At 35.9% G+C, this 115,343-nt stretch carries 106 protein-coding genes (2 of these 106 only partly in view); 55 read left to right on the top strand and 51 right to left on the bottom strand.

Annotated features, from left to right (window positions below; genetic code table 11):
* Positions 1 to 1,137: the 3' portion of a M3 family metallopeptidase gene (locus tag EV201_RS00895; RefSeq protein WP_130305521.1), read on the top strand. Its footprint begins 984 nt before the window's first position; only the last 1,137 of its 2,121 coding nucleotides appear in the window; the start codon falls outside the window, past its left edge; it ends in the stop codon at positions 1,135 to 1,137.
* Positions 1,138 to 1,727: 590 nt separating this feature from the next.
* Entirely contained in the window at positions 1,728 to 2,795 is a 1,068-nt protein-coding gene (locus tag EV201_RS00900) for a CDP-glycerol glycerophosphotransferase family protein (protein WP_130305522.1), read from the top strand.
* 49 nt (positions 2,796 to 2,844) lie between these two features.
* Here the strand turns inward: EV201_RS00900 and EV201_RS16470 are convergent, their stop codons facing one another.
* The 13 genes from EV201_RS16470 to EV201_RS00965 all read right to left on the bottom strand — a co-directional run bounded on the left by EV201_RS16470 (position 2,845) and on the right by EV201_RS00965 (position 13,494).
* A complete protein-coding gene (locus EV201_RS16470; RefSeq protein WP_207224359.1) occupies positions 2,845 to 3,690 on the bottom strand; it encodes an adenylyltransferase/cytidyltransferase family protein in 846 nt (281 codons plus the stop codon).
* A gap of 156 nt (positions 3,691 to 3,846) precedes the next feature.
* The gene (locus tag EV201_RS00910; protein ID WP_130305523.1) at positions 3,847 to 4,791 is read right to left on the bottom strand and encodes a UDP-glucuronic acid decarboxylase family protein; all 945 of its coding nucleotides are present in this window, start codon (positions 4,789 to 4,791) and stop codon (positions 3,847 to 3,849) included.
* A 63-nt stretch (positions 4,792 to 4,854) separates the two neighbouring features.
* Positions 4,855 to 5,925: a CDP-glycerol glycerophosphotransferase family protein gene (locus EV201_RS00915; protein ID WP_130305524.1), complete on the bottom strand. Its 1,071-nt coding sequence runs from the start codon at positions 5,923 to 5,925 to the stop codon at positions 4,855 to 4,857.
* A gap of 18 nt (positions 5,926 to 5,943) precedes the next feature.
* On the bottom strand, positions 5,944 to 6,699 hold the full coding sequence (locus EV201_RS00920; RefSeq protein WP_130305525.1) for a hypothetical protein: 756 nt from the start codon (positions 6,697 to 6,699) through the stop codon (positions 5,944 to 5,946).
* Positions 6,700 to 6,724: 25 nt separating this feature from the next.
* Entirely contained in the window at positions 6,725 to 7,255 is a 531-nt protein-coding gene (locus tag EV201_RS00925; protein WP_242610438.1) for an NUDIX hydrolase, read from the bottom strand.
* 59 nt (positions 7,256 to 7,314) lie between these two features.
* Positions 7,315 to 7,785 carry a GAF domain-containing protein gene (locus tag EV201_RS00930; RefSeq protein ID WP_130305526.1) on the bottom strand — a complete coding sequence of 157 codons (471 nt, stop codon included), beginning with the start codon at positions 7,783 to 7,785 and terminating at the stop codon, positions 7,315 to 7,317.
* 62 nt (positions 7,786 to 7,847) lie between these two features.
* Positions 7,848 to 9,257, bottom strand: a complete 1,410-nt coding sequence (locus EV201_RS00935) for a COG3014 family protein (RefSeq protein WP_130305527.1) — start codon at positions 9,255 to 9,257, stop codon at positions 7,848 to 7,850.
* A 155-nt stretch (positions 9,258 to 9,412) separates the two neighbouring features.
* Positions 9,413 to 9,997: a penicillin-binding protein activator LpoB gene (locus EV201_RS00940; RefSeq protein WP_130305528.1), complete on the bottom strand. Its 585-nt coding sequence runs from the start codon at positions 9,995 to 9,997 to the stop codon at positions 9,413 to 9,415.
* A gap of 117 nt (positions 9,998 to 10,114) precedes the next feature.
* Positions 10,115 to 10,999, bottom strand: a complete 885-nt coding sequence (gene dapA, locus EV201_RS00945) for a 4-hydroxy-tetrahydrodipicolinate synthase (protein ID WP_130305529.1) — start codon at positions 10,997 to 10,999, stop codon at positions 10,115 to 10,117.
* Positions 11,000 to 11,005: 6 nt separating this feature from the next.
* Entirely contained in the window at positions 11,006 to 11,551 is a 546-nt protein-coding gene (locus EV201_RS00950; RefSeq protein WP_130305530.1) for a DUF6913 domain-containing protein, read from the bottom strand.
* 162 nt (positions 11,552 to 11,713) lie between these two features.
* Positions 11,714 to 12,352: a pyridoxamine 5'-phosphate oxidase gene (pdxH, locus tag EV201_RS00955; RefSeq protein WP_130305531.1), complete on the bottom strand. Its 639-nt coding sequence runs from the start codon at positions 12,350 to 12,352 to the stop codon at positions 11,714 to 11,716.
* A gap of 12 nt (positions 12,353 to 12,364) precedes the next feature.
* Entirely contained in the window at positions 12,365 to 12,760 is a 396-nt protein-coding gene (locus tag EV201_RS00960) for a hypothetical protein (protein ID WP_130305532.1), read from the bottom strand.
* A gap of 71 nt (positions 12,761 to 12,831) precedes the next feature.
* A complete protein-coding gene (locus EV201_RS00965) occupies positions 12,832 to 13,494 on the bottom strand; it encodes a DUF2461 domain-containing protein (RefSeq protein ID WP_130305533.1) in 663 nt (220 codons plus the stop codon).
* Between the two features lie 241 nt (positions 13,495 to 13,735).
* Here EV201_RS00965 and EV201_RS00970 point away from each other — a divergent pair, with 241 nt between their 5' ends.
* Positions 13,736 to 14,437 (top strand): 5'-methylthioadenosine/adenosylhomocysteine nucleosidase, encoded by a 702-nt coding sequence (locus tag EV201_RS00970; protein WP_130305534.1) that lies wholly within the window; start codon positions 13,736 to 13,738, stop codon positions 14,435 to 14,437.
* Positions 14,438 to 14,498: 61 nt separating this feature from the next.
* Entirely contained in the window at positions 14,499 to 14,978 is a 480-nt protein-coding gene (locus EV201_RS00975; RefSeq protein WP_130305535.1) for an S-ribosylhomocysteine lyase, read from the top strand.
* A gap of 48 nt (positions 14,979 to 15,026) precedes the next feature.
* On the opposite strand, the gene EV201_RS00980 is transcribed toward EV201_RS00975, so the two are convergent.
* Positions 15,027 to 16,991 carry a PBP1 and LysM peptidoglycan-binding domain-containing protein gene (locus tag EV201_RS00980; RefSeq protein ID WP_130305536.1) on the bottom strand — a complete coding sequence of 655 codons (1,965 nt, stop codon included), beginning with the start codon at positions 16,989 to 16,991 and terminating at the stop codon, positions 15,027 to 15,029.
* A 279-nt stretch (positions 16,992 to 17,270) separates the two neighbouring features.
* Positions 17,271 to 19,316 (bottom strand): M13 family metallopeptidase, encoded by a 2,046-nt coding sequence (locus EV201_RS00985; RefSeq protein ID WP_130305537.1) that lies wholly within the window; start codon positions 19,314 to 19,316, stop codon positions 17,271 to 17,273.
* Positions 19,317 to 19,493: 177 nt separating this feature from the next.
* On the opposite strand from EV201_RS00985, the gene mnmA reads away from it, so the two are divergent.
* A complete protein-coding gene (mnmA, locus tag EV201_RS00990) occupies positions 19,494 to 20,585 on the top strand; it encodes a tRNA 2-thiouridine(34) synthase MnmA (protein WP_130305538.1) in 1,092 nt (363 codons plus the stop codon).
* Between the two features lie 97 nt (positions 20,586 to 20,682).
* Positions 20,683 to 20,928: a DUF3820 family protein gene (locus EV201_RS00995; protein WP_130305539.1), complete on the top strand. Its 246-nt coding sequence runs from the start codon at positions 20,683 to 20,685 to the stop codon at positions 20,926 to 20,928.
* Between the two features lies 1 nt (position 20,929).
* Here the strand turns inward: EV201_RS00995 and EV201_RS01000 are convergent, their stop codons facing one another.
* From EV201_RS01000 to EV201_RS01015, 4 genes are read right to left on the bottom strand one after another with little or no spacing between them, the layout of a single operon-like run.
* Positions 20,930 to 21,682 carry a LytR/AlgR family response regulator transcription factor gene (locus EV201_RS01000; RefSeq protein WP_130305540.1) on the bottom strand — a complete coding sequence of 251 codons (753 nt, stop codon included), beginning with the start codon at positions 21,680 to 21,682 and terminating at the stop codon, positions 20,930 to 20,932.
* A 50-nt stretch (positions 21,683 to 21,732) separates the two neighbouring features.
* Positions 21,733 to 22,791, bottom strand: a complete 1,059-nt coding sequence (locus EV201_RS01005) for a sensor histidine kinase (RefSeq protein ID WP_130305541.1) — start codon at positions 22,789 to 22,791, stop codon at positions 21,733 to 21,735.
* A gap of 33 nt (positions 22,792 to 22,824) precedes the next feature.
* Positions 22,825 to 23,553, bottom strand: a complete 729-nt coding sequence (locus tag EV201_RS01010; RefSeq protein ID WP_130305542.1) for a LiaF transmembrane domain-containing protein — start codon at positions 23,551 to 23,553, stop codon at positions 22,825 to 22,827.
* 35 nt (positions 23,554 to 23,588) lie between these two features.
* Positions 23,589 to 23,933, bottom strand: coding sequence for a LiaF transmembrane domain-containing protein (locus tag EV201_RS01015; RefSeq protein WP_130305543.1), 345 nt, complete (start codon positions 23,931 to 23,933; stop codon positions 23,589 to 23,591).
* A gap of 283 nt (positions 23,934 to 24,216) precedes the next feature.
* Between EV201_RS01015 and ligA the strand changes: the two genes are divergently transcribed.
* Complete coding sequence (gene ligA / locus EV201_RS01020; RefSeq protein WP_130305544.1) at positions 24,217 to 26,223, top strand: NAD-dependent DNA ligase LigA; 2,007 nt, start codon at positions 24,217 to 24,219, stop codon at positions 26,221 to 26,223.
* Between the two features lie 766 nt (positions 26,224 to 26,989).
* Positions 26,990 to 29,434, top strand: a complete 2,445-nt coding sequence (locus tag EV201_RS01025; protein WP_130305545.1) for a TonB-dependent receptor — start codon at positions 26,990 to 26,992, stop codon at positions 29,432 to 29,434.
* A 180-nt stretch (positions 29,435 to 29,614) separates the two neighbouring features.
* Here EV201_RS01025 and EV201_RS01030 read toward each other — a convergent pair whose 3' ends face one another.
* Positions 29,615 to 30,247: a hypothetical protein gene (locus EV201_RS01030; RefSeq protein WP_130305546.1), complete on the bottom strand. Its 633-nt coding sequence runs from the start codon at positions 30,245 to 30,247 to the stop codon at positions 29,615 to 29,617.
* A 1,012-nt stretch (positions 30,248 to 31,259) separates the two neighbouring features.
* Between EV201_RS01030 and EV201_RS01035 the strand changes: the two genes are divergently transcribed.
* The 3 genes from EV201_RS01035 to EV201_RS01045 all read left to right on the top strand — a co-directional run bounded on the left by EV201_RS01035 (position 31,260) and on the right by EV201_RS01045 (position 36,637).
* Positions 31,260 to 31,877 (top strand): imm11 family protein, encoded by a 618-nt coding sequence (locus EV201_RS01035; protein WP_130305547.1) that lies wholly within the window; start codon positions 31,260 to 31,262, stop codon positions 31,875 to 31,877.
* 204 nt (positions 31,878 to 32,081) lie between these two features.
* Positions 32,082 to 35,189, top strand: a complete 3,108-nt coding sequence (locus EV201_RS01040) for an HD domain-containing protein (RefSeq protein WP_130305548.1) — start codon at positions 32,082 to 32,084, stop codon at positions 35,187 to 35,189.
* 842 nt (positions 35,190 to 36,031) lie between these two features.
* On the top strand, positions 36,032 to 36,637 hold the full coding sequence (locus tag EV201_RS01045) for a hypothetical protein (RefSeq protein WP_130305549.1): 606 nt from the start codon (positions 36,032 to 36,034) through the stop codon (positions 36,635 to 36,637).
* 139 nt (positions 36,638 to 36,776) lie between these two features.
* Here the strand turns inward: EV201_RS01045 and EV201_RS01050 are convergent, their stop codons facing one another.
* On the bottom strand, positions 36,777 to 37,175 hold the full coding sequence (locus EV201_RS01050; RefSeq protein ID WP_207224360.1) for a transposase: 399 nt from the start codon (positions 37,173 to 37,175) through the stop codon (positions 36,777 to 36,779).
* Positions 37,176 to 37,251: 76 nt separating this feature from the next.
* Here EV201_RS01050 and EV201_RS01055 point away from each other — a divergent pair, with 76 nt between their 5' ends.
* The gene (locus tag EV201_RS01055) at positions 37,252 to 38,544 is read left to right on the top strand and encodes a cryptochrome/photolyase family protein (RefSeq protein ID WP_130305550.1); all 1,293 of its coding nucleotides are present in this window, start codon (positions 37,252 to 37,254) and stop codon (positions 38,542 to 38,544) included.
* A gap of 28 nt (positions 38,545 to 38,572) precedes the next feature.
* Here EV201_RS01055 and EV201_RS01060 read toward each other — a convergent pair whose 3' ends face one another.
* Together EV201_RS01060 and EV201_RS01065 are read right to left on the bottom strand one after the other, a co-directional pair.
* On the bottom strand, positions 38,573 to 39,481 hold the full coding sequence (locus EV201_RS01060) for a phospholipase A (protein WP_130305551.1): 909 nt from the start codon (positions 39,479 to 39,481) through the stop codon (positions 38,573 to 38,575).
* A gap of 366 nt (positions 39,482 to 39,847) precedes the next feature.
* Positions 39,848 to 40,990, bottom strand: a complete 1,143-nt coding sequence (locus EV201_RS01065; protein WP_130305552.1) for a DEAD/DEAH box helicase — start codon at positions 40,988 to 40,990, stop codon at positions 39,848 to 39,850.
* Between the two features lie 155 nt (positions 40,991 to 41,145).
* Between EV201_RS01065 and EV201_RS01070 the strand changes: the two genes are divergently transcribed.
* From EV201_RS01070 to EV201_RS01085, 4 genes are all read left to right on the top strand, one after another.
* Complete coding sequence (locus EV201_RS01070) at positions 41,146 to 43,239, top strand: hypothetical protein (protein ID WP_130305553.1); 2,094 nt, start codon at positions 41,146 to 41,148, stop codon at positions 43,237 to 43,239.
* 52 nt (positions 43,240 to 43,291) lie between these two features.
* Entirely contained in the window at positions 43,292 to 44,383 is a 1,092-nt protein-coding gene (locus tag EV201_RS01075; protein WP_130305554.1) for a DUF6340 family protein, read from the top strand.
* Between the two features lie 67 nt (positions 44,384 to 44,450).
* Positions 44,451 to 45,698: a M48 family metallopeptidase gene (locus tag EV201_RS01080; protein WP_242610439.1), complete on the top strand. Its 1,248-nt coding sequence runs from the start codon at positions 44,451 to 44,453 to the stop codon at positions 45,696 to 45,698.
* 57 nt (positions 45,699 to 45,755) lie between these two features.
* Entirely contained in the window at positions 45,756 to 46,997 is a 1,242-nt protein-coding gene (locus EV201_RS01085) for a competence/damage-inducible protein A (protein ID WP_130305555.1), read from the top strand.
* A 3-nt stretch (positions 46,998 to 47,000) separates the two neighbouring features.
* On the opposite strand, the gene EV201_RS01090 is transcribed toward EV201_RS01085, so the two are convergent.
* The 6 genes from EV201_RS01090 to EV201_RS01115 form a co-directional block, all read right to left on the bottom strand.
* A complete protein-coding gene (locus tag EV201_RS01090) occupies positions 47,001 to 47,549 on the bottom strand; it encodes a hypothetical protein (protein ID WP_130305556.1) in 549 nt (182 codons plus the stop codon).
* A 39-nt stretch (positions 47,550 to 47,588) separates the two neighbouring features.
* Positions 47,589 to 48,341: an acyl-[acyl-carrier-protein] thioesterase gene (locus tag EV201_RS01095; protein ID WP_130305557.1), complete on the bottom strand. Its 753-nt coding sequence runs from the start codon at positions 48,339 to 48,341 to the stop codon at positions 47,589 to 47,591.
* Positions 48,342 to 48,363: 22 nt separating this feature from the next.
* Positions 48,364 to 49,539: a lipoprotein N-acyltransferase Lnb domain-containing protein gene (locus tag EV201_RS01100; RefSeq protein ID WP_130305558.1), complete on the bottom strand. Its 1,176-nt coding sequence runs from the start codon at positions 49,537 to 49,539 to the stop codon at positions 48,364 to 48,366.
* Between the two features lie 163 nt (positions 49,540 to 49,702).
* Positions 49,703 to 50,347, bottom strand: a complete 645-nt coding sequence (gene lolA1, locus EV201_RS01105; RefSeq protein ID WP_130305559.1) for an outer membrane lipoprotein periplasmic chaperone LolA1 — start codon at positions 50,345 to 50,347, stop codon at positions 49,703 to 49,705.
* Between the two features lie 82 nt (positions 50,348 to 50,429).
* Positions 50,430 to 52,874: an FtsK/SpoIIIE family DNA translocase gene (locus EV201_RS01110; RefSeq protein ID WP_130305560.1), complete on the bottom strand. Its 2,445-nt coding sequence runs from the start codon at positions 52,872 to 52,874 to the stop codon at positions 50,430 to 50,432.
* Positions 52,875 to 53,109: 235 nt separating this feature from the next.
* Positions 53,110 to 53,787: a hypothetical protein gene (locus EV201_RS01115; protein ID WP_130305561.1), complete on the bottom strand. Its 678-nt coding sequence runs from the start codon at positions 53,785 to 53,787 to the stop codon at positions 53,110 to 53,112.
* Positions 53,788 to 54,336: 549 nt separating this feature from the next.
* Here EV201_RS01115 and EV201_RS01120 point away from each other — a divergent pair.
* On the top strand, positions 54,337 to 55,314 hold the full coding sequence (locus tag EV201_RS01120; protein ID WP_130305562.1) for a carbamate kinase: 978 nt from the start codon (positions 54,337 to 54,339) through the stop codon (positions 55,312 to 55,314).
* A gap of 60 nt (positions 55,315 to 55,374) precedes the next feature.
* Complete coding sequence (locus EV201_RS01125) at positions 55,375 to 56,376, top strand: ornithine carbamoyltransferase (protein WP_130305563.1); 1,002 nt, start codon at positions 55,375 to 55,377, stop codon at positions 56,374 to 56,376.
* A 133-nt stretch (positions 56,377 to 56,509) separates the two neighbouring features.
* On the opposite strand, the gene EV201_RS01130 is transcribed toward EV201_RS01125, so the two are convergent.
* The 3 genes from EV201_RS01130 to EV201_RS01140 form a co-directional block, all read right to left on the bottom strand.
* Positions 56,510 to 56,710, bottom strand: a complete 201-nt coding sequence (locus EV201_RS01130) for a hypothetical protein (protein ID WP_130305564.1) — start codon at positions 56,708 to 56,710, stop codon at positions 56,510 to 56,512.
* 7 nt (positions 56,711 to 56,717) lie between these two features.
* On the bottom strand, positions 56,718 to 59,219 hold the full coding sequence (gene feoB / locus EV201_RS01135; RefSeq protein ID WP_130305565.1) for a ferrous iron transport protein B: 2,502 nt from the start codon (positions 59,217 to 59,219) through the stop codon (positions 56,718 to 56,720).
* Positions 59,220 to 59,602: 383 nt separating this feature from the next.
* Complete coding sequence (locus EV201_RS01140; RefSeq protein WP_130305566.1) at positions 59,603 to 59,995, bottom strand: DUF3276 family protein; 393 nt, start codon at positions 59,993 to 59,995, stop codon at positions 59,603 to 59,605.
* A 478-nt stretch (positions 59,996 to 60,473) separates the two neighbouring features.
* Between EV201_RS01140 and EV201_RS01145 the strand changes: the two genes are divergently transcribed.
* From EV201_RS01145 to EV201_RS01180, 8 genes are all read left to right on the top strand, one after another.
* Positions 60,474 to 61,439 carry a transcription antitermination protein NusB gene (locus EV201_RS01145; protein ID WP_130305567.1) on the top strand — a complete coding sequence of 322 codons (966 nt, stop codon included), beginning with the start codon at positions 60,474 to 60,476 and terminating at the stop codon, positions 61,437 to 61,439.
* A gap of 164 nt (positions 61,440 to 61,603) precedes the next feature.
* The gene (locus tag EV201_RS01150) at positions 61,604 to 62,161 is read left to right on the top strand and encodes a manganese efflux pump MntP (RefSeq protein ID WP_130305568.1); all 558 of its coding nucleotides are present in this window, start codon (positions 61,604 to 61,606) and stop codon (positions 62,159 to 62,161) included.
* A gap of 104 nt (positions 62,162 to 62,265) precedes the next feature.
* Positions 62,266 to 62,715, top strand: coding sequence for a DUF1573 domain-containing protein (locus EV201_RS01155; protein WP_165389554.1), 450 nt, complete (start codon positions 62,266 to 62,268; stop codon positions 62,713 to 62,715).
* A gap of 46 nt (positions 62,716 to 62,761) precedes the next feature.
* Complete coding sequence (gene yajC / locus EV201_RS01160; protein ID WP_165389555.1) at positions 62,762 to 63,082, top strand: preprotein translocase subunit YajC; 321 nt, start codon at positions 62,762 to 62,764, stop codon at positions 63,080 to 63,082.
* Positions 63,083 to 63,274: 192 nt separating this feature from the next.
* Complete coding sequence (locus EV201_RS01165; RefSeq protein ID WP_130305570.1) at positions 63,275 to 64,282, top strand: YbbR-like domain-containing protein; 1,008 nt, start codon at positions 63,275 to 63,277, stop codon at positions 64,280 to 64,282.
* A 49-nt stretch (positions 64,283 to 64,331) separates the two neighbouring features.
* Positions 64,332 to 64,925 carry a dephospho-CoA kinase gene (gene coaE, locus EV201_RS01170; protein ID WP_130305571.1) on the top strand — a complete coding sequence of 198 codons (594 nt, stop codon included), beginning with the start codon at positions 64,332 to 64,334 and terminating at the stop codon, positions 64,923 to 64,925.
* 193 nt (positions 64,926 to 65,118) lie between these two features.
* On the top strand, positions 65,119 to 65,835 hold the full coding sequence (locus EV201_RS01175; RefSeq protein ID WP_130305572.1) for a TerB family tellurite resistance protein: 717 nt from the start codon (positions 65,119 to 65,121) through the stop codon (positions 65,833 to 65,835).
* Between the two features lie 90 nt (positions 65,836 to 65,925).
* Positions 65,926 to 66,342 (top strand): DUF5606 family protein, encoded by a 417-nt coding sequence (locus EV201_RS01180; protein WP_130305573.1) that lies wholly within the window; start codon positions 65,926 to 65,928, stop codon positions 66,340 to 66,342.
* A 70-nt stretch (positions 66,343 to 66,412) separates the two neighbouring features.
* Here EV201_RS01180 and EV201_RS01185 read toward each other — a convergent pair whose 3' ends face one another.
* Entirely contained in the window at positions 66,413 to 66,715 is a 303-nt protein-coding gene (locus EV201_RS01185) for a cupin domain-containing protein (protein ID WP_130305574.1), read from the bottom strand.
* A gap of 96 nt (positions 66,716 to 66,811) precedes the next feature.
* On the opposite strand from EV201_RS01185, the gene EV201_RS01190 reads away from it, so the two are divergent.
* From EV201_RS01190 to EV201_RS01220, 7 genes are all read left to right on the top strand, one after another.
* Positions 66,812 to 67,285, top strand: a complete 474-nt coding sequence (locus tag EV201_RS01190) for a Cif family virulence factor (RefSeq protein WP_130305575.1) — start codon at positions 66,812 to 66,814, stop codon at positions 67,283 to 67,285.
* Between the two features lie 147 nt (positions 67,286 to 67,432).
* Positions 67,433 to 67,624: a cold-shock protein gene (locus tag EV201_RS01195; protein WP_129254341.1), complete on the top strand. Its 192-nt coding sequence runs from the start codon at positions 67,433 to 67,435 to the stop codon at positions 67,622 to 67,624.
* A 139-nt stretch (positions 67,625 to 67,763) separates the two neighbouring features.
* Positions 67,764 to 68,186 (top strand): PaaI family thioesterase, encoded by a 423-nt coding sequence (locus EV201_RS01200; RefSeq protein WP_130305576.1) that lies wholly within the window; start codon positions 67,764 to 67,766, stop codon positions 68,184 to 68,186.
* The gene (locus EV201_RS01205) at positions 68,183 to 69,313 is read left to right on the top strand and encodes a chorismate-binding protein (protein WP_130305577.1); all 1,131 of its coding nucleotides are present in this window, start codon (positions 68,183 to 68,185) and stop codon (positions 69,311 to 69,313) included. The genes EV201_RS01200 and EV201_RS01205 overlap by 4 nt, the downstream gene beginning before the upstream one ends.
* Before the next feature lie 78 nt (positions 69,314 to 69,391).
* Positions 69,392 to 71,083, top strand: coding sequence for a 2-succinyl-5-enolpyruvyl-6-hydroxy-3-cyclohexene-1-carboxylic-acid synthase (gene menD / locus EV201_RS01210; RefSeq protein WP_130305578.1), 1,692 nt, complete (start codon positions 69,392 to 69,394; stop codon positions 71,081 to 71,083).
* 71 nt (positions 71,084 to 71,154) lie between these two features.
* On the top strand, positions 71,155 to 71,979 hold the full coding sequence (gene menB, locus EV201_RS01215) for a 1,4-dihydroxy-2-naphthoyl-CoA synthase (protein ID WP_130305579.1): 825 nt from the start codon (positions 71,155 to 71,157) through the stop codon (positions 71,977 to 71,979).
* 122 nt (positions 71,980 to 72,101) lie between these two features.
* On the top strand, positions 72,102 to 72,593 hold the full coding sequence (locus tag EV201_RS01220) for a GNAT family N-acetyltransferase (RefSeq protein WP_130305580.1): 492 nt from the start codon (positions 72,102 to 72,104) through the stop codon (positions 72,591 to 72,593).
* Between the two features lie 41 nt (positions 72,594 to 72,634).
* Here EV201_RS01220 and EV201_RS01225 read toward each other — a convergent pair whose 3' ends face one another.
* From EV201_RS01225 to EV201_RS01240, 4 genes are all read right to left on the bottom strand, one after another.
* Positions 72,635 to 72,853 (bottom strand): hypothetical protein, encoded by a 219-nt coding sequence (locus EV201_RS01225; RefSeq protein ID WP_130305581.1) that lies wholly within the window; start codon positions 72,851 to 72,853, stop codon positions 72,635 to 72,637.
* A 76-nt stretch (positions 72,854 to 72,929) separates the two neighbouring features.
* Entirely contained in the window at positions 72,930 to 73,130 is a 201-nt protein-coding gene (locus EV201_RS01230; protein ID WP_130305582.1) for a helix-turn-helix transcriptional regulator, read from the bottom strand.
* A 5-nt stretch (positions 73,131 to 73,135) separates the two neighbouring features.
* Entirely contained in the window at positions 73,136 to 73,639 is a 504-nt protein-coding gene (locus EV201_RS01235) for a hypothetical protein (RefSeq protein ID WP_130305583.1), read from the bottom strand.
* 17 nt (positions 73,640 to 73,656) lie between these two features.
* Positions 73,657 to 74,145 carry a hypothetical protein gene (locus EV201_RS01240; RefSeq protein WP_130305584.1) on the bottom strand — a complete coding sequence of 163 codons (489 nt, stop codon included), beginning with the start codon at positions 74,143 to 74,145 and terminating at the stop codon, positions 73,657 to 73,659.
* 242 nt (positions 74,146 to 74,387) lie between these two features.
* Between EV201_RS01240 and EV201_RS01245 the strand changes: the two genes are divergently transcribed.
* Positions 74,388 to 74,843 (top strand): methionine-R-sulfoxide reductase, encoded by a 456-nt coding sequence (locus EV201_RS01245; RefSeq protein WP_130305585.1) that lies wholly within the window; start codon positions 74,388 to 74,390, stop codon positions 74,841 to 74,843.
* A 108-nt stretch (positions 74,844 to 74,951) separates the two neighbouring features.
* Here EV201_RS01245 and EV201_RS01250 read toward each other — a convergent pair whose 3' ends face one another.
* The 5 genes from EV201_RS01250 to EV201_RS01270 form a co-directional block, all read right to left on the bottom strand.
* Complete coding sequence (locus tag EV201_RS01250; RefSeq protein ID WP_130305586.1) at positions 74,952 to 76,724, bottom strand: aminopeptidase P family protein; 1,773 nt, start codon at positions 76,722 to 76,724, stop codon at positions 74,952 to 74,954.
* A gap of 182 nt (positions 76,725 to 76,906) precedes the next feature.
* Positions 76,907 to 77,968, bottom strand: coding sequence for a hypothetical protein (locus EV201_RS01255; protein ID WP_130305587.1), 1,062 nt, complete (start codon positions 77,966 to 77,968; stop codon positions 76,907 to 76,909).
* A 93-nt stretch (positions 77,969 to 78,061) separates the two neighbouring features.
* Positions 78,062 to 78,643, bottom strand: coding sequence for a hypothetical protein (locus tag EV201_RS01260; RefSeq protein ID WP_130305588.1), 582 nt, complete (start codon positions 78,641 to 78,643; stop codon positions 78,062 to 78,064).
* Positions 78,640 to 79,215: an RNA polymerase sigma factor gene (locus EV201_RS01265; RefSeq protein ID WP_130305589.1), complete on the bottom strand. Its 576-nt coding sequence runs from the start codon at positions 79,213 to 79,215 to the stop codon at positions 78,640 to 78,642. Before EV201_RS01265 ends, EV201_RS01260 begins: the two co-directional genes overlap by 4 nt.
* A gap of 186 nt (positions 79,216 to 79,401) precedes the next feature.
* Positions 79,402 to 80,622 carry a carboxypeptidase-like regulatory domain-containing protein gene (locus EV201_RS01270; protein WP_130305590.1) on the bottom strand — a complete coding sequence of 407 codons (1,221 nt, stop codon included), beginning with the start codon at positions 80,620 to 80,622 and terminating at the stop codon, positions 79,402 to 79,404.
* Between the two features lie 254 nt (positions 80,623 to 80,876).
* Between EV201_RS01270 and EV201_RS01275 the strand changes: the two genes are divergently transcribed.
* The 3 genes from EV201_RS01275 to EV201_RS01285 all read left to right on the top strand — a co-directional run bounded on the left by EV201_RS01275 (position 80,877) and on the right by EV201_RS01285 (position 84,368).
* Positions 80,877 to 81,545: a hypothetical protein gene (locus EV201_RS01275; protein ID WP_130305591.1), complete on the top strand. Its 669-nt coding sequence runs from the start codon at positions 80,877 to 80,879 to the stop codon at positions 81,543 to 81,545.
* A 321-nt stretch (positions 81,546 to 81,866) separates the two neighbouring features.
* A complete protein-coding gene (locus tag EV201_RS01280) occupies positions 81,867 to 82,256 on the top strand; it encodes a hypothetical protein (protein WP_130305592.1) in 390 nt (129 codons plus the stop codon).
* A 300-nt stretch (positions 82,257 to 82,556) separates the two neighbouring features.
* Positions 82,557 to 84,368: a DEAD/DEAH box helicase gene (locus EV201_RS01285; protein ID WP_130305593.1), complete on the top strand. Its 1,812-nt coding sequence runs from the start codon at positions 82,557 to 82,559 to the stop codon at positions 84,366 to 84,368.
* Positions 84,369 to 84,542: 174 nt separating this feature from the next.
* Here EV201_RS01285 and EV201_RS01290 read toward each other — a convergent pair whose 3' ends face one another.
* Entirely contained in the window at positions 84,543 to 85,250 is a 708-nt protein-coding gene (locus EV201_RS01290) for a hypothetical protein (protein WP_130305594.1), read from the bottom strand.
* 381 nt (positions 85,251 to 85,631) lie between these two features.
* Between EV201_RS01290 and EV201_RS01295 the strand changes: the two genes are divergently transcribed.
* Positions 85,632 to 86,195, top strand: a complete 564-nt coding sequence (locus EV201_RS01295) for an RNA polymerase sigma factor (RefSeq protein WP_242610440.1) — start codon at positions 85,632 to 85,634, stop codon at positions 86,193 to 86,195.
* Positions 86,189 to 87,502, top strand: a complete 1,314-nt coding sequence (locus EV201_RS01300; protein ID WP_130305595.1) for an outer membrane beta-barrel protein — start codon at positions 86,189 to 86,191, stop codon at positions 87,500 to 87,502. Before EV201_RS01295 ends, EV201_RS01300 begins: the two co-directional genes overlap by 7 nt.
* A gap of 58 nt (positions 87,503 to 87,560) precedes the next feature.
* Here the strand turns inward: EV201_RS01300 and EV201_RS01305 are convergent, their stop codons facing one another.
* Positions 87,561 to 89,300, bottom strand: coding sequence for a M23 family metallopeptidase (locus EV201_RS01305; RefSeq protein WP_130305596.1), 1,740 nt, complete (start codon positions 89,298 to 89,300; stop codon positions 87,561 to 87,563).
* A gap of 141 nt (positions 89,301 to 89,441) precedes the next feature.
* Between EV201_RS01305 and EV201_RS01310 the strand changes: the two genes are divergently transcribed.
* The 3 genes from EV201_RS01310 to rny all read left to right on the top strand — a co-directional run bounded on the left by EV201_RS01310 (position 89,442) and on the right by rny (position 91,748).
* Positions 89,442 to 89,735 (top strand): hypothetical protein, encoded by a 294-nt coding sequence (locus EV201_RS01310; protein WP_130305597.1) that lies wholly within the window; start codon positions 89,442 to 89,444, stop codon positions 89,733 to 89,735.
* A 9-nt stretch (positions 89,736 to 89,744) separates the two neighbouring features.
* Entirely contained in the window at positions 89,745 to 90,038 is a 294-nt protein-coding gene (locus EV201_RS01315; protein ID WP_130305598.1) for a cell division protein ZapA, read from the top strand.
* Between the two features lie 177 nt (positions 90,039 to 90,215).
* Positions 90,216 to 91,748, top strand: coding sequence for a ribonuclease Y (rny, locus tag EV201_RS01320; RefSeq protein WP_130305599.1), 1,533 nt, complete (start codon positions 90,216 to 90,218; stop codon positions 91,746 to 91,748).
* A 58-nt stretch (positions 91,749 to 91,806) separates the two neighbouring features.
* Here rny and EV201_RS01325 read toward each other — a convergent pair whose 3' ends face one another.
* Positions 91,807 to 92,691, bottom strand: coding sequence for a transglutaminase family protein (locus EV201_RS01325; RefSeq protein WP_130305600.1), 885 nt, complete (start codon positions 92,689 to 92,691; stop codon positions 91,807 to 91,809).
* Between the two features lie 127 nt (positions 92,692 to 92,818).
* Positions 92,819 to 93,694, bottom strand: a complete 876-nt coding sequence (locus EV201_RS01330; protein WP_130305601.1) for a nucleoside phosphorylase — start codon at positions 93,692 to 93,694, stop codon at positions 92,819 to 92,821.
* Between the two features lie 424 nt (positions 93,695 to 94,118).
* On the opposite strand from EV201_RS01330, the gene EV201_RS01335 reads away from it, so the two are divergent.
* The 5 genes from EV201_RS01335 (at position 94,119) to EV201_RS01355 (ending at position 101,794) form a co-directional block, all read left to right on the top strand.
* The gene (locus EV201_RS01335) at positions 94,119 to 94,931 is read left to right on the top strand and encodes a prohibitin family protein (protein WP_130305602.1); all 813 of its coding nucleotides are present in this window, start codon (positions 94,119 to 94,121) and stop codon (positions 94,929 to 94,931) included.
* A gap of 234 nt (positions 94,932 to 95,165) precedes the next feature.
* Positions 95,166 to 97,592 carry a DUF5916 domain-containing protein gene (locus EV201_RS01340; protein WP_130305603.1) on the top strand — a complete coding sequence of 809 codons (2,427 nt, stop codon included), beginning with the start codon at positions 95,166 to 95,168 and terminating at the stop codon, positions 97,590 to 97,592.
* A gap of 152 nt (positions 97,593 to 97,744) precedes the next feature.
* Positions 97,745 to 98,206: a DUF4293 domain-containing protein gene (locus tag EV201_RS01345; protein WP_130305604.1), complete on the top strand. Its 462-nt coding sequence runs from the start codon at positions 97,745 to 97,747 to the stop codon at positions 98,204 to 98,206.
* A 239-nt stretch (positions 98,207 to 98,445) separates the two neighbouring features.
* A complete protein-coding gene (locus EV201_RS01350; protein WP_130305605.1) occupies positions 98,446 to 100,776 on the top strand; it encodes an ATP-binding protein in 2,331 nt (776 codons plus the stop codon).
* A gap of 1 nt (position 100,777) precedes the next feature.
* Positions 100,778 to 101,794 (top strand): sensor histidine kinase, encoded by a 1,017-nt coding sequence (locus EV201_RS01355; RefSeq protein ID WP_130305606.1) that lies wholly within the window; start codon positions 100,778 to 100,780, stop codon positions 101,792 to 101,794.
* A gap of 25 nt (positions 101,795 to 101,819) precedes the next feature.
* Here EV201_RS01355 and EV201_RS01360 read toward each other — a convergent pair whose 3' ends face one another.
* The 4 genes from EV201_RS01360 to nadA form a co-directional block, all read right to left on the bottom strand.
* Entirely contained in the window at positions 101,820 to 102,425 is a 606-nt protein-coding gene (locus tag EV201_RS01360) for a flavin reductase family protein (protein ID WP_130305607.1), read from the bottom strand.
* A gap of 33 nt (positions 102,426 to 102,458) precedes the next feature.
* On the bottom strand, positions 102,459 to 103,757 hold the full coding sequence (locus EV201_RS01365; RefSeq protein WP_130305608.1) for a cobyrinic acid a,c-diamide synthase CobB: 1,299 nt from the start codon (positions 103,755 to 103,757) through the stop codon (positions 102,459 to 102,461).
* Between the two features lie 208 nt (positions 103,758 to 103,965).
* Complete coding sequence (locus EV201_RS01370) at positions 103,966 to 104,781, bottom strand: mechanosensitive ion channel family protein (protein ID WP_130305609.1); 816 nt, start codon at positions 104,779 to 104,781, stop codon at positions 103,966 to 103,968.
* A gap of 168 nt (positions 104,782 to 104,949) precedes the next feature.
* Complete coding sequence (nadA, locus tag EV201_RS01375; RefSeq protein WP_130305610.1) at positions 104,950 to 105,876, bottom strand: quinolinate synthase NadA; 927 nt, start codon at positions 105,874 to 105,876, stop codon at positions 104,950 to 104,952.
* 162 nt (positions 105,877 to 106,038) lie between these two features.
* Here nadA and EV201_RS01380 point away from each other — a divergent pair, with 162 nt between their 5' ends.
* Together EV201_RS01380 and EV201_RS01385 are read left to right on the top strand one after the other, a co-directional pair.
* A complete protein-coding gene (locus EV201_RS01380; protein ID WP_130305611.1) occupies positions 106,039 to 106,587 on the top strand; it encodes a lysophospholipid acyltransferase family protein in 549 nt (182 codons plus the stop codon).
* Between the two features lie 36 nt (positions 106,588 to 106,623).
* A complete protein-coding gene (locus EV201_RS01385) occupies positions 106,624 to 107,406 on the top strand; it encodes an amidohydrolase (protein ID WP_130305612.1) in 783 nt (260 codons plus the stop codon).
* 344 nt (positions 107,407 to 107,750) lie between these two features.
* Here the strand turns inward: EV201_RS01385 and EV201_RS01390 are convergent, their stop codons facing one another.
* On the bottom strand, positions 107,751 to 108,413 hold the full coding sequence (locus EV201_RS01390) for a B3/B4 domain-containing protein (protein ID WP_130305613.1): 663 nt from the start codon (positions 108,411 to 108,413) through the stop codon (positions 107,751 to 107,753).
* 996 nt (positions 108,414 to 109,409) lie between these two features.
* Between EV201_RS01390 and EV201_RS01395 the strand changes: the two genes are divergently transcribed.
* The 6 genes from EV201_RS01395 to EV201_RS01420 form a co-directional block, all read left to right on the top strand.
* Entirely contained in the window at positions 109,410 to 110,138 is a 729-nt protein-coding gene (locus EV201_RS01395) for a DUF6261 family protein (protein ID WP_130305614.1), read from the top strand.
* A gap of 269 nt (positions 110,139 to 110,407) precedes the next feature.
* Positions 110,408 to 111,583 (top strand): M12 family metallopeptidase, encoded by a 1,176-nt coding sequence (locus tag EV201_RS01400; protein ID WP_165389556.1) that lies wholly within the window; start codon positions 110,408 to 110,410, stop codon positions 111,581 to 111,583.
* 469 nt (positions 111,584 to 112,052) lie between these two features.
* Positions 112,053 to 112,949 carry a nucleotidyltransferase domain-containing protein gene (locus EV201_RS01405; protein ID WP_130305616.1) on the top strand — a complete coding sequence of 299 codons (897 nt, stop codon included), beginning with the start codon at positions 112,053 to 112,055 and terminating at the stop codon, positions 112,947 to 112,949.
* A complete protein-coding gene (locus EV201_RS01410; RefSeq protein ID WP_130305617.1) occupies positions 112,942 to 113,526 on the top strand; it encodes a Cap15 family cyclic dinucleotide receptor domain-containing protein in 585 nt (194 codons plus the stop codon). The genes EV201_RS01405 and EV201_RS01410 overlap by 8 nt, the downstream gene beginning before the upstream one ends.
* A gap of 925 nt (positions 113,527 to 114,451) precedes the next feature.
* Positions 114,452 to 114,964, top strand: a complete 513-nt coding sequence (locus EV201_RS01415) for a TlpA family protein disulfide reductase (RefSeq protein ID WP_130305618.1) — start codon at positions 114,452 to 114,454, stop codon at positions 114,962 to 114,964.
* Positions 114,965 to 115,085: 121 nt separating this feature from the next.
* Positions 115,086 to 115,343, top strand: the 5' end (the start) of a protein-coding gene (locus tag EV201_RS01420) for a hypothetical protein (protein WP_130305619.1). The gene runs 588 nt beyond the window's last position; the window shows 258 of its 846 coding nt (coding positions 1-258); its start codon is at positions 115,086 to 115,088; the stop codon falls past the right edge of the window.

A 115,343-nucleotide genomic window follows, 5' to 3' on the forward strand; every position in this document is an offset into this window, starting at 1 on the left:
AAACTTTGGGATGCTGCTTTGCCAAATGCAAAAAAAGAAGCTGTTGAGTTACAGAAAATGATTGACAAAGAAGGCGGCAAATTTAAGTTGGCTTCTTGGGACTGGTGGTACTATTCAGACAAAGTGAAGAAAGCGAAGTATGCTTTGGATGAAGAAGAATTGCGTCCTTACTTTGAGATCAACAACGTACGTGATGGTGCTTTTGCTTTGGCAACAAAGCTTTATGGTATCAAGTTCGTTGAGCGTAACGATATTGCTAAATTCCACGAAGAGTGTCAAACTTGGGAGCTTCAGGAAGCTGATGGAACCCATATTGGTATCTTCTATTTGGATTATCACCCACGTGCTTCTAAGCGTGGTGGTGCTTGGATGGATTCATTCCGTAAGCAATCAGGTTTAGGTACTGACAAGGAGATTACTCCAATTATCATGAATATTTGTAACTTCACCAAGCCAGTAGGCGACGGACCAGCATTGCTTAGTCCTGATGAAGTTGAGACTTTATTCCACGAGTTTGGTCACGCACTTCACGGATTCCTATCTAAGTGTCGTTACAACACATTGTCTGGTACTTCTGTATCACGTGATTTTGTTGAACTTCCATCTCAGGTAATGGAAAACTGGGCTTTTGAACCAGAGATGTTGGCATTATATGCTAAGCATTACAAGACAGGTGAGGTGATTCCAGCTGAATTGGTTGAGAAGATTCAGGCTGCAGGTAAATTCAATCAAGGATTTGCTACGGTTGAATATCTTGCTGCTTCATTGTTAGATATGAAGTACCACACTTTAACTGAGCCATTGACTGAAGATGTCATGACTTTTGAAAAGAACTACCTTGAAGGAATCGGATTAATTCCTGAGATCTATTCAAGATACCGTTCTACTTATTTCAATCATATTTTTGCTGGAGGATACTCTGCAGGTTACTATGCTTACATTTGGGCTGGTGTACTTGATTCTGATGCATTCCAGGCATTTAAGGAAACTTCATTATTCGACCAGGCTACTGCAAAAGCATTCCGCGAAAATGTATTGTCCAGAGGTGGAACAGAAGATCCAATGGTACTTTACAAGCGCTTTAGAGGTGCTGAACCAAGTATCGAGCCTTTATTAAAGAAGAGAGGTTTGAAATAAACCCATCTAAATAAATATGAGAAATCCGATTCACGAAAGTGGGTCGGATTTTTTTTGTATCCATTCATCTTCAATTACTATATTTATATGAACAGTGAGTTAAAGATTTTATATTGGTTATAATCATACGGTTTGATCAGATAGTTACACTCTATATTTTTTTAAGGCTATCAACAAAAGTATTTCATATTTGTTTAGACTTACTCATTGATAAAGTCCATTGTCCGCAATACTTCATTTTAATCATTTTAAATTGACTTTTAAATTATTTAGATCCTTTATGTCAGATTTGAAATTTTGTTTTTGATATAAAAGGTGAAATAATATGAATTTGAAACAGGTTTTTACTTTATGAAGATCTGTTTTGTAAAATATATTAGAGCTTATATTTCTCAGATTAAAAGTTATTGTCTTTGGGGAGATGTTTTTACTTAATAGTTTGCGTGGAACTGTACTTTTTTTTTATTCTCAAAATTGCAAGTTGAAAGCTTCTATCTTCGTTTAAGGAAAGCTATCTTTGGAAGTTGAAAACCAATTAGTCTTGATGAGTTGATGACTTGTTGTGGAACTATTTCTAAAAAACAAACAAGATGAAGATCTTTTTCGATGTCCTAAATATCTATTACTTGCCCCAATATCTTCCTGTATTTGAAGAACTCAATAAGCGAGGGCACAGCTGTCGTTTCATTGTTTATTCCAAAAAGAATGATGAAGCTAAGATGACAGAATTGTTGGAAAGTATGGGGATTGAGTATACTTGGGTTTACGACTACAACGTGGCTAAGGATGTGTATTTAAAAGATCAACCCGATTGGATCTTCTTCGGGAATGAGTTTCCTTATTTGGATGAGATTCATAAAGTATCGAGAACCGTGCAAATGGGGCATGGTATAGGCCCAAAGCCAAGTTATTATTTAAAGTCGAAGACACCAATGACCGTCCGTTTTATCGAAGGAGATTTGCGTTTAGATAAAATTATGCAAATGTTTCCTGATGATAATTTTCAGCAAGTTGGTTTTTCTAAACTCGACCCCATTTTTAATAAAACAGAGAAGGGCATCGATTGGGGAAAGGTGAATTTGGACCCGAATAAGCCAACTTTGTTATATGCACCAACATTTAACCCAAGCTCACTGGGATGTTTCCCAAGGAATTGGCCTAAGGAATTTCAAGCTTACAATATCTTGATTAAGGTTCACGCTTTAACCTTATCGAGAGATCGTTATAAAAAGGAGCAGAAGCTAATTAAACAATGGGCGAGCTATCCGAATGTTTATGTGGCTGAGATTGATGAATTCTCATTAGTCCCTTTTTTGGTTTCAGCAGACTTGCTTATTAGTGAGGCATCTTCAACTTTATTTGAATTTGCTGCCTTAAATAAACCTGTTGTTATTTGTGACTTTTACGATCTAAAATGGTCTTATAAAGGCATATTTAAGTATCGATTTGATGCACGTTTTGGTAAGGATTCAGTAATCTATAATGACTTGGGAGCTCATGCAAAGAGTTATAAGCATTTGAAAAAGAAAGTTGAAGAGGAGTTAAGTCAGCCTAAAAATTTTGAAGCGAACAGAAAAGCTTACACTCGTGACCATGTGGGGCCTACAGACGGGAAAGCATCAGCTCGAATAGCCGATTATATAGAGGCGAATAAGTAGAGAATAAAGAGAGGCTTAAGTTCAAAAAAACTTAAGCCTTTTATATGGTTTATTTATTGTCGATTAATTTAAGTGTGTTTTTCAGGATTGTAGAACTCACACTTTTAGTATATGAGAAGTAGACCATCTCGCATGTTACTGGTGGATATTTTCCTTTCCAGTCATCACCAACCGAGATCGCATCGATGCCATATTTATCAACGACTTTTTGTTTATCCTTATCTTCTTGTGGGATTACTTCATCAACATATTTAATGGATGAAACCATTCTAGCTCTTTCCTCAAAAGGAATAACCGGCTTTTTACCTTTGGTTTTTAAAATGAGTTCATCCGTTGAAACACCTACAATCAAATGATCACAAAGTTCTTTCGACTGCTTAAAAATATTTAAGTGTCCGAAGTGTAATAAATCGTAGCAGCCAGATGTGTACATTTTACCATATTTCTTTTCCGAATTTGAATTTGGTAAATTGTCTTGAATAGCTATTTTGATTTCTTCCAGTTGTTCCTGGCTAATGGTGTTATGATTTTGAGTGAAATTAACAGGTTTAGGCCAATCTATATCAACAAAATCATTCGACTTGAAACTGCTGTTTTTACTATAACGAGGAATCACATGAAAGTGCACCTCGGGGTCAACCATCATCAACATATTATAGTTGATTTTATCGTATTTGAATATTTTTTGTGTGCTCAACTCAATGTCCTTGGTCACGGTCGATAGTTCACTTGTTGCCTCCGAACTAATTTCATGAAAGTTGTGTTTTTCTTCTCTACATATCAGAATCATTGAGCCTAATGTCAGTTGTTGTTCTCTAACTAACAATAGCCAATGTTTGTATTCCTTAATAAGTGTGCGAGGGTAACCGAATTTCTTTAAAGTATCTTTAAGCATATATTTTGTATCACATGATTAGCAAACTAAGATCAAGGCCATGCAGGTGTAGATATCCACCCGTTCTGTTTGATGAGTACAAAACTAAGCAAACATCCATTTGAATGCAAAAAAGACCTTTGAAATTATAGGTTTGATATAAATAGAAATGTCAGATTAAGATTTTCGAATCAAGTCTTCGAAATACTGAATGGTTTTAATCAGGCCTTCTTCCAACTGGATTTTAGGTTCCCAGTTATTTAATTTTTCTTTTGCCAGGCTAATATCCGGTTGTCGCTGCATTGGATCGTCCATAGGTAATTCTCTATGGATTATCTTCGATTTAGATTGAGTGAGCTCAATTACCTTTTGAGCTAATGCGAGAATGGTAAATTCATTGGGATTGCCGATGTTTACTGGTCCAATGAAATCACATGGTGAATTCATCATTCTAATGGCTCCTTCAACCAAATCGTCAACATATTGAAAACTTCTGCTTTGTGAACCATCACCATAAATGGTGATATCTTCACCTTTTAAAGCCTGAATGATGAAGTTTGAAACCACACGCCCATCATTAGGATGCATATTAGGCCCATAGGTATTGAAAATACGCATGATTTTAATATCCACCTGATTTTGTTTGTGGTAATCCATAAACAGGGTTTCAGCACAACGCTTGCCTTCGTCGTAACAAGAGCGAACACCAATAGGGTTCACATTTCCCCAGTAATCCTCGGTCTGTGGATGGATCTCAGGATCGCCATACACCTCACTTGTTGATGCTTGCAGGACACGAGCTTTAATGCGTTTGGCTAATCCAAGCATATTAATAGCACCCATAACCGAAGTCTTGGTCGTTTTTATGGGATTGTATTGGTAGTGAACTGGCGAAGCAGGGCAGGCCAGATTGTATATTTGATCGACCTCAGCGAAGTAAGGTTGAATTACATCGTGACGTACCAACTCAAAATAAGGATGAGATATAAGATGTTCAATATTTCGCTTGTTACCTGTGAAATAATTGTCGAGACAAATAACATCATTGCCTTCTTTTATTAGACGATCGCATAGGTGAGATCCAATAAATCCAGCTCCTCCAGTAACAAGTATACGTTTCATGATTATCTTATTTTATTATCCTTTATATATATTCTGATTACTAATATCTGAAATAAAGTTCTATCATTTTTTGATTTTCCCATATTTTTTCGACATTTCCCATCTCCGTAGTATTGATAGTTTTCTTTTCTCTGGAACAGTATTGTTCTTTAGCCAGTTCTTAACTGCTTCAATCATCCTTTTTGCAGATTTCCCATCACTTAAAGGGTGGTAATTATCGATAATCCATTGTCTGTTTTTCTGGTTGATATCAGATTTCAAAACTGATTCGACTGAACTTATAAGTAATTCTGGTTTATCAACATTTGTCCATTTGATGTTTCCTGATGATGTTTTAAATGTAACAACGGGTTTATCTAGCAATAAAAATTCATAGACAACCGATGATGTGTCGCTTATCATTAAGTCAGAAATAATCAGATATTTAATGATATTGGGATCATCTACGATTACAAGATTTTTTAGAGTTTGGGCAGCTTGTTTATATTTTGCTTTCACCTCCTTATTCATTTTATCATGAAACTTAATCAAAACCAGATGATTTGGATTTTTAGATAAAGTTATGATCTCATTAAATATAGCTTCTGCCGATGTTAAGCTAGGCGAGAAAGTGGGAGCAAAGAGAAGAATCTTTTGCGCTTGATGTTTCTCAAGTAAGGCTTGTTTTTCTTCTTTAAAATCGTTTTTCTGAATGAATAGAGCATCTAGTTTGCACCAACCTGTTTCAATAACCTCGAAATCACCATGTTTTTTTGCTAGTTGATTAAATCGTTTTGTGAAGAAAGCTCCGGATGTTAAGTATAAATCATAGTAATTACGGATTCTAAAATGACCTTTCTTTCTCTTTTTAAAAAGACCTTTCTCTCCCCCAGCTAATCCATGGAAAACTTGAACTTTTACACCTCTTAAAAAATGAGGGACATTGTTTCCTGGTGCAAAAATGGCATCAGCTTTAAAATCTACAATGGCTTGTATTGAACTAGTTATAGTAGAGTCAGCCTTATACGGAAAGATACTGGTAATATCAGAATCAATATACCATATTACTTCATCTCCAGCTTGTTCTGCTTCCATTTGAAGGGGGCGAAGAATACCAAAAGAATAAGGTTTTTTACAAAATAAAACGACTTTCATATAGCTGTAGTATTATACTTATTTGGATGATTTTAAACGTTTTTTGAATTTCTTTTTACGTTCAATATTTTCTTTGTGTTTTTTGTCAAATTCAATTAAAAGACGGGTAGCTTCTTCTTCATTTCTATTGTTTATTTTTGCATATTCACGAGCGATAATTTCTAGTTCATTATCTGAAGCCCAAATTTGAGCAAAATTTCTCAATCCCTTAATATAATCCATTTTCTCGAATCTCATTCGGTTTATATCTACAATACTAAAATCATATTGTTGGTTTTCAAGTCGAGTGATGAGAATGTTGCCACGAGAATAATCGAGGTGATGGATGTTGTTTTTATGAAGCTTTTCGTAGGTAAATACGGCAAATTGTCTCAATATATTTTCTTTATCAGGAAAATCAAAGCCAATTAAATCACGAATAGTAAAATCGTAATCTTGATGTATAGAGATATAGTAGCTACGATTAAATAAGCCATTTTTAAAAATCTCGATATTGGCAATGGGTTCAGGGGTTTCAGCTCCACAAGCTCTTATTTTCATGGCATATTCAAAAGAATGCTTTGCCTTTGATCCTCTCAGGTATGCGTAAGCAATTTTATTTATTAGATGAGGTATTTTGAAAGACTTAACATTCAGCTTTAGTCCTTTGTATTCAAACACACGAATTTCATTTCGCCCTTTGTAGATTGACTTTCCTTCCTTGTCGAAATTTTGATGAAGATTTTCGAGAAAGGGCTTCAGTTGTGAATATTTAGGATTGACTTTAATTCGCATAGATTAATAGAATGAATGGATAAAATTATCCTAGTTTTTGTACAAAAGCTTTTGTTATTCTCTTTATCGACTCACCACCAATTCTGTTGTAGGGGATCAAATCAGGGGCAATAAATTCGTAATCTGAGATATCGTCTTTTGCGTGTATATGGTTAAATGAATTTAGTTCACAAATATAAGCTAAATCCAGTGTAAATACAGATAATCCACCGAAAACATATTCGTTTGGTGATGATATAAAGTATCTGTATTTATCAATGTCGAGATTCAGTTCTTCTTTTATTTCTCTAACTAAAGCCTGTTCAGCTGTTTCCATGATGTCAACAAAACCTCCTGGCAAATCGAGCATGCCTTTGTGAGGATTAATGGCACGTTTAGTAAAAAGAATTTCCCCCTTATTGTTGATAATTAAAGCAGCGACCGCAGCAGCTGAGTTAATGTATAAATGAAATTGGCATTTCTTGCATAAGAAGGATTGATCTTCTCTAAAAGAAAATTCACTACTGCCACACTTAGGGCAATAGTGAATGGTGTTTTTGGGTCGTGTCGACATCATGCCGTTTATTATTGATTTATATTTGTGTCTGAATCAAAAATGCAGATGAATGGAACTTATTAAAGTTCAATAACCATCTTTAGAATTTTCTCTAATTCTTCTGCATCAACTTCATTGAATGAGTTGAATTCACGAGAGTCAACATCAAATACGCCAATGATATTGCCGGATTTGTCTTTTAAGGGAAGGACAATTTCAGAATTTGTTGCTGAATCGCAGGCAATATGGCCAGGAAAGTCGTGTACGTCGGGGACAACAATTGTCTCCTTTTGATTGATTGCAGCCCAACAAACACCTTTGTCCTTGGCTAACTTTTGACAAGCTACAGGACCTTGGTACGAATGAACCAATAGTTCTCCATCAACAAGAAGGTAGATGCCTGTCCACGAATAATATTTGATTTTATGATGCAGAATGGCTTCTACGGTTGCCAGTCTTGACATCATATTTTCAGTCGATTTGAATAAGCCCCTTAATTGCTCGTTTAATCTTTGATAGCGTGCTCTTTTGCTTTTATTTATTTTGTCCATATGACTTTTTTTAATTGAATATGCGAATCTAAACAATGATCCCATTAAACACAACTCGAAAGTTATCGAGTTTCTAAATTTTGGAAGGTGAAAAATTGAGTTTCACCCGCTTTTACCGTGAAATTTAATTCCTGGCTGGTGTGCCCATTGATCCCACTGTTAAGATTTAATTTCAGTTTGTACTTACCTGGTTTTAATTTGATTCGGGTGTAATAGATGCTGTGAGGAAGTGTCTGCCAGTTTCGGGTGTCAGCTTTCTCTGTTAGGGCGTTAGCAATACTGAGTAGGGTTCCCATTGTTTTGTCCTGGCTACGTGTGTATTCCTCAAGTGCCTTTTTGGTTGCTAGTCTTATAATTGAATTCGCCAATTCTCTTACCATGCGATCTTTGAGGCATTTGAAGGCAATCGCATTGATGTCTTCTGCTTTTTCCAGGTTAAAATGAGTTAGACTGTCGAGTTCGATAGATGCTTGATTGAATAAAGGCATACGTTCTCTGTATTTGGGGAACGCAATTCTGATGAAATCGAGATTGTTTAATGCGGAGCGCTCATTGCTATTGAAATTGCTCGTGTTGAAAGGGAAGCTGACTCCTTCTTCACTGTTGGCAAGTGTAAGTATACCGCCAGCGCCTCTATTGGCCGCAAAATTGATACTCCACTCATCCTTAACAGGGCCTAATCCGTTCATCCAAATAAAGATTATTTCACCTTCAATTTTTCTATCAGAACTATCAATCATGCCAAACTCCTTGCTGTAGAAATTATATTCTTGATCGAAACCGATTCGTTTTGCTGTTCTTAAAATGTCTTTTTTTAATTGTTCTGGAGGAGTGGTTCCAAAGTTTTCAGTATAGTTTTCTTTGTATATATTGTAGGCATTTCGATAGGCAATAAAGGCATTGTTGTAGTCTTTTGATGCCTCATAAATCATTCCCATGAGGTTATGAGCAAAGGCATCATCGCTGTATCTGTTTTTATGGTTTTTTGGGTATTTGTCGTTAAGGGTATAAAGCTTTTCATTGACACGGCGACATTCAATAAGCGCTTCTTCTTTTTTTCCCTGCTCAAGATACCCAATGGCTTTATAATAGTTAATCAGAACATTTTCAAAGTCCTCAGGTATATAGGGTTTCACACTGGGATTGGTGAGGTATGCCAAAGCTTCTGAACCCAGATTTTTTCTCTGATCTTCAATAAACAAATCAGCTTCGTTGAAGAACTTATTTGCCAATACGTAGTCTTGCTGCATCCAGGCTAAAGTTCCTTTGTTTACAAGGTACAGGACCCGGTTTCGATTGGCTTGTAATTTTTTGTTCGCATCCAAATGCTTATTCGCGCTTTGCATATCACCACTTGCAAAACTTTTATTGAAGGCTTCGTTTTGTTGATAATATGTCGCACAAGCAGACAATAGAAGTGGAGCTAGTACAATGAGAAAAAATCGAAATAGTTTTTGTTTTGGGAGCATCATACTAAGAGGATGGTTGAATGTTTGACTTAGGAATTACAGTCAAGAAGTTAAATACTTACAGGACAAATTGTCCTGCAAGCATTCCTATTTAGTTTTCAGTTGACCCGTTTAATTTGTAGAATAAATTCAAAATCAACTGATGTTTAAACCTCAATTTATCGGTTTACATATTTCTTGATTTTTTTATCGCCCATCCAAACAAGCTCGCTAGTCTCAATGTTTGTTAATTCCAGGTTCAACTGGTAATAACGTACTTTTTCTCTCTTGTGACTATCGATAATCGAATTGATATCACCTTGAAGAATAAAGTCAGCACCCAGTTCTTGTCCCCATTTTTTTATGGTTTCTTTTGAGGCGAAATCTTGTTGATCAGCTCTTTCCTGACGGAGATCTTCACGTTTAGAACCTGCTTGAACCAATCGCACTCTGCCATCGTTTAGAATCGATTTCTCAATATCTTTGATATAGGTATCTGCTTCAATGTGTTCTGAACTTTTATTATAGATCAATCCTACAATTACAACGGGCTTTCGGTTGAATTCCTTCTCGAAATCCGCAATCCAATTCTGACTCAAAACCTGTTGGGTAAGAGCCTGTGCAGCCAGCTGAGAATCGGTATCATTCCAACGGCCACTTAAGTCAATTTGTTGATCAGGTGAAACTCTTGAAATTTGACGTGAACAAGATGAACTGGCAACTAAGACCAATGCAAAAACTAATAAACGAAATGAATGATTCATAATGTGTGTTTTAATTTTCTCTAATAGATTGTTATTTTCAATATACTCATATTTAATGAGGACTCGGTAAATTACAGGATGTAATCTTTATGATGACAATCAATTTGTGTGCCACACTTACTTGACCTGACGAACTAATTTTTCAAGTTTTGCGTAATGTTTATCACTCACTGCAGTCATCGGTAATCTAAAGTTGTTTTCAATCAGTTTGTTAATGTTTAATATGGCTTTGATGCCTGCCGGATTTCCCTCTGCAAATAAGTTTTGAATAATTTCGAAAAGCTTAAAGTGTAACGTTTTAGCATTTTCAATTTCACAATTTAGGGCAGCATTCACCATATCACTAAATTCTTTTGGGAATGCATTTGCAACAACAGATATAACCCCTTCAGCTCCCAAACAAATCATGGGGAAAGTTAGAGCATCGTCTCCGGAAATAACAGCGAAGTCACTGGGCTTATTATTGATGATTGCCATAATTTGCTCCATATTACCGGAAGCTTCTTTTATAGCGACGATATTTTTAAAATCATTCGCCAAACGAAGCGTTGTTTCTGCTGAGATATTAATGGATGTTCGACCAGGAACATTGTATAAGATCACTGGAACAGGACTTGCTTCTGCAATCATTTTATAGTGCTGGTAAAGGCCTTCCTGACTGGGTTTGTTATAATAAGGCGCAACAGATAGGATACCTGCGATCTCTTTATAGGCATGAAAGTTTTTAATGTTTTCGACAACTTCAAGGGTGTTGTTGCCACCAATACCAATAACAAGAGGGACTCTTTTGTTGTTGATTTTAATAATGTGATCAATTACAGCCTTTTTCTCATCTTTATTAAGAGTTGCGGCCTCACCAGTTGTTCCCATAACAACAAGGTAGTTTATTCCATTGTCAATTTGGAAATCGACTAAGTTTGTAAGAGAGTTAAAATCGATATTTCCGTTTGTGGAGAAAGGAGTGATGATGGCAACTCCTGTTCCTGTAAATTGATGTGACATATTATTTTAGTTTTTCTTAATTTCTGAAAGGTAATTGATACTGTCTTGAATTAGGTTTTGTATGCTTGATTGCTCTTTGAGTTCAATCATAAAGTCCAAATGTTCTTTATTATTTGCATTTGCCCCAACCTTAAATGCGGATTTCGATAGTGATACGATGTATTGAACAGGCAACTCTTCTGATTGGGTCAGAACAAATAAAATATCGAATTTTTGTTTAAAGAATTCAGATATTTCATGCGTTTGAGGAATGCCTTTCCAATTGCTATCCTGATCGGAGAAATAAATGAAGTCTAAGGTGTTTAGTGGTCTTTGAGGTATGTCCTCACCTGTATACCAACCTGCAGCATTTACTTTATACCCCTGGCTTTTTAAATCTTTATAAAAATCACTGACAATTTTATTATTCCCTTTTTGATTTGTATCGAAAAGAATACCAATATGGCGTGCACTGTTCATGTTGTGAAATTCTACACGTCTTTGTTGTTTTTTTAACTGATTGTTTAGAATTTTTCGGGCAATATTTTCAGCTGTTTTTTTGAAAATGCTCATATCTAGTTAAGTAATCTTTATTAAAATAAATATAATCTGTTAGATTTTAAACTTAAAAGAAAGTCTATTTGTATGAAAATCAGGCACAATATAATGATTTTTTCGGGCTTGAAGGAGCAAAAAAAAGCCTTTGTTAAAGGCTTTTTTTAGTTCAATTGTAAATCAGGGAGCTAAGCGATGAAATTTCCATTTTTTGTCTTCCAGGAAATATTCAATCCTATCGTTTAAGCGGCTTTCGCGTCCTTGCCAAAATTCAAATTTTTCAGGAATAAGTTGATAGCCTCCCCAAAAAGCCGGACGCTGAAAATCATCTCCAAATTTTGTTTTGAAATCTTCTATGGCTGTTTCTAACTCAGCTCGGTTTTTTAATATGCTTGACTGGGGAGAAACAGCTGCAGCCCGACGACTTCCTACAGGGCGTTCCATAAAATACCGGTCGGAATGTTCGGGCGATAATTGTTGAATATGACCTTCTATTCGAATCTGTTTTTCTAATTGTGGCCAAAAAAACACCATTGCGGCATTCGGATTTTGTTTTAACTCTTTCCCTTTTCTGCTATCGTAGTTTGTGAAAAAACAGTAGCCTTCTTCTGAATAATCCTTAAGTAAAAGGATTCTAGCGCTTGGTTTCCCTTCTGAGTTAACAGTAGCCAGAGTCATAGCATTGGCATCGGGGAGGTTGGCATTAAGAGCCATTTTAAACCAGGCGTCAAATTGGTCAAAGGGATTGGGTTTTACATCCTCTTCGTTGAGTTGGTTCAGGGAATACTCATGTCTTTTTTTCTGAATATCTTCTTGCATGGATTGGTGTTTCTAGGGCTGCATAAGTATATTGGGCTCGATGCTCAAACCCGTGTAGTTGATGTAGTATTGACCATCCTTTTCGGGGAAAGCCATTTCAGCTTCATTCTTAGTATTGGCATTGGCTACACCAACATGAGCAAACAGGATTTTAGCTTGATGCGTGTCAGCATGTTTAATGATCTCCTCGGCTGCCATTGGGCTTAGTGAGCCCAAATCAGGATAGGTACTTGTTTTCACAACGATAAAATACATATTATCATCTTTTCGGGCGATAATTTGTGGATTCTTTTCAAATTCGATGTTTACAGAAAGGACTTCGAATTCATCTTTAATATGTTTATACACCCATTTGATGCCTAACTCGTGCAGTTCTTCTCCACTAAGTCTTTTCCCTTTTTGGCTCATAATTAAATTTTGATTTTATTCTGCGAATATCTCTTTTATCGATACTAATTCCAAATAGCTGGGGAATAAAACTACAAATCTTTCACGATATCATTCAAAAATCGGTTGAGAGGATACAGGGCTTCAAAAGCGTCTTGTATGGCAAGTGGAAATTTATCGGAGTTTACAACTTCATCAGATATCGATTTACTGACAGCATAATGTTTGTAATTCAAAAGGTCAATGTGTGCGAAATCTTTGGGATAACCACGAGGAGCAGTTTTTAGTTTTTCGCCATACAGTTCAGGGTAGTGGCTTACGAACTTCGGATTTTCAACAATGGCTTTAAATTCCTGAGGATGATGATAAATTTCTTCGCGAATGGCTTTTAATGTTTTTGATTCGGGCATATAGCAGCCTCCTCCCAAAAAACATTGTTCGGGTTCTATATGGATATAATAACCTCCGTATCTTGATTTGCGTCCACTTGGGGCTATAAATGCACCAAAGTTGGTTTTGTAAGGTCGTTTATCATTTGAGAACCGAACATCGCGAAAGATTCTGAAAATACAGTCTTTTGCATTGAGTCCTGCCACAGAGGGGTCTATGCTTTTAATTTGCTGAATACTAAGCTCAGTGAAAAGTTCAAAATCTTTTTTTGCCTGATTATATTGTGCTTTATTGGCATGAAACCAATCACGATTATTATTTTCTCTTAAATCAAGAAGGTATTGATAAATGGAATTGGGAAGCATGGGCAGTTTTATCTTTTAAAGATTATTTTTAATTGAGTTTCAAAATACGATTATTGCTGAAGATAATCAAAGATTGCTCAGGAATATTGGATGAGAAGGAGAACAGAGATTGCATTATTTTTTGATAAGGAATTTAGGAAACCCGTTTCCTTTGTTAATTTTGCAAGACTTTAATGATTTTGAATCAGTAAGTGGCTGAGTTGAGATGATTTTATACAGACGAATAAAACAAACAAAAAATATGATTATAGGTATTATAGGGGCCATGGAAATTGAGGTGACCAGGCTACGCGATGAATTGAATAACAGAGAAGAAATTAGCAAAGCGGGTTTTACTTTTTATAAAGGTCAGATTCATGGCGTTGACATTGTTCTGCTGCAATCCGGAATTGGGAAGGTGAATGCCGGAATCGGGGCTGCGGTTTTGATTGATAATTTCGCACCTGATTTTATAATCAATACGGGTTGTGCTGGTGGCTTTATTTCTGATTTGAAAGTGGGGGATATCGTTATTTCCAAAGAAGCGATTCATCACGATTTTGATTGTACAGTTTTTGGTTACAAACACGGACAGGTTCCGGGCATGCCTCCAAGTTTTATTGCCGATAGTCAGTTGATTGAACTGGCCGACAAATCGATTCATAAATTAACCGACTTGACAACGAAGTGTGGTACCATTGTAACGGGGGATCAGTTTATGAATAACCCTGATGCAACAAAAAGAATCAAAGAGCTTATTCCGGAAGCTGATGCTGTTGAAATGGAGGGGGCTGCAATTGCTCAGGCGTGTTATCGTTTTAGTGTTCCATTTGTTGTTATCCGTTCTATTTCGGATATTGCAGGTCAGGAGAATGCTGTTCAGTACGAAGAATTTGTTGAAACAGCTGCAGTAAATTCCGGTAATATGGTTATGGAAATGATCCAGGAGTTGGGGCAGGCCTAAGCAGATTAAAAGTTATTGGGATTCATTACGATATGTTGATGCTACTTAAAAATTGAATAAAATGAAAAAGATAGACAGTTTTGCAGTTGATCATGACAGATTAAAACGAGGCATTTATGTCTCTCGAAAAGACAAGGTAGGCAATGAAGTGCTAACCAGTTTTGATATCCGAACAAAGTTGCCAAATCAGGAGCCGGCAATGGAGATTGAGGCCATGCACACGATGGAGCACTTGTGTGCAACATTCTTAAGAAACCATGATGCTTGGGCTAAAAAAACCATTTATTTCGGACCGATGGGATGTCGTACAGGTTTTTATATGATATTCCATGGCGATTTGATTTCGGAGGATGTGGTTGATGTGATTAAAGAGATGTTTCAATTTATGTCCGATTTTAATGAAAAAATTCCAGGGGCTGATAAAATTGAATGTGGAAATTATAAAAGTCACGATTTAGAAGGGGCGAGAGAAGAAGCAAAGAAATTCAATGATGAAGTTTTAGATCATCTCACGGAGGAAAATTTAAATTACCCTCAATAAAAAAAAGCTACCATTTAGGTAGCTTTTTTTGTTAAGGTGCTTTTTAGCCTATTGATTCATCATCTCATTAGGAAGTTCAATATTTTGATGCGCCCTTATAATGGGCTCAAACTTGTGTGATTTAATCTTAAAATCAGGTGCGTAATTGATAACGTGAAGTCCTTTGTTTTCGAAACCTCCCCAAGCATTCACACTTTTAATAGAATAGTTTGATTGTATCAATTCAATGTCTTTTATTTCATTCAGGTGATCGAAAAATCGATGTCCGAATCGTTTTATAGCCGTTGAGAAGTACAGAGTGAAATCATATGCTCTGAAAGAATAATCATTGGGTTCACAGCTGAACTCATATCTGAAACGATCGATAAAATTGTTGACTTTCTCCGATTCATAATCAATGAAGTAGGGGGAAAGGATCAGTGTGTTAAGTTCGAACAGATTGCTTGGATCCATACTGCTGTAGCGTTGCCACGATGGGAAACCGATCAGTTGAATTGGATATGATTTGCCAAGAATTTTCAAATTGGTCAAGAAACTTTCAACTACAGCAGGTTTGGATGAAGGGATAACAATAATGTTTTCCTGGGTTTTACTCAAAAGATGTTCCAAGCCTAAATTACCGTAGTCTTCAAACGAAAGTTTACTGTAAGTCAGGTTTGTGTATTGCCAGTATTTTCCGTTTTCAAACAATTGCTGTTCAATATCTCGAACCAATTTGTACTCTTCCAGTTCTTTGTAGTTTTTACTGTGGACAATTACAATGTTTTTATTTTCCTTATCTGCCATCAGGTGATTGAAGATGTTATCACATAACGATTCTGTAGATGTGTTCAATTGAAATACAAAAGGATTGTTGTGCAATTGCGCATTTCTTGATGAAAGAGGTGAAATAATCGGAATCTGATTTTCCTGAGCGTATTCCGCTACAAGATCAAATGTATGTGAATATACAGGGCCTAAAATCAGATCGAGTTTTAAAGGGCCTAAGTTATTCAGCGTTTGACGAACCGTTGATTGTTTTTTCTCTGTGTCAAATACATGCAGATTGATTTCCAAGCCTTGTTTCTTTAAGTCTTCAACTGCTAATAAAACACCTTGATACAGGCGGATAAAATCTCGTGATTTAGGATAAACCGTTTCGGGTTCCTTGCGAGTCATTATCTTTAGGGTATCCTGATATGAAATTTCCCAGTTTAACGAATCGTTAAGAGCAGCATAAAGAGGAAGAAACAGAGCGATATCAATTTTAGACTGAACTGTCGTGTCTATCGAATATTCCTTGAATATTTGGTTGTAGTCTGTTGCCTGTCTGATTCCGTCTGTTGTTGCAACTTCAACCTCTTCAACAGGGGTAATCTGTTTGGCATTTTTGGGCAGATTCACGATAGTACCCGAAGCAATATTTCTGAATGACCGGATATGAGGATTTAACCTGCGAAAGGCTCTTTTCTTTATATCGAATTTTAGAAGAATATCTGCTTCAGAGTCACTTGCTTTTACCTTGTATGTGTTTTTCTTTTTCTCAGTAACCTGAGTGTTGGCCTGCTTTTTAACTTTAAGGATAGTGCCAACAGCTAGCTTATTATTTATACCAATTTCAGGATTGTCAGCTTTTAGATTCTCGACAGTCTGATTGAATTTTTTTGATAAGGAATAGAGTGTGTCTCCTTTTTGAATAACGTAGTAAAAATATTTAGGTTGCTCTTTTTTTTGTGGCTTGTCCGCTTTTATTAAACTGTCAGATTGAACAAAAGGAATTCGGAGGATTTCATTTAAATCCAGGTTGTGATTTTTCTTTCGATTGATTTCCATGACATCCTTCATGCTAACCCCATAGGCTTTACAGATAGAAAACAGGGTTTGTTTTTCGCGTACGATGTGCAGGTAATAGAATTTACCTGCCACTACGACTTTTTCGTTAGAACGAACAATGTCGTTTGATTGTGAATAAGCATCGAAAGTAGCTCCGGAAAGGAGTAAAAGAATGATGAGTTTTTGGATGAAATATCTCATTAACTAATTATTTTTCAGGGTTTTGATGTTTGATAAGAACATTAACAAAAATAAGAAACAAAGTTTATAAAACAATCATGTGATTCACATTAGCTAAGGGAATTTAGTTTATTTTAAGATTTGTGTTTTCAATCTGTTAGAAATGAAATTATTAGCAAGATCATTTCGTCTGTGGAATTCGTCATAATTTTTTTGAAGATCTTGGTAGAGAAGAATAAGACATAAGAAAAGCGATGAGAAAACTCATCGCTTTATGATATACTCACATTATGTGATTTATTACCAAATTTTGGCTCTTTGCTCTTCGTTGCGATACAAAGGATCGTTTTCGTTGATTTCAAAAGCGGTATAGAATTCAGGAATATTGAACAAGCCTCCGTTTACGCGGTAACGTCCTGGTGAGTGAACATCTTCTTGAATCAATTTTCTCAAATATTTGTCTCTAACGTTACCTCTCCAAACTTTAGAGTATGAAAGGAAGAAGCGCTGCATGTTGTTGAAACCGTCAATGTCTGCTGGTTGTTTGTCTTTTAAAGTCATTTTGTAGGCTTCCAAAGCAACAGTTAATCCACCGTAATCAGCAATGTTTTCTCCCAGAGTTAATTTTCCATTCACACTTAAGTCATCAAAAGCTTTAAATCCATTGAACTGATCAACCAATTTTTGAGCTCTGGCATTGAATTTCTCAGTATCTTCCGGAGTCCACCAGTCTTTCATATTACCTTCTTTGTCGAAACGACGACCCGAATCATCAAATCCGTGAGTCATTTCGTGACCAATAACAACACCAATAGCACCATAGTTAACAGCATCATCACCGTTCATATAGAAAAATGGAGGCTGAAGGATTGCTGCAGGGAAAACCACTTCGTTTAGCATTGGGTGGTAGTATGCATTCACAGTTTGTGGTGTCATACCCCATTTTTTAGTATCGATAGGCTCGCCCAATTTGGCAATATTCTTAGCCACTTCAAAACGAGCAGCACGCCATGCGTTTTGAATATATGAGTCAGTACCTACTTCTAATTTTGAGTAATCTTCCCATTTTTCAGGATAACCAATCTTCACACCGAAAGCATCAAGTTTAGCCAATGCTTCTTTTCTGGTTTCATCACTCATCCACTCCAATTTCTCAATTCTTCCGCGTAAAGCAATCTTCAGGTTGTTTACCAACTCGTCCATTCTAACTTTAGCTTCAGGTGGGAAATACTTTTCTACGTAAAGTTGACCAACGGCTTCACCCAGAACAGAACCTGTTGCATTTGACATACGTCTCCAGCGTGGTTGTTGCTCAGTAGCACCAGTTAATGTTGTGCCATAGAAAGCAAACTGTACTTTTTCAAGCTCAGTTGACACTTTTGAAGCAGAGCCATTCAATACTTTCCACTTTAGGTATAATTTGATGTCTTCCATTTTCTCATCCTTCAACATTTGGTTAAGTTCCTTCATGTATCGAGGGTGAGTGGTGATAACATATTCCTTGATATCTGCGCCCATATCTTTGAAGTAGGTTGCCCAATCGAAGTTAGGATACTCACTCATTAAGGTTGCAACAGATTTAGGATTATACATTGCTGGATAATTTCTGTTCTCTAAACGCGTGTTGAACTTTTCAGCCATACGTGTTTCAAATCTCATGATTGTTTCTGCATTTTTCTTCGCAAGAGCAGCATCCTCACCAATCATTTCAAACATTTTTGTCATGTACTTTACAAACTCAACACGAATGTTTGCGCTGGTTTCATTGTCAGCGGTGTAATAGTCACGATCTGACAGGGATAGACCATCTTCAGAAAGGTACATTCTGTTTACAGTCGTGTTTTTCATATCCTGATCAACACCAGCACCAAATAGTGCGCTAACACCCATTTTGTGAAGGTGAATCAACTCGTTGCGCAGGTCTGTTGCGTTTTTTACTGCAGCAATTTTTTCGAATTCAGGAAATAAAGGCTTTAATCCTACTTCATTGATTTTTACAGTATCCATGGCAGTTGCATAGAAATCCTGAATTTTCTTTAAATTACTTCCTTCAGGAGCATTTTCAGTTTTTGCAGCTTCTTCCATTAAGTTATGAACCGCTTCGTTAGCACTTTCTCCTAAGATATCGAAAGCACCATAACGGCTTTTATCTGCAGGAATTGGCGTATTTTTCATCCATGTTCCGTTTGCATATTCGAAGAAATCGACACCTGGTTTCACCGCCAGGTTCATATCTTCTTTCTTTAGAATACCATGACCTATGGTTTCCTTTTGTGCACAGCCAGATAAAACGCTGATTGCTAAGCTTAAGCCAAGAATGGTTTGGCTTGTTTTGTTTAAGTTCATATAATTGATGTTTTATTCAAATTTATGTTCGAATTGCGAATATATTAAAATTGTGCTTAAACCTCATGTTTTTTCGATGACCATAAGATTTTAGAAGTTTTTCTGAATAAATACCTAAGCATTTAAATGCTTCTTGCTTTTTTTCTAGCTTTGTGAACGGATTTATAATACAGAAAAATGGCAACAAGTTGCAGAGATAAGAATAAAGTGGTGTTAGGTATGAGCGGGGGAACTGATTCGTCAGTTACAGCTATGTTGCTTAAGGATAGAGGGTACGAAGTTATTGGTGTTTCGCTTTGGTTTTGGAATCCTCCTGTTGAGCAAACAGACACCGATTTACTTCCTGATTTTATTATCGATGCTCAAAAATTGGCTGAAAAACTCTCGATAGAGCATCATGTGATTGATGCCCGTAAGGAGTTTAAGGAGGTTGTCATTGGTCAGTTTTTGCAAGAATACTTAAATGGTCGGACTCCAAGTCCGTGCATTCATTGCAATCCACAATTGAAATGGCGTTTACTATTGGATAAGGCGGATCAGTTGGGGGCCAGTTATATTGCCACGGGGCATTACATTCAAATTCTTGAGGAAGAAGGCATTTATTATATCCACAAGGGAAACGATCCGGCAAAGGATCAATCCTATTTTTTGTGGAATCTCAATCAGAATATATTATCCCGAACGCTAACACCTCTTGGGGGATATACCAAGTCTAAGGTGCGTGAAATGGCTGCTCAATTTGGACACAAGCAAGTTGCGACTAAAAGGGAAAGTATGGGGATTTGTTTTCTCGACGGAATGGATTACCGGGATTTCCTGAAAAAAGAAATTTCAGATCTCGATACGCAAGTGGGGAAAGGTCGGATTGTTGATACAGAAGGCAAAGAACTTGGCTGGCACGAAGGCTATCCGTATTACACCATTGGTCAGAAACGGGGTTTAGAGCTTAAAGAAAAAACGGGTTTGATGGTGAGCCGAATTGATGCTGAGAATAACATGTTGGTGCTTGAAAAACGAGAACAACTTAATAAGAAGGCGTTTAAGGTTAGTGATTATTACCTCAATAATGTGGCTGATATTGCTCAAACAGAAATCACAACTGTTGTGCGTGGTTTAGGACTTAATCCTGACGGTTACTCGAAACTTACAATTTTAAATGAAAGTGAATTGTTGGTTGAGTTGGAACAGCCTGCCTGGGCAATTGCTCCGGGGCAACCCGTTGCTTTTTATGTTGGCGATAAACTCATCGGTGGCGGATTTGCTGAGTAGAGATCGAAAAGGATAAAGGGTAAAGGGTAAAGGGTAAAGGGTAAAGGGGCACTTTGTTTTTCCTGAATCAATATATAAATAATAAGAACTATAGAATATGATAGCAGATACTGCAAATATATTTTCAAATGGCGATGAGCTAATCAAGATTATTCAGATGCGTATGCCTTACGGAAAATATAAAGGCTGGTATATTTTGGATTTGCCCGAACGCTATGTGGTTTGGTACCATCAGAAAGGATTCCCTGATGGCAAACTTGGCCAGATGTTAGGTGTTGTTTACGAAATCAAATTGAATGGTTTAGAAGACATGATGCGCCCACTTTGTCAGAAATACCGATAAGCTAGAAACCCAATTGTTGTTTTAAAAGCTTATAGCCATTTTTACTCACTTTCAGTTTTTCTCCTGATTTAAGAACGAGCATCCAGCTATCTTTTTCGTAAGGTTCCAGTTTCGAAATCTCCTCGATACGAATGAGGTAGGAGCGGTGAATACGACAAAATTCCTTAGGGTTAAGGTGTGTTTCGAAATATTTCATCGTCTTTTGTTTTAGATGATGCCCATTCTTGGTGTAAATCATCACATAGTCGTCCTGTGCTTCGAAATAGCGAATTTCGTCAACAGGAATAATGCTGATCTTGTTTCTGGATTTCACGACAATGCGATTCAGCTCTTCTCTGTTTTTATCCTCATGTTCCTTCAGCTTTTCAATAACCTTGGACTTTTCTGCTTGATTTTGCAATCTTGAAATGGCTTTTAAAATTGCATCTTCAAATCTCTCCTTTGAGAATGGTTTTAAAAGATAATCAATTGCATTGTGCTCAAATGCCTTGATGGCATATTCGTTATATGCAGTTGTGAAAACAATATTACAGGGTTTATCGAGTAATTCCAGAAGTTCGAATCCAGTTAGTTTGGGCATCTGAACATCCAGAAAAATTAAATCGGGTTGTAGTTCGTTTATAGCCTTTAAGCCCTGGAACCCATCCGAATATTCACCTAACAGTTCAATTTTATCATTATCGGCCAAATATGTTTTTATTAAGTCTCGGGCTAATGATTCGTCATCAATAATAATTGTTTTAATCTTTTTCATGGCGTTGATTCGTTGTGGTGTTGGACTCTGACGTATGAGTAAGTGTTTAATTAAGAGGTTTGGGGGAATTCTAAGTTGACACAAAAGTTAGATTCCATACGGGTAATGGCTATCAGATCGGTTCTTCCATAAATCAGGTTTAGGCGCTCCTGAATATTTTTCAGCCCAATACCTTTGCCCTTGGGTGAAATAGCATCTTTATCAAAGTTGTTTGAAATTTGAATCATCAGGTTTTTGTTTCTAACGAAGGCTTTGGTTTGAATACTGACAGGTTCTAAACTTTCGTGGACACCGTGTTTTATTGCATTCTCATATATGGGTTGCAATATCAGATTGGGAAGCCTTAAATCGTCACAGATTGGATCCGTTTCAAAATCTAAAATCAGGCGATCCCCAAATCGAACTTTCTCTATTTCAAGGTAAAGTCGACTGTTTTTCATTTCATTCGCAAGGGTATTCAGCTCTTTCAAATCCTGATCGAGAGAATATCTTAGGAAGGTAGAGAGTTTGACCAGCATCTCGCGTGATTGTTCCGGACGAATAAGGGTTAATGAACTGACCGAATTTAAGCTGTTGAATAAAAAATGGGGGTTGATCTGAGACTTTAAAGCATTCAGTTCGGCTTCTTTTACCAAGTCTTTAAGGTCTGATTCCTGTTCAATTTTTTCTTTGAAATTTCGATAATAGATAATCATGTAATACATCATGACAATATAATCGTAAACAGCAAAAGCCATGAAAGCCAGCCAATAATATGGCATGATAACTTCAGGTTTGGCTCCCTTAGGAATTGGAGTCTTATCGAAAAATGAAAAAATTAGATAGGTTAGCGATAGCCAGATTGCAACCATGATAATAGCTACAGCAATATGATGTAAGGCTGCAGCTAATCGTCCAATTCGTTCCACATCGACATGCCTGACCACAAACCAAATTGAAGGGGCAATAATCAGGAGAGGTAGGGATATACTTAGAGCTGAAAGAGTCGCGTCCTGATACAATGCATTCTGGAAATACCAATCGATAATGAAAAGCATTCCCGTAAAGCTAAACCAAAATCCAAGGTATATAGGTATGCCAAAACGATTGGATAGTATTGGATGCTCCATAGTTTATTTATTCTGTATGAAAATGAGTTTAGCTTATTTCGAAGATCTGATCTCACATCCGCCAAGAGCGACAAAACCCTTAATAATGAGTTCTTTTTTAGGTTCTACAATATATTTTGGGGTTGGGACTCTTTTGTCAGAGACGCCACCCAGAACAGCTGAGACATCAACTTTTACATCCCAATCAGGAGGCACGATAATAACGGCACCGCCAAACATAGCAAACAGATCGATGGTATGTGTACCTTCAGCCAACTGCGCATAAGTTAAATCAACCTGTCCACCTCCAAACATGCAGGTGATACGCCCCCCTTTAAAGTTTTTGGAGTTGACGATACGTTCCCCGCCACCAAATACATTGAGCTCGTTGATATAATCGCTTGAATCTTCAGTTCTGCAAGACATTCTTGACGGGCAGTAGTTTCGTTTTCGAATTACCATAATACCCAGAACGATTAGGATAACCGGCCAAAAGAAACGGTAGATGTCGATATGCCAACCCATCATGCGAGGGAGCATAAAAACACCCCCAACCACCAGTAGGGTATAGCCCGTTGTTTTGTCATTTTTAGCAAATGCAAATAAGCAACCTAATGCAATTAGCACCATGGGCCATGAGAAAATCATGTGATGCAATTTATAGGGAATCAAATCCAGATTATTCAGGACCAGGGCAGCTCCAAATAGTATTAATAAGATGCCAAAAACGGAACCATTTCTGTCTTTGCGAAAATCAGGCTTATTTCTATAATCCTTATTCATAATTCTATATTTTAAGATGCTAAATGATTTGTCAGTTAAAATTCGTCTTTGTCTCTTGCATGACAGGCGTTTGGCTTTATGATATGGCCAATTCCCATTGCGATTAGGATAGTAGGCCAAAACCAGATTTGCCAATCTTCAGGTAGCATAAAAAGGTCGTCTGCTAAAAAATAGGCTCCTATGGCAAGAACAATGATGCCACCAATAACTCTACCGCGAACAAAAATCATAAGAAGCCCGATTAACATCAAGAAACTTTCCCAACGAAAAATATATTGGTGGATATTTTTGGGCAAAAAATCAAAATTGCTTAAAAAAATGGCAATCCCGACAAAAATCAGGACTAATCCAAAAAATAGAGGTCTTCGGTCTTTATACATAATGAAATGATTTAAGTTTTTCTACAGCTAATATAATGCAATCAGCCCAATGCGACTATGCTTAATCGGTTAGTTGCTTATTATTATCGGTAAAATAAAACTGCAATAATTGCGAGACTATTGGCTCGAAAGATAAGACTTTGATTTGAAATTTATGTTGATTAATTAAGCGAATTCACAGGATGTGTTTTAAGATTTTGTTTAGATTTGAAAATAAATAGACTCTGTATTGTTATATTCTATTGCTATTTTTAGGCTCTGGATTATAAATAAGAAATGAAATATGAATAAGACTGAAGCTTTGCAACGCATAACTGAATTGCGGGAGCAACTCCATAAACATAACCACAACTATTACGTTCTTTCACAGCCCACTATCAGCGATTTTGAGTTTGATATGCTGATGAATGAACTGATGACATTAGAGAAGAAATTTCCTGAATTTGCAGATGATCATTCACCCAGCCAGCGTGTAGGGAGTGATATCAATCTCGAATTCAAACAGGTGTCTCATGTGTATCCCATGCTTTCTTTGGGAAATACCTATTCCGAAGAAGATGTTCGCGATTTTGAAACCCGAATTCAGAAGCTGACTGAAGAGCCGATTCAGTACGTTTGTGAATTGAAGTATGATGGTACATCGATAAGTTTGAAATATAAAAACGGAAAGTTGGTTCAGGCTTTGACTCGTGGAGATGGTGTTCAGGGGGACGATGTAACAACGAATGTGAAAACCATAAAGGCCATTCCTTTAAGTTTGCAGGGAAGTGATTATCCTGATGAGTTTGAGATTCGAGGCGAAATTATGATGCCTTTTCAGGTTTTCAATCAATTAAATAAAGAGCGTGAGGAGCAAGGCGAAAGTCCCTTTGCCAATCCGAGAAATGCCGCTTCAGGTAGTTTGAAAATGCAGAATTCCTCTATAGTAGCCAAGCGTCAGTTGGATTGTTATCTTTATTATTTATTAGGAAAACAATTACCTGCTCGTGAGCATTTTAAGAATCTGCAACTTGCCAGATCCTGGGGATTTAAAATCTCTGAAGACAGTAAGCTTTGTCAATCGATTGATGAGGTGCTCGACTTCATTCGATACTGGGATAAGCAGCGGGAAGAACTGCCTGTACCTATTGATGGGATTGTGATAAAGGTGAATTCTATTGATCAGCAAGAGGAACTAGGCTATACGGCTAAGTCGCCACGTTGGGCCATATCCTATAAGTTTAAGGCCGAGCAAGTGGCAACCCGATTGATTAGTGTCACTTATCAGGTGGGACGTACCGGATCGATTACCCCGGTTGCTAATTTGGAACCTGTACAGTTGGCCGGAACAGTGGTTAAGCGTGCATCATTGCATAATTCGGATATTATTGCAAATCTCGATCTGCACCTGAATGACTCTGTTTATGTTGAAAAAGGAGGGGAGATTATCCCCAAGATCGTAGGGGTAGATGTGGATCAGCGTGATGTGGATGCTGAGAAGATTGAATTTATTGAGACCTGTCCGGAATGTGGCACCGAGTTGATTCGTCTTGAAGGTGAGGCCAATCATTATTGTCCTAATAGTGTGTTTTGTCCGCCACAAATTACGGGGCGAATTGAGCATTTTATTGGTCGTAAGGCCATGAATATTGATGGCCTGGGAGAGGAAACCATCGAGCTCTTGTATCAGAATGGTTTGGTCCAGAATATTGCTGATCTCTACAAATTGAAAAAAGAGGACTTGCTTCCTCTTGATCGCATGGGTGAGAAATCTGCTGATCGTATATTGAGTAGTATTCAGGAATCCTTAAGTGTGCCTTATGAGAGGGTGTTGTTTGCTTTGGGTATTCGCCACGTTGGGCAAACGGTTGCCAAGAAATTGGCTAAAACACTCACATCTGTTCAGGCTCTTAAGGCAGCAAGTCTTGAGGATTTGGTGAATATTGATGAGATTGGAGACAAGATAGCCAAAAGTATTATTTTGTTTTTCGAGGATGAGGCTCAGAACAATTTGGTGAACGAACTGATTGCACATGGTTTGCAGTTTGAATTAAACGAAGAGGAATTGGCTGGTCAGACCAATAAGCTTGAAGGTTTATCGATTGTCATATCAGGTAGTTTCAGTCGACACTCCAGAGATGAACTGAAAGCTTTGATCGAACAAAATGGAGGAAAGAATACCAGTTCTATTTCAAAGAAAACCGATTTGTTTTTAGCAGGCGAGAAGGTTGGTCCAAGTAAATTGGAGAAGGTTGAGAAGTTTGGTATCAAAACCATATCAGAGGACGAATTTATTCAGATGATCAGTTAAGCGTATTCATAATAAAAAGATTTTTCAAGTAAAATTAAGTGAGCCGGTTCAGATTCTGAATCGGCTTTTTTAGTCTATGATCTGTCGAGGTAGCCTGCTATATACCCGAAAGCATATGAAAGAAGAATTATGCAATTTAAAATAATTAATACTAGCATGATGATTTTCAGATATCGGTTTAATTTCAGTCTACGTCTGTCTGCCAGTAGGCATGATCCTAAAGCTAAAATTGATGATGAACAAAGAAGAAGAATGAGAGGCATATGATTTGTTTTTTTAGGGTAAAGTTTATGTGCATCAGGATTTTGTATTCGATCATTTTGATGCATTTTCAAATTTTTATGTTATGCGAGTATGCAAAATATTTGATTTATTGGCTAAGGTAATTTTTTTGGAATATTAAACAGTATTCTATGGGATATGTAATAAATAACACTTCTATTTACATTCTGATTAAACTGATTGAAGAATTAAAGTTGGGTCTTGGTTGCAGATGTCGAAAGCGTACAGGTTTTGTTCGATATCGAACGGTAAAATTTTTTGGTGTAATTGTTTTGTGTTGGTTTTGAGTGCTCTGTGATTTTCGGCACAGAATGTGATTGGCTTGATGACGTATTGGTTTTAAGAGCGCTGTTATTTCCATTTAGAGGCGGATTTTAAAACGGATTTATTTGTTAATAAAGCTTAATCTTAGAACCAATGTGTAACTAAAAAAATAGAACTGTAGTCATATAGTCAAAAAACAAACCGACCAAAAAAGAGATTTATGAAAAGAATTTTATTTGCAGCCATTTTGATGCTGTGTAGTTTTATGAATTATGCAGAAGAATCACCTAAAAATATCAGTAGTAAGCTTGGTGTCGTTTCAGGCACAATTATCGATAAAGCGACAAGAGTGGCACTGCCATATGTTAATATTGTAATCAGAGATGCAAACAATAATATATTAACCGGCGGGATTACCGACGACAAGGGGAAGTTTAATATAAACAAAATTGCAAAGGGGAAGCATGTTGTTGAAATTCAATATATGGGATATAAGCCTTTTGTTAGAAAACTTGAGTTTACCGCCAAAAATTCGACCTATAAATTGGGAACGGTTCGCCTCGAAGAAGATACTGAATTACTCAATGAGGTGGTTGTGAGAGCTGAGTTGTCTACGGTGACACAGAAAGTCGACCGAAAAGTTGTGAATGTAGGTAAAGACCTGACTGCGGCAGGAGCCACAGCATCGGAGGTTTTGAACAATGTGCAGTCGGTAAGTGTCGATAGCCAGACAGGAACCGTTAGTTTGAGAGGAAACGAGAATGTTCGAATCTTGGTTGATGGCAAACCAACGAATATCAGTGCCGCTCAATTGTTGCAACAAATCCCATCCACATCGATTAAAAGTGTGGAGTTGATAACCAATCCTTCTGCCAAATACAATCCTGAAGGTATGAGTGGGATTATTAATATCGTGCTAAACAAAAATGCCAATATTGGTTTTAATGGGAATGTAAACATGGGCGTGACGCGAGGCGAAAATACTCGAGTGAATGGTTCTTTGGACATGAATTACAAAACGGGTAAGGTGAACTTTTTCATGAATCTTGGTGCAAACACCGGAAAGAGAAATAATTATGGTGAAGTGTTAAGACCAGGTTTTAATACACAGAAGTTTGAATTTGAAGGCGATAATACGTCCAAGCTGTTGAAAGTAGGTGCCGATATCTATCTGAATAAAAAGAATACCCTTTCGTTTTATACCACTCAGAATTTTCGCGATGGTGTATTTGATGGGACAACAAAGATTCTTAGAGGAACAGATTTGGATTATCATAGTTTGATGAAATCTGAAACAGATAACTCTACCGGAACTTATAATTTTGATTATAAAATCGATTTTGGAAAAGAAGGACATAATCTGGAGTTTGAAGCGACTTACAGTAAGAGTGATTCTCCTGAAGATGCAACTTATACTGAATTGCTTAATCCAATTGATTTGACTTCGAACTATATGGATGATGTAAGCAATGATTACACCAATACGCTTCTAAATCTGGATTACACAAATCCATTGTCAGAAAATACAAAGTTAGAACTAGGATTGGAGTTGAGATTAAATGATACAGAGAATTCAAGAGTAACTAATCAACATGATTTTGTATATGATGATGAGGGAAAAAGAATCCCGGATAATGGCTGGTATCAGACTGCTCAGAAGCCCAATTCTGCATTTACATACGACAGAAGTATTTATTCTGGATATGTGAATTTAAATCACAAAATAGATAAGATATCCATGCAATTGGGTGCTCGTTTTGAGCAGTACGAGGTAGACGGATCCTTTGTTAAAGGTGATGAAAGAGCTAAGTATACTGATAGTCGTTTTACCGTGTATCCTTCTGTATTTATTACTTTTAATCAGAGCGAGAAAAATCAGTTTCAATTGAGTTACAGTAGAAGAGTAGACAGACCATCTATCGGACAAGTTAATCCAATTAGAGAGTGGAGTACCCCTCTGGTTAGTTCCTTTGGAAATCCAAATTTAACACCTCAGTTTACCAATTCGTTTGAGTTTAATTATACCAAAGGACTAAAGAAAGGGTCTGCCACAATTGGAGCATTCTACCGTAGAGTAAATGGTAATATTTCGCGAGTATTAAACAAGGATCCGTTGGATGTTGAAAAGGTGGAAATGTCGTATTACAATACTGATAGCAACGATCGCTATGGGGTTGAGTTGTCGGCCAATTACCGATTCGTTAAGTGGTGGTCGATGAATGCCAGCTCCGATTTATATATCCAGAAAGAGACTGGTGTGTCGAACGGTGAGAATCTGGAAGTCACAAACAATTCTTTTAATGTTCGAGTATCGAATAGTTTTACGGCAACTAAAAAATTGAGATTCCAATTGTTTGCTATGTATCGTGGTGGTGGAAAAGATCTTCAGTCAAAAGTGGACCCCATGTGGATGATCAACACGGGTGCTAGTTATAGAGTTCTAAAAGGTAAAGGAACCTTAACCTTTAGAGTGAACGATATTTTTGAAGGCATGAAGTTTAAATTTGATTCAAAAGTGCCATATACGCAAAATGGTGAATTCCACTGGGAAAGCCGAACAGCTTACCTGGGTTTCTCATACCGATTTGGTTCTGGAAAGAATCATGCCAAAAGAAGAAAGCATAGAGATAGCCGCGAAACCCAAGGTGGTGGTGGATTTATGTAGTATCCCGACATGCTCGATGAGCTTGTGGGGGCACTGAGCTTGTTGAAGCACTAAATTATAGCACAAGCCTCGCATCGGTAAAATGATGTGAGGCTTTTTTTGTTATATGGTAGTCACATCATCTCGGCAGGCTCGATGACCTTTGTGGGACACTGAGCCTGTCGAAGTGTTGAGGCAATTCTACTCGATAGGATTCAGAACGATCCGCACAATTTCCGATTGTTTTCCCACTTTCTTTCCTTCGAAGATATAGTAGGCGTAGTACTCTCTGATTTCGACTTCCTTTGGGGTTTTACGTGGTCGGGTGTCGGTGAATTTTGAGTCTTTTACAAGGGTTTCAAAATCGTATTCGCCACCATTAATTCGGGCATACAATAAAATGCCATGCATGGGTTTTTTTGTGTATGTAACCTGTGCTAACCCACCAACCTCACGGCCTTTTAAATCAGGCTTTTTCCCGTTGGTTGTTTCTGTTTTTTCTTCATTGTACAGCTCCAACTCCTGTCTGATCTCTGGTGTGATCAATGGGTTATTGTCTGACATGCGTTTGTATGCGCGTAATTGTGTAACAACAGCAGGATGTTTTTCGTGAAAGACCACGTTTGAATCATGAGCGATCTTTTTATCTCCATTCTTTTTATCCATACGCTGCTTATCCTCGTTTAAGGACTGAATGAGGGATTCGGTTTCTTCCCTGGGGAGAATACCTGTTTCGACATACTGAGGTGCTTTTAAAAGGAAATTGTCTCGTTTTCTACTGAAATCGACTTCCTTGGTTTCCGGAAACTCTTTTTTAGAAATAACAGTAGGCATAATGTAAAGTTTAAATGGTTAATAGAATGTTTGTACTGTATATTAAATCTAAGAAGGAATTTTTTTTAGATGGCAAAAAAAATGAACTTTTTTTTCCTGAAATTCTTAACTTCCTGAATTTACTGGTGTTCTATAGTTTACTCCTACTGCTCTGCTAACCTGCATGTTGGTCATTTTTAAGTTCAATTTTTACTTGATTTTTTTTAGAAATCGTTCTGTTAAATTTGGAATAAGCTAATTTGAGCGTTTTTTTTTATTTTGCTGAAAATACTGGTACTTTTTTTGTTTGATTATAAACACCTTACTTGTTTGTGTGATGTGTTGGTCAAAAAATGACGTTTTGTCCAGTAGAATTGTATTGTTAAGTATTTTATTTGAACAGATCTTTGTGTAAAGTTTGATTTTATTGGGCTTTGAATTGAAAAGCAGTGACTGTTCAAAAAATAGCATGGTAAGCGTTTTTAGGCAAAATTCAATTTGCTGGAAAGTTTTGCCAGGCTACTTGAACGTTTTACCAAGCTCAGATTTTCTCTCAAGTGACTCTTTTGAAAACAATCTGATTACTCTGGTGGACTAAATGGGCCCATTTTTGCCCTGTTTTTCTCTGGTAAAATTTTCAAGGAGCTCCTTGAAAGTTTTGCGGAGAGAATTAAAACTCTTTAGACGGGCAAATTGAACTGAAAAATGCCTCGTTTTTATCTTAAGATCCTCTTTGGCGATAAATTATAGGCTATGTATTATGAAGAGTGATTCTATTTTACATTTGTTTATGGTTTTACATACGCCATGAATACTGTTTAATGTAATTTATATCTATTTTTAGTACTCTTAAATAAGAGATGTTGTTATCCCTCCAATAGGGTAGGATAACAACACCTTTTTAAAAGATATATAAAAGAAATAACATCAATATTGATGTTATACAATTGTTGTATTGCATTAAAAAACCTATACTACTGTTGATTCAGCTAGTTGAAAAAAATAAGACATAATAATCATAGAGATTGCTAACATGAGCCTTGAAAACAAAGTTTATAAATTGAATTGGAATTTTAATCATTCAGGTGACTCTGAAAAAGATGCTTTTCATCTACCATTCAAGAACAATATTGAATTCTCTGCTGATATGATAAGTGTAAGTGAGTTTGAATTGCCTCAAAGACTTTATTTTCAAGCAAATTTCAAAATCATAGAATATATTGATTACCCATTGACAGACCTTCATATTCAAATAATTAGTAAAAGAATGCTTGATATTTTTAATAAACTAAAGAATGTTAAGCATAGACAAGTTCCGATAACTATGATTGATGATACTTTTTTCGGTGAATTATTTGACAGGAAAGGTGAATTGAATCCTAATGTTCCAATAAATAACGACTTTGTTGCAATTCAGCTAATGGAGTATACTGATGTTTTTGACTATGATAAATCAGAGTATGAAGAAGACTTTATACTTCCAGTTGGACATATTTACAAATTGATACTTAAAATGCCAAAAGACGGATTTCCTTCAGTTTTTAAATTGCAAGAATGTTCAAGTCAAGTTTTTGTTTCAGAACAGATGTATGGCAGAATGAAAAAAGAGAATATTAAAGGCATTGAATTTGAGGAAATTGAAGTATCATAGTAAATATGAATAACGCAATACAACAATGTATATAGCAAATAGGCGAGATAGTAGTAAATTCAACGGTTGTAGCCCGCTCCAACGTCATATCGGTTTGATAGGTTTGAAGTCCGCAATCGCCTACTTGCCATATACTAAACGTTACCGGTCATGCAAGGAAACAATCACATCATCTGAAGAGCATTCAGAAAAAAAATAAATCCAATGAGTAAAGTATTAGATATAGAAAGTGTTAAGGACACAACGTTATATAAGGAATTAATTAGTCGTAGTAACGATGATACAAAAGCATTTGTAACAAATATCCTAACCCTTTGTGATGAAGCATCAGATAGAGCAACTATGATTCCTAAATTTTTTTCTGAGTATACTTTACATGACAAAACACATTTTCTAAGAGTGGCAGAACTGATGTCTTATATCCTTGGAGAAACGTTGAAAAGTTTAAATGATATTGAGATTGGATTACTAATTCTAGCAGCTTTTAATCATGATCAAGGTATGTTTATTAATGACGATGAGTATAAGTCGTTGGAAGAAAATGATGCTTATTTAATTTTTAGAGACAATTGGTATATAGATCATGCAAATTATGGTGAAATAAAAAGACAAATTGAATCATCATTTATATCAACTAAAGAAAAAGATAGGTTACTCAAGATTAAGTCTGAATTAGATACAGCAATGTTGACTGACTATTTACGAGAAAGTCATGGGCAACGTTCACATGACTATATTCTTGAAAAATATACAGATGACAAAATGTTGATTGTTAGCGGAACTAACATCTCTGATTATCTAGCAAAAATCTGTTTGTCTCATGTTAAGTCTATTAACTGGATTAATAGCAAGAATGGATTTAATCACGATGAAAATATTGGCACTTATCAAGTAAATACTGTTTTTCTTTCAATTATTCTAAGATTAGCGGATATTTTAGATTTTGATTCTGACAGGACTCCAGAAGTATTATACAAATCAATTCACTTTACAAGCCCTGTAAGTATTTCCGAATGGCAAAAACATAGGGATGTAAAAGGATGGGAGATTTCAAAGGATTTAATACGTTTCACAATGTATTTTGAACATCCTGTTTATGAGAAAACAGCGAATTCATTTTTAGATTGGATTGATAGTGAGCTTAATAATTCACATAATCTGATTAGAAGGTTTCCACAAAAAGTAAGTAAATATAAAATTGAGGTTGCAGAAAAGGTAGATAGAGAAAGACTTGGACCTAAAAACAATTCTTATTTATACCATGATTTAGAATTTAGTTTATCAAGGGATGAAATTGTAAAACTATTGATGACCGATAAGCTATACCAAAATACTTCCTTATTCATAAGAGAACTCCTTCAAAATTCTCTAGATGCATTGAGATTAAGAAAATCAATTCATAAAGCAGATGGGTTTGAATGGAATGCGGGAAGAATATTTTTCAAACATTTTATTGATGATAATGGTCAACAAGTGATTGAATGTATAGACAATGGAATCGGCATGGATGAAGATATTGTTTCGAAATTTTTTGGCAAAGTCGGAAGGAGTTTTTATCGTTCTCCTGAATTTGAAAGACAAAGAGCTTTTTTAAAAGAAAAAGGGGTGGATTTTGAGCCTTGTTCTCAATTTGGAATTGGATTTATGTCATGCTTCATGGTTGGCGATAGAATACAGTTACTGACTAGAAAAGATTACGGACAGGGAAAAGAAAATGGAAAACCACTAATTGTTGAAATCAATGGTCTAGGCGGTTTAATTCTTATAAAAGAGGGTGAAAGCACACAACCAATCGGAACAACGGTAAGGATTTTTAGTAGGAACAAGCCATTGTTTTTTGATGATTGGTCTGATAATATTAGGCTGTTATTGACTTTAAAAGGTTATGCTTTAGGAACGGAATTTCCTATAGAAGCAAGCTGCGAAATCGATGAAATAAAAGGGGAGCTGAATATTCCAGCAACTATTGATAGAAAAAGAACATTTTTAGAAAAAATAGATATTAAAAATAAAAAGACTCTTGAAGTTGATTTGTCTTCAATAGATAAAAATCTTCGTGGATTTTTAAGACAAACATTTTTAGTTGATGAAAATGGTCTTCCTTGCACAGAAAATTTAGAAGCAAGATGGGAACCTCAAGTTGATAATGTTACTTGGAAAGACAAGGAAAAAAGTGAAATGACTCTATTAGTAAAATCCACAAATCAAAATATCAAATATAATTATCATCTTGGGCTGGAAGAAGGTCATAGTGTTTGTTTAGATGGAATATTAGTTTGTGGTTATCCTGGTAGATCCGGGTATTCCAAATATGAAATGATGATGTTAGGTCATAGAGCGTCACAAGTTAGTTCAGAACACCCTTTTACAATTGATGTAAGAGGGAAGATTAAGCCTGAATTAAGTCCTGCAAGAACTCCATTAGATAAAGGAAGTATTTTCAATCGACCTGTGGGGTGGAAAAATTTACAGAATTTACTCAGTAGAGGTAGTGCCATTATATGGGAGGAAATATTGAGCTATACAGATGAAGGGCTTACTCCTGATACTTTTTGGAAATTGTTACTTATTTATAATGGACATCCTATTTACATAAATTCAAATATTCTCTATGATAAATTAAAATTACCAAGTGCTAATAGTTGGATTAAATTATCACAAATCGTCAATTTCACATTTGACAATAAAATTATTTCTGCAAAGGATAATCAAGGAAGTGTTCATTCAATATGCTTTTCTGATGAAATTGTCAAAATTGGGAAAACTCATATCAATGGAATTGATTTCAATTATTGGTTAACCAACCTTTTAATTTCAATATCAAAACTTAAATTTAGAAATGATAAAGTAGAACTTGTAATTAGGGATAACTTTCTAACTCAAGAGATACCTGCTAATAACATTATTTCGAGAGAAATGTCAGGTATAAGGTTTATCCCTTTTGAAGGATTTACAACTAATTATATTACTACCACCAAATATAAAAATATTGCAAACTGGGAACATCCGTTAGTTAAATTTGTGATTAATAGTCAATATGTTGAACGAAAAGATGAATTGCAAGAGTTCGCAAATGCTTTAATTTTCAACCTTTGCTATTTAATTCAAAAACTAGAGGAAGACAAAAAACCTTTTTCAACATCCGTAGGTTTACGCTCGTTAAAATACACTTCAATATTATTTATGAATATTAATTGGGCTAATTATCCTGATGAATTAAAGCCACCATACAAAATTTATGTTGACAATGACAAGACTGTTGAAATTACAGAAGATGTATTTAAGGAATGGGCAAAACAGAAATTTAAATAGTGCTCAAGAATATAAAAGCACGAACCGGTAACAATGTGTATAATTCATAAGGGGTTCAGAGGTTTTCGAGCGGCTTCACTAGCATCAATTTTGGGTGATAACTTTATAGGCTTGAAGCCCGCAATCCCTTACGAAATCATACACTAAACGTTGCCATTCATTGTGAAAACGCCGCGGATATAAGAATATCAAGGACAAAAAAATATGTAGAAATCTTAGTTAAAACCTAAAATATGAACAAAATATTTTCTTCAAGAAAACTGACAATTATTAATTTTATAATAGTCACATATTTCATATTGATTTATTTAATTAATTATCGTGAAGTAGATTTTGTCTTAATTGGTGTATTTAGAGAATTATTGACAATCCCATTTTTGTTAGCTCAAATAGTATTCTTAATTCTCGGAACTAGACATTTAATGAAAAATAAAGAACGAAATGTTATCACTATGCTTAGCGTTATAGCACTAACTCTTTGTACAATTATTACGATTGGTAGTTTCTTTTGAGAAATAGAATCGAAAAGAGAACGTGAAAATTACATATGACTTCAATTTTATAGAAAAAAACAGCAATATTCGAGAAGGGGTGAAAAATTAAAAACAACGAAATGGCAACAAAAGCTAAATTTCATGGGCGGTGATGTGTCGTTTGAAAGTTTAGTGCAATTAAGAAACACCAGCAAGCTATATAAATTGGTTTGCTTAAAAATATAAACAAATTTATGCGGCTTGCTTCCGTGCGGTTTGAAAGGATTGATTCTTTAAATCGCCCACGAAACTTAGCAAGACCGTTATCTTCAAGCGTTAAACAAATGAATTAATAAAATGGAAAAAATAATGAAAACAAAATTGATCCGTTTATCTTGTATTATACTTATAAGTATGTTTGCAATGATGGGATGTAAAAATCATTCAAAGAGACAAGAAAATATAGAAACGTATCAATCTGAAGTAATGCTGAAATTGTTCAGTATCAAAACTTCTAATGATTTAATAATAAAAATACCTGAAACAAATACATCTTGTAAGATTAATAAAATAATTGACAAAGATTCTCTACATATATTTGAAGGACACTACGCAGAAGGTGAGGAAAGAGGAGTAGTTTATATAGATTACAAAAACATAGTAGCTTTGAATCAGTCCACAGAGAATGAAACATATTTAATAATCCCGTTTAGCGTTTCAAATCAAGGTTCTGGTATTTTTAGATATATAGGTTTGTTTGATTTGAACCATAAAGATATGACTATAAAGCATGTAGATTCTAAGTTTTTAGGAGATAGAATTAAATTAGAATCCATACAATATGATGGAAATAAAGTTGTTCAAATTAAAATGAAAATTCATTCAAAAGAACAAAGTATGTCTCAAACTCCAACCGAAACAAAAGAAATTGATTTTAATGTTGACAGGGATAAATTGAAATACGACTTTGATTGAAAGAAGGCCAGAAGATAACAAAAGTAAGCGTTGCACATCCCCTTAATATTTTCTATTAAGGGGATATTTATTGTATTTAGCTTTCTATACTTGCGTTTTACAGTGCTGTATTTTATACAAATCAGTTCTAGATCTTAAATTATTTAGGGCTTAAAAGAGATCTAAATAAGCCGATTGTGTTGATTAAAATAGAAAAATAGTTATTTGCCTGATTTGCCATAGTTTCTGCCTTTTTTGTGACAAATTTCAATAGTTTTTTCAGGTTATAAGCCGTAGCTGACATGTGCATCACCTTATTGGCCTGCTGTATTCCTATGGTATTTATTTTACGCAGTCCCATAAATTGGGTGAGTATGCCAAAAACAGGTTCTACTGTTGATTGGCGCTTGCCTTTCATATAACGCCCCAACTTACTGGCGACTCTTTTGTTATTTCGCTCATACTCGTCAACATATACAGTTATGCCAATCTTTTTTTTAAATCCTTTTCCGATGCATTTTTGTTTGCAATTAAAGTGATTTGTGTTGATTTCGAACAAATATATTGTTAGATTTATAACAGTTGTGCAACAGACACAAAAGCTAAAATCTAAGATGCTTGTAAATAATTAAAGTATGAAGAAATTGAAGGTTTCGATATTTTGGTTCAGAAGGGATTTGAGAATTGAAGATAATCGTGGCTTATTTGAAGCCCTAAATGGCCCTTATCCGGTTCTGCCAGTTTTTATTTTTGATACAACTATTTTAGATGAACTTGAAGCAAACGATCCTCGTGTTTCATTCATCTACGAGCGTCTGTTAATTTTGAATAAAATTCTCGAAAATCATTCGAGTAGCCTTTATTGTAAAAAGGGGAAGCCTGAAGACATCTGGAAACAGATTCTCAAAAAATATGATGTTCAAAATGTCTATTTTAATGAAGATTATGAACCCTATGCCAAAAAACGTGACCAGGCTTTTGAAGAAATCATAATTGATTCCGGGGCTAAGGTCAGCATATTTAAAGATCAGGTTATATTCGCAAAGGGAGAGATACTAAAAGCAGATCAGTCGCCCTATATTGTATACACGCCCTATAAGAACAAATGGCTTGAAAAATTTAGAGAGACAGATATCGAACAGTTCAAGTCTGAAACAAAGGATAACTTTTTGAAGGGGAACTTTTCTCTACCTGCTTTGTCGGAAATAGGGTTTATCCAATCGAAAATCAAAGTCATCGATTATGATTTAGATTGCCTGGATGAATACGAGGAGTTTCGAAATTTTCCGGCACTGAATAAAACCAGTCATCTGTCTCCGCATCTACGCTTTGGAACGATTAGTATAAGAAGGGTTGTGCGTCAAGCACAGGTCTGTCAAGCCTTTTTAAATGAGCTTATCTGGCGCGAGTTTTTTATGCAGATTTTATATCATTTTCCAAAGCTTGTATATTCCAATTTCAAAGTGAAATATGATTCAATACAATGGCGGAATAATGAAGATGAATTTGAACGATGGAAAAAGGGAGAAACCGGCTATCCCATGGTTGATGCAGGTATGAGGGAGTTAAATGCGACTGGCTACATGCACAATAGGGTCAGAATGGTTGCAGCGGGATTTTTGTGTAAACATCTGCTCATCGATTGGCGGTGGGGAGAAGCATATTTTGCCGAAAAGTTATTGGATTACGAATTAGCATCGAATAATGGGAATTGGCAATGGTCTGCCGGAACCGGATGTGATGCCGCACCTTACTTTCGAGTGTTTAATCCTACAGAACAGCTTAAAAAGTTTGACCCGGACTTGACCTATATTAAGAAATGGATTCCCGACTTAGATTCGACGAATTACCCGACGCCCATGCTGGATCATAAAATGGCAAGGGAAAGAGCCATTCGGGTTTATAAAGAAGGCCTGAATTCCTTTTAAGAATCGTAGGGCTGGGCCTGCAACAATTCTATCGCCACTCAATAAGCGAAAGACCAAAACCAATAGTTGTTTGCTTGTGGTTGTAATCAATCATACTCTCGCCATAACCATGAAAAATTTGGGTGTGGAATTTTAAATTATCCCATATCTGTAAGGCATAATCAATTTGAATACTTCCTCGGTTATTTTTGCCAAAGTGCATCGAGTGGCGGGTAATCAGGCTAATGTCATGTCGTCCTTTGCCATAGGCGGCCATCAGTTCGCCTCGTCCCATGTAATTTTCGATACCCGGATTATTGTCGTTTGCAGCCGATTCCTGAATGCGCAACCAGGGTTTTAATATAATGCTTAGGTGTTCGCTTTCCCAGGCAACTTGAGCAATCAGTCTATTCCAACTTCGCGATAAAGGATCGGATCGACCGTTACTCTGATGATTGATGCCAATACCCGCAAAGAGACCTTTTAAGCCACAGATTTCATAAGAAGTAGGCATGATATACATGATTTCTGGCTCGTAGTTGGTCTCCCGAAAGGGACGGGATATATCCTTGTTGTAGAGTTGCCATCTGGATGTTTGTGTGTAGCCCATCCAAATATCACCCCCTAGTTTTGCTCCCAACAAATCATTAAAAACCTTTGTTTTAAAACTGATCTGAAATTTCAGTTCAATGGGCTTAAGTGGCATTTTATCAGGTACCGAGTTATTGGGGTTATCGCTTTGAGGTTTTTCATTGATGTTGCTGGTATAGTTCCCCAATAGGATGTAAAGCGGTTTGTATTGCTTGACTCTAAACAAACCCGACTGATTGCTGTGCGTATCATCAAGGTCCCATTGTTCGTGTAAAGATATTTGTTGTTTCGAAAATAATTCTTGTGCTACAGAACGGCTTACAAAAGCGAAGCTAATAAAGAGGATTAAGTAGATTTTGAGTTTCATAACAAGATTTTTTTCCGGTATTAAGGCAAGATGCTTGCTTTTGATTGGTTGCCGATTCTTTTACTGATAGTGGGCAAAAATAATACTTTTATTTCCCCCTCAAGTTAATCAGACTACAAAATGGGATTTAGATTTTTTGCTGGTTTGCGCATAAGCAATGGAGTCCGTTCAATTTGAACAATCTCCCCAAACCATATGGACTTATTGACCAGTTGTTTCAAAATCGCCTTTTGGGGATTTAGGGGTAGGGGGCTGATGCGAATCGGAACTCGATGAAGTCTGTTTAGGGGTGGGGTAATTGTAAAAAAAAAGCTCCAAATTCAGGAATTGAACTAGAGCCTTTCTTTATGCTTCATTATTCAGACATTAATAGCCTTTCATGTCAATCGTATCGCTATCAATCAGCTTGACCTCTTTTTTCATTTTCTTCTGAATCACTTTGAAATGATGCTCTTCTTCAGGAGAGACGAATGAGATGGCCTCACCTGGCGATTCTGCACGCCCCGTTCTTCCAATACGGTGAACGTAGTCTTTAGGAGATCGTGGCAATTCGTAGTTCACAACATAGGGGAGGAATTCAATATCGATACCACGAGCCAAAAGATCGGTTGTGACCAATACCCGAATTTTACCGGTTTTAAATCGTCGTAAGCTTTCGCTACGTGAGTTCATACTTTTCTTTCCATGAGTAGAAACGGCGTGTATGCCATTTCGGCAAAGTTTATTGGCAACACCATCGGCTTTAAAAGCTGAGGACACAAAAACCAATACCTGTTTTAAATTGTCTTTCTTGATTAAGTAACGAAGTAGAGGTCCTTTTCTGCTGTCGGCAACCGCGTAGGCAACCTGATCAATCAGTTCCTTTTCTTCTTCCTTTGATTCAATTTTGATGACTTCAGGACGATTTAATAGAAGTTGCTTAATATTCTCGACTTCTTTACTTAGAGTTGCTGAGAATAAAAGGTTTTGGCGTTTCTTAGGTAATAGGGCGAAAATACGATCCATTTCATATTTAAAACCCAGATTAAGCATTTTATCGGCTTCATCAAGTACAAGTCTTTCAATTTCCGATAGGTTTACGGCATTTGATTCTTCCAACTCAATCAATCGACCAGGCGTTGCAACTAAGATGCTAACACCATTCATGGCCATCATTTGCGGGTTGATAGAAACCCCGCCGAAAATAGCCAGAGTTTTAATTCGATCTGGTAAAGCTAAAGCAAATGTTTTAAATACTTCTTCGACTTGAACAGCGAGTTCTCTGGTAGGTACAAGAACCAGAGTTTTTATATGTCTGTTTTTGAGTGGTTTATTGCTTTTAAAATTATTGAGGATGGGTAGGACATAACTGGCTGTTTTTCCCGATCCTGTTTTGGCAATACCTAAAACATCTTTATGGCTTAGAATAGCAGGAATAGCCTCCTTCTGAATAGGGTAGGGCTGTGTGTAATTTTCAGCAGCCAAAGCTTTTAATAAAAAGGGAGATAAACCTAAAGATGTAAATGACATTATTTTGCGATTAATTAATATTTGTGTTCTTCACGAGTGGACAAAGGTACAGTAATTTTATTGCCTAAAGTGGGGTTTAAGACTTGCTTTTAGCTATTGAATGATATAATAGCTCGAAGAGTTTATTAAATTTGTTGAAACTAAAAATGATCCTTTTGAATATTTCCATTTTAACAGAACATTCTTTGTGGTGGTTACTGCCAATTGTTATGTTGGCAGTTGTCTTGGCATATGGCCAGTATTTTTATAAAAATACCTTAAAGAACGATTTGTCATCGACCAAAATATTGACGCTGGCAAGTTTGCGTACTTTGGTTTATATCGGTTTGTTATTTCTTTTACTTAACCCGAATATCAAATACAGTCAGAAACACATAGAGAAACCACTCTTAATTTGGGCTCAGGATAATTCTCAATCTTTAAAATTGGGTAAAGACTCTGTTTATTATCAAACGCAATATATAGCAGATGTTGACGCGGTTTTAAAAAGTTTGAGTCAAAAATATGAAATCCAAAAGCTGGGGTTTGGTGAGGAGGTTAAAATTCTGGCAGATTTTGATTTTACGGATCAGTCGAGCGATTACGCTTCATTATTCAGCTATCTGAAAAATAACATCCAGCCCGGGCAACAGACTCAGCTTATTTTGGCAGGTGATGGTTTGTACAATAAGGGGAATGATGCTAGATTCCTGGTTCAGGAAGTAAAATGCCCTGTTCATACGATTGCTTTGGGTGATGCTACCAGTCAAAAGGATTTGTCAGTTGTATTCCTGAGAAGTAATAAACTTGCCTTTCTAAAATCGAATACGCCTGTACGTTTGGGTATAAAGGCTGATTTTTGTGAAGGTGAAGAAATTTTTATTCAGCTGGATTCAGATTCAGAAACCCTATATCGGGATACCCTTAAAATACCCAATGCAAGCTACTATGTGGAGAAAGATTTTTTCATTACTCCCAAAAAATCGGGTTTACAAAAGTACCGATTGAGTTTGAAAGCCATAAAGGGCGAGTCGAATCTAAAGAATAACAAAGGGGAAATGCTCATTGATGTATTGGATAGTAAACGTAAAATTGCGATCTGTTACGATTCTTACCATCCGGATATTGCGGCTCTCTATTCTGCATTAGAGGAGCAGTCGAATACTACGATTCGTTTAATTGATGTGTCGAAAAAGCAGGTTGATTTTTCTGATTTTAATTTGATGATTTTTTATCAGTTACCTTCGATGAAACATGTCGGTGGAAATTTTCTGAATCAGTTAACCCATTCTCGCGTGCCTTTTATGATGATTTTAGGTGGTGCAAGTGATTTTAACTTGTTGAATCGTTTGAATTTGGGCTTAAAGCTTGATCAAACCCATGATCTTTTCCAAAATGCAAGAATGGCTTATTCGGATAGGTTTTCCCTTTTCGAAATGGATGAAGAAGATAGGAAAGCATTTTCGACTTTTCCACCAGTCATGTCGCCAATGGGCAAGTATAGTTTCAATCAGGAATCTCATGTAATGGGGACTCAGATTGTAAAAGCTGTCGGTACAGAGACGCCTCTAATTGCATTTTCGCAAAGAGATGATCAGAAACAAGCGTATATTTTGGGTGAAGGTTTATGGCGATGGAAACTTCAGGATTATAAAATGAATCAATCGCATGAGCATTTTAATGCCTTACTGAATCGAATGGTTCAGTATTTAGCTCTTAAGGTGAAGCGTAATCAGCTGACGATTCAATACGATAAAGTTTATAAGGAAACGGACGCTATTCAGATTGAAGCACAGCTTTACGATGAAAGTTATCAGACTATCAATAAGGCGGATCTGAACTTTTTATTAAAGAATGATAAAGACGAGGCGTTTGCCTATCAATTTGAGCGTTCAGGAAAGGTCTATAACTTAGATTTGAATAATTTACCTGCAGGGAACTATCAGTTTGAAGCCAAAGTCAAAGCATTTGATCAGGAGTTTACTCAAAAAGGAAGCTTTGTTGTTCGTTCTGAGAATCTGGAAAGCAAGCAAGTTCAAGCAAATCCGGCTTTCTTAAAAGACTTGTCGGAGCTGAGCGGGGCTTTGCATTTTCCGTTGTCTCAAATGCCCCAATTAACTGACAGTCTTTTAGCTAATAAAAATATAAAAGCCCGGATTTCTGTAGAGAGTCACTTTCGTTCTGTACTTAATTTTATGTGGGTTTTATGTTCTATTATAATTTTGTTGAGTTTGGAATGGTTTTTGAAAAAGTATTGGCTCGGAATCTAATAATTGGTTTTTGATCACCTATCTAATCACAACTGATTTTAATTATTAATTTATGGAATTTATTAAGTCCCCTATGAAGTTTATTTATTTGGCTCTCATATCACTCGTTATTTTATCACCCGCTTGTAAAACAATTTCGCAAGTTCAGTTTCAGGTTTTGGAAGCACCCGAGGTTGTATTGCCTGCGGATGTTAATCGACTTGCATTTGTTTATAGAAATCAGCATTTTCCTTCTGATTCGGTGGCGCAGTATTATTCTATAAGCAAAGTGTCAGTAAAAGATAGTGTAGATCATACACAGGATATGCCCTTGAACTGTTATCAGGGCTTTGTTGAAAATTTATCCGAATTTTGGCCTCAGGATTCTATTCCTTTTATACGTCTGCCCAAGAAGATGATGCCGGATACGCTGCGTCATTTTATGCCCTTAAATTGGAATACGGTTGATAGTCTGTGTCAGGCAAGTCAAACCGATGTTTTGATTGTTTTAGAAGATCTTCAGGCTTTTAATAAGCACGAAATTGTGGAAGAAGATGTCTATTGGGCCTCCACTGAAATTCATTTTTATGGCAAATGGCGTATATACGATCCCTTATATCAAAAGATTTATGATGACAGACTTATTGTGGACAGCTTGTTTTTGGAATCGTCTGATTCAAACATTGAAAGATTGGTGAGCGAGAAGTTACCCAAGAGAGAAGAACTGTTGAACGATGCCTCCTATGAGTTGGGGAGAACTTATGTTGATTTAATTTCGCCTAAATGGCAGGATGTTAGCCGCAATTATTTTGTTTCCGGAGACAAACGTTTGTCTACGGCACCCTATTTTATAAATAAGAATGAGTTTGATACAGCGATTAAGATGTGGGAAAGTTTAACCCGCATGGGGGACAACATAAGCAAAGAGAAAGATCTGAAATTAGCTGGTCGTGCGGCATACAATTTAGCCGTAGTATATGAAATGAAGGGGGATTTTAAAAAGGCCAGATCCTGGGTTCGAAAAGCCATCTATTTTTATAAAAAGATGAAAAATAGGCCTTCGGAATATAAAGAAATAGAAGCTTATTCTTTAGCTTTGAATTCCCGTTGGCTTAACGGAGAAAAAATTAAATTATTCTTTGGGGAAGATCCGGAAGCTCAGTAACGATTGAATTTAGTTCATTGAGTGACTGTATCGGATAAAATAGGTAACCAAAATTTTAGAAACGGATATGATCACATCAAGTATGTCAACAGATTTAATTCTTACACTTATCATTCTTATTCTCAGTCTCGATTTTCTTTTGGAACGTACACTGGATATTCTGAATAGAGAAAATTGGAGTGCCACCATACCTAAAGAACTCGAAGGAATTTATGATGAGGAGAAATATGCGCAGTCACAAGCTTATGAAAAGGATAAAAATCGGATTGGTTTATTGTCTTCCATTCTGGGTTTTGTTATCACCATTTTAATGATTGTGTGTGGTGGTTTTGCCTGGGTTGATGATTTTGTACGACAGTATTTTTCGAATCCGATAGCTCTGGCTTTGAGCTTTTTTGCCATAATCATGCTTGGCTCAAGTTTAATAAGTTTGCCGTTTTCTTACTATTCTACTTTTGTGATTGAGGAAAAATATGGTTTTAATCGAAGCACTTTAAAAACCTTTGTGCTTGACAAAATAAAAGGGGCTTTGCTGACCGCAATTTTAGGTGGGGGAATCTTGGCTTTAATAATCTGGATCTACACACTAACGACCGTGAATTTCTGGTGGATGGCTTGGGCTTTGATCGCTTTGGTTATGATTTTTATGAGTATGTTTTATTCTTCCCTGATTGTACCGCTTTTCAATAAACAAAGTCCTTTGGAGGAGGGTGAATTGAATATGGCGATTAGTAAGCTGGCTAAAGAGGTGGGGTTTAAACTCGACAATATTTATGTGATGGATGGTTCCAAACGTTCATCAAAGGGGAATGCCTATTTCAGCGGTTTGGGCTCACGAAAACGAATTGTTTTGTTCGATACCTTGATTGATGAATTATCAACGAAAGAGATTGTGGCCGTTCTGGCTCATGAAATAGGTCATTACAAAAAGAAACATACGCTCAGTTCAATCATCTTAAGTCTTTTGCAAACGGGTGTTATGTTTTACATCTTCTCGTTATTGATAGGAAATGCGAGTTTATCCGGAGCTTTGGGAGCTGAGAACCACAGTTTCCATTTGGGATTAATTGCCTTTGGGATTTTGTATTCACCCATTTCAACTTTTTTAGGTTTGGGCATGAATGTTTTATCCAGAAAGAATGAATATGAAGCGGATGCTTTTGCGGCTGAACATCACAGCGCAGAGGCATTGGGTAGTGGTTTGAAAAAATTGTCAGTGAGCTCTTTGAGTAACCTGACACCACACCCGGCTTATGTGTTTTTCCATTATTCACATCCAACCCTTTTGCAACGTTTGAAAGCTCTAAAAAGATAAAGGATAAAGGGGAATTGAGAACCGAAAACAGATACCAACGAATTTTAGTTTAAAATAATGCAAGCAGAAATTATTACCATTGGCGATGAGATATTGATTGGACAAATTGTTGATACCAATTCAGCCTGGATGTCAAAGGAATTAAATGCCATCGGTATTTCAGTGAATCGAATTACAAGTATTTCGGATACAAAAGAAGCGATTGTGACTTCCGTTGAAGAGGCCATGTCTCGGGTGGATCTGATTTTGATAACAGGAGGCCTGGGTCCAACCAACGATGATATTACGAAAAAAACATTGAGCGATTATTTTGCCTGTGAATTGGTTCAGGATGATCAACTCTACGGGAAAATTGAAGAGCGTTTGGCTCGATATAAAATTGGCATGAATGCCTTCAATCGTGAGCAGGCTCTTATTCCTCATGGGGCAAGAATCATTCCTAATCATTTTGGGACAGCGCCCTGTATGTGGTTTTCAAGAGATAATAAGCATGTCATTTCGATGCCAGGTGTGCCTTTCGAGATGAAAAACATCATGCAAACGGAATTGTTAACACGATTGAGTTCAGAGTTTCATTGTCCTCATGTGTTGCATCAAACAGTGATGGTTCAAGGCTTGGGTGAATCTGTTTTGGCTGAGATGTTGCAGGATTGGGAGGCGAATTTACCTTCGGTTGTGAAATTGGCTTATTTACCATCGCCTGGTGTGGTGCGTTTACGCATGAGTTTGGTGGGGGATGATGAGGCTGAATTAAAAGCCATTATTAAGCAGCAACTTGAAGCTTTGAAAGCCATTTTGGGTGAACGCATTTTTGCTTTTGATGACGAGAAAATTGAGCAGGTGATTGCCAATCTTCTTTTGGATAAAAAGAAAACGGTGTCTACAGCAGAATCTTGTACCGGTGGAAATATGGCACACATGCTTACCGCAATGGCAGGATGTTCAGCTTATTTTAAAGGTGCTGTAGTAGCTTATTCAAATGAAGTTAAAGGCAATGTTTTGGGGGTAAATCCGAATGATTTGGAGGAATTTGGTGCGGTTAGCCAACAGGTGGTTGAGCAAATGGCAACAGGGGCTTGCAAGGTCATCGGTTCTGATTATGCTATTGCCACCTCAGGTATTGCCGGACCCGATGGTGGAACGGATGCAAAACCAGTGGGAACCGTATGGATTGCTGTGGCTTCAGCTGAAAAAGTAATCTCTGAGAAATTTATTTTCTCCAAAGAACGAGGGCGTAATATCAGAATGGCTTCCCAAGCAGGTTTTAATATGCTTAGAAAGCTCATTCTAAATGAATAATTTCTAGAAATACATCATTAAAGCGACTCCCAAACCAATACCTGCCAGAACCAATGAGATTTTATGCTTGTCGGTTCTGAAAAGGGTGAGAACCAAAGTGCAGATGAGCAGACTTAGAAAGCTGATGATTAAAAAGCCCGTGAAGCTTCCAAGGTTATAACCTAGGTATGATAAGAATTTGATATTTGAGCCGAGTGCAGCTTTGTAGTGTAAGCTTAATACGAAACCTTGCATGATACCAATAAGTACAAAAATATTGTAGTGTATTGCAGATATTTTATGGCTGAAAATGGCATGTAAGGAGACGATTGAAAGACTGATAATGGCCAGCAGGTGAATGGTCGAATGACTTAGAGTCATTGCCTTAAAAATAGACAGAGATAAGCCTACTAAACTTCCGGAACAAAGAGCCAATAGAAGCAGGAGGTAGGTTTTCCATTCCTTTAGGCTAAAAAAGATACCGAAGATTATCAGAAAAAGAATTTGTTGGAGGTTTGAAAACTGACATAAATGCTTTAAAGCGATTTCAAAGCTGTAAATTAATTGATCCATATACAGGTGATTAAAGTTTGACTGTTTGTAGTCGACTTTTTATTTTAGATTGTTAAGACTGATTTTCGCACGGCAATTTTCTTTGCCGGTTGTTTTACTTGTAATCTTGCAACTCAAGTGGTATTCATCATCCAGTTCCTGAAAAATCTGAATCTGTTCACCCAATTTAAGCTCGTGGAGAAAATTAATTTCCAATTCAGAAATGGGTTTTTCAGTTAGAGTCTCAGCGGGAATTGCATCGATTATCCATTTCAGATATTTCACATTATTGACATGTCGGTTGATATCAATATCAGAATAGTGAATTTTTATTTCCTCGATAAGTTCGGCATCAGATGATAAAGGGGGCAGTTTGCCCAGTTCCTTTTCAAAGACCTCAGAATAATTGCCAATCGGCATGTTTTTTACCACATCGTGAGGACGAATGGGACGATGGCTGTTCAAATCAACAACCAACCAATAGGAACTGGCTATAGCAATGATTTTATTTTCAGCATCGAAAATACGGAAATCACGAGCCCCAAATAAACTTTTGATACCAGTTGGAAAGGTTTCAATTCGGATGGTCTCTTTCCATTTTGCAGGACGTTTTATTTTAATTCTTATGCGTGAAAGGACCCAGGCATGATTGTCGTGATTTAAATCATCCAAACCTTGTCCGATCTGATCAACATGGTTGCCTGCAATTTCCTGTAAGTAATTGCAAATACTTGTGAGTTTGGCATTGCCATGCCAATCGGTATCGAAAGATCCGATAGTGAATTCCTGACTGTATATACTCAAATCTGTCATCTGAAAAAAAGACAATTAATGTTTAGGAACGTGTTGCATTAAAAATTGAACGAATAAGAATCAATACCACAAAAGGTAAAATGGTATAGGGTAAACTTTGTGGTAGTATTGGCCATGCAGCTATAAATACCAGTAAGAAAATAGAATGGTATTTAAAATAAGGCTTGACCCAAGCCGGTCTGTTTTTCTTAAATAGAACAGGGATTAAAGGCAAATGAATAGGTAAGGCCCAAAGGATATTCCAGTTAGGTCCCATGGCCTGATGATCGGTGAAAAACCAAAGAAACAAAATAACGAAACCCAAAAGAGACGTGCTGCCAAAAACCAATACATCGAGTAAAACGAATCGTTTTTTGTTTTTGATAGAACTTAGTGTTAGCATGAAACCTATAAATGCAATTAACCCAAAAATGAAGGTTGGATGTAAATACCAAGGTGTTTGTGGTTGAATAGCAGTTTCACTGAGAATGACATTTTCGTTACTTACCAGTTTGCTTGTTTGATTGTCCATGGTAATCTGGCAATGATCGAAACCCGACTTAAGCATATCAGGCAAAAACATTTCCTGATAGTTTGTTGCTTTTGCATCGCAGGGTTGGCTTAAAACCAAATGAATACCCGTGTAAATCCACGGCGTTTGTTTTAAATAAAGGTTGAGTAAATCTCTGAAACTTCGATTTGATTTTTGATTTGGGTTCTCAAATTCAATTTTATCATTGGCCTCTCGGGGCAGAATGTCGCGAATAAGAGTTGAACAATTATTGAATAGAAAATCGTAAGAATAATAGCGATTCTCAGGGCGATAATTCTCCCAAAGGGCTTTTATTAGCTTTTGTTTTGAGATTGAATCTAAGTTTAACTCTTGTTCTACGACTGAACGTTTATCCCTTTTATAGGCAGCTTTAAAATCTCTGAATCGATTGGCGGTAAGGTTGTATTTTAGTTTCCCTCGTATAAATTTCACATAGAAATTGGGCGTGTTGAAATCAAAATTTCCATAATTAAAAACCACATCCATTCTTCTCGCAGGATCTTGAATTCGGATGGCAGAATGTCCAAAAAGAGAATAGAGTTCCAGTCCGGGAGAACAAGTTAGAATGCTGATTTTAGTATTATCAGTGTTTTCCTGTGCCTGTACTTTACTTGTTGGGTTAACAAATAATAGAGTAAGAAAAAAAAGGATGAATAGATGTCGCATAGTTGTATTTTATTTGTCCCCGAAGATAATGATTTTTGTAGGGAGCTTGTTAAATAGCTTGACGAAGATTTCTACTTTTTAACAAATAAAATGTGTTTAAATCAGAACTGCCCTAATCTGAAACAGAAAAGGGCAGTTCGAAAAGAAATGTTATTGTATACAATTATCTCATATCTACAACTTCCACATCTGGATGTGCGGCTTGATCGAAGATAAAGTCTGAATCTTTAAAATTCAGATTTGGTTCGAATTTCTTGATTTTAATTGTGATGTTATTGCCATCTTTTCCGATTGATACCAAAGACTTTATTTCTAAACTTTTTGTATCGATATGCAATCTAATTCTTGAAAAGGGTCTTGTTTCATCTAATGGAAAAAGATCGATTACATGAAAAACACCTGCTGCAGTTGTCTGTTCTTCAACGTAGCTATATTTGAATCCGGTTTCGTAAAGAGTGAAGATTTTTGTTGGATTCAATCCTTTTTCTTCGTCGTCTTCATCGGCTTCTTTAATATTTACTTCTTCTGCATCAACCAAATGCTGATAAATGGTTTTACCATCAAAGTAGGTGTAAACATCCATTAAATAAAGGCGATACTTATTGCCTTTTAGAATAATGTTACCCTCTGAACTTTCATGAACATCTTCTTCGGCATTGTCCATCTTGAAACTAAATTCAGCTTTAATACTGCTGTAGGTTTTGTTTATTTCTGAAACCTGATCTAAGATGGTTTTGGCTTTGTTATCCTGAGCCGAAAGATTTAGGCTCAATAGAGAGATAATTAGAAGTGAAATATATTTCGTCATACTTTAAAATTTAAATCTGATTGAAATCAGATTGAGAACTAGTTATTTTTTACGTTAATGTTTATTCAATTATTGTGCCAGTTTAAGCCAAAACCTGAGACAGTAGTTTTTCCAGGGAATATTCGTCAGAAACCAAAACCTGACGGGCTTTACTACCCTCGAAAGGACCTACAATTCCTGCGGCTTCAAGCTGATCAACAATTCGACCTGCGCGGTTGTACCCAATAGAGAAACGCCTTTGAATGGCCGAAGTTGAACCTTGCTGTGAGCCTACTACTAAACGGGCTGCTTCTTCGAAAAGGGCATCCCTTTTTTGTAAATCAACCTCTGCTGTGTTTTCAGAACTTTCGGCTACAAATTCAGGCAGCATTAGTGCTGATGGATAAGCTTGTTGTTTTTGAATATACTGAGTAAGGGCTTCAACTTCTGGTGTATCAACAAAGGCACACTGAACCCGAACCAAATCGCTACCAACTGAGATCAACATATCACCCCGACCAATAAGCTGATTCGCTCCGGGACTATCAAGAATTGTACGAGAGTCGATCATTGAGGCTACCTTAAAGGCAATTCGTGCCGGGAAATTGGCCTTAATTACACCCGTGATAATGTTGGTTGAAGGTCGCTGAGTGGCAATAATCATGTGAATCCCAATCGCACGTGCTAGTTGAGCAATACGGGCAATTGGTGTTTCAACTTCTTTACCGGCTGTCATAATCAAATCGGCAAACTCATCGATAATAACAACAATATAGGGTAAGTAACGGTGTCCGTTTTCGGGATTTAGTTTACGAGTGACAAACTTTTTATTGTATTCGATAATATTACGAGCATGAGCTTTTTTAAGCAGATCGTAACGGGCATCCATTTCTACACAAAGTGAATTAAGTGTTGCAATCACTTTATGAATATCAGTAATAATAGCTTCTTCCTCTTCAGGAAGTTTGGCTAGGAAATGCTTTTCGATGGTTGAATAAATATTCAATTCAACCTTTTTAGGATCAATGAGGACGAATTTAAGTTGCGATGGATGCTTCTTATAAAGTAAAGATGTGATAATCGCATTCAAACCAACCGATTTACCTTGTCCGGTAGCACCTGCAACAAGAAGGTGAGGCATTTTTGCCAAGTCAAGGGTATAGGTTTCGTTGGAAATGGTTTTACCCATGGCAACGGGCAAGGCATGCTTTGATTCCTGGAATTTTTTCGAAGCGATGATGTTTTTCATCGAAACAATCTCTGGCGTTCTGTTGGGAACCTCAATACCAATGGTTCCACGACCAGGAATTGGCGCAATAATTCGAATACCCAAAGCTGCTAAACTCAAAGCAATATCATCTTCAAGATTTTTGATTTTTGAAATACGCACGCCTGGTGCCGGTACAATCTCGTAGAGTGTTACGGTTGGCCCGATGGTTGCTTTAATTTGAGTGATCTCAATTTTATAATTGCGTAGCGTATCAACAATTTTGATTTTATTACTTTCAAGCTCTTCCTTACTAACTTCAGAGTTATTAATGTGATGATCTTCTAGAAGATCGAGGCCTGGATAATTGTAGTTTGAAAGGTCGAGTGTCGGATCAAAATCTTCCATAGGCGTATGGTTGATTGAAACACTTTCTTCTTTGATACGTGTTGTTTCAATAGTCAATTCCAAGTCGTCATCTTCGGAATTTTGAATTTTGGTATTTGGAGCTTCTTCAAAATCAGAATCGATATCCAGTTCTATTTCACTGGTTTCAGCTACAGGTTCTTTTTCTTCTTTAATATTAGGTATATACTCTTCTTCCAGATTAATGTCAAGTTCAGTACTAATTGTATCCTCTGTTTCATTATTTTTTATGACAGGCTCAAATTGATCCTCTTCTTCATATTCGTCGTTATCATCAAGATCTAAATCGTTAACTTCGGGTTTAGCTTTCTTTTTAAAGAGTTTTTTAATGTTGTTAACAGAGTTATTAAATCCAAAAGCAATCAGAGTGAAAAAACAAATGATTAAAGCGAAAAGAGTTCCCACATTTCCAATAAGTGAAATCAGCCACTCACTTATAAAATAGCCATGAGTTCCACCCAAATATAAAAAGCTTGTGCTGGTTGAATCAACAAAAAGAAAGGCAAGCAGAACCGAGCACCAGATACTAAAAAGTAGCGTGTAGAGGACACTTTTTCTGAGTGATTGTGTTTTTATTCCAAATAAGCGAATTGAAAGAACGGTAAGGACATAAAGTATGGTGCATGCAGCTATTCCAAACCCTTTGTTTATAAGAAGGTTCGAAAGAAATGCTCCCGTTTTACCCGTCCAATTTTCAACTCGAATTCCTGAATTGGCCAGTAAATCGAATAGTTGTATATCTAATTTGGATTGATCAGCACCTCCTGTAAAAAAGAAGGATACAAATGCGAGTCCAAGGTATATGGTGAATAGACCTGAACTAATACCCAAAATAAATCGAATGCGTTCATCTTTTAGAAAAGATGGTTTGTTAAACCTATTCTTTTTTGTTTTCGTGTTTCCTTTTTTTGCCATTGAATATGATTTTCCTGCTTATAATCTGATGTGAAAGTAATAAAAATAGGGCGTAATTCCACATGAATAGGGATAGAGATATTCAAGGTCGATTCTATGTGATTAGAAACTAAAGAGAACGATTTTGTTAATGGAAGTTAATCCTGTATGATCTAAATTTTGTGCAGGGTTGAGACGATTAGATCGAGATGCGATTAAGAACGTATGAGTGACTTTTCTATAAATAAGTCAGGTTCTAATTGAAGTTTGAGACATATTTTAGAATTGTTTTAGCATCTGATTTTACATAGTCAGATGGAATAATAAATTCTTCTTTACTGACTGGGGTTAAACTAACATTCTCTGCTGAAAATTTAGCTTTAATCTTATTCATTGTTGTTTCAAATTCAAGTAAAACACCGTCGATCTTACTAAAAGGAGTATTTCGGTTTGGGTTTTTCAAGCAAATGTCTTGTGTGTAATAGACATCAATAGGTTCGGGTAATTCTTCAATAAAGACACGAGCCAGTTTGCATTTGTAGCCCGCAATAACCCGATCCGTTTTTAGGTATTTAATTTGGGTTGCAAGTTGGTGGTTATATATAAAAGGAACTTCATCGCTTGCAAATTGATAGTTCATTTTATTATTCAGGATTTTAAATAGAATTGAACTGCTTGGGGCTTTGTATTTTGAAATAAACCGGGTACTGAAAAAACCTAAATATCCCTCTGAAAGAACTGAGATGTTATTGTCTTTGAATTTAAATTCAACTTGGGTTGGGAGTAATGCAATAATGGGGTTCACGTCTTCTTTAGTTGCATAGCATACTTTATAAGTGATTGTTCCTTCAGCATCAGCTTTTTTCTTGTCAGATTTGCTAGAACAGGAGATGAATAGATGTAAGGATATAAGTATGAGGGTTATGTGTTTCATATGGGCGATTTGTTGCTTACTAAAAATAGATAAAAGCAAAATTGAATCAAGTTTTTAGGATGGTTCTTACGTGAATTTATCTGATTTCAGTGTGAAAGTAACAAATAACTTTATAAAAATGCATTATCTGATCGGAATGCATATTTATTCTAAATGTTGTTCACTTATATTTTTTTGCTGATTTTGCCCTTCGGATTAAATTTGTTTTTTATCATTTCAAATGAGTTAAAAGGTGAAAAATGCGTTTTTTTTGTGTTCATAAATATAAAAAATATGAAAAGTATAATGCAATTTTCAAAAAATGCTTTGTTTGAACATAACAGTAAAAGTTTATTGTAAATGCAAACGTGTGTATTCTTTTAAAAAGTCTGTGTGTTGAATTTCAATTTTTTAGCTCATCCTATATTTTACAGTAAAAATTCAGTCGTTTAAGGTGCTGAATAACAGTTAGTAAAAATGTTTCTAAAAAATATTAAAATCCATTGAAATATTGATAAAAGTTCTAGTTTTGTAGCACAATTTTCAAACAACATAAATAAAAAACCTATAATGAATAAATTAGCAGTTGTAGCATTAGGTGGAAATGCCTTGTTGAGAGGTAATCAAAGAGGGACCGTTGAAGAACAAAGTCAAAATACTTTAGATACTCTTGAAAATCTTATTTTCCTTGTTAAGGAAGGGTATGATGTTATTATTGCTCATGGTAATGGCCCGCAAGTAGGGAACATATTGATGAGAAATGATGCAGGAGAACAACTTTATAACATTCCTCAGATGCCTTTAGATATCGATGTTGCTGACTCACAAGGTGGCATTGGTTACATGATTGAAAGAAACTTGCGTAATGTATTAAAAGCAAATGGCATCGAAAAAGATGTGGTGACTTTGGTTACTCAGGTTGTTGTTGATAAAAATGATCCTGCTTTTGCAGATCCAATTAAGCGTGTGGGTAAGATCTACTCAAGAGAAGAAGCTGACCAATTAATCGCTGATAAGGGATGGATTTTTAAGGAAGAAGTGAAAGCTGATGGCGGATGGAGACGTGTCGTACCTTCACCAAAGCCTATCCGTGTGATGAATGAAAAAATTGTTGAAGATTTAGCTCGTAAGGGTAATATTGTTATCACTGTTGGTGGTGGTGGTATTCCGGTTTCTGAAGATGAAAATGGTAATCTTTGTCCGGTTGAAGCGGTTATCGATAAAGATTTAGCTTCTGCATTGATTGGTGCTCGCGTTAAGGCTGATGAATTCTATATCTTAACTGATGTATCATTCGTATATAAAGATTTTAAAGGACCAAACGAGGAAAAATTAGAGTTCCTAAATCATGCAGATACAATGAAACATCTTGAAGAAGGTACTTTTGCTGAAGGATCTATGGCTCCAAAAATTCGCGCTTGTCTAAGCTTTATCGAAAATGGTGGTGGTAAATCTGTAATCACTGAAGCAACTAAGCTTGAAGATAAATCTTACGGAACTAAGATTACTATGGAATATGACGAAAAAGACGTCAATCATATTGCTTAAATAAATATTAATATCAGATTATAGTTACTTTTGTTATCGTAATCAAAAAAAATAAATACCATGAGTTTTAATTTAAGAAACAGAAACTTTTTGAAGTTGTTGGATTTTACTCCAAAGGAAATGCAATACATGTTGGATCTTGCCAGAGATCTTAAGAGAGCTAAATATGCTGGAACTGAAGTTCAGACTATGAAGGGTAAGAATATCGCTTTGATATTTGAAAAATCTTCAACTCGTACGCGTTGTGCTTTCGAAACTGCTGCTTACGATCAAGGAGCTCACGTAACTTACTTGGGGCCTTCAGGTTCTCAAATTGGTGTGAAAGAATCTATGGCTGATACCGCTCGCGTATTGGGTCGTATGTACGATGGTATTGAGTACCGTGGTTACGGACAAACTGTTGTTGAAGAATTGGCTAAGCATGCTGGTGTACCAGTTTGGAATGGTTTAACTGATGAGTTCCACCCAACTCAAATTTTAGCTGACTTCTTAACTATGATGGAGCACACAGATAAGCCATTGAATCAGGTTTCTTTTGCTTACTTAGGTGATGCACGTAACAATATGGCAAATTCCTTAATGGTAGGTGCTGCTAAAATGGGTATGGATGTTAGAATCTGTGGTCCTGCAAACCTTCAACCAGAGGAAGAATTAGTTGCTCAATGTAGAGAGATTGCTAAAGAAACTGGTGCTAAAATTACAATCACTGATGATGCTAAAGCTGGAGTTAAAGGTTGTGATTTCCTTTATACTGATGTTTGGGTATCAATGGGTGAGCCAGACGAAGTTTGGAAAGAAAGAATTGAAATTCTTAAGCCATTCCAGGTTAATGCTGAATTAATGGCTGCAACTGGTAATGCTGCAAGTAAATTCATGCATTGTCTTCCAGCTTATCACAACAGAGAGACTAAAGTAGGAGAGGAAGTTTTCCAGAAGTTTGGTCTTGATGGTGTTGAAGTTACTGAAGATGTATTTGAATCTCCAGCGTCTATCGTATTTGACGAAGCTGAGAACCGTTTACATACTATTAAAGCAGTAATGGTTGCTACTTTGGGAGCATAATCTCAATCGTATATCATATAGAAAAGGCTCTTGGTTTTCCAAGAGCCTTTTTTTTGATCTGCTATAAAATAAAGAGTATTGTTATTTTTTGTAGGTGATGAAGAATTATTCTGGTTTTCAAACCAAGCATGGGTTATTTTCTTGAATGCTCAGACATTCTTAAACCATCAATTTTAATCTTATTTTTCACCAATTCTTTTTTGATATCACAAGATGGACAGCCACCACAAAGGGATGTTTTTTTATTGGGTCTTATCACTTTATAAAAGTGATAAAGCGAGTAGCTTACAGCTGCTAAAATGATCAGGTATGTTGTGAAAAGTTGAAAACCCATAACGTGCTTATAAAAAATTAATGATGTGATAGCCAATAAAGGATACCACCCAGGCCAAAGCGGTTGTGTAAGTTACTACAAATGCTGACCATTTCCAATTAGCTTCTCTTGAAATAGTTGCTACCACAGCGATACAAGGGAAATAGATGAGGATAAAGATCAGGAAAGAGAGGGCAGAAGCCGTATCAAACACATGTTCTCCATTTCGGTACGATCCTGTAAATTTTTGTTTTCGTAGGTTGTTTCTCAATCCTTCGCTGTTTTCATCAATATCCTCACCGGTTTGGTAGAGAACACCCATGGTGCTGACTACAACTTCTTTTGCTGCGATTCCGGTTAGAATACTAACTGTCATCTTCCAGTCGAAGCCAAGAGGATGAAAAACGGGAGCTATAAAGTTTCCAATTTGGCCTATGTATGATTGCTCTTGCTTCTCTTCAAGCATTTGATTCTTGATAGCTGTTGTTGATACTTCGTAGTCTTCAATAATTTTGGCTTGTTCTGTTGGTGTTGCAACTTGTAGAGCTGTGTTAAGCTGCCCTTCATTTTTAGCTAATAAATTTTCGTAATCTTTGGAGTAATCCACATCAAGGGGAAAATAGCCCAATGCCCATATAATGACGGATGCGACTAAGATGATGCCTCCCATTTTTTTTAGGTATTCACCACCTTTCGACCACATGTGTACAAGTGTAGATTTTAGTGTGGGAACACGGTAAGGAGGTAGTTCCATTACAAAGGGGGCTTCCTTACTTTTAAAGAAACTTGCTTTGAAAACTTTTGCAAAAATCACGGCTAACAGAATGCCTAACAGATAAATTCCAAAAAGAGCTAAACTGGAGTTCTCTGGGAAAAAAGTTCCGATAATTAGAATGTAAACAGGTAGACGTGCAGAACAGGACATGAATGGGGTGATCAGCATTGTCAGTATTCTGTCGTTTCTGTTTTCAAGAGTTCTGGTGGCCATTAAGGCGGGTACATTACAACCGAATCCCATAACCAATGGAATAAATGACTTGCCATGCAGACCAATCTTATGCATGAGTTTATCCATAATAAAAGCAGTACGAGCCATATAGCCCGTATCTTCCATAAAGGATATGAAAAAGAATAGGATTAAGATGTTGGGTAGGAAAACAATAACTCCACCAACACCACCAATGATACCATCTGCAATCAGATCTTTCAGTGGGCCATCAGGCATAACTGTCTGAATAAATTCACCCAAGTAGGCGATGCCCGTTTCTATCCAATTCATTGGGTATTGTCCCAAATGAAAGGTGGCATAGAAGGTTAGAAACATGAAAAAGAAAAATAAAGGAAATCCAAATAATTTGTGCGTCAGGAAAGCATCAATCATAGCTGTCTTTCTTCTTCGCTTGATCGGATTTTCAATATAGGTTTCTTTTAGTGCACCATCGATAAAGCCATACTTTGCGTCAGTTATAACTGTTTCGCAAACTTCATTATAGGTGGATTCTATTTGTTTGATTTCTTGTTTTAGTGTTTCCTGAATTTCTTTTACTGTAGAGCAAGATTCAATGTATTCCAGAGCTTTATCATCTCCCTCAAGGAGTTTGACAGCTAAAAATCGAGGAGAAGCAATCGCTGTCAGATTTCGATCAAGTCTGATAAATTCCTGAAGTTTAGAGATTGATTTTTCAATTACAGCCCCGTAGTTGATATGAATGTGGCGAACAATAGGATCTCTACCTTCGTAAACCTCAATGGCTTTGTCGAAAAGTTGTTTTATCCCTTTACCTTTTGAACTAACGGTTGGGATGATAGGAATCCCCAGCATTTTACCCAGAGCTTTATAATCAAATCTGGCCCCATTTTTTTCTAATTCATCATACATGTTTAAGGCCAGAATGACTTTTACATCCATGTCGATAAGTTGGGTTGTCAGATATAAGTTACGCTCCAAATTTGAAGCATCAACGACATTAATAACCACATCGGGAAGTTCTTCGGTAATGTACTGGCGAACGTAAAGTTCTTCGGAGGTGTAAGCTGTTAGAGAATAGGTTCCGGGCAGGTCTACAACATCAAAATTGTATCCATTTTGATGCACTTTTGCGAGTTTTGAATCGACTGTTACACCTGAGTAATTCCCCACATGTTCTTTGGAACCTGATGCAAAATTGAATAGGGTTGTTTTTCCTGCATTAGGATTCCCCACTAAAGCAATATGAATATTTTTCTCCTTTTTTTGTGCTGAAGATTTAAGTTCATCATCGTTTAGGGTACCTTCAAAGTTGTTGATCTTTAAATTAACCGCTTCTTCTTTGGTGATCACTTCAATTAGGGCGGCCTCGCTTCGACGTAAGGATACCTGATAGCCCATAATGCTGTACTCGACGGGATCTTTAAGAGGGGCATTTTTAATGACGGTAACTTTTTTCCCTTTTATAAAGCCCATTTCAGTAATTCGCTTACGAAATGCGCCATATCCCTGTACTTTTATTATAATACCTTCTTGATTATCGGTTAATTCAGAAAGCTTCATATTTTGGTGCGTATCAATAAAGTAAAGCGTGAATGAAAAAATTCCCATTCACTAAAAAAACGAATGCCAATGTCTGTCTTAATGATTACTTCGGCTTCTTGACTAAAAAATAACTCCAATAGCTAAATAAACCGCGGGGTTCATTGATTTTAACTATTTTAATTTAGTACAAATCTAGATGAAAATGAATTTAAAAACAATCACTATATCTAGGTATTGTTGTCTTACTTTTTAGTTTATAAAACAGTTTTTTAATCTGTTTTCAGGAAAGGGGGTAGTTTGATACTTTACTTGGATAATTGGTTGATGATTATGAGAGAGAAAAAAGAGCTATTCGAAATTAAACGATAGCTCTTGCTTATTTTATCACCTAAGGGTATGCTTTATTCTGTAAGATCTTCAAATTCAACTTGTGAGAATGATTCGACCTCTAGTCCTTCAATTATTTCAGACGTACTTGTGATTTCGTCAGTATCTTCAATGGCGGTCTCAGGATTGGCGTCGTTTGCATTTTTTAGTATCTCAATGGCTTCCATTAAACCTTCAGAAAATTTATCGAAATCTTCTTTGTAAAGAAAAATCTTATGCTTTTCGAAAGTAAAATTGCCTTCTTTATCGTATCGCTTTTTACTCTCTGTAATAGTAAGGTAGTAATCCTCGTTTCGAGTTGCTTTTGCATCAAAGAAATAAGTTCTCTTCCCAGCTCTAATCGCATTTGAATATATATCTTCGCGATTTTTCCTTACGAATTCTTCTTTTTTATCGTAACCTTCCATTTCAGAATTTAATTTATGAAATTGTTTGTTTATTGATATCTCAAAAATAAAAAAAAATATGTATTAAATCGATTTTAATTCATAAATTATTTTGAACATTTCGATATAGTTTTGTTTAATAGTTGAGATGCAGAACGTTATTTGCGTCTTAAAATTGCGCACTCGACTAAAAAAAGCTGTTGTGTTTATTTTAGTTTCGGTTTATGCATTTTAAAAAATGTTTTTTTTGATTCTAAATTCTTCTGTGGGAGTTATCTATTTGTCAATTAATCAGACCTATTGAATCCTTTTGTATCAAAGTATTTAAAATGGGAAGGGCTAACTTTGGCTGATAGAAAAAAATAGCTACATTTGCAGCGAGTTTAAATAAGTAAGATTCGTTTACGGTTATTGTGTCAGCTTCAATATGACTTTGTCTTTTATTGTTGTAGATCTATTATTGTTATCGAATCAGGTACAAACAAAGTTCTTTAAAAGTATGATTAGTAGAAGATTGCTGCGTGTGAAAGTATTACAAATGCTTTACGCTTATTACAAGAATGATGATCGTTCATTAGTAAAGGCCGAAAAGGAGTTGTTTTTCAGTATTGGAAAAGCTTACGATTTATATCATTACCTACTTCTACTACTTGTAGATGTTGCATTTATAGCAGAAAAGAAAATTGAAGCTGGTCGCAACAAATTGGTACCTACACCCGTAGATATTCATCCCAACACCCGTTTTATTGAGAATAAAGTATTGAAGCAACTGGCCGAGAACGTTCAGTTGAATAGCTATCTGGAATCGAATTCTATTTCGTGGGCAGATCAGGATGGTTTTGTAAATCGTTTGTACAAAACAATTACAGAGTCTGATCTATACAGCAAATATATGAATGCTGAAACCAATGATTATGCTGCTGACAAAAAGTTGATTGAAAAGATCTTTATGAACATTCTGGCTAAAGATGATGACTTCTATTCTTTGATGGAGGATAAGAGTATCTACTGGAATGATGAGATCGAGTTTATTTTGAGCATGGTTGTTCGAACAATCAAGCAATTTAAAACTAATGATAACGAGCATACCTCATTGTTGCCATTATTTAAGGATAGTGATGATGAAGAATTTGTAAGAGTTTTATTCCGTAAAACGATTTTGAAGCATGAGGAAAACTTGAGCTTAATTAAAGAAAATACTAAAAATTGGGATTTAGAGCGAATTGCTTTTATGGATATTCTAATTATGGAAATGTCTTTAACTGAGATTCAAGAGTTCAAGAGTATTCCTGTGAAAGCGAGTTTTAATGAGTATCTTGAAATCGCGAAGTATTATAGCACCAACAATTCAAGCACTTTCATTAATGGTTTGCTTGATAAAATGATTAAAGATCTTCAGAAAGAAGGTAAGATCAATAAAATAGGAAGAGGCTTGATTGAAGAATCGAAAATTGCAAAAGCATAAATATTACCAGGGAGTTACGAAAGTAATTCCCTTTTTTATTGGTGTTTACCTGAATAGAGTAAGAGTCTGTGTCTTAATTCTGTACTGAATGGAATTTTGTACAGACATTTTTTTTAAAATGAGTCAGAGGAAGTGTCATTTTTCTGATTTAATTCTTAAAATTTATGAGTCTTTTCGAGATTGTTTTGATAGCCGTTAGTTTGGCAATGGATAGTTTTGCAATTTCTATTACTGCAGGTTTTATCTTAAAAGAATTTACGCCCAAACATTGTTTTCGAATCGCATTTTATATGGGTTTTTTTCAAGCATTAATGCCAATTTTAGGATGGTTAATCGGGGTTGGTTTTAAGAGTTATATTGTAAGTTTTGATCATTGGGTCGCTTTCCTTTTGCTCCTTGTTTTAGGAGGGAAGATGATTTATGATGATTTGAAATGTGAAGAAGAACATTGTTGTTTTAATCCTCAAAGGAGTTTGGTTGTTATGGGATTGGCATTGGCTACGAGTATTGATGCCTTAGTGGTTGGCGTTAATTTTGCATTTTTAGATATGCCAATTTCTTTTCCTGTTTATATAATTGGTTTGGTTTCGTTTATTTTATCATTTATAGGTGTATCTATTGGTTGCAAACTGGGAACAAAAGTTAATGTGAAATTTACTCTGATTGGTGGGGTGATTTTAATTGTTTTGGGAACGAATATTCTTTATGAGCACTTGTCGTAACCCATTTGATAAAGAGAAAATCTAAGTTTTTCGTTAAAAAAATACAATTCATTATTTTTATGATTGAATTTTGTTTTAATTGCATCTGTTTTAAAAATAAATTAATGCTCTTTTTTGCCCGATATATAGTATTGTTGTTCGTCTTTTTAGCACCTTTGACGTCTTGTAAGCAGACTGTTCATGGTGGAAGTAAATCAGAAGGGGAGCAAGTTCAGACTAAGGATAGTTTAGATCATGATAAGGTTTACCCAAAATTTGTGTTTACTAAAGAAATACATAAATTTGGGAACGTTACAGAAGGTGAAATTGTCGTTTGTGAATTTTATTTTCGAAATGTTGGGGATGCAAATCTTATTATCAAGTCCATTGAAAGTTCTTGTGGGTGTACGGCTGTAAAATGGGATAAAAATCCAATTAAAAAGGGTGAAGAATCCAGAATTACTGTAGAGTTCGATTCAAAAGGCAGACATGGCAAACAATATAAAGTGTTGACTATATTTGCCAATACAAAACCCAAAGTAAAGGAGCTTAAAATTACCGCTACTGTGAAGTAGTGTTTCATATAGAAAATTTAATTTGTTAATTTAATATTTATTTCAAATGCTTAATTTATTAAACATTGTGCTTATGGCACAGCCTCAGGAAGGTCAGAATCCTTTTATGTCTTTTCTTCCTTTAGTATTAATCGTTGTTGTTTTTTATTTTTTCATGATTCGTCCACAGATGAAACGTCAGAAAGAATTGAAGAAATTTCGTGAAGAGTTGAAAAAAGGTGACAAAGTGGTTACTACCGGAGGTATTTATGGTAAAATTGTTGAGCTTCACGAAACAACCATTATTATGGAAGTTGAAGGTCAAGCTCGCCTGAAGGTAGATAAGGTTGCTGTTATCAAGGATATGAGTGACGTTGCTCAGAAGTAATTGATGAAAAAATAGTGTTTATTCGCTGTTAATTATATTACAAAATACAATTCCTGTATTTTTGTTAGCCTAAAAGCTATTACTTTGTAGAGTAATAGCTTTTTTTGTTTAAATTCATGCTTGAATTATTAGCATAAGGATGGCTCGGTAAAAGAGTTTGAATAATGGCTTAACCTCTTAAAATGTAAGATTTTGACTTTGCCCGATTTAAAACAAATTAAAGGTGTATTTGATAAAGAGAATATTAAAGCCAATAAGAAATTGGTGATTTATATGTTTTTTGTTGCGTTGGCGACCATTTTTTGGTTTCTAAATGCCTTGAGTAAAGAATATACAACCACTGTTAATTACCCTGTATCATACAGCGATTTTCCTTCGAAAAAACTTTTGAGTAATGAGTTACCTTCAAGGTTGAAGTTAACCGTTCGTGCATATGGGTTTGATTTATTACGATATAAACTCAGTTTTCTTCAGTCGATTAATTTTCCGGTGAATGAGTTTACCAACAACAGGTTGGAAAAAAAAGGGGAAAACACTTTTTTATTTTCAACCGATAGAATTACCAGTGCTGTAGCTGCCCAGCTTTCATCTGCGATTAGTGTGACTCATATTTCTCCTGACACCATCCATTTTCAATTTTCGCCTTTAGTCGAGAAAAAAATACCGGTACATCTTAATTCAGATCTTAAGTTCGAACCTCAATTTCGTTTAGGGGGCGATGTCGTTTTGAGCCCTGATAGTATTTGGGTTATTGGTGCAAAGGCTATTGTTGATAGCGTGAAGCAGATTGAAACCGAAAATTTAAAACTTAAGAAATTGAATGAGACGACCCATAAGAAGCTTAGTTTAATGAAGATAAAGGGGCTGAAATATGTGCAGAAAAAGGTTGAAGTTGAGTTGCCTGTGGAACAGTTTACCGAAGCTCAGCAGCAAGTCAGTCTTAAGGTTGTCAATTTGCCTGATTCGGTATTTATACGATTGTTTCCGCATGAAGCAAAAATTTCTTATTTAGTTGGTTTAATGGATTATGAAACCATTAGCCCTGAGCAATTTGAGCTTGAAATAGATTATAATTCGATAGATCTTACGACTAATAAAATCAAAGTAAACCTTAAAAGCTCTCCTCTGAATGTTTCTAATGTGAGATTTTATCCTGACGAAGTCGTTTATTTGATTGAGAAGAGGAATACGGGAAATTAAGAGAGTTAAGTTTCATTGTGAGCTAATTGTAAATTAAATTTTAAAATTGATGACGAAGCCACTTAGTATTGGTTTAACAGGGGGAATTGGAAGTGGGAAATCTTTGGTTGCTGAGTTTTTTAGCTTGTTAGGTGTTCCTGTTTATACTTCTGATGTGGAAGCTAAAAAGTTGATGCAAACCGATATTACGATTCGTGAAAGTTTACTTAATGAGTTTGGCGATTCTGTTTATTCCGAATCGGGAGAATTAAATCGAGCAGAATTGGCTAATATCATTTTTAATGATGCTGAAGCTTTGAAAAAAGTGAATGCGATTGTGCATCCTCAAGTGCGTTTGCATTATCAGGCCTGGTTGGAAAAACAAGTTGAGGTGGCTTATGTCATTCAGGAATCAGCTATCCTTTTTGATACGGGACTCTATAAAAATTTTGATCGGATTATAACGGTTACTGCTGATACCGAAATACGAATTCAGAGGGTTATGCTGCGAGATAAGTGTACCCGGGAATCCGTTCTGGAACGGATGAGTAAACAGGTTGCTGAGCAAACAAAAATCGATCTGTCTGATTTTGTAATATATAATAACTCAGAGCTTATTATACCACAAATTATTTCAATTCATGAGCAATTAATTAGCTTGTAAAGAATTGTTTCATGTGTGTTTGAATACGGTTATTAAGGCAAAGTTGGCGTTAAACTTTGTTAAACACTGATTTTTTTCGTGTCAAAAAAAGTCTTTAATTCAGGCATCTTTTGTTTCTTTGGTATTTCACACGTGTTGCAGAGAAGGCAAATTGTTTGCGACAGATCAATTATAAATTTCGATATATTTTAATATGGCAAAATTCGGAAAGTGGATAGCTGGCGGTTTAGGATGGGCATTTTTAGGCCCCATTGGTGGTGTGTTAGGCTATTTTGTGGGATCAGCTTTTGATTCTGTAGACATAAAAGCAACAGGAAGACCAGGAACAACTCAAGGCGATTTTTTAATGAGTTTATTGGTGCTTGTTGCAGCTGTGATGAAAGCTGATGGTAAGGTCTTGAAATCTGAGTTGGATTACGTCAAATCATATCTAATCAAAAGTTTTGGAACCGAAAAAACAGGAGAAGCTTTAACTATATTACGTGATATTTTAAATCGTGATATTCCTGTTGAGCAGGTTTGTGCGCAAATCAGCCAGCAACTCGATTATTCTTCGCGTTTACAGTTGTTGCACTTTTTGTTTGGTATCGCACAGGCCGATGGTGTCATAGCTGATTCTGAATTGAAGATGATAGAGCGAATCTATTATTACATGGGCGTTAAGTCTGCAGATTTCAATTCAATCAAGTCGATGTTTATTCAGGAGACGGGTTGGGCTTATCAGGTGCTCGAAATTGATAAGACTGCAAGCGATGATGAGATTAAAAAAGCTTATCGTAAAATGGCAGTTAAGTATCATCCTGACAAAGTGAGCTACTTAGGTGAGGATGTGCAAAAAGCAGCTAAAGAAAAGTTTCAGAAAGTGAGTGAAGCTTACGAAAAGATAAAAAAAGAGAGAGCTTTTGCATAAAATGATGATCGGAGTTAAAAAACAGTATTAATTAATTTTTTTTAACCGTCCGGAATTTTATTTTTGTGCTTCCAACTAAAAAATGACAATATGTTGAAAGGAATATTAGCTATATCAGGACAGACTGGACTGTTTAAATTGGTTTCAAACTCGAAAAGTGGTTTTATCGTTGAATCTTTAATCGACAAGAAGCGTATGCCTGCACACGCAACTTCAAAGATTTCTGCTTTAGAGGATATCGCTATCTTTACAGAAGAGGGAGATGTTCAATTACAAGAAGTAATTAAGACCATCAAGGAGAAAGAGAATGGTGGACAAGCCATTAGTCATAAAGCATCGGGCAACGAGTTGAAAGCATACATGAAAGAGATCTTGCCTAACTACGATGAAGATCGTGTATATGTTTCTGATATGAAGAAGGTTTTCCAATGGTATAACATTCTTCAGGAAAACGATATGCTGAATGAAGTTGAAACTGAGGAAGAAGAAACTTCAGGAGAAGAGTAAACTCCAGTTCTGAAAAAAAAGCGAGGCTATCAATTGTTTGATAGCCTCGCTTTTTTATTTAAAGTTAAACTTATTCGAATATATTTCTGGAAATTAAGAATTTAGAATCTTCCAAAGCTTTAAGGGCATGTAATTCTCCTTTTGAGAAAGAAAAGAAATCATCTGCTTCGACGCAGGTTGTACGACCTGCAATTTCAAATTCAATTTTTCCCGATATTAAATAAAGAGCAGCATGGGCAGGAGCTGGCTGTGGGGGAACGACCATACCTTTTTTTACAGCTACAATTAAGGATTCGAAAGTCCCGTTGTCATAAATTTGTTTTTTATCTATTCCCGTAATTTCGATTTCTTGTGAGAGTTGACGTTTGTGCATCGTTTGTGTTTTAGATTTTGTTTAAGCAATTAAAATTTATACTTATATTTCAGAGGAAAATATAAGTCAACCAGAAACCTAAAAATACGGAAAGCGATGCCAAATAAAAATAGTATTCAGATCTGTTTGTTTTTAATTTTAACATGGAGTCTAATTTCGTGTGGGAGATCAACTACCTTGATTGAGGAATGTAAACGTGTGATCGAAACAGATAAGGCTTTTTCTGATTATTCTCAAGAGCATGGAATGGCAGAATCTTTTTATAAATATGCCTCTCCCAAAGCGGTTATGTTACGTGATAATTCCTATCCTATTATAGGGAATGAGAACATAAAAGCGTTATTGTCATCAACAGAAAAAACAAATCATATCTTAACCTGGGAACCTCAATATGCCGATGTCTCATCATCTAGAGATATGGCCTACACTTATGGGTATTACAAATACATCACACCAGATTCAACCTATAGAGGTTGTTATGTTTCCATTTGGAAAAAGGATATGCATGATCAGTGGAAATTTGTGTTTGATGCCGGAAGTAGTGGTTTAGGCAAAGAAAAATCGGAATAAACATGTTCAAATAGTTAGATATTGAACTCTATTTACAGTATAATTATAAAATTTGTTGAGTATTTATAAAAATAATTCATTCATAATTATTATATTTCATCAAATTAAGTAAATTTACCACGCTATTAATAACAAAAAATTTAAGTAATGCCACAAGGTACCGTAAAATTCTTTAATGAAACTAAAGGTTTTGGTTTTATTAAAAACAATGAGACAGACGAAGACATCTTTGTACACGTAACAGGATTAATTGATAAAATTGATCAGGGTGACGTTGTTACTTTTGATGTTGTTGAAGGAAAAAAAGGAATGAATGCTGTTAATGTAAAAATTGACTAATTCCTCTATTCTTTTTGTCAAAGCTCAATGTGAATTGGGCTTTTTTTATGCCCTTAATTTTGCAAAAACACCTGAAACTTTCCTAAAATCTATCTGTATTCGAGTTTTTCATCTCTGTGTATTGTTATATATTTGTTAGATGATTAATACAGATGAAAAACTCATACTCCTAAATAAGATCAGTGCCGATACACTGATGGAACATTTAGGAATTATTTATACTGAAGTTGGTGATGATTACCTGGTTGCAGAAATGCCTGTAAGCTCCAAACATTATCAACCCATGCGAATACTTCATGGAGGTGCAACACTTGCTCTAGCAGAGTCAGTGGGGAGCGCTCTGTCTGTTATTCATATTGATCTAAATCGATTTGATGTAAAAGGCATGGAAATAAATGCCAATCATATTCGCAGCATTAAAAAAGGGACACTCCGAGCTAAGGCAAAGTTTATCCATAAAGGAAGAACAAGTCATATTGTTGAGATTACAATTTGTAATGAGCAGGATAAGTTAATTTCTATTTGTCGTCTGACTAATGTTGTGTTAAAGAAACAGCTATGAAAGAGGACTTCGCATTAAAAAAAATTGAAGCTGTTCTTACGACGTGTTTAGCCAATCATCTTGCATTTTACGCTTACAAACGCCCCAATACCCAACAGATTGAAATCGGTATCCAAAAGGATCTGGATCTGTTGAAATATACAGATTTTGCTGATTTGGAAGGGTTGTCTGGTTTTGTAATGGCGCCTTTTGATTCTAATCAACAACATCCTTCCTGGTTTATTCGAGACGATTTTAATTTCAGCTCTTTTAATGATGATGAAATTGAACGTCTCAATCAATATAAAAACACGATTGATGAGAAGGAACAAAAGCCTATTGCAGCACAAAAGGAAGATGATTATTTTACTCAAATAGCAGCGTTTTTAGATGAACTGAAAGCTGGGAAGCTGGAGAAAGTAATACTGTCCCGGATTCAACTTGAAAAAGAGATTTCAGATGTTAAGAGAGCTGCTTTGTTTCTCCAGCTCTGTCAGCATTATCCACAAGCATTTGTTTCCTTTGTTTCATTACCAGGTGTTTGCTCATGGATGGGGGCTAGTCCTGAATTGCTTTTTAAATCACAGAATAGTTTCTCGGAAACCGTCGCTTTAGCAGGTACTATGCCTGTTTATCAAGGCTGTTCTCTGGAAAGGGAGTGGGGGAGTAAAGAGATCGAGGAACAAGCATTTGTGAGTGATTATATAGAGCGTGTTTTTAAGGATAATGCCATTTGTGCTTATGAAAAAATCGGTCCCTATACCGTTCAAGCGGGTCAAGTTGTCCATTTAAAAACCGATTTTAAAACCCAAGCCGACTTGAGTTTTAAAGATAAGTCGAAGATAATTTCGGCATTGCATCCAACGCCAGCCGTTTGTGGATTACCTAAAATTAAAGCTCTTGATTTAATAAAGCGGGTTGAGACTCACGATAGAGAATATTATGCTGGCTTTTGGGGCCCCATTCATGCAAATGGTGAATGTGCGTTGTATGTGAATTTGAGAACCATGAAATTATCAAAAAATCATTTATCTTTATTTGTCGGTGGGGGAATAACAGCAGACTCTATTCCGCAAAAGGAATGGGAAGAGACACAACATAAGGCACAAACTTTATTGTCGGTAATCAATAAGTTTGACGCAAACTGATATGAATATTTCATCTCATTCATACGAGTATTCAGATAAAAAATATAGCCCACCGGGCATTAAGATATAATAGAAGAAATGACTCATAAAACCTCAGATATTAAGGGTGTAAAAGAATTGATTGACATTTGTGTTGGAAAGGGAATGGAATATGTTGTTATTTCTCCCGGATCACGAAATGCACCTTTGAGTATCTCTCTTGCACGCGATAATCGTATACAAACCCCTGTGATTGTTGATGAACGAAGTGCTGGGTATTTTGCTTTGGGTATTGCTCAACAAACGGGGAAGCCAGTTGGTTTGGTTTGTACCTCGGGTACAGCTTTGCTTAATTATGCGCCTGCCGTTGCTGAGGCTTTTTATCAGCGTTTACCTTTGGTTGTGCTTTCAGCTGATCGTCCGCAAGAGTGGATTGGTCAGGATGACAGTCAGGCGATTAATCAGGTGAATGTTTTACAAAATTTTGTTAAGGCTAGTTACCATTTGCCTATTGTTACTGATGGGACGGATGATTTATGGAGTCTCAATCGAATGATGAATGAGGCACTTTCAAAGTCTATTTCCGGTAGATTGGGGCCCGTTCATATCAATATTCCTTTTCGTGAGCCATTATATGGTGAAAAAAATAAAGAGGGTGAATCTGAAAGAATTATCAATAAGATTGTAGCTAACGAAGTGCTTTCTAATGAGATTAAAGAAGCTTTAGTTCAAGAATGGAGATCATCAAGTAAGGTGTTGATTTTAGCAGGTCTTTTACCAAAAAATGAAAAACTGAATGCTTGTTTGAGCCAGTTGGCAAAGTTTAAACAAGTTGTTGTATTAACCGAGAGTATTTCGAATCTTAACGATCAGGCTTTTTTACCTTGCATCGATCGGGTGATTACCAGTTTTTCAGCTAAAGAGGCGGAGGTATTCCAACCTGATCTTCTGATCAATTTTGGTGGGCCTTTGGTGTCTAAAAAGATCAAATCATTTTTAAGAGAAAACCCACCTGAAAAGCATTGGTTTGTAGGTAAAGAAGATAAACTCATCGACACATTTAAGGCTCTAAGTTCGCATATTGATATTGCACCTGAAAACTTTTTTGAAGAGATCTTACCTCTTCTTTCAAACCATGAGAGTACATATGCTGATGATTGGAAAAAGCGAGACCGAGCTTGCGATTTAGCTCATGAAGACTATTTGAAAAATACAAAATGGTCTGACTTAAAGGCTTTCGAGTCGGTGTTGGGGGCAATTCCGGATGGGGCTAATTTACAGTTGGCCAATTCATCGGTGGTGCGCTATGCCCAGCTTTTCAAAACCAGCCCGAATCTTCTTTATAATTCCAATAGGGGAACATCAGGGATCGATGGATGCACCTCAACTGCTGTTGGGGCTTGTCATGTGAATGATAAAATTACGACGCTTATAACCGGTGATATCAGTTTCTTTTACGATACGAATGGATTGTGGAATAAGTATCTGAGTAATCGACTTAAGATTGTTTTGATCAACAATGGAGGAGGAGGGATTTTTCGATTTATCCCTGGTCCATCAGATGCTCCGGAGCTTGAAGAATATTTTGAAACAGTTCAGGAATATCGTGCCGATAAGCTTGCTGAAACTTATGGTTTAGATTATTTTTATGCCGATAGTTTAGAGGCTTTGGAAAACAGTTTGCCAGACTTTTTCAAATTAGGAGAAAAGGCATGCATTCTGGAACTTAAAACGCCAAGAGAATTGAATGATGTGGTGTTAAAAGACTATTTTAAGAATTTACGTAAATAATAATTGAAGAAGAATACGGAGATTGAGCACATAAGTTGATCTTGCTGTATTCAGATCTAAAACAAAATAAAATGACACAGAGAAACTGGACAACGATAAAGGAATACGAAGATATCAAATTTGAATTCTTCGAAGGAATTGCAAAAATTACAATCAATCGCCCGGAGGTTTATAATGCATTTCGCCCACAAACCAACTTCGATATGCTTGATGCGATGGATATTTGTCGTGAGCGTTCCGATATTGGTGTAATTGTATTTACAGGTACAGGAGATAAAGCTTTCTGTTCTGGTGGTGATCAGAATGTAAAAGGAGTTGGTGGTTATATTGATGATCATGGAGTGCCTCGTTTGAATGTATTGGATTTACACAAGGCTATTCGTTCTATGCCCAAGCCTGTTGTTGCGATGGTCAATGGTTATGCTATTGGCGGAGGACACGTTTTACACGTGGTTTGCGATTTAACTATTGCTTCGGATAATGCTAAGTTTGGTCAAACAGGTCCTAAGGTGGGTAGTTTCGATGCCGGTTTTGGTTCGTCATACTTAGCTCGTCAGGTCGGTCAAAAGAAAGCTCGTGAAATCTGGTTCTTATGTCAGCAGTATTCTGCTAAAGAAGCTGAAGAAATGGGAATGGTCAACAAGGTAGTAGCCTTGGAAGATTTGGAAGATACAACGGTTGAGTGGTGCAAAATTATGATGCAGCGTAGTCCTATGGCGCTTCGTATGATCAAGCGTGGCTTAAATGCTGAGCTTGACGGACAAAGAGGTCTGATGGAATTTGCTGGTGACGCAACTATGATGTATTACTTGATGGAGGAAGCTCAGGAAGGTAAAAATGCATTTCTTGAGAAACGCGATCCTGATTTTCAGAAATTTCCTAAATTTCCAGGATAAGGAATATTAAGATATTTATGAGAAATGCCAGCCTTGGGGTTGGCATTTTTTGTTGGCGTATGTCGTTCGCATGTTTGTTCAAATTCACTATTTTTAGATGTTAGTTCAAAATAAATTAAGTCATGGATATTCGCTTAGCTCAAACCTCCGATCTGGAAGCAATCAATACAATCTATAATCAAGCCGTGCTTGCCCGATATTGTACGGCAGATCTTGATTCCATTAGCATGCGCGAACGGGAAATATGGTTTCAAACGCATTCTGAGGAAAATTATCCTGTATTTGTGGGTGAGGAAAGTGGGGAGGTGGTGGCTTGGTTTTCATTTTCTGCCTGGCGATCGGGACGACGTGCTTTGGTTCAAACGGCTGAAGTTAGTTATTACATACACGATCAGCATTTTCGAAAAGGTTATGCCAGCCAATTGATGTCTTTTGCCCTGACTAAGGCTCCAGAGCTCGGATTTAAGAATTTGTTTGCCATTCTTTTGGAACCCAATATCGCAAGTATAAAGCTTCTTGAAAAATTTGGATTCGAATTGTGGGGGAGGCTGGTTGATGTGGCTGAAATTGATGGTGAAGTTTGTAGTCAACGTATTTATGGGCGACAAGTTTAGATCATAAGAAAGCACTCCCCAATTAAGGAGAGTGCGTTGAATTAGTTCTTTGCTCTTTTGAAAAAAGCGGTATAGGCAACAGTGTGCGAACATACACCAATACCGAAAAGAATAAAGCCGCCATCGAGTTTAGGTTCTACCTTTACCAATTCCCATCCTTCCTCACCAAGTTTATCAAATTCGATATTGATATCTTTAGGTAAGCCTGTATTAGTCCATTTTCGAGCATTGATATAAACAATTTTATATTCCGATTTCATATTATTAATCTTTTTTTTGATTTATCAATAAAAATAATGAAATATCAACAATAAAGATGAAAATTGTTAAATGATTTTATTCTCCTTCTTCTAATTCAAAGATGTCACCAACAGCTGTCTCAAAATAGCGAGCCATTTTTAATGCTAATAGGGTAGAAGGAATAAATTTCCCTTTCTCTATGGCATTAATAGTTTGTCGTGAAACACCTATTTTTTCCGCAAGTGTTGCTTGAGTGATGTCCTTTTTTGCACGTTCAACTTTTAAATAGTTTTTCATATCTTTTAATCCTCCAATGCTATTTCTTCTTCAGAGAATTCTACGTTTTTATTATGTCTGAAAACAATCACGTATATTATAAGTTGGAGCTGTAAAATGTATATGCCATCCAGTTGATAATTGGATGATATGAGTTTTACTACAGCGTAAATTAACCATGATGCCAATAGCGATTGAAAGATACTCTTTAATCTGATGTGTTGAATATATTCATCATCTATTTTCTCTTTTGAAAACAGATACAATACAAATCCACTTATAGAAAAGAACAAACTGATCATGATATACATGTTATATGTCTCTTTTGTTAAATTTGGGTTGATGTTAGGATCTGGGTGTGTAATTTCTGATTTTCCGGCTAATCCTCTTGCAAAGTTACTGCCTTCCGTAAAACTTTTTATAAAAGACTCACTGTGCACATCGATTTCACCAATAAATGAAAAGATAATGGCTATTACGACGAATAGGATTCCAATTAATTTAAAATAGTTTGGTAGGTATGTTTTCATGTCAAATAGTCTTTTTATTAAACCTCGGTTTCTAAATCAAGTTCATTATTCTTATTGCGTCGGAAAAGAATGACATATACAATGAGTTGCATTTGTAAGATATAGATGCCATCCATTGGAATAATGCTTGAAAAAACTTTAGCTGTACCATAAATTATCCAAGAGACAATAAATGCCTGAAGCATTGATTTTAATCTTAAGTGTTGCATAAATTCATCATTAATTTTTTCTTTTGAAAAGAGATATAAGATAAACCCTGTTATGGAAAAGAATAAACTAATATTAACATACATTTCAGATTCCTCTTTTGATAAATATGGTTCGATGCTTGGGGCTTCTATTACGGACTCTCCATATAAGCCTTGTGATTGATTACTTCCATTAGTCCATCCTTCTACAAAGCCTTTTCTAATATCGTCGATTCCACCAGTAATGGATAAAATCATAGCGGCTAGGACCAATAAAATTCCAATTCGTTTAAAATAATGTGGTAAGTAGGTTTTCATAAAATATTTAGGTTTCTAATTATGTATTTGATTAATGATTATTCAAATGTAAACTAAACTTTACAAATAGACAACTCTAGATGCCAAAAAGTTTTGTTTGTGCGACTATTGGCTGATATTATTTGAATATATTATCTTATATGAATAGCTGATTGTCAAATGTTAAGAAGTTCTTAAAGAGCTTCTGAAGTTTTGAAATCTGACTGACTTGTTTTATTTTAGATTAATTAAAAATAAACAAAATGGGACGATTCATATTAGGATCATTATTATTGATGGTATCAATAATAACAAACGGACAGAAGGTGATGACAAAAGGGAATTATAATAAATTGACTGAGGAAGAGAAACGCGTCATCCTCTATAAGGGAACAGAATATCCTCATACAGGAAAATACGTCAATCATAAGGAAAAAGGGGTATATGTGTGTAAGCAATGTAATTTGCCTTTATACCGCTCCAGTGACAAATTCGATTCGCATTGTGGCTGGCCAAGTTTCGATGACGAAATAGAGGGGGCTGTCAAGCATTTGCCGGATGCCGATGGTAGACGTACTGAAATTGTGTGTGCTAATTGCGGTGGGCATTTGGGTCATGTTTTTATGAATGAAGGGTTCACTGAGAAAAACACCCGTCATTGTGTGAATTCAATTTCCTTAAAATTTATTCCAGCGGAAGAAAAAAAGAAAGATGAATGATTTAGACTTTATTTTAACACTAAAAGAGGGGCAGCCAAAATAGCGTATTTGCTATCGACTGCCCCTTTATAGTATTCTCAATTTTCTGAAGAATTGAATCAATCCGGATTAAATGGCTTGAGTCTTATTTTTAAGCCAGATTTGATGCTTCTCATCAAGATGAGGAGCCAGGCTGTTGTATACTTTTTGATGATAGAGGTTGAGCCAGTTCTTTTCTGTTTCGCTTAATAGATCTAAATTCAAAGCTTTGGTATCAAAAGGGAAAAGAGTGAGTGTTTCAAACTCTAAAAATTCACCATATTCGGTATTTAGTTTTTCTTTGCAAAGAATTAAATTCTCGTGACGTATACCATAAGCACCTTCCTTATAGAAACCGGGTTCGTTTGAACTTATCATTCCGGGTAAAATTGTTTGCTCTTTTAGTTCCTGGCGGATGCTCTGCGGTCCTTCGTGAACATTTAAGAAACAGCCAACGCCATGTCCGGTTCCGTGTCCGTAATTCTTGCCGTATTTCCAAAGTGCCTGACGAGCCAAAATATCGATATTGCAACCACGAGTCCCTTTAGGAAATACAGCCAAACTCATTTGAATCATACCTTTTAGGACTAAGGTAAAATCCAATTTCTCTTCCTGTGTTAATTCTCCAAGAGAAGTTGTACGTGTAATATCGGTCGTTCCATTCATATACTGACCACCTGAATCGATCAGAAGAATTCCTTCCGCTTTAATTTCACAGTCGGTTTCTGCTGTGGTCGAATAGTGAGGAGAAGCGCCATGTGCCTTATAGCCAACAATACTACTGAAACTTTCCCCCATAAAATGTTTTTGTTGAGATCTAAAGTTTTTGAGTTGATCCATTAGGGTAAATTCAGTTATTTTGATTTTACCAAGATTCTCTTCAAGCCAACAGAAAAATTGAGTTAAAGCGACTCCGTCTTGAACCATCGCATCTTTCATCCCCTTAATCTCAGTGGCATTCTTTTGGCTTTTCAACAGTTGTGAAGGATTTTCTCTTTCAATGATATTGGCCGTAATTGATCGGTAGATTTTTAAATTACTGCGATTGCTATCGAGGAGTACATTTTCAGAGCTGGGTAGTTCCTCCAGATCGTTGCATATTTGCTTATAATCAGTAATTTCAACGCCATCACTTTTCAGACTCAGAATACATTCATTGTCTAGTTTCTCTTGATCGAGATAGAGGTAACAATCCTCTTCACTAATCAAAGCGTATGCTATAGCAACAGGATTGAAGTCAACATCTTGTCCTCTAAGATTAAAAATCCATGCGATATCGTCAAGACTTCCTACGAAATGATGTTTGGCATCAAGTCGACGCATTTCTTCACGGATGGTGGTAAGTTTTTCTTTACGAGATTGACCTGCAAATTCAACCGGATATTCAAATATCTTTTGTTTGGGAAGACTTGGTCGATCGTTCCAAATTTCATTTATCAGATCTTCATCTTCATAAATATGAATAGATAAGTCAGCAAGTGCATTTTTCAGTTCTTTAGTCTGAGCGATAGAAAAACAAGTCCCATCGAAACCAATATTAGTTTCATATTCTAATTCTGAAACCAACCATTCGTACTGGTTTAGAACGCCAGGCACTCCCATTTTGAAAAGTTGAATACCGCTTCCCTCAAGTTGTTTTTCTGCTTGTAAAAAATAACGGGAGTCTGTCCATAGCCCAGCTTTATCTTTGGTAATAATAATAGTTCCGGCAGAACCTGTAAAACCGGATATCCATTGACGGGCTGTCCAATACTCCGGAACATATTCACTCATGTGTGGATCGGAGCTTGTGATGATGTAAGCGTGGATTTCTTTTTCTTCCATCAGAGAACGCAATGCATTCACTCTTTCAAAAATGGTCATAATTGAGTTTAATTATTGTTTATTCGTTAAAAATACGATTAAAGCTATTTATGCACCCAATAAAGCAGCTTAAATTTCATAATAATATGATTTTTCCTTGAAATTATGAGAAAAAAAGACTGAGTGAAAACAAAAAATCCCTCTTTCTGCTTAGAAAGAGGGACGAAATATATTATAAAGTTTTATTTTAAACTGATGTTGCCATATTTACTCATGATATAGACTTTGGCTTCAGGAGATGTTTTTTCTCCAACAAGCACCTTAATTCTGGATTCTGAATTATCCTTGAATTCTTCGATTACTTGTGATTCGGTTGGGTAACTGATACCACAATATTTAGTCTCTGCTTCGAGCATATAGGATGCCTCTTCAGCAATAATTATACGACAAGGTACGTATTGGTTATCGACCTTAATTGTCTCAAAATTAGCAGAAACATTGTCGACTTTGCAATTGCCATATCTCAAGTTTAAATCGAGACTTCGGCTTACATTTCCAATCTTAATGTCAGAATATTGTCCTTTACTTACAAATACTGATTCTGTGTTTGCCACATCAATTGCGTCGTATTTTGAATCTGCAATCAACGACAAGTTATTGTCTACATGCAGTTTTGAAAAACGGCTAACAACAACAAGGGCTTCGCTGGTTCCAATATTCATTTTTGAATATTTCAAGGTTAGTTTTGTGCGATTACATTCATTTATTGTTGCTTTGGCATACGAAAGATTAATGCTACTCAAAGGTTTTTCGTTAGGATAAAGGAACTTCTCAGCTAGTAAGTTGCCATAACTCAAATTGATGTTAGTTTTTGCTGTAACTGTGTTGATATAGATATCCCCAAATTTATTATTCAAAGAAATTTGCATATAAGCCGGCATAAATACCTCATAGTCGATACTGAATTTATTACCTGTTTTAAAGGACTTTTCCATCTCGGTAAATGCCATAATGGTTTCACCTATTTGATCCATATTGATATCAATCCCCTTGAATAAGCTCTCTGCTTTTGCTTCGTTAGAAGCATGGACAGTGATAGTCGTTTTTATAATGACAGAATCAACGTCCCAGTTTTTGATTTCAATATCACCATATTTGTTTTCAATCGTTAATTGAGCCCCTTCTTTTACGGCATATTTCCCATCAAATATCTTTGTGTAATCATCCGAAGCATATAGCTGGTTACTTATGCCTATACATAAAAATAGTAGTAGTGCGGTAAGTTTTAATTGAGTTGTTTTCATCTGTTTATATTTTTATTATTCATTTGTTAGATGGAAGTCGCCAAATAAGACATTTTTCTGTTTGAGAAACGTCTTGTTGTGGCTCGTTTCATGCTAATAGATTTTTATTTGATTGATGTTTATTTTTTTACTGTTTAAAATATCTGCAAGAGGAATGTCTTGCTGGTTTACCAGGTAGAGTTGTTCAACAATTCTACGCAGGATATTGTTTTTGGCCTGAAAGTGTTCAATCATAGCCTGAATAATGCGTTCATCTTTAGGGTTGGCTCGGAGCTCTTTTTCCAGTTGTTCATAGAGTTGATCCATGCCTGCAAGGTCATTTTTTATTCTGTTTTGTTCCTGTATATCCGATGATTTTGTTAATTGATCTATGATATCCAGTTGCTTGTTTATGTTTATTTTAAAATAGTTTTCTACTTCTTTATATTCAGGAGAAACTTGCCCCAGACTAAAATGCTGCGGTTTGAAATCACGAAGCTGGTAAGTTGTCAGTCCTGCAACCATTAAAATAGTAACTGTTGCCGCTATTTTCATCAGATTATTCCATTGCCATTTCGATTGGTTCTGATTATGGTCGTGCAATTTTTCTCTGAATCGATCGAAGTGATCGTTTTGAGGTTCTTCACTGTCGAAGTTCGCTCTATGTTGTTTTATTATTTGTTCGATATCTTTCATTTGATTCTTTTTTTTAATGACTTGTCAGTTGTCTGACTTAATAGTTGAATCAATTTCTTTTTTGCTCTATTGTATTGTGAACGTGAAGTAGATGCTGAGATATTTAATATTTCTGCAATTTCTTCATGATCATAAGCTTCAATTAAATAGAGATTTAAAACAATACGGTAACCAGAGGGAAGTTGCTCCATGGCCTGTTTGATTAAATCAATATTGTTTGTTGTAAATTCGTTCTTTTCAATTTCCTCTTCGCTAAGTTGATGGATCTTGTCATCAATTGGCAAACAATCAATCTTATTCTTTTTTAGATAATCGAGTGCTTTGTTAACGACGATTCGTTTGAGCCAAGCTCCAAAACTAACCTCACCTTTGTAGGAACTTATTTTATCAAATGCCGATAAAAATGCTTCCTGCATTACATCTTCAGCTTCTTGTGTGTTATTTAATATACGCAGACATGAATTATACATGGCTTTGTAGTATAACTTGTAAATTTCGAACTGAGCCTTGGCATTGCCTTGGCGACAAGCATCGATTAAGTCCTGATGTATGTTTTGGTAATTGGAGCTCATTAATTATTTTCTAATCTAATGACGAATCAAGAATGCGAGTGTTGCATATTTTCTGCAATTGCAATCACTTTTTTTCAATTAGATAAATATCGGTAAATAATATCAGATGTATGGTTCTGATATAAATAATCCTGATCATTTATATAAAATGATCAGGATTATAGGCTTAGATTTTAAGTTGAGGTATTATTCAGCCCCATCAAAAATGATATTATAGTTGTCCCAAAAGTTTTTATCGTACTCCATATTTTCGTAATAAGCCCGATTTTCAATCACCTCAGGATTCGTTGTTATGATTTTTGTAATCAGCATTTCAGCATTAACGTCCAATTCTTTCTTTTCACCGTTGCTTTTATTCTCAAGTTCGTGATGACGCCTGTAGTCGACATAACTTAAATAGTAATAGCCAAAATGTTCTTTGTAGGTTGAGCTGAAATCGTATTCAATTTTAACCGGTTTCCATTCTTGTTTTTCTGGATTCACATAAAAGCTTCGTCCCTGTGGTGAATAATTACTTGCTACCACATGAGTTTCATTTTTTATCACAGAGAAATCTTTCAGTTTGATATAAATTTTTCCTGAATAACTGGTCGCATAATAATCGCCTGTATTACTCAGCAGGGGCTTTTTGCTTTTGTAGGCAATTACCCAAATTGAATCATTTTCATATTCGGTTACTCGATCAAGACTTAAGTCGTAGAAGTTCAGGTGGTTTTTATTGAGGATATTACCGCGGCTTCTGACGATATCCATTTCAAGAAGTTCATCCAGATAGGTTGATCCATCTGCTAACGAGTTGTTTTCAAAATTTTTTCTCACTTGCAAAAAGCGATAAGAACGCTCTTTGAATACTTTGTAGGCATTTTCGCGAACGTAACCCTTATTGTCATAAATTCGGATGGCAGCTTCGCGTTTGCGTTCTAGGTTTTGATTTTCAGACTTTTCAGCACGGTAGTAGATGTCGTAGTTGAATGGTGTCTGCAAATAATTATCCGGAATTCGATCAATGGCATTTTTCAGCATTTTGATTAAAACCAAGGATTGGGCAGTTACTTCTACCTCGGCAATTTTATAATTAACAGGATTCAGTTGAATTCGAAGCGTGTCAACCTGGCTACAAGCATCAATACTTGAGTTGTATGTGGTGAATCCTACGGCTGATATTTGAATGGTCTTATCAGCGTACTGTCCCGGAACTTTAAGCTCAAAATAGCCATCGTAGTTTGTGGCAGCCCCAATATAAGTATCCTTAACACCAATATTAGCAAAAGGAATAGCTTGCTGGTTGACGGCATTTGTAAGTTGACCGATAATTCGAATGGTTTTTGTTTGTTCTTCTTCCTGAGCTTGACTGTATCCGAACGTACATGTTAGGATAAATAGTGCGAAAATAATTTTTTTAATCATATGCTATTAATCTAAAGATGAGTCAATTTTGAAATCTTGGCTTTAAAATAGGATTTTGCTAACCACAAGAATTTTGCCAAGTATATTTGAAAAGCTAAAATAGGTAATTTCTAAATTATGGGAGAGTAAATTATCGAAAGAAATCTCAACGATTATCTTTATTAAGTTTATTTAACTTGTTATTGTACACAGATAAATTGTAAATTGCACAATTCAAATATTAGGATTCCTACGATCTGAAAATACAACACATTATGAATAAGAAGATACTGATTTTAACAATTATACCACTGGCACTTGCTTCTTGTGTGGTTTCGAAACGTAAATACGAAGAACTGGATTACGCCAAACGTAAGAGTGACGCGCAGGTTCGAAAATTGAATAAAGATAATTCGGACTTGGATACAAAGTTGAAGCAAACCTTGGCTGAGTATAACGAGATGAAAAATAGTATGGCTGAAAGTAATGCTCAGAAAAATGTCGAAATTGATCAATTAAGTACAGAATTGTTTTCGATGGCATCTGATACCACGAGCTTGAAAGAGAAGCTGCATGAAACACTTGGCAACTACAAGTTTGCACAGGAACGTAATGCTGAAAATGAAGCTATAATTTCTAAGTTGAAGGAGCAGATTAAAAATTTAAAGGCTGAATCGTATCGCTTGACCAAAGAGTTGGATATTAGTTTAAAAGACAAAGAGATGGAAAGCCAAAAAGCAGATGGCGAGAAATTGAAATTAAAAGAAAAACTGGCTCAAAAAGACAATCAGATTGCTAAAGTGAAAAAAGAAATGGAAGTGGTTAATGGGAAGATTGCCTGGTTGCGTAAAGTGAAAAAGCAAAACGATGCTGAAATTGAACGATTGACCAATCAAATGAATCTTTATAAAAAAGAATACGAAAAGGCTATTTCAGTTAAATAAGCTAAATTCCATATAAAAAAAAGCTCCTTAAAAGGGAGCTTTTTTTTGCTTTATCTTTTTGTGTATGTTCGATAATCTGGGTATTCATTAGATGTTTTTAGCACTTGATTTTAGAACTCAAGTAAAGATGTAGAGGGGGCAATGTTAGTTTCAGTGACTTTTTGACTTATTATTAATAAGTTTGGCGGGATGTGCGGGCTTTATTAAACAATGAAGTTGATCTTAGTTTTTTTTGTAAAAATTTTCTGATCATTTAAAATGAATAAAAATAACTCATCTGGATATCTTGATTTATTAATATCTAATATCTAGTTTTGCAGCATGAAAGTATTATTGTTAGTTCTATTGGCTGGAGCCGCTTTAACCTTGCTTCTAACTTATTTGAGCAAGTTGCTTTTTCCTAAAAAAAGTGAAGAACAGGAAACGGCTAGTGAACCTCTGGAAGAATGTTGCGGGGCTCATGAGGTTTGTGAAACAGATCTGCTTAATAAGATGTCTGAAGAAATCATCTATTATGAGGATGAAGAATTGGATGTTTATAGAAATTTCGAGGAGAACGATTACAACGATGATCAAATCGATGAGTTTAGAGAGGTTTTATACTCTTTAAAAGAAAAAGAGATTGAGCCATGGTTAAAAAGCCTTGAGTTAAGACATATTAATTTGCCTTCAACGATAAAATCTGAAGTGGTTTTCATGTTAGTAAAATAGATTATTTTACTTTATTAAATATTTTCAAGTCTCCTTCAAACGTTTGTTTTCAGTTTTCACCTAGCTAACTGGAAATTTAGAAGCTGTTTATTTAATTAAAAAAGAGTATTTTAGCACGAGTTGCGGACCTTTAATGAAGTTAAAATCAAAAAAATGTTGATTTAAGTTATTAATGGCTATCTTTGCGGCTTCATAAATTATTTGGTAGACGTTCTTTTGTCAGGGGGGTTTCATTCGCGATGAATTGAAAATTTTAGTGTGACAGGGGGCATCATGCCATGTCACAATTAAATTATTCGAATGAATTCATTTGAAAACTTAGGTCTATCCAGACCAATTTTGGAAGCCATTACAGAACTAGGCTTTAAAACACCAACAGCTATTCAGGAAAAAGCAATTCCAGTTCTTTTAGAAGGAAGAAGCGATTTTGTAGGTTTAGCACAGACGGGAACGGGAAAAACGGCAGCATTCGGTTTGCCATTGTTACAACTAATTGAGCCAGATGAGAAAATACCACAGGCTCTTATTCTATCTCCTACACGTGAATTAGGGATTCAGATTGCTGAAGACCTTAAAACATTCTCAAAAAACATTTTGAATTTAAATGTTGTAAATGTTTACGGAGGAGCAAGCATTGACGATCAAATTAGAAAGATTAAAAGAGGAGCTCACGTTGTGGTTGCAACTCCTGGTCGTTTATTAGATTTAATTCGACGTAAGGCTATCAACTTATCAAAAGTAGAATATGTGATTCTTGATGAGGCCGATGAGATGTTGAATATGGGATTTAAGGAAGATATCGATGCGATCCTTTCTTCAACTTCTGATGAGAAACTAACGTGGTTGTTTTCAGCAACGATGTCTGGTGAAGTACGTCGAATCTCAAAGAATTACATGACTGATCCTGTTGAGGTGACAGTTGGTACGGCTAATACGACTAACACGAATATTGAGCATCAGTATTATTTGATGAACAATAGAGATCGTTATAATGTGTTAAAACGTATTGTCGATTTTTATCCTGATATCTATGGTATAGTTTTTTGTCGTACTCGTAAGGAAACGCAGGAAGTTGCTGAATTGTTGATGAAAGACGGTTATAATGCCGATGCTTTACATGGAGATTTATCGCAGGTTCAGCGCGATAGAGTAATGCGTAGTTTCAAAAGCAAATCATTACAAATGCTGGTTGCGACTGACGTAGCTGCCCGTGGTATTGACGTTGACGATTTAACACACGTATTGCATTACAATCTTCCAGATGAGTTAGAGTATTATACTCACCGTTCAGGTCGTACTGCTCGTGCGGGACGAAAAGGTATTTCAATTGCTTTAGTTACACCACGTGACGAAAGACGAGTACGAGATCTTTCTCGACGATTGAAGATGGATTTTGAACAAGTTAGAATTCCAGGTGGAGCAGAGGTTTGTGAGCGTCAGGTTTTAAACTTCATGCATCGTGTCATCGAAGTTAATGTTGAAGAAGAAGCTATTGGACAATTCTTGCCAGCTATTCACGAAGAATTGAAAGATCTTGATCGTGATGAGCTCGTAAAACGTATGGTTTCTTTGGAATTTAATAGATTCTGGGATTATTATAAGGATGCTCAGGATTTAAACATGAGATCAACGACTCAGAAGCGCGTTCGTCAAAATGATGGGGCTGTAAGTACTGAAGATCGTTTATTTATTAATATTGGTCGTAAAGATGGTATTGATGTGCCAAGTCTACTTACATTGATTCATAAACAGTGTGGTGTTCGTGGTAAAAATGTCGGACGTGTTGACCTTAAAGGTGTATTTTCATTTTTTGATGTCGATAAAGCTTTCACAGAGGAAGTTATCAAAGGATTTGCAGGTGCTGAAGTCGGTGGTCGTGCAATTCGTATTGAGGTTTCAGGTGATCGTCCTGAATCGTCGGACAGACCACGTGGAGGTAATAGATCCCGAGGTGGTTATTCCGGAGGAGGTGATAGATCTCGCAGTTATTCTGGTGGAGGTCGATCACGCGGAGGTTCTGGAGACAGATCTCGTTCTAAAGGTGATGATTCTAGAGATAGAAGAAGAAAATCTGATGGCGGAAGAACTTTTGATCGAAGAAGAAGAGATTAATCCGTTAATTATATATGATTTAAAAAGGGAGCTAAGTGCTCCCTTTTTTATTTACTATCTGACTGAAATAAAAAAGCATCAAGAAATTCATTTTAAATTCCTGATGCTCTTCCTTAGAAATTAATTAGTCGCAATTTTATTGCGAGTCTGAGTTTTTTCAAAGCTGTAAGTTGTTTACCATTCAATTTCCCAATAGTCAACACTTTCCTGATTGATGTGGTAACCATTTTGAAGATTGGAATTCTCAAATTTATATGCACTAACAGAGACGGTATAGGTGGTTCCCGGTTTCATATCATAATTACGATCCCAGCCCGCACTTGTTGGTGTAATTGTTAGTTTGTTATCGTTTAAGCGATCCGAACTATAAACAACTCGTCCATCGATTTCGGTTGCGATTTTCACGTGATAAATATCTCGGTTTTCTACAGTACCCCAACCTATTTCAATACTGTGCTCATCTTTATCGTATTCGAATGTGCTAATCTCCAATGGATCGATTCTAATGTCTAAAAGTTTATCTGTAACATTTAGAACTTCGTCATCAGTAGATGTTAATGTGAAATTGTAAACTCCATTTTCCAAATCAGTTGTTGTAAAATCTTCTGCTTTGGGCAGTAAGGCATAAGCTGTTGCATTTTGTCCGATTTTTTCAAGTGAAATTTCAGGACTTTCCTCATCTTCAAAAGCTACAGTTGCACTGGACATATACATATTGCCATACGCATAAATGACAGGAGCAAATTGAGTTTCACCTTCAATTTTCTGACATCTTACATAGATATCCCCGGCTCCGTCAAATTCTATTTTACTGCTATCAGTATCACATGCAGTAAATACACCTAAAGAGACGGCTAATGCCAACATTAATTTATTTTTCATGACTTTTAATTTAATCGAGCTTGATGTTTATTTTCAAACGTCTTGATTCTTAAATATGATTTTCAATTATAGAAGGGAATCTGGCCAAATTCACCTTCACAGTCTTAGATCTAAGAATTGAGATTTTGTATTTTAATCTCGTTTAAGAGATGTTGCTTTGAGAAATGGTTGCGTAAGATTTTAGAAAAAGTAGGGAATTTTCATGTTGGAAAGGCAAGTAAGTTTTAACTCGGTATAAAAAGATTGTCAAATTGGGAAATATTTGTGCGTAGTGTTGCGAATGGTCATTTTGAGATAAATAAAAAAGAACTAATTTTGACGCAACCTAATGCGATCTTCTGCAACTTGTTATTAAGTCAACTACTTAAGACACTCTAAAACTTGAAGGACAAAAAACTCGAGCAATTAATAAAGGATTCAATCAAAGGCAAATCCAAAGCACAGGAATGCCTTTATCTTGAATATTCGCCTAAAATGATGGGGGTTTGTTTGAGGTACGCGAAATCCTACGATGAAGCCGAGGATATTCTTCATGATGGTTTTATTAAAATATTCCAAAGTCTTAAGTCTTTCCGTTTTGAGGGATCATTCGAGGGATGGATGCGTCGAATAATTGTGAATACTGCCTTGGAACGATTCCGAAGCAAAACGCAATTGCATCCGGTTGAAGAATTTGACGATATCGAAGAGGATGAAGAATTGGATGTGAAGGATGCTCCTTTGGATGTTTTACTGAATTTTATTCAGGACTTGCCCGAGCGGTATAGAATGGTTTTTAGTCTGTATGTTTTAGATGGTTATCCTCACAATGAAATCGCTGAGGTTATGCAAATATCAGTGGGTACTTCTAAGTCGAATTTAGCCAGAGCCAGAAGTATTTTGAAAAGCAAATTAATAGCTTACTGGGATGATCAGGATTGTAAAAGTAATTTAAGAATATGTTAGGTAAAAATGGACATATTGATAAGGTATTCTCTGAAGGCTTGAAGGATTTATCGGTTCAGCCAAGGCCTGAGCTTTGGAATAAGATAAATGCCGATATAAAGCAAGGAAGAAGAAGGAAACGTGCTGCGGTGATTTTTATCACACTTGCAGCTGCAGCTTCTATTGCCTTACTATTTACCCTTTCGAATGGGATTTTGTTTCAGCAAGATACAGAAGTTAAGGGGGGTGATTTGTATTCTGAAATGAAAGATAATCTGAACTTAAAAAATGAGAGTCAAAGAGTTGAACCAGCAAATAAGATTGATGAACAATTCGCTGAGCTGGCAAACCCTGTGATTAACAAAACAGAGATACAAAAAAATCTAAATACGAATGTTGATCGTGATGATATAGCCAATACAGTTGAAAAGAGTGATATAAGTATGCAAATGGTTTTGCAAAAATCTCAGATTCATGTTTTAGATAATGTGGAGTTAAATCAGGAACTTTCTGAAAAAAACTTAACGAAGAAAAAGGCACCGCTCACCTTGTTATTGAAGGATTCGTTGATTATTGCTCATAATATTAAAATGATTGAGCAATTTGATAAAAACAAAAGAAAAAAGAAAGAATGGTCAATTTTAGGTCAGATTTCTTCAGCCTATTCGTCCTATACGGGAGAAAAATCGGGCAATAATTCGGAACAAGGCTTGCTGAGTATTGGGGGAGGTGTGAAGTTAAATTGGCAAACCGGAAAAAAATTGGCCATACAAACGGGGATCATATACAACAAGTTTGGACAGCAGTTGGCGGCTCGTAATCAGGTTTCCGAACGTGTTGCTTTTAATAGTGGTTTGACCATGCAAACTGATGTTGTTTCAGATATGAAGACATCGGCAGGAAATCTAAAAAAGAGAGGGAGTACTATGTTGACTGATTCTGAAGGATTTGCTGCTACGAGTTCAAATTCTACACCTGATATGATTCAGAGTTTTGAAGCTATTGAAATACCATTTGTTTTGAGTTACAGTTTAATCGATAAGAAGTTTGGCTTACATTTAAATGGAGGTTTGAGTACCAATCTGATGATTGGCAACCGAGTTTACAATAAGAGTACAAGAGAAACCATAGGAGAAACAGATGGGATTCGCACGACAAACTTCAGTACAAGTTTTAGTTTAGGCATGGAGTATCGTTTGAACTCTAAGTTTAGTTTATCAATGGAACCGTCCTTAAAATACTATTTGAATTCCATTAATAAGGATTCTGATTTTGAATATAAACCCTACTCAATTGGTTTAAGTTCGGGGATTCGATATAAGTTTTAAAATCAGGCAAAAAAAAAGAGCACTCAAATCGGTGCTCTTTTTTTTGTATAATTGGTTTCTACCAAGTGAAATCGCATTCATAAGTTGATTGATTCCCCACAGCGTCCTTTACAAATAACTTTAAGTGGTGCTTTTTGTTTTTGATTAATCTCTTTTTGTCGAATGTATAAAAAAGACGATCATTTTTTTTGTCAAATTCGAATAAGACCCATTTGTTATCAATCTCACCTTCATATGTTTTTATTCCTGATAGCTCATCTTTTACGGTGAAATCGATGAATTTAAGTTTGCTGATATTTTTATTCCTGTAATCAGTTTTAGTCGTAATGGTGGGAGCGATGGTGTCAAGCGTAACGGCATAGTTCCCCAGATATTTGGTTTTCGTTTTAATTAAACCATCAATATACACACCTCCTGCTGATGAAAGCTTTTTGTCTTTATCAATTTGAACGATAACCAACTTATCAGATAGACTAGGACTAATATTTTTCATTTTTATCGAGATACTGTAGTATTTGTTGAGCGCAACGGTGGGGTTGTGAATATGATGTACAGCGGATAAAAAGGTAGAATCCAGACTTGTTGAATAATCAAAATTAAGATCTGAATAAAAGCAGTTTTCTGGAAATTTTAGTTCAATATCCGAACGCGAAAAGTGATTTTCATTTTGATACTTAAAAGTACTTGTGCATTCTTCTTCGGGAAAACTGACTGAAGTGGTATCTCCCGTGGCCTTAAATTGAAGTTTTGCCTTATTTTGATAGGAATCGAACACAGAGAATTCAATTTTATAGTTTTTATTTTCATTAAACTCATATGAACCATCAGACTTCATCTTTGAGTAGAAGTTCAATTTATTATTGGGTTCGATAAAAGTCTTATGAACTTTACGATTGTTTGCTTGATTCAGTTCATAGTCTATATGTGAGTTGACATAGCTGCTTTCATCAAAAGAAAATGTATCAAATGCATAATTGGTGATTAAAGAATCGTTAATTTTTAATTGCACTTTATTAATCCCACATTGCCCCCAGGTATTATCTAAAACATCTTCGGCATGAATGGCAAAACCAATTTTTCCATGTAGTTTTATCTTGTTTGTTTTGAGAATAAAGTTGCTGGTATTCGATGCGTGTACCTTAAAAACTTGACGCGTGTTTTTACCATTCACACTACTGTTTTTATCGAGAGGGTAAGCGTATAAGTTGTAGATTTTAGGCGCTTTAGTATCCAATATTTTAAAATTGAAGAGCATTGGATTAATCGGCCATTCACTCTTTGTTTCTCTAAGTTCAAAATGTAAGTGGGGGCCCATCGAAGATCCGGAGTTGCCGGAATAAGCGATAATTGCACCTTTCTCAAACTTGAATAGTTCTTTTTTTTGAGACTTGAGTTCATTTATATCAATTTCAAAGCTTTTGTTTCGATATTGTTGGGATTTAATAAAGGCTTCAATTTTAGGAGTGAATTTACTAAGATGTGCGTAAACCGAAGTGTATCCATTGGGATGATCAATATACAAGGCTTTTCCATAACCTCCTGCGGATACCTTAATTCGACTCACAATACCATCTGCAACTGCATACACCCTTTTTCCCGAAGTGAAGGTTCTAATATCGATACCCGAATGAAAATGATTGTTTCTAAGTTCGGCAAATGTTCCAGACAGGGTTATTTTAAAATCAACCGGAGATCTAAAATAGTTTTTGGGATAATTGTGTGAACTTGAAGAAAAAGGATAAAAAAATAGAATGAGTAGGGAAAAAATAAGATTTATGTTTAGATGCTTTATTTTCATGGTATTCCAATTTGAGCTATATTTCGACTAGGTTGTAAAACTAATAAAAATGTATTTTTTTAAGGCTTTCAACTGAAAATAGAAAGCAATATTTTTGATTATCTTAACAGCAATGTTAATTTTGTATGAGAAAGTTTGATCATGGAAGTAAAGCCAATTGAAATAGTATCTGATTTACGAGGGCAAATCTCTCGTCTTATTTCTTTGTATCAGGATTTAAAGCTTGAAAAAGAAAAGTTGGTTCTTGAAAAAATGGAACTGCTTGAAAAGGTTGAGTCTTTAAGCAAAGAGAATGAGGAGTTCAAACATCAGTATGATACTTTAAAATTGGCAAAGACTTTTGCTGTGAATACAGGTGATTCGCAGCAGGCTAAAAATAAGATTAGCCAAATTGTGCGGGAGATTGACAAGTGTATTGCTCTTTTAAACAAATAATAATTGTTTATGTCTGATGAGTTTTTGATAAAAGTAAATGTGGCGGGTCGTCTTTATCCTTTAAATATCAAAAGGAACAGGGAAGAGATTATTCGCAGGGCAGCAAAAACAATTAACGAAAAGGTATTGCAATACCAACAGAAATATAAAGATAAAGACATTCAGGACTTCCTGGCAATGGCTTCGCTGCAGTTTGTAGTAAAAGTATTGGAATCTGAAGCGAAAACAGATGTATCTCCGGTTTTAAAGGAACTGGAAGCAATGGAGCAGGAATTGAATGAATTTATTAAAGAAGAACAGTAAAATTACGTTTAAAAAACAATAACCCGCATTATTTCTTAGAAGTTAGTTATCTTTCAAATCATTTAATATCAAGATGAATGGTCTTGCATGATTTGTTGGAATTAAAATTTCTGAGTGATGGTGCGGGTTATTTTATATAAATAAAGAAAATCGAGTATTGACTAAATATAAAAAACAATGACAGAAATAATCATAGGAGCCATTGCTTTAGTAGGGGGCGGATTTATTTCCTATTTCGTTTTACAACGCGCATTAAAGCGTAAGAGCGAAAGTATTATAAAGGATGCCCAAGCCGAAGCAGAGGTTCTCAGAAAAGATAAAATTCTACAGGCAAAAGAGAAATTTTTGCAGCTGAGGACAGAGCACGAAAAGCAAATTAATGCGAAAAATGCCAAGCTTTTGGTTATTGAAAACAAAGTGAAGCAAAAAGAGACCGCAGTAAATCAGAGGGTCGAAGATTTTCAACGTAAGAAGAAAGAAGTTGACACTATTCGTGAGAACTTAAATGTTCAAATGGAGTTGGTTGAGAGAAAGGAAATGGAGCTTGAGAAAGCGAAGCGTCAGCAAATTGAGCAGTTGGAAAAAATCTCAGGTTTATCTGCAGAAGAGGCAAAAAATCAGATTGTGGAATCTTTAAAAGAAGAAGCTAAAACTGAGGCAATGTCTTACGTGAATGATATCATGGAAGATGCCAAGATGTCTGCTAATATGGAAGCGAAGAAGGTTGTGATTAAAACCATCCAGCGTGTAGCCACTGAGACAGCAATTGAAAATTCAGTTACGATTTTTCATATTGAATCTGATGAAATTAAAGGACGTATTATTGGTCGTGAAGGACGAAATATTCGTGCATTGGAAGCGGCTACCGGTATCGAGATTATTGTAGATGATACACCGGAAGCAATTGTTCTTTCTGGTTTTGATCCAGTTCGACGTGAGATTGCTCGCCTTGCTTTACACCAATTGGTGACTGATGGTCGTATTCACCCAGCTCGTATCGAAGAGGTTGTGAATAAGACACGTAAGCAGATTGAGGAAGAAATGGCTGAAACAGGTAAGCGTACTGCTATCGATTTGGGAATTCATGGTCTTCATCCGGAGCTAATTCGTATGATTGGTAAGATGAAATACCGTTCGTCTTATGGACAAAACTTATTGCAACATGCTCGCGAAACCGCGAATCTATGTGCTATTATGGCAACTGAGCTTGGTTTGAATGCTAAGAAAGCCAAGCGTGCCGGATTGTTACACGATATAGGTAAGGTGCCAGATGATGAGCCGGAATTGCCACACGCAATTTTAGGTATGAAATTGGCTGAGAAATATAAAGAGAAGCCAGATATCTGTAATGCAATTGGAGCTCACCATGATGAAATTGAAATGACGACTCTAATCGCGCCAATCATCCAGGCTTGTGACGCTATTTCTGGTGCTCGTCCAGGTGCTCGACGCGAAATTGTGGAATCATACATCAAGCGTTTGAAAGATCTTGAAAACCTTGCTCTATCTCACCCTGGTGTATTGAAAACATATGCAATTCAAGCCGGTAGAGAGTTAAGAGTTATCGTAGGTAGTGATAAGGTTTCAGACAAGGAAGCTGAAAGTTTATCTTTGGATATTGCACAGAAAATTCAGGATGAAATGACTTATCCAGGTCAGGTAAAGATCACAGTAATTCGTGAAACTCGAGCGATTAACTACGCAAAATAAAGGTTTAGCTAAATATTAAAAATCGCCAATTCATATGAATTGGCGATTTTTTTTATATCTATTTTTCTGATTTAGGAATATTCGGAAGAAGAACATTCAGTAGGCCTTTTAGGATTTCAACATATTTATAATTGTTTTGACGACCATAGGTGAAAATTTGATTTTGAATAAGAAGTCTGATAAGATTCAGATTGTTGCAAGGTTTATAATATTGAGCGAGATTACTTAGTTTTTTAAATTTGATAACCAGCTCTAATTGCATCGCAGACAAAACCGCACCATTGTCTATGGGATTAATGTAAAAGTAGTTTCGTTTTGTTTTTCTGGAATTTGGATCTGTCTCATGACTTTCGCAGGAAAGAAGAATACTGTTTGGCAGTTGAATGCCTGTAACCGGAAGTTTTAAGGCCTGAGCAATACCAGCATATATGATACTAGTTATGATATAGTTTCCCTTCTTTTGAGCGAGTACAGTACCAATATTTCCTCCCCAACTGGTTTCTTCTTTGGGAGATAAAACCATGAAATTATGAATGTAATACAGGAAATGGTTTAGAATTTTGATTTTTTCGAGATAAGTCTCCAGATCTTTGATTTGCGGTTTAATCTCGTCTACAATTTTGCTTATTGTTGTTTTTACATTACTGGTTGTAACGTGGTAATTTATACTTCTATTAACCAAAATGGCTCCGTCAATCAGATCTTGTCCGGGGGAGTTTTTCCATTTAATTAATTCCTTGATTATTGAATTGTGATGAATTTCGTCAATAATATTTTCTAAACGTTCTTGAAACACAGGGTTGTCTGACTCCAGCCATATATCTTCCAGTTTTGGAATATTTATGGCTGATAGTTTAGATAATTCTTTGCTAATATTAGTGTAAACATCTGGATCTGAATCATCTAGTAGCGAAATGAGAGCACGTAATTTCTCTTCGTCCATATCTGTTTTAAGATTCGTTCTTATATAAATATAATAAAACCCACTAAGAAGATCAATTCTTGTGGGTTTCAGAGCTTTTTAATTTCAAAATTGTATTTATGTACAGATCTTAAACTAGATTTTCATCTTATTTGCTTAATCGATCAAGAACAGTTTGAATTAATTTTTTTACGACTGGTTTGTAGTCTTTACTTGCATCTTTGTTTACACGGTTAGCAATAATAGCGCAAACAGTTGCAGCTTCATGCCCTAATAGAGCAGCTAAACCAGCAATTGCAGAACTTTCCATTTCGTAGTTGGTAATTTTCTGACCTTGATATTCAAAGGCTTCAATTTTGTCATTCAAATCCATATCAAGGGTCTTCAATCGGAGCACTCGTCCTTGAGGACCATAAAATCCATTGGCTGAAATAGTGATTCCCTGAATCATATCATCCCCATCAAGTTGTTTGATAACTTTATCCGAAGACGAAACAAAATATGGAGAAGCAAGCTTGGCATCCCAATTCATTGCTTCCTTAAATGCTTTTTCAAATTCAAGATCTGAAACGTCATCTCTTCCGGCATAAAAGTTCAACATGCCGTCAAATCCAATCGATTTTTTAGATAGAAGAAAAGAATCTACAGGAATGTTTCCCTGAAGCGATCCTGATGTTCCAATACGAACAAGGGTTAGAGCCTTGTGTTCTTTTTTAGGGATACGTGTCTCCAAATCGATATTTACCAAAGCATCCAATTCGTTAACAACGATATCGATATTATCTGTACCAATACCTGTTGATAAAACTGAGAAACGTTTGCCTTTGTATGTACCTGTTTTAGTTACAAATTCGCGGTTTGAAATCGTCATTTCAACATTATCGAAAAAACTTGCTACGAGTTCTACTCGTCCCGGATCTCCAACAAGAATAACAGTATCGGCTAAATGTTCTGGTCTTAAGTGTAGATGAAAAACACTTCCGTCAGGATTGATAATTAGTTCTGATGATTTGATAGGTTCCATATGTTTTTAAAATTTTGAATTGCAAAAAGACGTGTTGGACTATATATTGTGAATGCATATATGTAAATATACACAGAAAATAGTCAAACAGCAGTTCGCAGATTAACAATACTTTATTTTATGGTTGTTTGGAGTAAATTATAGAATTGAGAGAACAAACAGGCCTGAGAAGTTATCTGGACTGTGGACTATTTGTTTCAATCAAGATCCCAAATATACAAATAATTCGATCATTCAAAAAACTAAGGAGCTAATATGTCCAATAAAAATGAGACTGGATTTAATGAGTTCTTATTTCTACAATGGATATATTATGCTATATTTACCTATCTATTAGTGAAAAATATAATGACTCTAAAGCCGGATTAAATTTAATCTTAATAGTTGAGTGATATTTAATCAATTGGCATTAAACTTCAAGAAAATGAAACAAAAACCGTATTTCTTAATCGTAGTAGCAGCTTTTGCTCTGATATTAGTTTTTTCAGGATCAAGCATGTTCAGAACTCTTCAACCAGGTGAGCGTGGAGTAATCTTTCGTAAATTTTCATCCGGGTTGGATAAGGATAATATTATTATGCCTGGGTTTTTAATTATTGCACCTTGGAACGATTTACATGTATATGACGTTAAGGAGCAAAAGAGTGAAGAGACGATGGATGTATTAGATAAGAGTGGATTGTCTGTAAATATAGACGTTTCAGTTCGTTTTAATCCAATCTATAATAAAATTGGATACTTACATGAAATATTTGGTAAAAATTATATCAATCAGTTGGTTATACCAGAGGTGCGTTCTTCAGTTCGTCAGGTAGCAGGACGTTACACAGCTGAAGAAATTTATTCAACTCGAAGAAAAGAAGTTGAAGATGCGATTATTCAGGAAACGTCTTTGGTTCTTAAGAAAAACAATATTGAGATGAAGGCTTTGTTGATTCGTTCAATAAACTTACCTGCAAAGATTAAGCAAGCTATTGAAAGCAAGTTACAGCAAGAACAGGAAGCCTTAGCTTATCAGTTTAAACTTGATCGCGAGAAGAGTGAGGCTGAAAGAAAACGTATTGCTGCCGAAGGGGAGTCTAATGCGAATAAGATTATCAACAGCAGTCTAACTACTGCTCTCTTAAAAATGCGTGGTATTGAAGCAACAATTAAGTTAGCAGAATCTCCTAATGCAAAAGTTGTTGTAATTGGTAGTAGCAAAGATGGTATGCCTCTTATTTTAGGTAACAACTAAATTTCTTTTAAATAAAGTTTTTTTTAAGGCTGTCTCATCTGAGACAGCCTTTCTTTATTTTATTCGGACGTAACATCTGATGTTCGTTTTCGAACATCAGATGTTACGTAAGCGGTCACCCTTTCATATTCTAAAACAAGGGTCTGATCTGATAATCAATAATCTGTTTGTTTTGGTACAATAAGTGTTTGGCTTGTATATCTTAAATATAACCATAGAAAACCTAAACTGACCATGATTAGACTATGCCTGCTAGCTATAGCACTGTTTATTTGTTTTTATCAACCGGTGCAAGCACTATCAAAGAAAGAAATTAAAGCCCAACGTGTAAGTCAAAATCCCAAAATTGATGGCATCCTGGATGATGCGGTGTGGGAAAATATACCTGTAGCGAAAGAATTCGTTCAACTGGATCCGGATAATGGCATGCCTTCAAACTTTAAAACAGAAGCCAAGTTTGTTTATACTGATAATTCACTTATTGTAGGGGTTATGATGTATGATGATCAACCTGATAAAATATTGAAGGAACTGAGTATGCGTGATAACATCAATAACAGTGATTTCATACTTCTGTTAATCGATCCGTTCAATAATGGTTTAGATGCTTTTGAATTTATTATAACACCAATGGGAGTTCAGATTGATGCTAAAGTTGTTAAAAATAGAGAAGATAACAATTGGGATGGTGTTTGGAAAAGTGGGGCTCATATTGGTAAGAATGGCTGGAGTGCAGAATTTGAGATTCCTTACTCGGCTCTTCGTTTTCCTAAAAAAGATGTACAGGAATGGGGAATTAATATCATCCGAAATATTCAACGTGAAAAGGAAAAAGTTTGCTGGAATTTTGTCGATAAGGAAGTATCCGGTTGGGTTAATCAGGCGGGCGTATTGAAGGGGATCGAAAATATTAAACCACCTACACGACTTTCATTCTCGCCCTATTTTTCTGTTTATGTCGATAAATCATCAGATAAATCGTCGTTTGAGACAAACTATAGGGGAGGACTTGACTTGAAATATGGACTTAATGAAAGTTTTACGCTTGATATGATGCTGATTCCTGATTTTGGACAAGTGCAGTCTGATGATCAAATTCTGAATCTCTCGCCCTATGAAACGAAATTTGATGAGAAAAGACAATTTTTTACTGAAGCAACAGAACTGTTTAATCGGGGCGATATTTTCTATTCGAAACGAATAGGAGGAACGCCTAAATATCTTTATGATGTTGAAGATGACTTAGAGAACGATGAAATAATTGTTGAAAACCCTATTGAAGCCAAAATAATTAATTCAACGAAGATATCCGGAAGAACCTCCAAGGGGCTTGGAATCGGTTTTTTAAATTCGATGGTTCGAAATACATATGCAGAGATAAAAGATACACTAACAGGCTCGAAACGGAAATTTAAGACTCAGGCTTTTGCAAATTATAACATGCTGGTTTTTGATCAAAGTTTGAAGAACGAATCGTATGTGTCCATGTTTAATACGAATGTAACTGTTCCGAACGAAGATTATATTGCCAATGTAAGTGGTACCGAATTCTTGTTTAAGAATAATTCAAGAACGTATCAAGTTAAAGGTAAGGCTTTAGTGTCACAATGTTATGAAAAAGGGGAGGATGCTCAAATTGGCCATCATCATCAGATTGTTTTGGGTAAGATAAGTGGGAAATTTAATTGGAGTTTTGTTAATGAGATGATATCGGATAAGTATAACCCGAATGATATGGGGTATTTAAGTCGGAATAACATTATAAAAAATAATTTCGGATTGGGTTACCACATTTATAAACCTAAAGGAGGGATACTTGCTCAACACAATAACCTGACTCTTAGCCACGAGACACAGTACTCTCCGGCCCGATATTCACGATTTACGATTTATTACAACTCAAGAGTCAAGTTAAAATCCTATAATTCTTTGGGTATTTATGGTAATATTCGCCCAATGCACGAATATGATTTTTATGAACCACGTGTTGAGGGAATGAAATTGAGAAAAGGATCGTCGGCTTTTGCGGGTCTATGGTTTTCTTCCGATTATAGAAAAGAGTTTGCTTTTGATATTCAAGCAGAATACGGGAAACGTTTTTCAACAGATAATCTGAGAGTGTTTTCGCTGACTATCAATCCTCGTTATCGATTTAATGATAAGTTCTCGATGAGATACCGAATGAAATGGGATAGACAGTTAGACGATATGGGCTATGTGAATGACGAAGAAGTAGATGGTATAACCAATGTATATATCGGTAGGCGAAATACAACTTATCTTGAGAATCGAATCACTGCAAATTATATATTCAACAACAAGATGTCGTTGAGTTTTAGAGCTCGCCATTATTGGGCAAAGGCAGAATATAAAAGTTTTGGGAAATTACTTGATAGTGGGCGTTTGCAGTCAACGTCTTATACCGATAATCATGATATAAACTTTAATGCCTTTAATGTTGATATGGTCTACTCCTGGCGATTTGCTCCGGGGAGTGAACTCGCTTTAGTTTGGAAACACTCTATTGCGGATGAAAAAGATAAAATTGCACATCGTTTTGTTAATAATCTCAAAAATACGTTTGATGCAACCCGATTTAATTCATTATCACTAAAACTCTTGTATTATATTGATTACATGTCTTTAAAAAAGAAAGGATGATTGCGATCGTTTAGTTGTTTATAAACTGAACTCTAAGAGCAGTGGGCGAAAGTTTGCTGCTCTTATTTTTAAGATTAAATTTGTGCTAAGAAAGCTTTACACGAAGAAAAGCTAATCCTGAAAATGTATTAATATTCAATCTTTATAAAATTATGATTCAAAGAATTCAAACCTTATTCCTATTGGGAGTTTTAATCTTAATCTCATTGATGTTCTTTTTCCCTTTGGCAGAATTAATCGATCCGGCAAATATTTCCTACTCATTTATATACAGAGGTATTCCTTCGGTAATTGAAGGAGAACCGATGCTTTTTAAAGCTTATCCTGTTGCAATTCTATTGACAATTATTGTTTTAAATGTCCTGGTTACAATTTTTTCCTATAAAAAGCGTATTCGTCAGATTCGATTAACGGTTTTTAATATTTTTTGCATGCTGGGTATGATGGGCTTGGTTTATTACAGTATAAACTCGCAGGTTGAGGAAATGAATGCCATTGCAAATTATAGCATTATTAATGCTTTTCCATTGGTGGGTGTTGTTCTATCTTACCTGGCAATTCGTCATATTGGAAAAGATGAAGCTATGATTCGTTCGATGGATCGAATTCGATAAGCTTTATTATAAAATAATATCATTTGTATTAAATGATACAGATAAAGCCTACATGATGTAGGCTTTTTTTGTGCCCAATAGTTTTAAAATAGTAGTTACTAATACCTTTCAAGCTTTATTTCGTGTAATTTGAGTGTCATTCTATCCGAATTGAATCATTTTAGTAGTAAAAAAACATTATTTATTTGTAAATTCTATAATCATACTATTAGCTTTTAATTTTCAGAAAATTTTTCAATATGCGGTATCTATTGTTTAGTTTGATTCTTTTAATAAACAGCAGCTTTGCTGTTTTTTCAATGACTCCTTTGAGTGAGAATAAGAAGCATATCTTAGTTATACATTCATATCACCAGGGCTTTGTATGGACGGATAGTATTTCTGAAGGGATTGAGTCTGTTTTGTCTCCCTTTGCGAACGATATTGAAACGTTTTATGAATATTTAGATTCGAAACGTTTTGTTGATCCCATATTTATTAAATCTTTTGAGCATAAATATGAGTTGTTATGTTCTAAGGTCATTTGTGATGTCATTATTGTATCAGATAATAATGCACTGAATTTTGTAATTAAAAACCGACCCAAATTTTTCAAGAATATCCCGATAATTTTTTGTGGTATAAACAATTATAAACCGGAATTACTGAATGGAGAAAAACAGGTTACAGGAATCGTAGAGTATGCTGCTATTGACTCCACTTTAATGCTTATGCACAAATTGCATCCCAACAGAAAGATTTTAATTATTAATGACAGAACCGTAACGGGTTTGGCCAATAAGGCTATTATTATGAAAGCCTTACCCAAATTGCGGAGAGAGATGCTTATTGAATATTCTGATAGCAGTAGCATGAAGGCTATTTTGGAAAAGGTTAAACATTTAGATGATGATTGGATGGTATATTTGGCTCCGTTTACAATGGATGCGGATGGAAATTATTATTCTTTTAATGATGTTGTTAGGCTGTTGAGTGAGGCGAGCCCCGTACCCATTTATGGATCGTGGGATTTTTATTTGGGAAAAGGAATTGTTGGTGGGTATATAACCAGTGGTTACATGCAAGGGAAACTTGCCGGAGAATTGGCACTATCTGTTGTGAAAGGCGCAAATCCGGGTATTATTCCTGTATTTGAAAAATCGGCAGTGCGTATTAAGTTTGATCAGTCTCTGTTGTCAAAATTTAACATCGACAAAGATCTTTTGCCGGATAAATCGATAGTAATCAACAGGGAAAAAACTTTTTTTGAGAAGAATCTCACCTTGTTTAAGAACAGCTTGCGAATAGGACTTGTTCTCATTCTTCTGCTGGTCGTTTATTCGGTATTAAAATATCGCCAGAAAAAATTTCTGGAAAAACGAAATTTAGAGTTGGATCAGGAAGTTGAAGAACGTTCCAGAGAACTGCTTGAAGCAAATGAAGAGCTGAACAGAAAGAATGTTGAAATTACAAAACAGGAGGAGCTTACCAACTTGGCTTATCTCCGCTTGAAAGCGATATTGAATAATTCTCTTGTTGGGATTGTTGTTACTGATGGAGAAGGGAAGATAATTGATCAGAATAACCGTATCTCTGAGATTTTGGGATGCGAAAAAGGTGATTTATTGGGTAAGAATATTGTATCGGCCTTTTTAAATAAAAGCAATTATGATATTTTAATGAACGAATATCACCAACTCGAAGGGAGCAAGGCTTTTATCCGGAATGAAATTCCTTTGAAGCGAATCGATGAAAGTATTCTTTGGACTAAAATTTACATTAGCGAAATGCTTTATTCTCATATCGAGGATGCTAATATTTGGGTGATTGACGATGTGAGTGAGATTGTTGAAAACAGGGCAAAACTCGAGAAACGAACCGTGGAATTGAAAGAATCAAATGAAACAAAAGATCAATTTTTCTCCATTATATCTCACGATCTGAAAGGACCACTGTCATCTATCCTGGGGCTTTTGGAAATTATAACTAAAAATCCAGAGATTTTTTCTGATGAAGAAAGAACAGTATTTATGAGTAACTGTTATGAGTCTGCTCAGGATATGAATGAACTTCTGGATAATCTATTAAGATGGGGGCGTATTCAAATTGGAGGTGTATCGTGGAATCCCGAAACAATTGATCTGAAAGTTATAACGGACTCCGTTTTGCAAACCTTGATTAACATTGCAAAAGCAAAAGGAATTGAATTAAAAAATCATATTTCTTCTAATTTTAAGGCTTTTGGTGATGAGAATATGATTAAAACAGTAATTTTGAATCTAATTAACAATGCCATTAAATTCACTCATAAAGGTGGATGTGTTGATGTTTTTGCTGAAATAAAAAATAACAGGGTTGAAGTCCTTGTTCAGGATAATGGAATTGGAATCAAAAATGAAGATATTCAGTATCTGTTTAATATCGATAAGAAAATACAGCAAAAAGGAACGAATAAGGAATCAGGAACAGGCTTAGGTCTTATCATTGTTAAAGATCTAATTGAAAAGAATAAGGGAACTATACGTATCGAGAGCGAATTAAATAAAGGAACCCGTGTTTATTTCGACTTGCCATTAATAGCTTTGAACTAATATGAATCATTTCTTTAATAAAATTAATTTATCAAACTTAAAAGTTGAAAACAGAGTTGCTGCTATTTATATTTTTTTGGGTGCTTTTTGGATTATTGCCTCTGACGAAATATTATTGTTATTCAACTTTGATGCAGATTTGCTTACTCAGATACAAACCTATAAGGGCTGGTTTTTTGTTATTATGACGGGACTTCTGATTCATATTTTGATTAAGAACGATAGAAAAAATGAAATTCAATTACAAGAAGAACTCAAAGAAGCGATTATTAAATCCAGGGAATCTGATAGGTTAAAATCAGCATTTTTATCGAATATTTCACATGAATTGCGTACGCCATTAAATTCAATACTTGGCTTTTCTGAACTTCTCAAGAACCCAAGAGTCGAAACTACCGAAAGGGATGAGTATATCGATTATATAAACGAGGGAAGCAATCAGTTATTAGCGATTCTAAACGACCTGATTGAAATCTCCAAGTTAGAATCGAACTTAACTCATGTTGATAATAAAGATTTTTGTATTGTGAGTCTGCTTCATGAATTGTACCCGATATACAAGTTTGAACTTGAGATGAACAGCTCTAAAAATTTAGATTTTGATTTGAATTTACCCAATGATAAACCTTTTCTGATTAAATCTGATCGATTTCGGGTAAAACAAATTATCACTCATTTTTTGAGTAATGCAATCAAATTTACACAAGAGGGAAAGATTGAACTGGGATTTGAGGAGAACAAGGATTCTGTTTCAATCTATGTAAAAGATACTGGAATTGGCATTGACAAAGAGAAGGTGCTTAGTGTAATGGAGCCATTTATTCAGTCTGATATGACCAGCAAAAAGTCATATGGGGGAGTCGGAATCGGATTAACCTTATGTCAGGAATTATCTTTCTTATTACAAGGAGAAGTGAAAATAGAGTCGGAAGTTGGTAAAGGCACCTGTATCTCTCTTATTTTACCGAACCTGGAAAAGAAAGGAGAACTTGTGACACAAGAATTTGAAGCGTGTTAAATTTTGTGCCACAAGTTGAAGTATTTTATTTTTTGTTATTTTTTTTTGCCAATTTCTTTTTCGTCTTTTTCTTCATAACTGAGTAACCAAATCGTCCAATCAGTTTTCCTAACTCATAATAATGACCGTGAGAATAGGCGAGAGGCTGTGCCTTATCCAAACGGAACCGGCCACTTTCAGGATCGATATACTTTTCATCAGCTTGTACGTTTACAACTTCAGCTATAAACATGTCGTGCGATCCAAGTTCAACGATTTGTTTCACTTTGCATTCAATGGATAGAGGCGATTCTTCAATAATGGGTGCTTGTAGCATCTTCGATTCGCCCGGTGTTAGGTTCATTTCCTCAAACTTATTAAAATCTTTACCGGATTTCACCCCACACCAATCTGTAGCAAAGGCCAAATCTTTAGTTGTGAGATTGATGACAAATTCACCATGTTTTTTAATGATGTCATATGAATGACGATTAGGTCTAACTGAAATGTAACACATAGCAGGATCACTACAGACTGTACCTGTCCAGGCAATTGTGATGATATTGTAATCTTCTTGACTTGCACCACAGCTGACCATTACGGCAGGTAAGGGGTAGACCATTGTTCCTGGTTTCCAGTTTTGTTTTCCCATAATACTTGAATTGTTAGGCCGTTTAGCCTATGGTTATTTGTTCCAAAATGAGTTGTAAATATTGTTTTCTCCCCAGTAGAAATGAATATAGGAAGCAAGCACATTCTTCTTTCTAATTACTTGGGTATCTAATTGTTTATCCCGAGCTGAATAGACATTCATTCCATCGCTTTTTTCTTTTGAATTAATGAGTTGTGAGTAGTGGAATTCATGACCGAAAAGGATCTCATTTTCGAATTTAATTTTTCGGTAGCCCAGTTTCAATTTCATGTTTTCCATACTGGCATCCTGATTTAGAAAACCAACCATAGGATAATTTATCCCCTCTTGATCGACAATGTTTTGAGAAAGGTACATCATCCCTCCACATTCAGCAAGAATCTTTCCTCCTGATTGTGCATAATCAAAAATGGCTTGTCTCATTTTCTCGTTTTTGGAGAGTTGTTCAAGATAGAGCTCCGGATATCCCCCCGCCAGATAGATGAAATCGACATTGGGTAAAGCGGTATCCTTAAGAGGTGAGAAATAGGTGATGTCTCCCAGTTCTGATAAGGCTTTCAGATTTTCGTGATAGGTGAAATTGAAGGCTTCGTCTTTGGCAACACCAATTTTTAAGTTTGAGGTTTTTGCTGTTGTTTCAAGCTTGAATTCAGGTCGAACGGACTGGCATATTTCTAATAAGCGATCAATATCAACCGTCTTCTCAAGGTGTTCAGCCATGGCATTGATGGTCTCTTCGTAATTATCCTCAGCAGAAATTTGCAAACCTAAATGCCTTTCGGGTAAGTTGATCTTTTCGTTTCGTGGGACGTAGCCCAAAGCTTCAACTCCCACATCATCACAAGCGTCTTTCATGAATTGATAATGCGACTCGCTGTTGACAAAGTTGAAGATGGCTCCTGCTATTTTAATTTTGGGGTAGAAATGCTTGTACCCGTAAAGTAATGGTGCCACAGAATAGGCTGTTGCTTTTGCGTTAACAACCAGGATAATGGGAATATCAAGTAATTCGGCTATTTGTGCTGAACTCCCTTCCATACGGTTTGCGCCATCAAACAGGCCCATAACCCCTTCTACAACCGAAGCATCGGCCTCTGAACTGTATCTGGCATATATTTCTTCGACATGCTGCTTGCTGCTCATAAATGTATCCAGATTGATGGATATATTTCCGGAAGCCCATTCATGATGTTTGGTGTCAATATAATCGGGTCCGCATTTAAAAGCCTGAACCTTTAAGCCTTTGTTACGCAGACTGCGAAGTAAACCTTGTGTTATTGTTGTTTTGCCGGTTCCACTAGAGGGAGCTGCAATTAAAAATTGAGGGAGCATATGCTTTTCTTAAGATAATAATCAGTGAACTGTTTGCTTCATATTCACTCCTACAAAAATACGAGCTTGAATTTTTTCTACAAGCTCTTTAAAAGAATAATAACAGGTGAATGCAATTTTTATAGTCATGAGCTGATTGCAAACCCTTGGCATAAAAAAAGCCTGAAGAATAAATATCTTCAGGCTTAGTTGTTTAGCATGCTATGGGCTAAATATCTTTGTGTACATGAACATCCATTTGTGGAAAGGGAATATTAAGTCCTTCCTTACCAAATGTTTTGTATACGTTTTCATTTAAATCGAAGAAAACCCCCCAATAGTCAGGCGCTTTTACCCAGGCTCTAACAGCAAAGTTTACCGAGCTGTCTGCCAAAGCCGAAACGGCAATAAATACTTCAGGCTCTTTCAGAATACGAGAATCAGCATCACAGAGTCTTTTGATCACTTCTCTGGCCTTATCAACATCATCGCCATAAGCAATTCCAATGGTCCAGTCAACTCGTCTTTTTTCTTCTGCTGAATAGTTGGTTAGCGAAGAAGTGGATAAACCGCCGTTAGGGATGATAATTGTTTTGTTATCAGGTGTGGTTACGATTGTATTAAAGATTTGAATTTCTTTTACAGTACCCATATAGCCTTGAGCCTCGATAAAATCACCGATTTTGAAAGGTTTGAAAATTAGGATGATGACACCACCTGCAAAATTCTGTAAGGTTCCCGATAGAGCCATACCTACGGCTAAACCTGCGGCTCCAAGAATCGCTATAAAGGAAGTCATTTCAATACCCAGCATTCCTAAAACACTAATAAATAGAAGTGCTTTAAGCAACATTCCAACAAGTCCTTTTAAAAAGGGTTTCAGAGAATCGTCCATCTTGCTTTTGTCCATCATCTTGCTAAAAGCGCGAATCAGACCTTTAATGATCCAACCTCCAATAATTAATACGGCAATTGCTCCAAGTAATTTGGGACCATAATCAACTCCAATTTGAGTTAATTGATTCAGAATTTGATCGGTGTTCATAGTTGAAAATATTATCGTGAATAAAAAGGGACTTAATTTTGTTAAGTCGTATCGAAGTCACATAAAAATACATTCTTTTATATTCAATATCAAATTATTTTTGATAGCTTAAATTGAATATGAATTTCGTTTAAAAGTGATTTCGAATGATCTGCGAGCCTGTTAGTTTTATTTAGATGACAGTTCCAGCATTCTTACAAGTGGCGCTTTGGCATCATTCATAACCTGTTCGGGTAAAATGATTTCTGGCTTTTCATTTTTAAGAGCCAGATATATTTTCTCCATGGTATTCAGTTTCATGTAAGCACAATCGTTGCACGAACAGGTTTCGTCAGCAGGAACAATCAGGAATTCTTTATCCGGCGAATCTTTTTGCATTTGGTGAAGAATACCCGTTTCCGTTGCGACAATAAATTTTTTCGCATCCGAATTCTTCGTGTAATTCAGCATGGCTGTAGTCGATCCCACAAAATCGGCAAGTATCAGAACCGGTTGTGGGCATTCGGGGTGAGCAATTAGTATGGCATCGGGGTTTTCAACTTTCATTTGCATAATTTTTTCCGAAGAAAGGATATCATGCACTTCGCAGGAACCATCCCACAAGACCATTTCTCTACCCGTAACCTCATTGATATAACGGCCCAGGTTTTTGTCCGGAGCGAATATAATTTTTTGATCCTTAGGATACGATTCAACAATCTGAACGGCGTTACCTGAGGTGCAAATCACATCGGAAAGCGTTTTTATTTCGGCCGAACAGTTGATGTATGAGATCACAATATGATCGGGGTATTGAGCTTTAAATTTCGCAAAATCGTCGCTCGGACAGGATTCTGCTAACGAGCAGCCCGCATTCATATCGGGAATAAGGACCTTGCGTTTGGGATTTAAGATTTTTGCCGTTTCACCCATAAAATGGACGCCGGCAAATAATATAATATCCGCATCGGTTTCAGCGGCATGTTGTGCCAAAGCTAAACTATCGCCTTTGAAATCGGCTATTTCTTGTATATCAGGGGTTTGATAGTAATGTGCTAAAATGATAGCATTTTTTTCTTTTGCTAATTTTAAGACTTTATCTCTCATTGCATCCATTATCTTTATGCTTAAAGTGTAGAAATTAAGATGCAAATGTCTTTAAATTATCGGGTAAATCAAAATGGATTCAGGAAAAAGGAGACGTCTTTATTTTACTAACTTTGCAGAGGAATCTACCCAGTGTAAAAATGTAGATTGTATCTTACTATAACAGAACGAATGAAAGTAAAATTAAGTCAATTCCTCCTTCGCTTGTCGGGGTGGAAATTTGTGGGGGAAATTCCTACTGAAAAAAAAGCGGTTGTGATTGCAGCACCACACACGTCCAATTGGGATTTTGTATGGGGAAAACTGGCTTTTCTGGCTCACGATATCAGGACAACCATTCTGATGAAAAAGGAATTCTTTTTTTGGCCCATGGGACCTATCTTTCGCTCTCTGGGGGCAATTCCGATTGACAGAAGCAAAAAGGCTAATCTGACTGATCAGCTGGCTGAGGAGTTTGCGAAACGCGATGAACTCTATTTATCGCTTTCTCCTGAAGGGACAAGAAGTAGGCGTCCTGTATGGAAAAGAGGTTTTTATTTTATAGCACTAAAAGCAAATGTGCCTATCCTGTTGGGGGATTTGAATTACGAGACCAAAACGTTGAGTTTTATTGAGACCTTTTACCCAACCGGAGATGTGGAAGCCGATATGGCTTATATCAAAAGCAAGTACAAAAATTCAAAGCCCAAATATCCCGATTTGTTTTCAACGGGTGATTAAGTTTATTTTAAAAAAGAATCTTTATACAATTGTGGTATGACTGATATTTTACGACTTAGTTTGATTCAATCCCATTTGCATTGGGGTGATGTGAAAGCCAATTTGCAACATTTCACAGAGACGCTTTCTGTCCTTAAGAATAAAACGGATCTGATTGTTTTGCCGGAAATGTTTAGCTCTGGTTTTATGATGTCAGGTAAGGAAGAAATTGCTTCACATACCGATACGGCTATTACCTGGATGACAGAGCAAGCTGAAGTTCTGAATGCTCATATCATGGGAAGCCTGATTGTTAAAGAGCAGGATGCTTTTTATAATCGCATGTATACGGTTTCGCCTCAGGGCGATGTTTCGACCTACGATAAGCGACACTTGTTTCGAATGGGGAACGAGCACGAGCATTTTGATGCAGGAAAGCTAAAAGGTATTGTAAAAATAGGCGAGTGGCGCATTCGACCCATTGTGTGTTACGATTTGCGTTTTCCGGTTTGGATCCGCAATCAGCAAGACTACGATCTTTTGGTTTGTGTTGCCAATTGGCCCGATGCCCGTCGTGATGTTTGGAATACCCTATTGAAATCACGCGCGATAGATAACCAGGCTTATGTGGCCGGGGTGAACCGTGTTGGAACCGATGGGATGGACTTAAACTATGCCGGCGATTCGTCCTTGTTTGATGCGCGTGGCCGAGTGCTTGCCAAATGCGAAGACTATAAGAATGATATTCAAACCGTCAGTTTATCCTGGAAAGATTTGCAATCTTTTAGAACGAAATTTCCTGTTTATCTGGATGCCGATGATTTTGAAATTAAGTTGTAATAAGCGAAAAAACATATCCTGAGATTCAGATAAAATCTCAGGATTTTTTAAGCTTTTTTTCCTTGTTCTTTTGTCTTGAAACAAAAGAACCCAAAATTCAAGAACCGCGATTTCCTCAATCTTAAAACTGCTTGAATGATAAGTGCAGCCGGGCGATTTCCTCGGCAAGCTCGGAACTTCCCGGTTTTACTAATCATTCATTTGGTTTATAAGATCTCTTAAATCGATGTTCAATAATATTACACAGAAAAACCCACCGATTGAAGTTTAGTTCATTCAAATCTCATTAGTCATCAAGAGCTAGATCGATGCGAAGTCTCAATTTATTAGGACATATATAGACTTTAAACAACAGTCGTTTTGACCGCTTTAGCATCGGCGTATTTTTTTAATAGTTCTTCTGCAAAACTCATACTTTCTTCAAGACTAGCTTCGCCCTGATAGGAGAAAAACACCATGAGGAAATTCTGACAATCCAAGTCGATTTGTGTGCGTAGCGAATCGCTGGTTGCACTACCAAAAGCGCCGATATCATCCCGAAAAACAGGGAGATTCTCAATATTGAGATCACCTCGTCCAATGCCTTGATAAGCTTCGTCTGCCTGACCAAGTCCCATCCTAATGTTACCCACAATTTTATCGGCATTGTAACCTCCAATAGAGAAACCCGATTGAATGGAAACCAAATTGAGCAGATCAACCACATTGTTGATTTTGTAGAGGCCTTTTCCGTTCATAATTCTACGGAGTAAGGATTCTGCCGAAAGTCGATACCTGTTAGGATCTTTACCGACTTTGCGGTAGCCGTCTTTCGATGAGGAGATGGTCTTTTTATTTCGAATATCTTCAGCAGTGAGTTGTGGTGCCACTTCGCTGATAAATGCATCGATTTCTTTCCAGAGGGCTTCGTTGTCGGTGCTTACTTTAACCTGACATTCGATAACGCCCAGCTTGAGCGAAGGGCATAATTGGGCCAATTGAGGTTCTATTGAGATGGTTTGATTCATATGGATTAACATTTGGAATCAAAATTAAGAATTTCGTTGAATTAATGTTCATATTACCCCAAACCCCTAAAGGGGCTTAAATGGGTTGGCTTTTTGTTTTACCACAGACCTGACAGGTTTATAAGCAAGACGCAAACTAACCTGTCAGGTCTTGTTTTGTAAAAGAAACAAAATCCAAGCCACTTGCATTTAGGTGAGTGGCTGTTTTTTGTTTACACATTTCATCCCAAACCCCTAAAGGAGCTTAGATGGGTTGGCTTTTTGTTTTACCACAGACCTGACAGGTTTATAAGCAAGACGTAAACTAACCTGTCAGGTCTTGTTTACACGCTTCACTCCAAAGCCCTAAAGGGGCTTAGATGGGTTGGCTTTTTGTTTTATCACAGACCTGACAGGTCTATAAGCAAGACGCAAACTAACCTGTCAGGTCTTGTTTACACACTTCATCCCAAACGCCTAAAAGGGACTTAAATGAGTTGGCTTTTTTCAAGTCCCCTGTAGGGAACCGTAGCGAAGCTCACCGCAGTCCACTAGAGGGATTAGAGGTGCAAAAACGAATCTGTATATTATTTTTTTGTTCAGTTAAAAATTTGTTATATTTATTAAGTTTTTTACAGATTGTAAAGATAAGTGGGTCGTATTAAGGTAGATATTGATTGATGGAATTGAATATTTATTCAATGTTTGTATGGGTAAAACCTGAGATAATGGTTTTTTGTTCAATGTCAGAATGACAAAGCCCGAAAACCTGGATTTTTACTGAATCTACAATGTACAAAGTATGAAAATTTGGGTTTTTGCTGAATGTATAAAGTATAAAGCTTGAAAAATTAAGTTTTGACTGAATGTACAAAGTACAAAGTCTGAAAACTGGGATTTTTACTGAATGTATAAAGTATAAAGCTTGAAAAATTGAGTTTTTACCAAACGTACAAAGTACAAAGCAAAAAATGCGAGTTTAAATAATCAGTAGTTATTAAATTTAAATTAAGAGCTATGACATCAATTAAGAGAATTAATACGACTAGTCGCAATGGCGACATTAGTGCATTATTAACCCTTATTCTAAAAGCATTTGCGAAGAATGATTGGAGTTCAGATCTTTATTTAACGCCTGTGATTGAAAAGCTAAGTGCGACCAATACGGAACTGATTGAGGCTCTGAGGCGATTGATAGCTTATTCTCAGATGGCAGAGAAGGACCATGTGCGCGATATGGCCATCAGAGCTTTGTTTAAGCTGGTTGAGGGCTATCTTCATATCCCTATTGCCGGGATGAAAGAAGCTGCCCTGGTGCTCGACCGTATATTAGAGCAGTATGGTTTGAGCATACAGAAAGAGGATTATGCCGAAGAATCGGCAGATATTGAGTCCTTACTCAAAGATTTAAGCAAGCCCAACGCCCTTTCTGCTATAGCAAACTTACAGGGGGTGCAAGAAAGCATAGCAGCCTTGGATGCGGCTCAAAAAGATTTTGAAAATGTGGCTTTGCAGCAGGCTGAGGGTGAGAGCCTGAAGAAAGATTTGGCTTCGGCCAGTATGTTGAAGAAAGTGGCGATCACAGAAATCAATACCAACCTGGTGGGGTATCTGAATACCATGGCAAAGGTAAACCCAGCCACATACGAGGCTACCACCAAAACAATTGCCGAGCTGATCGATAGAAATAACGAAATGGTAAAACGCCGTCATAAAACAAAGGAAGTAGACAGCGAAGTGGTTTAAAAAATACCGACTAAGGGTTTCACCGAAAGTGAAGCCCTTCGTCTTGAATACGAATAACAACAGATAAATGCTATAACATCAATATTGATGTTATATATACGTTCTCAGCAATTAAGTGAAAAGGATACTGTTTATCATAAAAGTTTGATTTCGGAAACACGGACTAATAATAAACATTTTGTCTTTCATTAGCAATAAAATTAAGGTTTTAGAGGAGTTATAAATAATTGTAAAATTTTAAATTAATAATCAATATGGTTTTAAAAAGAATGCTCACTATTGTGGCTGTATTAGCTATGATTAGTTGTCAAAAAGACGAAATAGAAGTTAACAAAGATGTTAACATCGATCAAGAAAAAGTAGAATATGCTATAGAAAATTTAAACGGAAAACCCGTAACCATAGAATACCTGGGAAGAAAAGCTAATGTTATAGATATAGGTGATCATTATGTATTTGAAGGAGATATTTTAATAAACAAAGAGAAATATCATAGCAAACAAAACACTTTGAAAGGTGCCGCGATAAATGGCAACAGATGGAACTATCAGTACAATAGAATAGCATACGTTGTGAATTCATCACTACCTGATAAGCAAAGGGTAACAGATGCTATCAATCACATTGAGGCTAATACAAATATCGATTTTGTAACACGAACAACTCAACCTGATTATATCGAAATAGTTCATTCAGACAATGGAACATACTCTACTGATATTGGTAAAGGTGGTGGAAGACAAGAAATAGGCCTTGCTTCATGGGCTACAATGGGAAATACTGTTCATGAATTACTGCACGCATTAGGAGTATTTCATGAACATACACGTCAGGATAGAAATGATCACATTATTGTAAACTGGCAACACATCGGAACCAATCCTAACACTATTTACCAATACCAGATTTACACTAATAACTATTCAGGATTTGATCATGGTAATTTCGATTTCAATTCTATAATGTTGTATCCTAGCATTTGGAACAGCAATACTTCAGGGTGGTCAATGACAGATCTTAACAACAATCCATTTACAGCACAAAGAACTGGATTATCAGCAGGTGATATTGCCCTTTTGAATGAATTATACCCTCCAATACCTCCAATAATAGAACTTAAGGTTGTTAAATACAATAACTACTCTAATAGCTACAGGTTTACATATGGATTTACAACAAAATATACCCCTACTCCTGTAGAAGTTATTGAGTGGTACGGATCTTCTGGCAGCAATAATACGTTTTATAATCTACACTCTACCAATAGCCAGTGCGATCTGATTTTAATGAAACAAGAAAATGGAGGTTACAACTATCACTATATGAGAGTTAAAATTAGAGATGCAGAAGGACAGATTCATACAAGGACAGCGCTTTGCCATACTCCTGAAAAATGTTTTATTATGGCTCTAATGCCACCTCCAGATGATGGTGGACTTTTTTAATTAATACTTTTTAAACTCCTCTAAAACTAAATGTTATATGGAATTAAACTTTGTAAGTACGTTATTCGGATTCCTAGTGAAACATCAATAGAGGTATCACATCTAGCACGGATACAGTGTTAAAAGTCAAATCTTTTTAAATATTTTGGCTCTTTTTCTATTAGGTTAAATCAATATTAAACTAATGTAACCTCTGCTTGAGGTGTTAAACCCAGGCAGGGATTGGTATAAACCCGATCCCAGTTGAGAAGTACATAGTTTTAAATACTATTAAGAACAATAAAAGCTGAGAACAATGTATAAAAATAATAGCCGAGATAGTAGTAAATTCAAGGGTTGTAGCCCGCTTCAACTTTCTCGTAACTTGACAGGAAAGCACCACGCATTCGGCTACTATTCTTATACTCACCGTTGTAGCACATTAGAACAAACTGTACAGGCACAATTGAACCAAGTAAATTAGATTAGTATGTCGCAAACATGGGAGAATAAATTTTCAAACTGGACCAATCCTCCAAGTGATACAGAAGAGAATAAACTTTCGAATGCAGAGCAAATGATTAAAGATGCAATTGCAGATTATCCGAGTTTAGCCAATAAGAATATTGAGATATTTGGACAGGGCTCTTACGCAAACAACACTAATGTAAGATTGAATAGTGATATTGATATTTGTGTTAGGCTTATGGATACCTTCTATTATGACTTGCCCGATGATATGACGAAAGAGGATTTCAACATTGGTCCAGGTACAAATACATACTCTGATTTTAAGAATGATGTTGAAGCAGCAATGGTAAAGAAATTTGGCAGAAGTGATGTCGATAGAGGAAATAAAGCCATAACAATAGCAGGGAATAGTTATCGTGTAGAAGCAGATGTGGTTCCAACTTTTGAGCAAAGAAGGTACAATAAAAACAAAGCATATCTGTCTGGAACTCAATTTTACCCAGATAATGGAGGTGTTGTGAAAAATTGGCCAAAGCAGCATATTGAAAATGGGATAAATAAAAATAAAAACACTCAAAGAAGATTTAAACGGACTGTTCGTATTTTCAAGAAACTTAGGTATGAGATGAAAGATGAAGGATATTCAATTTGTGATAAAGTTCCTTCGTTTTTAATTGAATGTTTAGTTTGGAATATTCCAAACTCGACTTTGAATGCATCAAATTCATGGTATGAGAGGATTAAACAATGCGTTATATTTTTATACAACGCGACAGAGACAGATGAAAAATGTTCTGAATGGGGTGAAGTAAGTGAACTTTTATATTTGTTTAAGGGTCATTCCAAATGGACACGGCAAGATGCTAATGACTTTATTTTACAAGCATGGAATTATATAGGGTATAACAATGATTAAATTAAATTTGAAAATATATGCTTATGCAATATTAGGCTTAGCATTTATGACTTTTGCGGTAATATTCGTAATTCACCAAGACTTGACATCTATTGATTTTCAAAAAACAATTAAAGATGTTTCTTACACAATCAGTATTAACTTTTTCATTTGGTTAGGTTTTGTAAAATGGGGGTGGAAATGGAAAATGTTCCATGGATGGTTGGTCCCATTTCCGAATCTTTCTGGAAAATGGAAAGGTCATTTAAAATCTAACTGGGAAAACGCTAAACATGAACCTATTCTAACTGAAATTGAAATTAAGCAAACATTTTTCCATATGACTATTAGGCTAAAAACAGGAGAAAGTGAGAGCTTTAGTAATTCTGCATCATTTGATATTGACGTAGAAAGAAATATAAACCAGTTGTTCTATTCTTATACTAATTATCCGAAACCTTCAGTTAGAGAAAGAAGCCAAATTCATTATGGAACCACTTTGCTTAGATTTAATGAATATCCAGTAAAGAATATGACTGGGGAATACTGGACATCAAGAGAATCTACTGGAGAAATTGAAATTGAAAAGGAAGAATAACGTGCTACAACAATGTATATACAAAATAGGCGAGATAGTAGTGAATTCAACGGTTGTAGCCCGCTTCAACTTCATCTCGGTTTGATAGGTTTGGAGCCCGCAATCGCCTACTTTGCCCCGCTGGTGCGCGATTCTATCGCGTTCCTTGATATAAGATAAAAACCACACGATAAAATCGTTCGGTAGTGGGGAAAGGCTCGCATTGCATGTGAGCCTTTTTTATATCATTTACTCAAGCTCATACTTTAACTACCAACAAGCTAAAATTTTACTCAATATCTATTTAACAATTGTATTTTTTTATTACATTTAACTGGACGTTCAAATTGATATCCAAATAAATTTTAAAGACTGAAACGCCGACAGTCCTATAGTATCGGTGTAAACCAAATATTTATATAAAATGATTAAATTAAAAAACTTAGCTGGATCTAAAAAGCTTAGCTATTCAGAACAAAAAGTAATCTTGGGTGGACAACCTATGCCTCCTGCTAACTGTAGATGTTTTTGCTGGGAAAATCATGGTCCAGTAGATAGCTCATGTTTCCAAAGATGCCCTGATGGATCAGTTCCAGGTCAAATGGAAGGTAATGGAGATGATTGTCTACAGCCCTTATTTTAAAAGTAGTTAAGACTAGTATAAATCCCAGATTTGGAATTTATAAAAATTTAAAATCACCAAACTCTCACTTGGTGATTTTAATTTAAAAGCCATTGACCTAAAAAGACTGTTTCTGTTAATTCTTCATTAAACTTTTTGCAATTCGATGTTTATTCTTTTTTCCAATTGGTTTGTTCTTCTTATTTGGAACAACGAAATATAAAAAATTAGAGAGGTAGAAATACCCGTTGTTAGTAGTTAATTGCAAGTTTAGCGGATTATAAATGTCATCATTCGGAATCCATTACCTTAAACACTCAAAACATGAAAAACAAATTCCTTTTTTTCAGCATTCTTATTAGCCTTCTTAGTTGCACGAGTAATAAAAAATATGAGTTAGCTTCTGATATTTATATTTTGGATAAAGAGAAGCCCATCGAATCATTCCAGGAATTAACCAATAAACTTCAGGGAAAAGCAATTTATATTGACAGATGGGCTACCTGGTGTTCCCCATGTGTTGAAGAATTCAAGCATAATGAAGCCTTGCACAATTTCTTACATGAGAATAAAATCGAAATTGTGTATCTGAATTCGGACACTGATCTTGAAGAGGAAAAATGGTTTGATTTTATTATTGATCACAAGCTGACGGGGAATCATTTAAGGTTAGATAGTCTTTTAAAAGCTGATCTCATTGATAAAGGAATTTTTATCCCGATGATTCCTCAATATATGGTAGTAAGCGAAAAGGGAGAAGTGATTACAAATAAAGCTTTTAGACCTAGTAGTGGTAAAAAGCTATATGAGCAGTTAGATAGCTTGTTAATTAAATAATGTGTGCTGACTTCATTGAATACCATAGCAAGTGTGCCCCTTAAGGTATAATAAAACCGAAATAAGGCATAGCTCATTATACAGTAGCAGGATGCGATCTTATTATTATAACTAAAACAGAATGAAAAAACATATTTTAATTTTATCGTTTATAGCGTTTTGTCTAGTCGGGTGCCAATCGGCTAAAGAAAAAGAGCATCAGTATATTCAGACTTTTTTTGACAGTATGACGGAATTTAGATGTTCTGATAGTACACGAAATAAAGTTCAGCTTAATTTCCGTTATTTTGGTTTTAATCAGGAAAAGGGGACGCTGGAATTTCATATTCCGGATAGTGTCAAATTTGCTGATTTTTACAATGCTTATTCAAATCGGATT

It is taken from the genome of Ancylomarina subtilis (assembly GCF_004217115.1).
GTDB lineage: Bacteria > Bacteroidota > Bacteroidia > Bacteroidales > Marinifilaceae > Ancylomarina > Ancylomarina subtilis.

Bases quoted from the DNA above. Each gene is read 5' to 3' on its own strand.
- EV201_RS00900 (WP_130305522.1), top strand. From the start codon at position 1,728: ATGAAGATCTTTTTCGATGTCCTAAATATCTATTACTTGCCCCAATAT.
- EV201_RS16470 (WP_207224359.1), bottom strand. From the start codon at position 3,690: ATGCTTAAAGATACTTTAAAGAAATTCGGTTACCCTCGCACACTTATT.
- EV201_RS00910 (WP_130305523.1), bottom strand. From the start codon at position 4,791: ATGAAACGTATACTTGTTACTGGAGGAGCTGGATTTATTGGATCTCAC.
- EV201_RS00915 (WP_130305524.1), bottom strand. From the start codon at position 5,925: ATGAAAGTCGTTTTATTTTGTAAAAAACCTTATTCTTTTGGTATTCTT.
- EV201_RS00920 (WP_130305525.1), bottom strand. From the start codon at position 6,699: ATGCGAATTAAAGTCAATCCTAAATATTCACAACTGAAGCCCTTTCTC.
- EV201_RS00925 (WP_242610438.1), bottom strand. From the start codon at position 7,255: ATGATGTCGACACGACCCAAAAACACCATTCACTATTGCCCTAAGTGT.
- EV201_RS00930 (WP_130305526.1), bottom strand. From the start codon at position 7,785: ATGGACAAAATAAATAAAAGCAAAAGAGCACGCTATCAAAGATTAAAC.
- EV201_RS00935 (WP_130305527.1), bottom strand. From the start codon at position 9,257: ATGATGCTCCCAAAACAAAAACTATTTCGATTTTTTCTCATTGTACTA.
- EV201_RS00940 (WP_130305528.1), bottom strand. From the start codon at position 9,997: ATGAATCATTCATTTCGTTTATTAGTTTTTGCATTGGTCTTAGTTGCC.
- dapA (WP_130305529.1), bottom strand. From the start codon at position 10,999: ATGTCACATCAATTTACAGGAACAGGAGTTGCCATCATCACTCCTTTC.
- EV201_RS00950 (WP_130305530.1), bottom strand. From the start codon at position 11,551: ATGAGCATTTTCAAAAAAACAGCTGAAAATATTGCCCGAAAAATTCTA.
- pdxH (WP_130305531.1), bottom strand. From the start codon at position 12,352: ATGCAAGAAGATATTCAGAAAAAAAGACATGAGTATTCCCTGAACCAA.
- EV201_RS00960 (WP_130305532.1), bottom strand. From the start codon at position 12,760: ATGAGCCAAAAAGGGAAAAGACTTAGTGGAGAAGAACTGCACGAGTTA.
- EV201_RS00965 (WP_130305533.1), bottom strand. From the start codon at position 13,494: ATGCTTCCCAATTCCATTTATCAATACCTTCTTGATTTAAGAGAAAAT.
- EV201_RS00970 (WP_130305534.1), top strand. From the start codon at position 13,736: ATGATTATAGGTATTATAGGGGCCATGGAAATTGAGGTGACCAGGCTA.
- EV201_RS00975 (WP_130305535.1), top strand. From the start codon at position 14,499: ATGAAAAAGATAGACAGTTTTGCAGTTGATCATGACAGATTAAAACGA.
- EV201_RS00980 (WP_130305536.1), bottom strand. From the start codon at position 16,991: ATGAGATATTTCATCCAAAAACTCATCATTCTTTTACTCCTTTCCGGA.
- EV201_RS00985 (WP_130305537.1), bottom strand. From the start codon at position 19,316: ATGAACTTAAACAAAACAAGCCAAACCATTCTTGGCTTAAGCTTAGCA.
- mnmA (WP_130305538.1), top strand. From the start codon at position 19,494: ATGGCAACAAGTTGCAGAGATAAGAATAAAGTGGTGTTAGGTATGAGC.
- EV201_RS00995 (WP_130305539.1), top strand. From the start codon at position 20,683: ATGATAGCAGATACTGCAAATATATTTTCAAATGGCGATGAGCTAATC.
- EV201_RS01000 (WP_130305540.1), bottom strand. From the start codon at position 21,682: ATGAAAAAGATTAAAACAATTATTATTGATGACGAATCATTAGCCCGA.
- EV201_RS01005 (WP_130305541.1), bottom strand. From the start codon at position 22,791: ATGGAGCATCCAATACTATCCAATCGTTTTGGCATACCTATATACCTT.
- EV201_RS01010 (WP_130305542.1), bottom strand. From the start codon at position 23,553: ATGAATAAGGATTATAGAAATAAGCCTGATTTTCGCAAAGACAGAAAT.
- EV201_RS01015 (WP_130305543.1), bottom strand. From the start codon at position 23,933: ATGTATAAAGACCGAAGACCTCTATTTTTTGGATTAGTCCTGATTTTT.
- ligA (WP_130305544.1), top strand. From the start codon at position 24,217: ATGAATAAGACTGAAGCTTTGCAACGCATAACTGAATTGCGGGAGCAA.
- EV201_RS01025 (WP_130305545.1), top strand. From the start codon at position 26,990: ATGAAAAGAATTTTATTTGCAGCCATTTTGATGCTGTGTAGTTTTATG.
- EV201_RS01030 (WP_130305546.1), bottom strand. From the start codon at position 30,247: ATGCCTACTGTTATTTCTAAAAAAGAGTTTCCGGAAACCAAGGAAGTC.
- EV201_RS01035 (WP_130305547.1), top strand. From the start codon at position 31,260: ATGAGCCTTGAAAACAAAGTTTATAAATTGAATTGGAATTTTAATCAT.
- EV201_RS01040 (WP_130305548.1), top strand. From the start codon at position 32,082: ATGAGTAAAGTATTAGATATAGAAAGTGTTAAGGACACAACGTTATAT.
- EV201_RS01045 (WP_130305549.1), top strand. From the start codon at position 36,032: ATGAAAACAAAATTGATCCGTTTATCTTGTATTATACTTATAAGTATG.
- EV201_RS01055 (WP_130305550.1), top strand. From the start codon at position 37,252: ATGAAGAAATTGAAGGTTTCGATATTTTGGTTCAGAAGGGATTTGAGA.
- EV201_RS01060 (WP_130305551.1), bottom strand. From the start codon at position 39,481: ATGAAACTCAAAATCTACTTAATCCTCTTTATTAGCTTCGCTTTTGTA.
- EV201_RS01065 (WP_130305552.1), bottom strand. From the start codon at position 40,990: ATGTCATTTACATCTTTAGGTTTATCTCCCTTTTTATTAAAAGCTTTG.
- EV201_RS01075 (WP_130305554.1), top strand. From the start codon at position 43,292: ATGGAATTTATTAAGTCCCCTATGAAGTTTATTTATTTGGCTCTCATA.
- EV201_RS01080 (WP_242610439.1), top strand. From the start codon at position 44,451: ATGATCACATCAAGTATGTCAACAGATTTAATTCTTACACTTATCATT.
- EV201_RS01085 (WP_130305555.1), top strand. From the start codon at position 45,756: ATGCAAGCAGAAATTATTACCATTGGCGATGAGATATTGATTGGACAA.
- EV201_RS01090 (WP_130305556.1), bottom strand. From the start codon at position 47,549: ATGGATCAATTAATTTACAGCTTTGAAATCGCTTTAAAGCATTTATGT.
- EV201_RS01095 (WP_130305557.1), bottom strand. From the start codon at position 48,341: ATGACAGATTTGAGTATATACAGTCAGGAATTCACTATCGGATCTTTC.
- EV201_RS01100 (WP_130305558.1), bottom strand. From the start codon at position 49,539: ATGCGACATCTATTCATCCTTTTTTTTCTTACTCTATTATTTGTTAAC.
- lolA1 (WP_130305559.1), bottom strand. From the start codon at position 50,347: ATGACGAAATATATTTCACTTCTAATTATCTCTCTATTGAGCCTAAAT.
- EV201_RS01110 (WP_130305560.1), bottom strand. From the start codon at position 52,874: ATGGCAAAAAAAGGAAACACGAAAACAAAAAAGAATAGGTTTAACAAA.
- EV201_RS01115 (WP_130305561.1), bottom strand. From the start codon at position 53,787: ATGAAACACATAACCCTCATACTTATATCCTTACATCTATTCATCTCC.
- EV201_RS01120 (WP_130305562.1), top strand. From the start codon at position 54,337: ATGAATAAATTAGCAGTTGTAGCATTAGGTGGAAATGCCTTGTTGAGA.
- EV201_RS01125 (WP_130305563.1), top strand. From the start codon at position 55,375: ATGAGTTTTAATTTAAGAAACAGAAACTTTTTGAAGTTGTTGGATTTT.
- EV201_RS01130 (WP_130305564.1), bottom strand. From the start codon at position 56,710: ATGGGTTTTCAACTTTTCACAACATACCTGATCATTTTAGCAGCTGTA.
- feoB (WP_130305565.1), bottom strand. From the start codon at position 59,219: ATGAAGCTTTCTGAATTAACCGATAATCAAGAAGGTATTATAATAAAA.
- EV201_RS01140 (WP_130305566.1), bottom strand. From the start codon at position 59,995: ATGGAAGGTTACGATAAAAAAGAAGAATTCGTAAGGAAAAATCGCGAA.
- EV201_RS01145 (WP_130305567.1), top strand. From the start codon at position 60,474: ATGATTAGTAGAAGATTGCTGCGTGTGAAAGTATTACAAATGCTTTAC.
- EV201_RS01150 (WP_130305568.1), top strand. From the start codon at position 61,604: ATGAGTCTTTTCGAGATTGTTTTGATAGCCGTTAGTTTGGCAATGGAT.
- EV201_RS01155 (WP_165389554.1), top strand. From the start codon at position 62,266: ATGCTCTTTTTTGCCCGATATATAGTATTGTTGTTCGTCTTTTTAGCA.
- yajC (WP_165389555.1), top strand. From the start codon at position 62,762: ATGCTTAATTTATTAAACATTGTGCTTATGGCACAGCCTCAGGAAGGT.
- coaE (WP_130305571.1), top strand. From the start codon at position 64,332: ATGACGAAGCCACTTAGTATTGGTTTAACAGGGGGAATTGGAAGTGGG.
- EV201_RS01175 (WP_130305572.1), top strand. From the start codon at position 65,119: ATGGCAAAATTCGGAAAGTGGATAGCTGGCGGTTTAGGATGGGCATTT.
- EV201_RS01180 (WP_130305573.1), top strand. From the start codon at position 65,926: ATGTTGAAAGGAATATTAGCTATATCAGGACAGACTGGACTGTTTAAA.
- EV201_RS01185 (WP_130305574.1), bottom strand. From the start codon at position 66,715: ATGCACAAACGTCAACTCTCACAAGAAATCGAAATTACGGGAATAGAT.
- EV201_RS01190 (WP_130305575.1), top strand. From the start codon at position 66,812: ATGCCAAATAAAAATAGTATTCAGATCTGTTTGTTTTTAATTTTAACA.
- EV201_RS01195 (WP_129254341.1), top strand. From the start codon at position 67,433: ATGCCACAAGGTACCGTAAAATTCTTTAATGAAACTAAAGGTTTTGGT.
- EV201_RS01200 (WP_130305576.1), top strand. From the start codon at position 67,764: ATGATTAATACAGATGAAAAACTCATACTCCTAAATAAGATCAGTGCC.
- EV201_RS01205 (WP_130305577.1), top strand. From the start codon at position 68,183: ATGAAAGAGGACTTCGCATTAAAAAAAATTGAAGCTGTTCTTACGACG.
- menD (WP_130305578.1), top strand. From the start codon at position 69,392: ATGACTCATAAAACCTCAGATATTAAGGGTGTAAAAGAATTGATTGAC.
- menB (WP_130305579.1), top strand. From the start codon at position 71,155: ATGACACAGAGAAACTGGACAACGATAAAGGAATACGAAGATATCAAA.
- EV201_RS01220 (WP_130305580.1), top strand. From the start codon at position 72,102: ATGGATATTCGCTTAGCTCAAACCTCCGATCTGGAAGCAATCAATACA.
- EV201_RS01225 (WP_130305581.1), bottom strand. From the start codon at position 72,853: ATGAAATCGGAATATAAAATTGTTTATATCAATGCTCGAAAATGGACT.
- EV201_RS01230 (WP_130305582.1), bottom strand. From the start codon at position 73,130: ATGAAAAACTATTTAAAAGTTGAACGTGCAAAAAAGGACATCACTCAA.
- EV201_RS01235 (WP_130305583.1), bottom strand. From the start codon at position 73,639: ATGAAAACATACCTACCAAACTATTTTAAATTAATTGGAATCCTATTC.
- EV201_RS01240 (WP_130305584.1), bottom strand. From the start codon at position 74,145: ATGAAAACCTACTTACCACATTATTTTAAACGAATTGGAATTTTATTG.
- EV201_RS01245 (WP_130305585.1), top strand. From the start codon at position 74,388: ATGGGACGATTCATATTAGGATCATTATTATTGATGGTATCAATAATA.
- EV201_RS01250 (WP_130305586.1), bottom strand. From the start codon at position 76,724: ATGACCATTTTTGAAAGAGTGAATGCATTGCGTTCTCTGATGGAAGAA.
- EV201_RS01255 (WP_130305587.1), bottom strand. From the start codon at position 77,968: ATGAAAACAACTCAATTAAAACTTACCGCACTACTACTATTTTTATGT.
- EV201_RS01260 (WP_130305588.1), bottom strand. From the start codon at position 78,643: ATGAAAGATATCGAACAAATAATAAAACAACATAGAGCGAACTTCGAC.
- EV201_RS01265 (WP_130305589.1), bottom strand. From the start codon at position 79,215: ATGAGCTCCAATTACCAAAACATACATCAGGACTTAATCGATGCTTGT.
- EV201_RS01270 (WP_130305590.1), bottom strand. From the start codon at position 80,622: ATGATTAAAAAAATTATTTTCGCACTATTTATCCTAACATGTACGTTC.
- EV201_RS01275 (WP_130305591.1), top strand. From the start codon at position 80,877: ATGAATAAGAAGATACTGATTTTAACAATTATACCACTGGCACTTGCT.
- EV201_RS01280 (WP_130305592.1), top strand. From the start codon at position 81,867: ATGAAAGTATTATTGTTAGTTCTATTGGCTGGAGCCGCTTTAACCTTG.
- EV201_RS01285 (WP_130305593.1), top strand. From the start codon at position 82,557: ATGAATTCATTTGAAAACTTAGGTCTATCCAGACCAATTTTGGAAGCC.
- EV201_RS01290 (WP_130305594.1), bottom strand. From the start codon at position 85,250: ATGAAAAATAAATTAATGTTGGCATTAGCCGTCTCTTTAGGTGTATTT.
- EV201_RS01300 (WP_130305595.1), top strand. From the start codon at position 86,189: ATGTTAGGTAAAAATGGACATATTGATAAGGTATTCTCTGAAGGCTTG.
- EV201_RS01305 (WP_130305596.1), bottom strand. From the start codon at position 89,300: ATGAAAATAAAGCATCTAAACATAAATCTTATTTTTTCCCTACTCATT.
- EV201_RS01310 (WP_130305597.1), top strand. From the start codon at position 89,442: ATGGAAGTAAAGCCAATTGAAATAGTATCTGATTTACGAGGGCAAATC.
- EV201_RS01315 (WP_130305598.1), top strand. From the start codon at position 89,745: ATGTCTGATGAGTTTTTGATAAAAGTAAATGTGGCGGGTCGTCTTTAT.
- rny (WP_130305599.1), top strand. From the start codon at position 90,216: ATGACAGAAATAATCATAGGAGCCATTGCTTTAGTAGGGGGCGGATTT.
- EV201_RS01325 (WP_130305600.1), bottom strand. From the start codon at position 92,691: ATGGACGAAGAGAAATTACGTGCTCTCATTTCGCTACTAGATGATTCA.
- EV201_RS01330 (WP_130305601.1), bottom strand. From the start codon at position 93,694: ATGGAACCTATCAAATCATCAGAACTAATTATCAATCCTGACGGAAGT.
- EV201_RS01335 (WP_130305602.1), top strand. From the start codon at position 94,119: ATGAAACAAAAACCGTATTTCTTAATCGTAGTAGCAGCTTTTGCTCTG.
- EV201_RS01340 (WP_130305603.1), top strand. From the start codon at position 95,166: ATGATTAGACTATGCCTGCTAGCTATAGCACTGTTTATTTGTTTTTAT.
- EV201_RS01345 (WP_130305604.1), top strand. From the start codon at position 97,745: ATGATTCAAAGAATTCAAACCTTATTCCTATTGGGAGTTTTAATCTTA.
- EV201_RS01350 (WP_130305605.1), top strand. From the start codon at position 98,446: ATGCGGTATCTATTGTTTAGTTTGATTCTTTTAATAAACAGCAGCTTT.
- EV201_RS01355 (WP_130305606.1), top strand. From the start codon at position 100,778: ATGAATCATTTCTTTAATAAAATTAATTTATCAAACTTAAAAGTTGAA.
- EV201_RS01360 (WP_130305607.1), bottom strand. From the start codon at position 102,425: ATGGGAAAACAAAACTGGAAACCAGGAACAATGGTCTACCCCTTACCT.
- EV201_RS01365 (WP_130305608.1), bottom strand. From the start codon at position 103,757: ATGCTCCCTCAATTTTTAATTGCAGCTCCCTCTAGTGGAACCGGCAAA.
- EV201_RS01370 (WP_130305609.1), bottom strand. From the start codon at position 104,781: ATGAACACCGATCAAATTCTGAATCAATTAACTCAAATTGGAGTTGAT.
- nadA (WP_130305610.1), bottom strand. From the start codon at position 105,876: ATGGATGCAATGAGAGATAAAGTCTTAAAATTAGCAAAAGAAAAAAAT.
- EV201_RS01380 (WP_130305611.1), top strand. From the start codon at position 106,039: ATGAAAGTAAAATTAAGTCAATTCCTCCTTCGCTTGTCGGGGTGGAAA.
- EV201_RS01385 (WP_130305612.1), top strand. From the start codon at position 106,624: ATGACTGATATTTTACGACTTAGTTTGATTCAATCCCATTTGCATTGG.
- EV201_RS01390 (WP_130305613.1), bottom strand. From the start codon at position 108,413: ATGAATCAAACCATCTCAATAGAACCTCAATTGGCCCAATTATGCCCT.
- EV201_RS01395 (WP_130305614.1), top strand. From the start codon at position 109,410: ATGACATCAATTAAGAGAATTAATACGACTAGTCGCAATGGCGACATT.
- EV201_RS01400 (WP_165389556.1), top strand. From the start codon at position 110,408: ATGCTCACTATTGTGGCTGTATTAGCTATGATTAGTTGTCAAAAAGAC.
- EV201_RS01405 (WP_130305616.1), top strand. From the start codon at position 112,053: ATGTCGCAAACATGGGAGAATAAATTTTCAAACTGGACCAATCCTCCA.
- EV201_RS01410 (WP_130305617.1), top strand. From the start codon at position 112,942: ATGATTAAATTAAATTTGAAAATATATGCTTATGCAATATTAGGCTTA.
- EV201_RS01415 (WP_130305618.1), top strand. From the start codon at position 114,452: ATGAAAAACAAATTCCTTTTTTTCAGCATTCTTATTAGCCTTCTTAGT.